This window comes from Yoonia tamlensis (assembly GCF_900115105.1).
Taxonomy (GTDB): domain Bacteria; phylum Pseudomonadota; class Alphaproteobacteria; order Rhodobacterales; family Rhodobacteraceae; genus Yoonia; species Yoonia tamlensis.
On sequence record NZ_FOYP01000001.1, the window covers coordinates 1148688 to 1262057 of the forward strand.

A 113370-nucleotide genomic window follows, 5' to 3' on the forward strand; every position below is an offset into this window, starting at 1 on the left:
GACTGGCGCTTGCGCTCGTGCGGATCAAGGTGGCGCTTGCGCAGACGGATCGCGTTTGGCGTCACTTCGACCAGTTCGTCGTCATCGATGTAGGCAATCGCCTGTTCCAGCGACATGGTGACGGGTGTTGTCAAACGGACCGCTTCGTCAGTGCCGGACGCGCGCACGTTGGTCAGTTTCTTACCCTTCAACGGGTTCACTTCCAGGTCGTTTTCACGGCTGTGTTCGCCGATGATCATGCCTTGGTAAATGGGTGCCTGCGCGCCGATAAACATCTTGCCGCGATCTTCGAGGTTCCACAGGGCAAAGGCCACGGATGTCCCGTTTTCCATCGAGATAAGAACGCCCTGACGGCGGCCTTCGATTTTGCCTTTATAAGGGGTTTTACCGTGGAAAATCCGGTTCAAAACGCCTGATCCGCGTGTGTCGGTCAGGAATTCACCGTGATAGCCGATCAGCCCGCGTGAAGGCACATGGGCGATAATGCGGGTTTTGCCAGCGCCTGCGGGTTTCATCTCGACCAATTCACCCTTGCGCGGGCCGGTCAGTTTTTCGACCACAACGCCGGTGTATTCGTCATCAACGTCGATGGTGACCTCTTCGACAGGTTCCATGCGCACGCCGTCTTCTTCGGTGAAAATCACCTGCGGACGCGAGATTGACAATTCAAACCCTTCGCGGCGCATGTTTTCGATCAAAACACCCATTTGCAATTCGCCACGGCCCGATACTTCGAACGCGTCGCCAGACGGTGTGTCGGCGATCTTGATCGCGACGTTGACTTCGCATTCTTTTTCCAGACGGTTACGGATCACGCGCGATTGCACGTGTTTACCGTCACGACCCGCAAGTGGGCTGTCGTTGATGCCAAAAGTCACTGTGATGGTCGGCGGATCAATCGGCTGGGCAGGGATGGCAGTATCGATGCTGACATCACATAGCGTGTCGGCAACTGTCGCTTTGGTCATGCCCGCGATGGTCACAATATCACCGGCTTCGGCGACGTCGATCGGCTGTTGCGACAACCCGCGGAACGCCAGAATTTTGGACACGCGGAACTGTTCGATCTTGTCGCCCTTGCGCGACAGCGCCTTGATGGTTTCGCCTGCGCGCAATGTGCCGGCCTCGACACGGCCGGTCAGAATGCGGCCGATAAACGGATCGGCTGACAGGGTTGTCGCCAGCATCTGGAACGGTTCGTCCTTGCGGGTAATTTGTTTGGGGGTCGGCACGTGCTTGACGATCATGTCAAACAGCGCGTCAAGGTTCTTGCGCGGCCCGTCCAGTTCATTGTCACACCAGCCAGAACGGCCAGAGGCAAACATTGTCGGGAAATCAAGCTGATCATCGTCAGCTTCAAGCGCTGCAAACAGATCGAACACGGAATCAACCGCCTGATCAGGTTCACCGTCGGGTTTGTCGACCTTGTTCACAACAACGATCGGGCGCAGGCCCAGCGCCAATGCTTTGGACGTCACAAATTTGGTCTGTGGCATCGGGCCTTCGGCGGCATCCACCAGCAGAACAACACCGTCAACCATCGACAGAATGCGTTCGACTTCACCACCAAAATCGGCGTGGCCGGGGGTATCAACGATGTTGATCCGCGTGCCTTTCCATTCAACCGAAGTACACTTCGCAAGGATCGTGATGCCACGCTCGCGTTCGATGTCATTGCTGTCCATCGCGCGTTCTTGGGTGGCTTCGTTTTCCCGGTAAACGCCGGATTGCTTGAGTAGTTCGTCAACAAGTGTCGTCTTGCCGTGGTCAACGTGCGCGATGATCGCGATATTGCGGATATCCATAGGTCTGCCTTTTGGGTAAGTTGACGCGCGGATACCGTGCAATCGCAGCAAAAGCTAGCCCTTAATCGCAAGACGGGGCGTTAGTGTGTGGATGTATTGGAAAATAGGTGGATTACGATGATGCCAAGCAGGATCAGCGATATCCCGAAGACCGCAGGCAAATCAAGCTTTTGCCCGAATACCGCGTATCCGATCCCCGCGATCAGGACGATCCCCAGCCCCGACCATATCGCATAAAGGATCCCGACAGGCATCACCTTGAGAGCAAGCGCCAAAAGATAGAACGACGCCGCATAAGACACCACGACGATCACCGAAGGCCAAAGCCGCGTGAATTGCGCGCTGGCTTGCAAGGCAGAAGTGCCGATGGTTTCGGTGACAATTGCAAGTATAAGGTGGATATAATGTGCAGGCATAGCGCAGGGATAGCGCAACCGCCTGCGGCTGTCTGCGCAAATTTCTTCCAAATGCAAAAAAATCTCAACTAAGCGCATGACACCTATAGAGGTCTGAACAGCAGACGTTATAGTCGGCATAATTGTGCGATCGCGCGCGCTCACGAACAAACATACACAAAGGGTTTTCAATGGTCACCACGGCGACAAAATCGATGGCATTTATGGCCTTGCTTGCAACAACGGCCTGCGGCGGTGGCGGCGGTGACAATCCAGTTGTGTCGCCAACGCCAAACGGTTTGCCCTATGGTGCCACCGGTCAGGATCTGGCCGATGCTGAAGGCGTGCAAATGTCGCTCGCAGCAGCAGCGCTTAGCAGCACTGGCGTTTCAGTGGTCCAAGGCGGGAGCGTGACGCTTGCCACCGATTTTTTGACCGGAGGTCCTGCAAATCAGGGCGCATTGGACGCCACAATCGAAATCTTCGGAGAAGTCGTAACCATCACAAACGGCAGCGGGACATTGTCCAACGGCCATTCTGTGACGCTCATTTACGAACCTGACCGGTCCGGGCAATATGCGGGCGCGGTTTCATTGACAACATTCAACACCTCCGGCGGCCAATCGGGCGAAGTCGGCTATGTCTTTGGTTTTGAAACCGACCCTGCGGATATGCAGGTGACCGGAACGGCGACATATAGCGGCGGGTTTGTCGCAAACGGGTTCGCCGGACTTGGGGCCGCCGAATACGAAGGCACGATCACAATCGCGGTGAATTTCGCGGGCCCTGTTTCGGGGTCGCTTGACGGGATGCTTGATGGCACAACCGCGCTGGATTTGAACCTTTCGGGCGGCGCATTGTCGGGGAATGGTATTACGGCAGGGCTGACATGTGCTGCGGGCTGTACAGGCGGGGCAGGTGATCTGGACGCGTCGTTCTATGGCCCAAACGCCGAAGAATTGGGTGGCGTTCTTGCGATTGACTCAAACGTCTTTGAAGGTGCCGGCACGTTTATCATAACCGTGACAGGGCTTTAGCGCGCGACATACCGATCGGGGCGGTGGTTGACAGCAATTGTCAGGTTGATGATCACCGCGCCCAGCAGCGACCAGATAACAAGGTTGAACGGCAGGATGAAAAACGCAAAGCTGAATAGCACCGCGTCGATCACCAGCTGGAAATAACCGGCGCGAAAACCGGTTGCGTCCTGCACAATCAGCGCCATCACCCCAAAACCACCCAAAGACCCGTTGTGGCGGAACATGGCGAGCAACCCCACACCCGTGGTGCAGCCCGCGATGACAGCACCCAACCAGGGCGTTATGCTGCCCATTTGCCAGCCTAAGGGCAAAAATTCGGTCACCGCAGATAGCACCGTAACAGAAATCAATGATTTGAGCGTGAACATCGGGCCAAGCCGAAAATAGGCCAGCGCGTAAAACGGTATATTGATCACAAAGAACACGGCGCCAAAGGACCAGCCGGTCAAATAGCTGATAATAACCGCAAGCCCTGCAGTTTGTCCGGTGATCAGTCCGATATGTGTCAACACATGCAAACCGATGCCGCACAAGAACACGCCAAGCGCCAGCCCTTGCAGGTCGTCGATGACGCTATGTTTGGGTGATCGCGGAGATTCGGTCATAGTGCGAACCTAGGTCATAACTACTGACCTTTGCAATGTGCTTTGGGGCGGCATGCACCGCCCCAATGGTCGCTTACATCGCGGCGTTCAGGTTTTCGTCGATTTTTTCAAGGAAACCTTCGGTGGTCAGCCAGCTTTGGTCGGGGCCAACCAGCAACGCCAGATCCTTGGTCATGTGGCCGCTTTCGACGGTATCAACGATGACTTTTTCCAAGGTCGAGGCAAACGCCATCAGCTGCGCGTTATCATCAAGCTTCGCACGATGCTTGAGCCCGCCTGTCCATGCAAAAATAGAGGCGATCGAATTGGTGGATGTGGCTTGGCCCGCTTGATGCTGGCGGTAGTGGCGTGTCACAGTGCCGTGGGCGGCTTCGGCCTCGACAATTTTGCCATCGGGGGTCATCAACTGCGATGTCATCAGGCCCAATGATCCGAAGCCTTGGGCAACCGTATCGGACTGCACATCGCCGTCATAGTTTTTACAGGCCCAGACAAATTTGCCCGACCATTTCATCGCGGATGCAACCATATCGTCGATCAGGCGGTGTTCGTACCAGATACCCGCTTCTTTGAATTTATCGGCAAATTCTTCTTCGTAAACCTGTTGAAACAGATCCTTGAACCGTCCGTCATAGGCTTTGAGGATGGTGTTTTTGGTCGACAGATACACAGGCCAGCCGACATTCAGGCCATAGTTCAACGACGCGCGCGCAAAGTCGATGATCGATTGGTCAAGGTTATACATGCCCATCGCAACACCGGCAGAAGGGGCGTCATAGACTTCTTTTTCGATCACGGTGCCGTCTTCGCCGACAAATTTCATCGTTAGCTTGCCAGGGCCGGGCATCAGGAAATCGGTCGCTTTATACTGATCCCCAAAGGCGTGACGCCCGATCACAATCGGGTCGGTCCAGCCAGGCACAAGGCGCGGCACGTTTTTGCAAATAATCGGCGCGCGGAAAACCACACCGCCCAGAATGTTGCGGATCGTGCCATTGGGGCTGCGCCACATTTTTTTCAGGCCGAATTCCTCAACACGGGCCTCATCGGGGGTGATGGTCGCGCATTTTACGCCAACGCCGTATTTTTTGATCGCCTCGGCGGCATCAATCGTGATCTGGTCGTTCGTTTCGTCGCGGACCTCCATGCCAAGATCATAATATTTCAGATCGACATCAAGATAGGGCAGGATCAGTTTCTTTTTGATGAAATCCCAGATGATGCGGGTCATTTCATCACCGTCGAGCTCGACGATCGGGTTCGCTACCTTGATCTTTGACATGGGGTTCTCCGGATTTGGTGGATTCTGTAACTGCATAACGTAAAGATATGCCTACTTAAAGACTGTATACGGTGGTATACTAAAATACTTTCCACGGATTTAGCGGGGATCCTTGCCGAAATTATTAACTCCCGTCAGCAATGCAGTGCGTGCCTGTGCAAATTGGCAACAGCAAAATTTACAATTTTCATAAAGGGATAGTGACTATTTGATCGTTTGGTCAAGGTGCACAGTGACGCGTCACCATTGTCGTGTTTTTATAAAAAAAGGTACAAAAAATGACTTCACTTTTTCATGTCGGCTGTATTGCCATCGCCGCTGCAACATTGGCAGTTTCTGCCCAGGCGCAATCAGTCGAAATTTATGGCGGTGCGACCTTTGGTGGTCAGGATCTTAATTACGGCCCTATCCCGCCAGCGAACCCAAATTTACAGCAGATGGACGCTGGCTATCTGGTTGGTGCCGGTGTCTACACTGCGATTCCCGGCGGATTTGAAGCTGGTCTTGATGCCATGCTAACCAGCCAGGATTATAGCAGCTGGGGCCCCGGCGGGAACCTTAAATCGCTCTCTCTCATGGCGAATGGCCGCTATGTGTTCTCGATTCCAAACGCGAATATGACGGGTTATTTCGGCGTTGGTGTTGGTGCGATCACTTTGACGTATGAAGATACCCCGGCGCTGGCTGATGGCAACGACACAATTGCTGGCTACCAGCTCGAAGGTGGTTTGCGCTATACGCTTGGCGCTTATGAGACCTTTGCCGCGATCAAATACCAAGAAGGGTTCGATGAGGGCCTAATTCAGTCTGAATCAGTTGAATATAATTCGCTGAGCCTACTTGGCGGTATTCGCTTCTAATCACTGATGGCGCCGGAATGACGGCGCCATCATTCCTAAGACGATTGGCCAGAAATATACAGTTTGTAGGGTGTGGTAGGCCCGGAGGGACTTGAACCCCCAACCAAAGCGTTATGAGCGCTCTGCTCTAACCAATTGAGCTACAGGCCCCTTGCGGTCTTGAACTATCAGACCGTGCGGAGCCGTCAAGCGACAGTTTGCGGAAAATATGCAGCGAACGGCAGGCCTATCCAGTTGATGGGTTAATCGCCTGCCGCCGCAAACACCGAAGAGATACCATTGAAGTCGAGGAGGGCTTCGGTCTCGGGACGAATATTGCCCGACAAGTCGTTAACAACTGGTAAGCGGATCGATATTTTATTGAAGTTTGTGCGCGACTACGCGTTGCGTCACAGCGGGGCTTGGGCTATCGCATTTGCATCTTATGAATGGGGTATCATGATGACCAAGAACGGCCTGACCTACGCAGATGCAGGGGTAGATATCGATGCGGGTAATACGCTTGTTGAGCGTATCAAGCCTGCCGCAAAACGCACAGCACGCCCTGGCGTGATGGCCGGCTTGGGTGGTTTCGGGGCGCTTTTTGACCTTAAATCAGCCGGATACACCGACCCGATCTTGGTCGGGGCAACAGATGGTGTCGGCACCAAACTGCGCATCGCCATTGATACCGGCAACGTCGATACAATCGGTATTGATCTGGTTGCGATGTGCGTGAATGATCTGGTCTGCCAAGGGGCAGAGCCATTGTTTTTCCTTGATTATTTCGCGACCGGCAAGCTCGAGCTGGATCAGGCAACGCGGATTATCGAAGGCATCGCCGCAGGCTGCGAAGCATCGGGTTGCGCATTGATCGGTGGTGAAACCGCGGAAATGCCGGGCATGTATCATGACGGTGATTTTGACCTTGCGGGCTTTGCCGTGGGGGCGATGGAACGGGGTGCTGATTTGCCCGCTGGCGTGGCCGAGGGCGATATTTTGCTGGGGCTTGCGTCGGACGGGGTGCATTCGAACGGCTACTCCTTGGTGCGGCGTGTGGTCGAAATGTCGGGGCTTGCATGGTCCGACACCGCACCGTTTGCGGATGCAACATTGGGCGAGGCATTGCTTGCGCCGACCCGTCTATATGTCAAGCAAACGCTGGCCGCGGTGCGGGCAGGCGGCGTTCATGCGCTGGCCCATATCACCGGTGGCGGGTTGACCGAAAACCTGCCCCGCGTTCTGCCCGAAGGTTTGGGCGCGCAAATCGACCTTGGCGCGTGGGAATTGCCGCCTGTTTTCCGGTGGTTGGCCGAAACCGGCGGCATGGCCGAGGCTGAGTTGCTCAAGACATTCAACGCGGGCATCGGCATGGTACTGGCCGTTGATGCGGCCGAAGCCGAAGCGCTGACCGTGCTATTGGCCGAAACCGGCGAAACCGTGCATCACCTTGGCACCGTGACCAAAGGCGCAGGCGTCAGCTATACGGGCGCGCTTTTGTGAGTAAACGCGTTGCGATTCTGATATCTGGCGGCGGCTCCAATATGGTGTCGCTGGTGAATGATATGACGGGCGACCACCCGGCGCGGCCTGTTCTGGTACTGTCAAATGACCCCAATGCGGGCGGGCTGGACAAGGCGCGCGGCTTGGGCGTGCCCACGGCAGCGGTGGATCACAAACCCTTTGGCAAGGATCGCGCCGGTTTTGAAACCGCGCTGAATGCCGCCTTGGATGCGGCAAAGCCCGATATTATTTGTCTGGCAGGGTTCATGCGGATTTTGACCGCAGATTTCACCCGTAAATGGGGTGGGCGGATGCTGAATATCCATCCGTCATTATTGCCCAAATACAAAGGGTTGCACACACACGCCCGCGCTCTGGAGGCAGGCGATGCGCAGCACGGTTGCAGCGTCCATGAGGTCACCGCCGAACTGGATGGCGGTCCGATCTTGGGGCAGGCGGTCATCGCCGTGCGCCCCGATGATACGCCTGACAGTCTGGCCGCGCGGCTTTTGCCGTTTGAGCACCAGCTTTACCCGCAAGTGTTGCGCCGATACGCCGCTGGCGACCGCACGCCGCTGCTGATTGGTGGCTAAGCTTTTCATTGATGGGCCAATCGCCTATCTATCGGTCCACTGTAGCAATGTAATGAACGATTAACGGACGACGCATGAAGAAAATTACAACGACCGAAGCCTTGGCGACCTTTTGTAAAGAGGCGGCAAAGCGGGCCTATGTGACCGTCGATACCGAATTTCTGCGTGAACGGACCTATTATTCGAAACTTTGCCTTGTGCAGTTGGCCTACCGCGACGAGGCGGGCGAAGACGCCGTGCTGGTTGACCCGCTGGTTGACGGGCTGTCGCTTGCGCCGCTTTACGACCTGTTTCGCGATCACGGCGTGGTCAAAGTATTCCATGCCGCGCGTCAGGACCTTGAAATTTTCTATGTAGACGAAGGTGTTATCCCCGAACCCTTGTTCGACACACAAGTGGCCGCGATGGTTTGCGGCTTTGGCGAACAGGTGGGTTATGAAACGCTTGTGCGCAAGATTGCCAAGGCCGATCTGGATAAATCTTCGCGTTTTACCGATTGGTCACGCCGTCCGCTGACCGAAGCGCAGGCGCAATATGCGCTGGCTGATGTCACGCATTTACGCGATATTTACGAATTCCTGTCTGACCAGCTTGTTAAGAACAGCCGCAAGAAATGGGTGGCCGAAGAACTGGCCGTGCTGCAAAACCCGCAGACTTATGAAGCGGACCCCGAAAATGCGTGGAAACGGGTCAAGACCCGCACCCAATCGGGCCGCTTTCTGGCGATTGTGCGCGAACTTGCGCGGTTCCGCGAAACTTATGCGCAGGCCCGCGATATTCCGCGCAACCGCGTGTTCAAGGACGACGCATTGGTTGAACTTGCCTCAACCAAACCCAAGTCAGAACAGGATTTAGGCCGCTCGCGGTTGCTTTTGCGCGAGGCCCGCAAAGGCGAGATTGCCCAAGGCATCTTGCAGGCCGTGCAGGACGGGCTGAATGTTGCGGCCGATGATTTGCCAAGCATTCACAATCCGCGCGCAAAATTGCAGGTGAACCCTGCTTTGGCCGAAATGTTGCGCGTTTTGCTGAAGGCCAAGACCGATCACGAAGGTGTGGCGCCGAAACTGATCGCATCTTCTGCCGATCTTGATGCGCTTGCGGGCGGTGAACGCGATGTGCCCGCCCTGAAGGGCTGGCGGCGCGAGGTCTTTGGCCATGACGCGCTGCGCATGTGTGACGGGCTTGTCGGGCTGGCCGTAAAGGGCCAAAAGGTTGTGACCGTCGCGCTTTGAGCGTAATTAAATGAGACGAATAATGGCAAATGCTGACTTTGAAGAACTGGTCGAAACCTTTGAATTCCTTGACGATTGGGAAGACCGCTATCGCCATGTGATCGAGATGGGCAAGGCGATGGACCCGCTGGAAGAGGCGTTTCGCGTACCCGCGACCAAGGTCGACGGCTGCGCCAGTCAGGTCTGGCTTGTGCCGCAGATAAGCGACGGGGTGCTCACATTTCGCGGGGCATCTGACGCGATGATCGTGCAGGGGCTGATTGCGGTGCTGTCGGCGCTATATAACGGCCAGCCCGTCGCGGATATTCTGGCAACTGACGCCCCTGCGGAACTGGCGCGGCTTGGTCTGAATGATCACCTGTCGGCACAGCGGTCGAACGGGTTGCGCGCGATGGTCGAACGTATCCGCGAAACGGCGGCAGCCTCAGAGAGCTAAGGCGTTGTAAGGTGTGCTTTGCTGCCAGTTATCGTGCTGAAGAAGTGTCACTTCGCGCGGTTTGAGAGAGGGCAAACAGGTTTGGTGCAAGCGCGCGTGTTGGCTGACGTCACAATGCGTGGTTGCGGTAGTGATTTCGTCAATTTTCCGCGGGCCGAGTATGTGATTACTCACGGGTCCAAGCACAAGTGTTTCAGCCCAAATTCCGCCCGCACAAACCAGCGTATGCGCTTCGCACAGCAGATGGTAGTAAGTCACTGTGTTTTCGAAATCTTCAACCGTTGCACGTTGGCCATCAGCCAATGCTTTGGCAGGTACAAGAACATCACTTGAACCAAAATAGAGCGATGCGATCGGACCTGACAGCAAGATACGATGATTGCCCGATAGCCGGATGGCAGGTTGATCCGGCGCACGACCAAATGTCGTCGGCGCGAAGGTTAGTGGTCGTGCGGCAGCATTGGCCGGATTGGTCAAATCGGTAACGTGCTGAACGCCAACCCAAAGAACCTTGGTCGGGTTTCCTTCCCAATCCACCAGACGGTCACCGGTCCGGATGTCCTCTACCTTTTTGTACCCGCCTACAGTCAGGATGGGGGTGCCGCTTACAAAGCAAATTGGTGTCGTTGCTGAAGGGTTATCATCAAGATTAAATATCATTGCGATACGGGAAATGTCGCTAGGTTCGCCGTCTGGAAAAACCATGTACAGCGTACCATCATTTGGATCTTGGAGTAGAATGACAGGCGCTTGCGGGCCAACACCAACCGTAAGTGGTCCAAGTGCGACACCAGCCTGTACGGTTCCCGTCGCAATCACATTCATCACGGTGGAATCCAGTTCGGCGGTGTCGCCCGGTGTTACAATCCCATCTGAATCTTCAACTGTCTGCGTTGTGGCCGCTCCAAAATTGCTCAGAACTATTGTTGTGTTCGATGTGAGCAAGTTCGCTATCAAAAGTGATCCTGTGTATTCTCTGACTGTACAGGTGAGTTGGACCATGCCCATGTTCCCATGCGATGTAGGCAGACTCGGAATCGTACCAATGGGAATTTGGTGTTTCCGAATTCTCCCCTAGATTGCGTATGGTTAATTTCTTGCATTCTTGAGGTGTTAGAACAAGGTGAATCGCACATCTCTAGGGTGTTTTTATTTTCCCTTTCAGCTTTGACTACTTAGAGGGCATTAAGTGTATTTTTCAGATCGCCGTAACCGGTGAACCGGTATTCAAATGCGAGCCCCAGACGGTCGGCGCATTCTTTTGCCTTTTCGACCAGTTCGGGGTTCTCGACCTGCGCCTGATAGACCAGTTTTTCGTAATTGCCGAAATACATGTCGCGCAATTGCGGATGTTTGGACAGGCCCAAAGGTTCCCAGACAAAGGCATCAAACTGGCGCACCAGAAAATCGGTCAGATAGAACGATGTAACCTCGCCCATTTGCGCAAAGCGGTCATTGCCTTCGTAGAAGGAATAGCAATGTGGCCCCGCGATCATTTTCACGCCTAGTTCATCGCAGGTTTTTTGCAACTGCCCGCCGGTGCCACAATCGGCGTAGACGATAAATATCCGGTCGTAATTGTCGCGCTGCGCCGCCACAGCCTTGCGCACGGCGGGTTCAATTTTTTCGGGGCGGCTGTGATAGATGGCGGGCAGGCATTGCAGATCAAGATGGTCCCAGCCGTTGCCTTTGATCAGCGCAAGGATTTCACGCGCAAGCGCGCCGCAGGCAATCAGCAACACGCGGCCATTGCCAATCGGTGCCAGCCCGTCATGGGTCAGGGTGCCGTCACTGGTCATTGTTTTTTGCCCCAAAACCGCAGGGCGATTGTCAGCGCCAATAGGGCCAGAATGCCAAGCGGTGCCAGCTCGCCTGCTCCTGAAATGGCCCAAACGGTCAGTGCCGCAAGGGCGATAACGCTGATAAGGATTATGGCAAATGTCGTGCGCGGCATCGGATGTCCTGTCATGGGCGTTAGATAGGATGCCGCGCCAAAATTGCTAGGTGGCAGCACCGCTATTGTGTTTGCGCGCGATCAGCGCTTTGGCGGTTTCAACGGCGACGGCCGCATCACGACAATAGGCGTCAGCGCCGATGGCTTTGCCGAATTCTTCGTTCAGCGGCGCGCCACCGACCAGCACGATATAATCGTCGCGCATGCCTTTTTCGATCATCGTGTCGATCACGACTTTCATATAGGGCATTGTGGTGGTCAGCAGGGCGGACATGCCCAGAATGTCTGCGTCTTCGGCGATCAGCGCGTCGACATAGGCCTCGACTGCATTATTGATCCCCAGATCTTTGACCTCAAAGCCTGCACCTTCCATCATCATCGCCACAAGGTTCTTGCCGATGTCGTGGATGTCGCCTTTGACTGTGCCGATGACCATTTTACCCATGCGCGGCGCGCCTGTCGCGATCAGCAGCGGTTTCAGGATGGACATGCCGCCCTTCATCGCATTGGCGGCCAGAAGCACCTCTGGAACAAAAAGAATCCCGTCGCGGAAATCATGGCCGACGATGGTCATGCCCCCGACAAGCGCCTCTGTCAGCACCTTGTAAGGTGCCCAACCGCGCGCGATGAGGATATTCACACCCTCTTCGATTTCTTCCTTCATGCCGTCATAAAGGTCGTCAAACATCTGCGCGACAAGATCTTCGTCGTTCAGTTCGGACAGGATGATGTCATCTTCTTCGTCGGACATTTGGCACCTCTTTTGCGTTTCTCCTTACGTAATGCGCCCAAATTGATTTGGCCAGCCAGTGATTTACGACATTCGCAATTTCAATCCCGACTCGCCGTTGTACATGTTCGTCTTTTGTTCTAAATTTGCGGGTGGATGAGGATGATTTGCCGTGATGTCTGATTTTTGGTCCCATTTTCCGCCAATGAACACCCGCACCCACGAGGCATGCGGCGCGGCGGCGCCGGCCTTTGCGGCGGCATTGGCAGGGCATTTATGCGGGGCGAATGGCAAAACCGTGTTCTGGCTGCGCGAATCGTGGGCTGGCGCGCAACTGAATCCGGTTGGGTTTGCGGCCTATCTGGACCCAAAGCAGTTGCTGATTGCAAAAGCTGCCCGTCAGATTGATGCGCTTGCCGCCGCAGAGGAAGCCTTGCGATCCGGCCATATCGCGCTGGTGGTGATCGAACTAAGCGCGCGGATCGGATTGACCGAAGGACGGCGGTTGCAGCTTGCCGCGCAAGAAGGCGGCGCGATGGGCCTGTGCCTGATCCCCGAAGCGATGGGCAGCAATGCCGCGCAAACGCGCTGGCGTTGCACGCCGGTTTTTGATCCCGGCGGGGCGGGCGCGGACTCGACTTTGCAGCATTGGGAAATTATAAAGAACAAATCAGGAACATTAACGGGATGGAACGTAGGGTGGCATGCGCAAACGCGTCGTATCAATGTGGTTTCCAAACCTGCCCAGCGATAGGGTCGCGCGGGGTGGGGCGATCGTGGCCGATGATACGCGCCCGTTTGTTGTCACGCATCACGCGCAAAACACCGACCGGATTTATTGCCTGAATGGTGCCGCTGCCGCCCAAGGGTTGCATCGCGATATGGGGTTTTCGGACGCGCGCGCCTATTGCCCCGATCTGCAAAGCTGTCCGGCGGATCCGGTTGCCGATGCGCGGTTTTTGCGCATGCTGGCAAGGTGGAGCAAGCGCTACTGCCCGTGGGTGGGGCTGGACGGTATCGACGGGCTTTTGCTGAATATCGCAGGGTCGGCGCATCTGTTCGGCGGTGAAGACGCGATGTTGGATGATATGCGCGCGCGCCTATTGCGTGCGGGGCTAAAGGGGCGTGTCGCTGTGGCTGATACGCGCGGCGCAGCGTGGGCGCTGACGCATTTCGGGCGGGGAAGCCCAGGCGAAGATATCGCGCGCCTGCCTGTGGCGGCGCTGCGACTGGATGCAAAAACGGATGCCGCGCTGCAGCGGCTTGGCCTGCGTAAAATTTCGGATCTGACCGCGCTGCCGCGCGCCACTATTGCGCGTCGCTTTGGGCCTGACGTGGTGCTGCGTCTGGATCAGGCAATGGGCGCGCGCGACGAAGATATTTCGCCGCTCAAAGATGCGCCAAATTACGGGGTGCGGATGACATTGCCTGACCCTATCGGGCTCAGCGGTGATGTGATGGCGGGCACTGCACGGCTGCTGGACCGGCTGTGTGCCAAGCTCAAAGATCAGGACATGGGTGCGCGAAAATTGCAGCTGCATTTGCGCCGCGTTGACCAAGGCGCGCAGGTTGTTGAATTGCGGCTGGCCGCCCCCATGCGCGATGCGGGCCGGATTTTGCCGCTGTTTGAACGCGGCGTGGGCGCGGTTGATGCAGGTTACGGCATTGATCAAATCCGCCTGATCGCGGTTCAGGTCGAACATTTGCCCAAGGCGCAGATTACCTATGGGGCGGCAACGCGCAGTGACGGGGTTGATGACCTGATCACGCGGATTGGTAACCGCATCGGGCTGGACAATATCCACCGCTTTTTGCCTGCCGATAGCCATATCCCCGAACGCAGTTTTCAAATCGCCGCGGCGGCTTATAGCCGGTCTGAGGGCGCTTGGGTGGCATTGCGTCCACGCCCGTTACACTTATTTGCGCCCGAACCAATTGCAGGGGCAGGCGCGCGCCCGCCGCAGAATTTTCGCTGGCGGCGCATGGCGTTAACCGTAGGCCACGCCACTGGCCCCGAACGGATCGCGCCAGAATGGTGGTTGCCCGATGAAAATTGGCGGTCAGGCCTGCGCGATTATTGGAAGGTGGACACGGTGCAGGGCCGCAGGCTTTGGCTTTATTATACACCGCAAAATCCGGGCTGGTTTGTGCAGGGAGAATTCGCATGACCGCGCGCCCGCCATCCATCGCACAGGGTTATGCCGAATTGGGGGTGACCACCAATTTCACCTTTTTGCGCGGGGCATCACACCCCGAGGAAATGGTCGCCAGAGCGGCCGAGCTAGGTCTGCAAGCGCTGGCGATCACGGACCGCAATTCACTGGCCGGTGTGGTGCGGGCGTTTTCGGCCCGCCGAGAGTTGCAACGCGCAGATCCTGACCGCCGCCTGCCAAAACTGATCATCGGTACGCGGCTGGTCTTGCGCGATTGCGATACGCATTGGTTGGCGCTGCCGCATGATCGGGCGGGCTATGCGCGGTTGACGCGGTTGCTGACATTGGGCAAACGGCGCGCGCCCAAGGGCGAATGCCATCTGGACCTGCGCGATCTGGAACAGGGCGGGGCAGGGATGACGTTGATTGCGCTTCCTCAAAAAGGCTTGCGCGCCAGTCAGGCAGGTATCACGCGCCTGCGCAAATGCTATCCAAGTGATGTCTATCTGGGGGCCGCACCCCGCTATGACGGCAGCGACCAGCGCTATTTTGACGCCTGCGCGCAGCTTGCCTTGCGCTGTGCGGCACCGATGGTGGCGGTGGGGGATGTGCTGATGCATCACGGATCACGTCGGCAACTGGCCGATGTGCTGACCTGCATGCGCGACCATATCACGATTGACCAGATCGGCACGCGCGCATTGCCCAATGCGGAACGGCGGCTGAAGGGGGCGGGGGATATGCAGCGGCTGTTTGCGCGCCACCCCGCCGCCTTGCGCCGCACGGTGCAAATCGCCGCGCAATCCAGTTTTTGCCTCTCAGAGTTAAGCTATGAATACCCCGACGAGATTTCAGGCGATGAACCACCCCAAGACCGGCTCGTGCGGTTGGCGCATGCAGGGCTGAAAACACGCTATCCGCAAGGGGCATCTGACCGCGCGATTGCGCAGATGTATAAGGAACTGGATCTTGTCAAAACGCTTGATTTTCCGGCCTATTTTCTGACGGTGCATGACATCGTGCAATTTGCGCGCGGGCAGGGGATTTTGTGCCAGGGGCGCGGATCGGCGGCCAATTCTATCCTGTGTTATCTGCTTGGGATCACCGATGTCAGCCCCGAAACCATCACCATGGTCGTGGAACGGTTCGTGTCAGAACATAGGGGCGAACCCCCTGATATTGATGTCGATTTTGAACATGAACGCCGCGAAGAGGTGATCCAGCATATCTATGCCAAATACGGGCGGCACCGCGCCGGGCTTTGTGCCACCGTGATCCATTTCCGGTCGCGTGCCGCCATCCGCGAGGTGGGCAAGGTCATGGGGCTGTCCCAAGATGTGACCGCCAATCTGTCGGGGCAAATCTGGGGCATGTCGAACGGCGGGGCGGACCCTGAACGGATCAAGGAGCTGGGCCTTGATATGTCTGACCCGCGACTGGCGCAGACGATTAAACTCATTGGCGAGATTATCGGGTTTCCGCGCCATCTGTCGCAACATGTTGGCGGGTTTATCATCACCAAGGGGCGGCTGGATGAGCTTTGCCCGATTGAAAACGCCGCGATGGATGACCGCACGATTATCGAATGGGACAAGGATGACATCGACGCGTTGGGTATTCTTAAGGTAGATATCTTATCGCTGGGAATGCTGACCTGTATCCGCAAAAGCTTTGATCTGATCGCGCAGCATGGCGGGCCAGATTATAGCATTGCCAGCGTGCCACAGGCGGATGCGCCGACCTTTGATATGCTGTGCATTGCCGATGCGATCGGGGTGTTTCAGGTCGAAAGCCGCGCGCAGATGAATTTCCTGCCGCGGATGCAGCCGCGCGTGTTCTATGATCTGGTGATCGAGGTCGCCATCGTGCGCCCCGGTCCGATCCAGGGCGGGATGGTGCATCCCTATATCAACCGCAGGCAGGGCAAGGAACCTGTATCTTTCCCGTCGAAAGAACTGGAAAACGTGTTGGGAAAGACGCTTGGCGTGCCCTTGTTCCAAGAACAAGCCATGCAAATTGCCGTGGTGGCCGCCGGGTTTTCACCGTCAGAGGCGGATAAGCTGCGCCGATCTATGGCAACCTTCCGGCGGATGGGCACCATTGGGCAGTTGCGCGACAAATTCATCGCCGGAATGCTGGAACGCGGCTATGAACCCGATTTTGCGCAAAGCTGCTTTTCACAGATCGAAGGCTTTGGCGAATACGGGTTCCCCGAAAGCCATGCCGCCGCCTTTGCGATGTTGGCTTATGTGTCGGCTTGGCTCAAATGTCACCATCCGGCGGCCTTTGCCTGCGGGCTGCTGAATGCGCAGCCGATGGGGTTTTATGCGCCTGCGCAAATTGTGCGTGATGCACGCGAACACCAGATCGAGGTGCGCCCGATCTGCGTCAACACCAGCGATTGGGATAATAAGCTCGAAAAACGCAGCGATGGGACGCTGGCGCTGCGGCTTGGGTTTCGCCAGATCAAAGGGTTTCGCGAGGAAGATGCCGGCTGGATCGTGGCCGCGCGCGGCAATGGTTACCGCGATCCGCAAGCGTTGTGGCTGCGCGCAGGCGTTGGCCCGTCTGTGCTGGAACGGCTGGCCGAGGCGGATGCCTATGCCGATATGGGGCTGGGGCGGCGCGATGCGCTTTGGGCGGTGAAAGCGATTAAGGGCAATGCGCCGCTGCCGCTGTTCAGTGATCCTTTGGATGGTGAAGGGATTGCAGAGCCAAGCGTGACCCTGCCCGCGATGCATCTGGGCGAAGAGGTTGTCGAAGATTATGTCGCGATGCGCCTGTCGCTTAAGGCGCACCCGATGGAACTGCTGCGCCCGCATCTGAACGGGCTCACCCCGCACGCCACCTTGCCGGATGTGCCGCTGGGGCAGGTGCAGGTCTGCGGGTTGGTGATCACGCGCCAACGTCCCGGCACCGCCTCGGGCGTTGTATTCTTGACCATCGAAGACGAAACAGGGGTCGCAAATGTTGTGGTCTGGAAGACGATCTATAAACAGTTTCGCCGCGCGGTGATGGGGGGGCGGCTTTTACGGATCACCGGATATGTGCAGCGCGAAGGCATTGTTGTGCATGTGATTGCGCAGCATGTCGCGGATATTTCAGACCAGTTGCGCACGCTTGGGCACCCGATGGACGCGGCCGTGGGTATTACCCAACCGCAAGCCGACGATGCACCGCGACCGCGCGCGCAACCACGCGCGATGCATCCGCGCGATCAGGCAAAGCGGCTTTTTCCAAGCCGCGATTTTCACTAGGCTTACTTGCGGCGGCGGCCCCGACGCGCAGCCGCCTCTGGTCCGGCACCGTCGGTGCCGTCGGAAGCGGATGAAAACCCGCCCAACTCTTTGGAAATCTGCTCCAATGTCGGGCGGTCCCCGCGCGGCCGTGTTTCCAACGCTTCGCGCATGGCGCGCAGATGTTCTGGCGTTGTGCCACAGCAGCCGCCAATGATCGTCGCACCACAGTCACGCGCCAGCACGGCATAATCACCCATCAATTCCGGCGTGCCATCATAATGGATATGGCCGTCGTGGTATTTGGGGATGCCTGCATTGCCCTTGGCGATGATTGGCGCGGTTGGCCCCGCAGCCGAAAAACCCAGCACAGTGCGCAGCAAATCGGATGCGCCAACACCGCAGTTGGCCCCGAATGCCAGCGGCTGATAGGCCAGCTTGCCGACCTTTTTCACCATATCAGCCGAGGTCAGCCCCATCATCGTGCGTCCGGCAGTGTCAAAGCTCATGGTGCCACACCACGGCATATCCGCCATTGCAAAGGCTTCGGCCGCCGCTTCGAATTCCTCGGCGGCAGAAATCGTTTCGACCCAAAGCACGTCTGCGCCGCCCTCTTTGAGCCCCTCGGCCTGTTCGTGGAACATCTCGACGGCGCGCGCGTGGGTCAACGTGCCCATCGGCGCCATGATTTCGCCGGTCGGGCCGACGGAACCTGCGACAACAATTTTGCGACCGGATGCGTCGGCGATTTCACGCCCCAGTTCTGCGGCGGCTATGTTCAATTCCCGCACCCGCGATTCCGCACCGTGCAGTTTCAAACGTGACGCATTCGCGCCAAAGCTGTTGGTCAGGAAAATATCACTGCCCGCGTCAGCGGCACCTTTATATAGGGCCTTGATCTTGGCGGTTTCGTCGATGTTCCACATCTCGGGGGCGTCGCCGGACATCAACCCCATATTAAACAGGTTGGTCCCCGTCGCACCATCAGCCATCAGCCAGTCGCGTGTTTCAAGCAGTTCTGAAAGGGCGTTTGTCATGATTTTTGTGGCCTTTGATTATGTTGCAAGCGTCGCTTGTCACGTTTGGGCATAAACTTCAATTCCAAAGGCAATAATTTGATCACATGCAACAGTCGCAACGGCAGGTTTGCGACAGGGCGCTGGACCGCAAGCGCGATGAAAAAACCGCTAAGCCAAAAGGCGATCCGGTTGGGCGCACAGTGATAGCGCCCGACCCAAACAGGCGCAAAACTGCGTTTGAACTGTGAAAGGCCCCGCCGGTTGGCCCAAACAGCGGGGGTGCTTTGCGGATCAGGCACACAGGCAAGCGAAAGCTGCGCAATGCATTCGGTGTGGGCGGCCCCAATGGCCGCGACCACAGCCATATGGATTGCCCCGTCAGACAGCCCGCTGCGGTAGCGGATCAGATCAAGATGCCAGCCGTCATGGCCGGTCAGAAATGTCACGAAACCGCGCGGGCACCCGTCTTGCAAAATCAGGAAAACGCGTTGTCGCCCGATCAGTTTCGGGCAAAAACGGCCCATTGAAAACCCCAGCTCACTGCCGTGCGCGCGCGCCCAGTCCCGCGCAATGCCGTGCATCGTTTCGATATATGCGCCGCCATCGACCGCGCGAATGGAAACCCCTGCGCGTTAGGCGATCCGCATTTTGTGCCGCAAACCTTGCTTTTGCGCGCCCTCTACCGACTACTGCGCAGGGCGGATTATAGCCTCGATGGCGATGCGCCGCATATGCCAGCCGGCATTCTTGGCACTATTGGCAACCCGTCCGGAACAATTGTAAAACACTGTACACAGCATTGATCTATATGCATTTCGTGCGAATTTTCTGAAATTTTTGCAAGGCTCTTTTGCGCCGATGCTACATAGGAAAAACGGCAGATGCGCGACCAGATGAAAACCTTGGGTCTGCTTGCGCCGCGCCGCTGACTGCCCCGACAAGCCCCAAAGCGCAGGCTGGCACTCGGGCGGGACAACGCAGCGCTGTGCAAAGGCAATAACCAGCAGCGCAAACACGAAGGGTAACAGATAATAGATCACCCGAAACGCGATCAATGCGGCCACGACCCGTTCGTCACCGCCCAAAAGCATCAAAAGCGTCAGATCGAATGCGCCCGCGCCCGCAGGTGCATTCGCCAATAGCAACGCACCCAAAGCAAGGATGTAGGCGGCAAGCACGGTGCCAAAACCAAAAATTTCTGCCTCGGTAAGCAAAAAGTAAAGCCCATCAGCCGCGCGAAATAGCCGGGTCCGATAAAATAGGCGGCCAGCGCCACCCCCAAACAGCCCAGCCCGACCAGCACCGCAGGCGCGGAAAGCCACCAACCGGCGGCCATTGCGTAAAACCTCCAGCATGCAAAAAATGCCAGCGGCACTGCCGCTGAAACGGCCCCGATCTGTCTTAGCGAAAGTTGCGGCAACATATGCCGCCGGATCAGCGCAGCACTTAATGTGCCGAATCCGACAAATTGGGCAAAAGCGATGGCCGTGGTCCCGCTGCGCGCGGCAATTGCAGGGCTTGTCTCCGTGTGCAAGATTTCATGCCAGATGACATCATATTGCCCCACGGTACGCAGGCTGGCCCACGTCGCCAATAGCGCTGCAATGCCTGCAAACGCGGATAAGTCCCCAAGCGCGCCCCAGATTGCCGCGGCGTCCATCGCACCCAAGCGGTCGCGCGTGATCAAAAGGCAGATAATGCCGATCGCGCAGGCAACGCCGAATTTGATGCCACCAGCGCCCGCCTGCTGGCGGTTTTTAGACGGTGAAAAAATCATGCCTGCTCCGATCGATGGGACCGGCGTAAGCTATTGAAATGAATCGCCCCTTAATGCCCGTGAAAATATTAGCAGCAGGGCGCACCCTTTAGCATTCGCGCAACACTTGTGCCTTTGCTTCTTGTAGCAGGGTGGTCATTTGCGCGTGCAAAGTGGCCCCGTCTACACGCGGGCCAAGATCTGCAGCCAGCTTTTGCAAGATCACGCTATCATCGCGTGCTGCTGTGCCGACTTTGACGATTTCATCTGCATAAGCGGCTGTTTCTGAAATGTTTTTATCCAAAAGTGCCGCAGCCCATTCGCCAAGCAGATGATTGCGCCGTGCAATCGCGTTAAACTGCATTTCCTGATCATGTGCGAATTTTGCTTCGAATGCGCGTTCGCGCTCTTCTAACGTGTTCATGGCAACCTCGTGGTTTTGTTGAACCGATATTGAATATATGGGGGGCTGGGTGCTTGCCCGCAAGGTTTGCTTGCACTATGACGCGCCTATGACGCAGCCCAGGGCGGGCAGGCGCAGCACAAAGGGGTGAGCATGGCACGCCGCAAGAAGATATACGAAGGCAAGGCAAAGATCCTTTATGAAGGCCCTGAGCCCGGGACGCTTGTGCAATATTTCAAAGACGACGCAACCGCTTTTAACGCCGAGAAAAAAGCCGTGATCGACGGTAAGGGCGTATTGAACAACCGGCTGTCCGAATTCTTTATGACCGGCCTTTCCAATATCGGTATCCCGACGCATTTCATCAAACGCCTGAATATGCGCGAACAGCTGATCCGTCAGGTTGAAATCATCCCTCTCGAGGTGATCGTGCGCAACGTTGCGGCCGGATCAATGGCCAAACGTCTGGGCATGGAAGAAGGTGCGCCACTGCCGCGCCCGATCGTCGAATTTTCATATAAAGACGATGCATTGGGTGATCCGCTGGTCCCCGAAGAATATATTGTTGCATTTGGCTGGGCCAGTCAGCAGGACCTTGATGATATCGTCAGCCTGGCATTGCGCGTGAACGACTGGATGTCGGGCGTGATGTTTGGTGTCGGGATCAAACTGGTCGATTTCAAGATCGAAGTTGGCCGCGTTTGGGATAACGAATTCCCGCGTCTGCTTTTGGCCGATGAAATCAGCCCTGACAGCTGCCGCTTGTGGGATATTGAAACGGGTCAAAAGCTGGACAAGGACGTTTTCCGCCGCGATTTGGGCAATCTGACCGATGCCTATACCGAAGTCGCCAAACGTCTGGGCGTGATGCCCTCTAATGTGACCCATGCAACCAAACCCACATTGATCAACTGAACCTGATCCGCCACTAACCTATCAATACAGGGAAACCCGCCGATGAAAGCCCGCGTCTATGTAATGTTGAAAAACGGTGTCCTTGATCCCCAAGGCGAAGCTGTGCGCCATGCGCTTGGCACATTGGGGTTTGACGGGGTGCAAGGGGTGCGTCAGGGCAAGGTGATCGAACTGGATCTTGCGGATGGCACCACCGAGGACGCAATCGCGCAGATGTGTGAAAAACTGCTCGCGAACACAGTGATCGAAAGCTACCGGATCGAGGTGCAGTGATGCGCGCCGCTGTCGTCGTTTTCCCCGGTTCAAACTGCGATCGTGATATGGCCGTGGCCCTGCGCGCGGCGGGTGCCGATGTGCAGATGGTCTGGCACAAGGATGCGGATTTGCCTGCCGATATCGATCTGGTTGCCGTGCCGGGCGGGTTTTCATTTGGTGACTACCTGCGGTGCGGTGCCATTGCGGCGCAATCACCGATTTGCAAGGCCGTGGTCGCACATGCGCAGCGCGGCGGCTATGTGCTGGGTGTGTGTAACGGGTTTCAGGTGCTGACCGAAACAGGGCTGTTGCCGGGTGCGTTGATGCGCAATTCCAACCTTAAGTTCATCTGCAAAGATGTTGATCTTGTTGTTAAAACGACCGATAGCGCCTTTACATCCGCCCATACGGTCGGTGACATGGTTCGCTATCCGGTTGCGCATCATGATGGCAATTATTCGATCGATAGTGACGGTTTGGCCCGCATTACCGGCGACGACCGGATTGCCTTTAGCTATGCACAAAACCCCAACGGGTCGGTTGCGGATATTGCCGGTGTCTTGTCTGAAAACCGGCGTGTGCTGGGTATGATGCCGCATCCCGAACGTGCGGTGGATGCCGGACACGGTGGCACCGACGGGCAGGCGCTTTTCCGCGGGCTGCTTGATCAATTGGTTTCTGCCTGAACCTGCGCGCTTGCTGCGCGGACTGCGGGGTCCTAGACTGCGCGGATGATAGGTGCGCGAAAATCAGGCAGTAGACATGGAAAAGGGCGGTGGTTTCTCCGCCTGTCCATTCTGGTCGTCTGCCTGTTCGCGCTGATTGTCGTTTATGTTTCAAACCAGTTTTTGACGCAGCGCTTTGCAAGCGCCATTGTCGACCGCTCCGAAGCGCGCCTGTCGCTTTATGTGACCAACCTGACAAGCGAGCTGCAACGCAATTCGGTCGTGCCGCAGCTTTTGGCGCGCAGCCCCGAACTGGTGACAGCCCTTGCGACGCGCGATTATACGGATAGTTCTGCCCATTTGGTCAGCTTTGTCGCCGAAATCGGTTCGGCTTCATTGTTATTGCTGGATCGGGACGGGGTGACGGTTGCCGCCACTGCTGTCGGCGAAATTGACGCGCGCCATGCAGATGACCGTTTTTTCGCAGATGCCTTAGCCAGCGATCAAACAGTCTATACGACAGAACGCGGACCATCCGGACAATACCGCTATGTCTTTGCGCGCAAAATCGTCGCGCAAGAACAAGTGCTGGGCGTGATTGCGGTCGAGGTGAATTCAGCGCTTTTGCAAGCGGGCTGGGTTGGCGGATCAGAGGTGGTGCTGGTGCTGGATGGCGCGGGGCAGATCATCATGTCGTCCGAACCAAGCTGGCGCGGGCTGACTGAGCCTGCGGCGCTAAGTCTCAACCACAAGGTGACGATTTCGGAAGGGTTGCGCCGTGCGTTGCGCGCCGCGATCGGGCAGAACGCAGACGCCTATTTGCGCGGCGAAGCAATGCTGCGCCACGAGGCCCGTGTGCCGCATCAGGGCTGGAAAATGGTCAGCTTTACCGCCAATGCGGCGGTGCGCACGCAAGTGAACGGCATTCTTGCTCTCGAGGTGATGGTCTTTGCGATCATTCTGGCGGTGATGTTCTGGTTCATGTCGCGCAAGACCGCATCGCGGCTGGTGTTCTTCCAACGCGAATCAGCAGAGCTTCGGGCGCTAAACCGCCGCCTGCAAAGAGAAGTTGCCGAACGCGAAAAGGTCGAGCAAACCCTGCAAGTGGCCGAACAAACGATTGCGCAATCGTCGAAACTGGCCGCGCTTGGCGAAATGTCGGCGGCGGTCAGCCACGAATTGAACCAGCCATTGGCGGCGATGAAAACCTATCTGGCGGGCGCGCGGCTGTTGCTGCAACGCGAACGCCCCGAAGAAGCAATGTCATCGTTCCAGCGCATTGATGATCTGATCGAACGCATGGGTGCCATCACCCGACAGCTGAAATCCTATGCCCGCAAGGGCGATGACGCGTTCGAGCCGATGGATATCCGCGCCTCAGTGTCGACGGCGCTGGCGATGATGGAGCCGCAGCTAAAAATCCGCGATGTGAACATCATCCGGTCTTTGCCCAATGAACCCGTCATGGTGCTTGGCGACCGGTTGCGGCTTGAACAAGTGATTGTGAACTTGCTGCGCAACGCATTGGATGCCACAAAGGGCGCAAGTAACCCGACGGTTGAAATCCTGCTTGTGTCAGGGCATACGATCAGCTTGCAAATTCGGGATAATGGTGAAGGTATCGAAGACCTTAATGCGTTGTTCGAACCATTTTACACAACCAAACAACCTGGTGACGGGACGGGGCTTGGGCTTGCGATTTCTTCGGGAATTGTCAGCGAATTGGGTGGGCGGCTGACAGCGCGTAATGCGGTTGACGGCGGCGCCATTTTTGAAGTTCAGTTACCGCGTATACAGCATGAAGCCGCCGCGGCAGAGTAGGAAGCAGACGTATGAAAAAGGCGATGAAAGTTGCAATTGTTGACGATGAAACGGATATGCGACAATCCATTAGCCAATGGTTGACGCTTTCCGGTTTTGAAACGGAAACCTTTGCTTCGGCCGAAGAGGCGCTCAAGGGGTTGGGTACGGATTACCCTGGTATTGTTGTGTCCGATGTGCGGATGCCGGGCATGGATGGCATGCAGCTTCTTAAGAAAATCAAAGGTATCGACAGCACATTGCCTGTGATCATGATCACAGGTCACGGCGATGTCCCCATGGCGGTCGAGGCGATGCGCGTCGGCGCGTTTGATTTTCTTGAAAAGCCGTTCAACCCCGATCGGATGACCGAACTTGCCAAAAAGGCCACGCAGGCGCGCCGCCTGACGCTTGATAACCGTGCGTTGCGCCGCGAACTGTCGGATGGCACCGCGCTGATCAAGAAACTGATTGGTCAGTCGCCGGTGATGGAGCGCCTGAAAGAGGATATTCTTGATCTGGGGCAGGCGGACGGCCATGTGCTGATCGAGGGCGAGACAGGCACAGGTAAAACACTTGTGGCCCATGCGCTGCATGCGGTTGGTGCGCGGGCGTCAAAGAAATTTGTGCTGCTCAGCTGTGCGGCCTATGACGAAGAAACCCTTGGCCGCGTGATTTTTGGCCCCGCCAATGATGATGAACCCATTCCCGCAATCGAAGAGGCGCGCGGCGGCACGCTTGTGCTTGAGGATATCGAAGCGCTGAGCCATGCGCTGCAAGCGCGGCTTTTGACCGCGATTAACGAACAGGGCGCACCTGCGGAAACACGTATTGTGGCGATCTGCAACCTGCAAGAACAGGACAAGACCTGCGAAAGCGTGCTGCGCCCCGATCTTTTCTACCGCCTTGCGGCGTTGCGGATCACTGTCCCGCCACTGCGCCAGCGCGGTGAGGATATCCTGACGCTGTTTGCGCGGTTGGGGGAACAATTTGCCGATGAATACGGCTGTGACGCGCCAGAGGTCAGCGCCCAAGAGGCTGCGCAGCTGTTGCAGGCACCTTGGCCGGGCAATGTGCGCCAGCTGATCAATGTCGCCGAACGGGCGGTGCTGCAAAACCGGCGCGGGTCGGGGTCGATCGCGTCATTGTTGATGGCAGACACCGAAGAATCCAAACCCGCGATGACAACCGAAGGCAAGCCTCTCAAGGAATTTGTCGAAGCCTTTGAACGCATGCTGATCGACAACACCATGCGCCGGCACCGCGGATCAATTGTGTCGGTGATGGAAGAGCTTTGCCTGCCGCGCCGGACATTGAACGAAAAAATGGCCAAATACGGGCTGCAACGGTCCGACTATTTGTAAGCATGGCGCGGGCGCGCAGCTGTCGCGCCTGCCCAATTTTGGAAACAGTCCCGTCGATATCAATATTTTTGGGGCTTTTACCGCAACCTCTTGTGCAACGTGACCTTCCTACACTATGTATGGATTACGGACGCCCGCGCAACGGTTGCGCGTCGAGGTCCGATCAAGAATTCTCTGCCCGGTTTGAATAATGAAACATGGTGCAGCTGATTTGATCCTTAAGGATCAGAAGAACGCCCTGGTCGCGCGGACGTTGATGCCGACCGGGCCCTGAATGGGCCTTGGATATCCAAGGTCGGAGAAGCAACGCGATGCAACGCGCGCAACACAGAGGCAAGGATGCAGCGGCCCCAAGGGGCCCCGTATTTGCCCGCGCGCAGATCGCCTTAATCAGACACATCACCCGCAGCGCAGCCCCACCGGGGATGGCGAACGGCTTATGTGCAAACGGAAAATATGCCAAAGAAAATGCTCATCGATGCGACACACGCGGAAGAAACCCGCGTTGTTGTCGTAGACGGCAACAAGGTCGAAGAATTTGATTTTGAAAGCCAATTCAAGCGCCAGGTTGCTGGCAACATCTATCTCGCCAAGGTAACGCGCGTCGAACCATCGCTACAGGCTGCATTCGTAGACTACGGTGGCAATCGTCACGGGTTTCTTGCGTTTTCGGAAGTTCACCCCGATTACTATCAAATCCCGGTTGCTGACCGCGAAGCGCTGATCGCCGAAGAAAAAGCCTATACCGATAGCCTCAAGGCTGCCGCAGAGGCCGAGGACGAAAAGCCAAAGCGCCGTCGCAGCCGTGCAAAGCCAAAGCCGGCCGTCGTCGCAGCCGATGACGCGGTGATCACCGCCGAAGTGGAAACATCCCAAGATGAAACTTCGGGTGATATCGCGGGTATGGAAACCATCGATCTGGCCGATGACGGTGAAGGTGATTCCCCGATGGTTCTGGTCGGTGAAACACCCGTCGAAACACCGCAGGCGGATGATGACGACAGCGATGATGCGGATGAAATCGCCGCCGACGCGCAAGACAATGATGACGGTATCGAAAGTGTCGCCGAAGAAGACGACACCGATGAAGTGCGTCCGCTGCGCAAGCCGCGCCCGAAACGCTATAAGATTCAGGAAGTCATCAAGGTTCGCCAGATCCTGTTGGTGCAGGTCGTCAAAGAGGAACGCGGTAACAAGGGTGCAGCGCTCACGACCTATCTGTCGCTTGCAGGGCGTTATTGCGTCTTGATGCCAAACACTGCGCGTGGCGGCGGCATCAGCCGCAAGATCACCAACGCAGCCGACCGCAAGAAGCTGAAGGAAATTGCCAATGAGATGACCGTGCCAGAGGGCGCAGGTCTGATCATTCGCACGGCCGGATCGCAGCGGACCAAGGCTGAAATCAAGCGCGACTACGAATATTTGCAACGCATGTGGGAACAGATCCGCGCGCTGACGCTGAAATCTGTCGCACCCGCAAAAATCTATGAAGAAGGCGATCTGATCAAACGCTCGATCCGTGATCTCTATTCAAAAGAGATCGACGAGGTAATCGTCGCGGGCGAGGCGGGCTACCGTACGGCCAAAGACTTCATGAAAATGATCATGCCGTCACACGCCAAAAACGTGAAATTCTATACCGAACAGCTGCCGCTTTACGCCCGCTATCAGGTCGAAGGCTATTTGGGTGGTATGTTCAATCCAACCGTTCAACTGCCGTCCGGCGGTTATATTGTGATCGGCATCACCGAAGCGCTTGTTGCGATTGACGTGAACTCTGGCCGTGCCACAAAAGAGGGCTCGATTGAACAAACCGCACTGAAAACCAACCTCGAGGCCGCCGATGAGGTTGCCCGCCAGTTGCGTCTGCGCGATCTGGCCGGTTTGATTGTGATCGATTTCATCGACATGGATGAACGTCGCAATAACGCCGCTGTGGAAAAGCGTTTCAAGGACAAGTTGAAGACCGACCGCGCCCGTATTCAGGTTGGCCGCATTTCCGGCTTTGGCCTGATGGAAATGTCGCGCCAGCGTCTGCGCCCTGGCATGCTTGAGGCGACAACACAGATGTGTTCCCATTGCCATGGCACGGGTCTGCTGCGTTCTGACGACAACGTGGCGCTTGCGATCTTGCGCCAGCTCGAAGAAGAGGGCGTGCGTGGCCGGTCAAAAGAAGTGCTTATCAAAGCGCCGATTTCGATTGCCAATTTCCTGATGAACGGCAAACGCGAACATATCGGCGATATCGAAACCCGTTACGGCCTGTCTGTGCGGATCGAATGTGACCCGACGCTTGTTTCGCCCGATTTCGCAATCGAGAAATTCAAGACAGCGACACGGGTTGTCCCCGAAGCGACCCCCGTTGTGACGGCGGCCGTGATCATGGACGATGACGACGATCTGGTTACCGAAGCTGACGAAGACACCGCGGATAGCCCCATTTTGGATGAAAACGCCGAGGATAAACCAAAGCGCAAGCGCCGTCGGCGCCGGCGTCGTCGGGGTGGCGCCAATGGCGACAACCCGCAGTCCGATGGTGATCAATCCGAGGCAGACGAAACTGCGGATGCGCAGGCATCCGACGCGCCGTCAAACGCGCCTGAAGCAGATGCTGTTGCGACCGATGAAAAACCCAAACGGACCCGCACGCGCACCCGCAAACCGGCAGTTAAAACAGGCGATGCCGCCGAGGACACGCCCGAGGTGACAGCCCCAGAGCAAAGCGCCGAGACCGAAGAAAAGCCCGCGCCGAAAAAGCGCACGCGCAGCCGTAAAAAACCGGTCGCGGATCAGGAACAGGCAGATACGCCAGCACCCGAAGCCGCGGTTGAAGCTCAGGCAGAAGAAAAGCCCAAGCCCAAGCGCAAGAGCCGCGCAAAGCCCAAGCCAAAGGATGCCGAGGCACAGGGTGAAACGGCGGTTGCTGCAAATGCGCCTGAACCCGTTCAGGCCGATGTGATCGAAGCGGAACAGCCAGCCGCGGAACCAATTGTCGAAGTTGCGCAAATTCCGGAACCGGCAACCCAGCCTGCGCCGGAACCCGTAGCCCAACCCGCGCCTGAACCGGTGGCATCTGACGAAGATGAAGCCAACAAACCAAAGCGCAAGGGCTGGTGGTCATTGGGCCGTTAATCACGGGTTTGAAACTTAAAAAACGCCGCTCCGGTCTCGGGGCGGCGTTTTTGTTCAGGCTTTGCGGATCAGGTAGGCTTGCCCGTCTGTGATGTCTTCGCTGGCAATCAGCTGATGGCCGGCTTCTGCACAAAAATGCGGAACATCAATGATCGCAGCGGGATCATCGGCAATCATGCGCAAAACCTGCCCCGATAAGAGCGCTTGCAAACGCTTGCGGGCTTTCAGGACCGGCAGCGGACACAAAAGCCCGCGCGCATCAATTTCAGCATCATGTTTCATACTTCGCGCTTATGCGCGATGTTTCAAAAAGTCCACCAAGTTGTGACAATTTGACCAGTGACCCGACCGGCCCGACCGCTTAGGAATGGCACAGAGGTACCAAGATGTTAGAAGCCACCACTATTCTTGACGCGGCAATTTTGCCAGCAATGTTTGTCGCGCTGGCGGCAGGCATCCTGTCGTTTCTAAGCCCCTGTGTCTTGCCTGTTGTCCCGCCTTATCTGGCCTATATGGGCGGCGTTTCGGTGAGCGATCTTGAACAGCAGTCAGCGGCGCGGCGGCGTGTGTTTGTGACTGCCGTGTTCTTTGTGCTTGGGCTGTCGACGATCTTTCTATTGCTGGGCCTCGCGTTTTCGACGATGGGGCGCGCGCTTTTGCAGTTTCAGGACTATTTCAGCACGGTTGCCGGCATTGTGGTGATGGTGCTTGGCGCGCATTTTGTCGGTGTTTACCGGATCGGCTTTTTGGACCGTGAAATGCGTCTGGACGCGGGCGATAAGGGCGGATCTGCCTTTGGGGCCTATTTGCTGGGGCTTGCCTTTGCCTTTGGCTGGACGCCCTGTTTGGGGCCGATCCTTGGCGCGATCCTCAGCCTCGCTGCATCCGAGGCAAGCATCGGGCGTGGCACCGCATTGCTTGCGGTTTATGCCTTCGGGTTGGGGATACCGTTTCTTTTGGTTGCGGCCTTTTTTCCCCGATTGAAGGGCGTGATGGGCTGGATGAAGCGGCATATGGCGCAGATCGAGCGCACGTCGGGTCTGCTTTTGTGGACGGTAGGGTTGATGATGCTTACAGGGCAATTTGCCGCGATGAGCTATTGGCTGCTGGAAACATTTCCGGCGCTGGCAGCAATCGGTTAAGGCTTATGTTTTATCGGTTGATCCGCTAGCCTGCTGTAAGATGCACATGATGGGATCCGCAATGGATAAGCCAAGCAAACCGGTCAAACGGCGGCGGGTGTTTCACATCCCGGGCTATGATCCGATGCCGCCACGCCGCTACCGCGAACTTTACCGCAGCGAAAGCAAACGGCAGGCCGAGATCTCCGGTTATGAAATCGATATTAAGGCGCGCATCGGCGGTCGCTCGTCGGGGTGGTTCGCCGCCGCCAAGATTGACGGAACCAGCGTGGCAAGCCGCATCGATGTGCTGGTCTGGTCCGATATTGTCCAAGACAGCATGGCCCAATCCATTGCGGCAACCTATTGGCAGCTTTTGCAGACGGCATGGGTTTATATCAGCACCGGCACATTGCGGCGGCTGATGTGGATGCGCAAAGGCCCCGTCATCGCGGCACTTTATCCTGTGGCGATGCTATTGGGGCAGCTGGTTCTGGCGCTTGGACTTGGCTGGTTGATCAGCGGTAGTTTACGGGCGGGGGTTTCATGGCTGCACACCCTGATCGGCCCCGCGACCGTTTCCACAGGGGTTTTGTGGTTTGGCGTGGCATTGAAATATCTGGTGTTCGGGGTGGTCAGCGCGACGGTTTTGCGCTGGTTCAAATCTATCGACAACAAATTATTCGCCTATTACCTGATGCATGACTATGCGTTTTCGGCGCGCGGCGCGGGTCGGATTCCGGCGCCGCTTGACGCGCGCATGGCGCAATTTGGCGCGATGATTGAAGAGGCGCTGCAGGATGACGTGGATGAGGTGTTGGTCGTTGGGCATTCGTCGGGGGCGCATATCGCGGTGACAGTGCTTGCCGATCTGATCCGCGCGGGCAAGGTGACAAAATCCGGACCAAAACTGGCCTTCCTGTCGCTCGGGCAGGTGATCCCGATGGTTTCGTTTTTGCCGCATGCTACACGAATCAGATCCGATCTTGCTTTTCTGGCTGCACAGGACGCGATCACATGGGTTGATGTCTCGGCACCCGGTGACGGCTGCTGCTTTGCATTATGTGATCCGGTTGCGGTTACTGGGGTTGCGCCAACTGGCAAACGCTGGCCGCTGGTTATCTCGGCCGCATTCAGCCAAAGCCTGACAGCACACCGTTGGAAGTCACTTCGCTGGCGGTTCTTTCGCCTGCATTTTCAATATCTTTGCGCCTTTGACCGCCCCAAGGATTATGATTATTTCCAGATAACCGCGGGGCCGGTATTGCTGCGTGACCGTTTTGCGGGTCGCCCGCCGTCACAATCGCGCATTGACGTAGCTGTTTCAAAATACACCGCGATTACGCCACAATGAACGATCTGCCACCCAAGCCTGTTTCGCGCCCTGAAAACGTTTCGCTCTTGCGGTATTTGCGGCTGTTCCGGCGCGATATTCTTTCGGCGCAACCCGCAAAGCTTTACCGCGCGTGGATGGCCGAATTTCGCACGCCGTTTTTTCGCAGCTATTTGATCAATGACCCGAAACTGATCAACACGGTCTTAAAGGAAGAGCCCGACGATTTTCCAAAATCCGACCGTATTGGCGCGGGGTTGCGGCCCTTGTTAGGCAATAGCGTGTTTTTGACGAATGGCGCGGTTTGGAAACGGCAGCGGCGGATCATTGACCCTGCATTTGCGGGCGGGCGGTTGCGCGACACATTTTCAGGGATTTTTGCGGCAGGGCAGGCGGGTGCCGCGCGGTTGCGCCAAGATCCAGAAGCGCAGGAAATTGAGGCGATCACCAGCCATATTGCGGCAGATGTGATTTTTCGCACGTTGTTTTCATTGCCGATCGAGGATGAGACCGCGCAAAAGGTCTTCATCGAGTTCCGGAATTACCAGCGCTCGCAGCCGATCCTGAACCTTGCCGCGTTTATTCCCGGTCCGCGCTGGATGCCGCGGTTTTTTCGGCCTGCAACAAGGGTTTCGGCCCGCAAAATTCGGGTGTTGATCACGCAGCTGACTGTTGCGCGGCTTGAAATGATTGCCGAGGGGACAGCGCCGGACGATCTGGCAACCAAAATCCTGACCACCAAAGACCCTGAAACCGGCGCGACATTCAGCCTGTCGGAAATGGTAGATCAGGTGGCGATTTTCTTTTTGGCGGGGCATGAAACCAGTGCATCGGCGCTGGCATGGAGCCTGTATTTGCTGGCGCGTTACCCCGATTGGCAGGATAAGGTTGCGGTCGAGGCCGCGCAATTTGACGGTGATTTTGCCAATCTGTCGCAATTGAAAATCACGCGCGACGTGTTCCGAGAGGCCCTGCGGCTATATCCGCCCGTGCCGATGATGGTGCGCCAGTCGCTGCGCGAAAACCGGTTCCGTGACCGCGTGATCAAACGCGGCGCGCAAATTGTGCTTTCGCCTTGGCATCTGCACCGGCACAACCGGCTGTGGGACAATCCCGACGGGTTTGATCCTAGCCGTTGGCAAACGCAAAACGGCAAATCTTGCGCGCGCGATGCCTATATGCCGTTTTCGGCGGGGCCGCGTGTTTGTACCGGTGCAGGTTTTGCGATGATCGAAGGTGTTGCATTGCTAGCCGCCCTGACAAAAGACCACCGGTTTATCGCTGATCCCGCGTGCGTACCTGTCCCAATTGCGCATCTGACGGTGCGTGCCAAAGACGGCATCTGGCTTCGAATCGCCGCCAGATGACAGTACGCATTTACAAAGTGCTTAAAAAATAGGCGTAGCGATTTGAATGTTGGCCAGAATAGGGCACATTTCCGCACAATGTGGCCGTGATTGTGCGGGTTTTTGCCTATAGTTAAGGATAACGCGGCGTTTTTGTCGACATTTTGCGAACGGAAGCTGTAAGATAAATATCAACAGGCACTTGCTGTGTTAATGCAATATCAACTTCTATCGGGAAAAGAACAGAAATGACTATCGCGCTTCCAGGATCTTCCAAAAAAGGTATCGGTAGTCTGTTCGGGCGCAAGGCCAAGACGGATGTGAAAAAACCGACCGCTGAAAAGCAATTGTCGCGCGAACAGGTCGCCAAGATGTTCAGCAGCCGGCCCGAAACACGTGAAGCGGCCAAACCTGCAAAATTGAACGATGGCGAACGTCAGGATCGCGCCCAATTGGGCAGCTTGCGCGGGGCGCTTTACTCTAAAGACTGATTTAGCGTATATTCCAGCACAAAGACCCTTAAGGCCGATGCGAGACCGATGTCTCCGCGGCCTTCGTCAATTTCAGCGGCCAAACCATTGATTGTCTTGCCATTTTCGGCGGCAATCTTGCGAAATTTCTGCCAGAAAATATCTTCGAGCGAAACGCTGGTGCGGTGCCCGCGCAATGTTAGTGAATGTTTGACGGGGCGTGCGTGCGCGTTGCTATTCATCATCAAATTTCAACTGAGAGAGCCGGTCACTGGCTTGTTGTTCACGCGCGGCATCCAAAAGCTGTTCAGCCTTGGTGCGGCCAAAGCGGATGGCATTTTCATCCGCTTTGGCTTTGGCCTCGGCGCGGGTGCGCGCCTTGCGGGCCTGATTTAGGTTGATCGGCTTCACTTGGGCCCGATCATGTCTTCGGGGCGCACGACCTTGTCGAATGTGGCCTCGTCAACAAAGCCCAGATTGATGGCTTCTTCTTTCAATGTGGTGCCGTTTTTATGCGCGGTTTTGGCAACGGTTGTTGCGTTGTCATAGCCGATTGTCGGGGCCAGCGCCGTCACCAGCATCAGGCTTTCGCGCATCAGTTTTTCGATGCGGGTCCGGTCCGCGCGTACACCAACAACGCAATTATCAGTAAAGGCAGAAGACGCATCCCCGATAAGTTGCATAGATTGCAACACGTTATAGGCCATCATTGGTTTCATCACGTTCAATTCGAAATGGCCCTGCGATCCGGCAAATCCGACAGCCGCATCATTGCCCATGACATGGGCGCAAACTTGGGTGATGGCTTCGACCTGTGTCGGGTTCACTTTGCCCGGCATGATAGATGAGCCCGGCTCGTTTTCGGGCAACATCAATTCGCCAAGACCACAACGCGGGCCTGATCCCAGCATGCGGATATCGCAAGCAATCTTATAAAGGCTTGCCGCCACAGTTTTCAGCGCGCCCGACATTTCAACCAATGCGTCATGCGCCGCCAGTGCTTCGAATTTATTGGGTGCTGTGACAAAAGGCAGACCCGTAATGTCGGCCATATGGGCCGCAACGGTTTCGCCCCAACCTTTGGGCGTGTTCAGGCCTGTTCCCACGGCGGTGCCACCCTGGGCCAATTCGTAAATCGCGGGCAGGGCGGATTTGATCCGGCGCAAACCCATGGCCACCTGATGGCTGTAGCCGCTGAATTCCTGACCCAAAGTCAAAGGTGTCGCATCCATCGTGTGGGTGCGGCCAATCTTGATGATGTCGGCAAATTCTTCTTGTTTGGCGACCAATGCCGCATGCAGTTTTTCGAGACCAGGGATCAGCACATCGCGGGCGGTGGTAGCAACGGCGATATGCATTGCGGTCGGGAATGTGTCGTTGGATGACTGGCCCATGTTGCAGTGATCATTAGGGTGCACAGGGGTTTTGGACCCGATCACGCCGCCCATGATTTCAATCGCGCGGTTGCTGATGACTTCGTTGGCGTTCATGTTAGATTGGGTACCAGAACCGGTTTGCCAGACAACCAGCGGGAAATGATCATCAAGCTTGCCGGCGACAACTTCGGCGGCGGCTGCGATCATCGCATCTGCCTTGTCGGCATCCAGTTTTCCGCGCTCTTTGTTGGCGATAGCACAGGCCTGTTTGATCACGCCAAGCGCGCGCACGATGGCAACGGGCTGCTTTTCCCAGCCAATCGGAAAATTCATCAATGAACGCTGTGTTTGCGCACCCCAATAGCGGTCCGCCTGGACCTCGAGTGGGCCAAAACTATCGGTTTCTGTGCGTGTTGCCGTCATGGTCGATACCCTTTTGAAATATGATCAAGAGGGGTTTAAGCCGCCACAGACGGGATCGCAAGACAAACGGCTACTTGCGGAATTTATCGAGGCTGACAACCTCGGCTTCTTGCCGTTTTTCGGGCTCGGGCGATGGTTCGACCATTTCGTCCATCGGAGCCTCTGCGATTTCAAGAATATCGGTATCGATGTCATCCTCTTCGGTCTGCGGCGATTCAAACCGAAGCCCGAATTCGACAGACGGATCAACAAAGGTCCGAATCGCATCGTAAGGAATATATAGCCGTTCCGGACTATCGCCGAAATTGAGCGTAATGCCGAAACCTTCGTCAGTGACTTCAAGGTTGTCAAACCAGTGTTGGATCACCACCGTCATTTCACCGGGATAACGATCCGACAGCCAATCCGCAATTTCGACATCCGGATGCATGGTGTCAAAAGTAATAAAGAAATGGTTTTCGCCTGGCAGCCCGTCTTTGGCCACATCGGTCAGCACGTTCTGGATCAGGCTGCGCATCGCGCGGTGCATAAGGTTGCCATAGTCAATGCTGCTGGTCACGGTGATTTCCCCATTTCTAATGGCACTAGCATACGGGCTTTTTGCCAAGAGAAAAGAGCCGTTATCAGCCAAGAAGCGTGAACAGCCCCGCCAGCGCCGTGATGGCCAATACCAGTGGCAACCCTTTGTTTTTCCACAAAAGCAACGCTGCCGCCAATCCTGCAAGGATCACGGTGACCGGCTGCAATGTCACAATATCGGGTAGGCTGATCGTGACAGCACCCCAATGGTATGTGTGAACATTTGCGAAAAACACATGTATCGCAAACCAAATCGAAAGATTTGCAATCACGCCGACAACCGCCGCCGTGACGCCGGATAATGCGCCGCGCAGTCGTGGCCTGCTATCAATCCAGTCAATCAGCGGCGCGCCTGCAAATATCCAGATAAAACAGGGAACAAAGGTGACCCAAAGCGTCACGATCCCTGCCAGAACTGCCAGCGCTTTTCCGCCTTTTGCCATGCCCGCAATCATGGCGACAAACTGCGTCACTAGGATCAGCGGCCCAGGCGTGGTTTCCGCAAGCCCCAGCGCATCCATCATCTGCGCTGTTCTAAGCCATTGATAGGAAACGACAACCTCTTGCGTCATATAGGCCAGAACGGCATAGGCCCCGCCAAATGTAACCACAGCCAAAGTAGCGAAAAACAGGCTGAGTTCGGTCAGGAATTCAAGGTTCATCGCGTAAAGCAACCCAATGGGCACGGCCCAGATGACAGCCCCGATCGCAAGTGTCGCAAATGTGCGTTTCAAGCTAGGCCGCGCGATATGCCCCCGCGCCGGCGGTGTTGCGGGCAGCATCATCCCGATCAAAGCGGCGCAAAGCACTACAATTGGAAAGGGCACCGCAAAGGCAAAAAGCGCGACAAATGCGCCCAAGGCAACAAGCCGGTGCCAATTGTGCAAAAGCGCGCGTTTTGCGACCTTGATCAGTGCCTGAACCACAATGACGGTGACGCATGCTTTGACCCCCAAAAACAGGGCCTGCACGATTGGCAACGCCCCATAGCTGCCATAGGCCAGCGCCAGCGCCATGATGATCAGCGCGCCAGGCAAAACAAACAACCCGCCGCCGATCAGCCCGCCAGTGATGCCTGCACGTTTCCAGCCTGCATAGGTCGCCAGTTGCATCGCTTCGGGGCCAGGCAACAGCATGCAAAACGACAAGGCTTTCAGAAACTCGGCCTCGGTCAGCCACGCCCTGTCGTCAACCAGTTCTTTGTGCATCAAGGCGATCTGCGCCGCAGGGCCGCCGAATGACAACAGACCGATACGGCCGAATACCGTAAACAGTTCGGACCTCATGCCGGTAATCCTGCGGGCCAGTCATGGCCTTCGTTTTGGCCATCGCGTGCCCAACGGTAAAGCGCATCGTAAAGCCCGATACCGGCCTGCAATTGCGCGTTGTCGTCGCGGTACATCCGTGACAGCCCGACAGATATCGCAAGCAAACCCGCCGCTTGCGGGGACAGATCGTGCCGGTCGGTATCTGCCGCGCGCACGACAAGCGCCAGCGCATCAAGCGCCGGATGCGCAAGCCCGAATTCGGTGATCATCGTATCAAAGGTGCAGCTGTCGCCTCTATGGCTCCAGAATGTGTCAGCGATGTCAAACGGTGTCGCACCAAACTTTTCTGCCACCAGCGGGACTTCGGCGGGGGGCACAAACATGAACACGGCCGACGGATCAACAAAACGGCGGATCAGCCATGGGCAAGCTATCCGGTCGATTTTGGGACGGTGGCGCGTGACCCACAAATGTCCGGGGATCGTTTTGGCAGGGACACGGGGCAGGGCGGCATCGCACCACCCGTGATTTCCACCCGTCAGGACCTGCGCGTCACAGCCCGCCGCGCGCAACAGGGCGGCAACGCCATGCGACAGCTTTTTACCCTTTTGGCAGATGATGACCGCCGCGCGCCCGTCAAGCATGGCAATTAACCCCGCGATATCGTCGAACGGGTGGCGGAACGCACTGGGGACCAGATATGGATCGGCAGCAAAGTCATCATCTATGCTGACATCTACCAGCACCGGACAAGCGGGTGTGCCAATCAGCCGCATCAGCGACAAAGGTTCAATTTCGTTAAAAGCAGCCATTGTGCATCCTTTCTGAAAACCGTCAGTGGATGCGACGCTTGGGCCAAAGCCTTACGGGGTGTTCGCGGACCCCATGCGCCGTTTCTGGCAAAATCGGGCACGCGGGTCAACTGCTATCCAAGGACCCTGCTTACTTCGCGCAAGATTTTTGCCCTGATCGCTTGGGGATAGGCATCATGCCTGCGCGCGGTGATCACGAAACCTTGGGGGGTGATCACGGTGGTCTTGTAATAGCTTGAAATCGTCAGCCCGAGAAATTCGATTGCGATGGCATTTATGGTCACCCCGGCGCGCACGGCTGCCTGTCGGGCCAGATTGACATTGCTGCCGGCATTGGGTGTGCCATCACCAGAAATATCAATGACTTGGCGTGCGCAAGGCGGGGCGCTGCGCAAGAGCGCCAGCGCACTATAGATCGCTTCTGCGGGGGCGGTGCCGGACAGGGTATAGGCGCGCGAAATGGCGCGAGCATCCTCAGATAGCATCTGCGCATCAAATGCCGTGCGCACCCGCGTCCATGGAATTGAAACCTGTTGTTCGTCCGCGCCCGACCATTGCATCACGGCGATTGCCACATCGCCCTTGACCAATGCATCGACAATTTCAGGGTCGCGCAGCGCATCGGCCATACCGTCCACCTGCAACCGGTATTCGGCTGAATCGATCGAATTGGACACGTCAATCGCCAGCACAAGCGCCACATCACAGGCCCAGGCTGGCAGGCAGGCAGTGGCAAAGAAAAGCAGTGCAAGAAAACGCATGTCACAGCATCCCTGCACCGCCTTTTTATTGCAAGCCCTATCCGGCAGCGCGGATCATGACAAACCCGCCTGTTTGTCCTTCAAGCGGGCCGTGTTCGGCCGATGTCGGTTTCACAATTGCCGCAAGCAGCGTATCAACCGACGTCCAGTAAGGAATATACCATTCCTGATCCACCTCGAGGATCAACACCATTTGCGCCTCGGCGTCATATGCACCAACAAGCGCGATATGCGGGCCGTCCCAATCGCCGGTGACAACACCTTGGTTGAAATAGACCATAATCGCGTCATCGGCGCTGGCTTCGTTCTCGACCAGCATATCGACCAGCCCTTTGCGGGCCATATCGGACGCGATTGTCGGATTGAACTGCATGACATTGCGATCAAGCCCGACGGCGGCAAGTGCTTCGTTTGTGAAATCAACCAGTTGCTGGAACGTGACGCCGTCGCCGCCTTCGGCGGACACCGCGGCCCATTCGGCGTTTGCGGTCAATTCAAGCAGGTCCTGCTGCGTCATGATCGTTTGTGATGCCCATTCGGGTTGCCCCATGATCCCGTTAATCGCCGCCGTGACAGTGGCGATCGAACAGGCCGAGGTTGTGAATTGCGGTTTCACAAATGATGAAAACGCCCAATAATCAGGGGCTTCGCCGCTGCGCAAATAGGCATTATCGGCCGTAATTGCGACCGCATCGGGGCCAAGTTTGGCGTAATCATCGGCCTCTTGGGCGAAAAGCGGGGCAGGGTTGGCAAGCAGGGTTGTTAAAGCAAGGAAAAGGTATGCACGCATGTTTGCGATCCATCTATGAAATGATTGATTACGCTAAGCAAATCGCGCTGCATTTGAAAAGAGGGAAAGTGCAGGTTTCTGTTGCCAGGTACCTGCGGACCCCGCCATAGACTGCAAGCCTATGGGCTTAAGGTTTCGATATTTCGCACAGCTTACGCTGCGAGAGCCATCGGTGCTTTGTTGTCATTTGCAACTAGCTTTGTCGTACCGATAACGGTGGTAACTCACCGGGATAAAGCAAAACCCCTTTAGACGTTCGTCGATCCTATTTCGTCCCCATGTGCCCTAAATCATACCCCAAATGAGAGTTGATACAGGAGTGATTGGTGGAGACGCAGGGTACCGCCCCCTGGTCCGATCCGGTTATTACGAGCGCGTTTATATCCATAGTCCCGAAGGACAATTAACAGATAGGGGGTCGCGGGCTGCGGCGCAAGGGGGTTACCGCGCGGCTGTGCAAAGCATTTGTGCAGTAAACAGGTTGCGACACATTGTAAGGGTAATTTTCGGGCAAAACCTCTGGTCTGTTGCAAATGCCTGCGCTAAATGGGACCAAGCGCGATTTTTTTTGTGGATTGTTATGTTTGGTTTTATGCGCAGCAGGTTTGCTGCATTGTCATGTGTGTTTTGTCTTGCGACCCCGATCGCGGCCCAAACGGCGGCGGATGGATGGTTGTCGGTCGGGCAAATCGCATCGGATGATCTGGCAACGGGCTATGTTTTTGGCGATTTTACCTTGTCGGCCAGCGGTGGCCATTGGGGCGCAGAAATCGGCATGTTTGGGGTCGTCGGGCGATTGCATGAAACCTATGCCGCGGTCAGTTGGCAAGACGGGCAACACAAGCTGGAATTGGGGTTTCCACGCCCCGCCTATGACCGTTTTGCGGTATCTGGGTTAACGCGGGTGATGCCAAGGCGCGCGCTTGAATCCATTGCAACGACCCGCAGCCGCGCGACGGCCGGTGTTTTCACCGAATCTGAATTCTTGCCCTACGGGCTTGCCTACCGGCGCGCGGATCTGGTGGTATCGCTGCACGGTGTTCCGGATACGGATATTGTCGTGGCTGGTTTGGGCGGGCGCAAAACCTATGCGCATTGGCAACTTGATTACGCGCTAGAGGCCGTTTCCCAAAACAACGCCATCGACTGGAACGCCAAAGCGCAGGCGGCGGTCGCAGCAGGTCGCTGGGATATGGGCGTAGGGATCTATGCAAATGACGCCAATGCCGCCGCCTTGACTGCCGAAATTTTTGCCGCTGTTACGCTTGCGGATCACCTGTCGGTGACCGCGCTTTTGCGTCAGTCGGATAGCGACGACCCGCTTGCTGGGGCAAAATTAACCTATGCGCATGACAGCGGGCTTTTGGCAGAGGCGGCAATCGCGGGTGATCGTAGCAATGGCACAAGCGTCGCCGTTTCGCTGGGTTACCAGTTCTAACGCCTTATGATGCTTGCGAATATTGCGCCGCAATATCGGTAAACCCGTCATAGCGTTGCGCGATGATCCGTGTCAGGGGGCGGCCTTCGGGGGTGATCCGCAAATGTTGACCCTCTTGCACGACATGTCCTGCGAAGTCTTGCAATATCGCGGCATGCACGGGCGCCAAAGCATCCGCACCGGCGCGCGCGTTCAGCAGGTCCAGATCAATCGCAAAATTGCACATCAGCATGTTGATCGCGGCGGCGCGTGTCTGGTCTTCGGATGTCAGCGCATAGCCACGGTGCCCGGCAAGAATGCCGGATTCGATGCGTTGCGTATAGGCGGCCGTGGCAGCGGCATTTTGCACATAGCCTTGGGCAAATTGCGAAATAGATGACGCGCCGATGCCGATCAATGTCGGGCAGCTATCATCGGTATAGCCTTGAAAATTGCGCCGCAAATGGCCGGTATGATGGGCGCGGGTCAGGCTGTCTTCCGGTTTGCCAAAGTGGTCAATTCCGATGGCCGTATAACCGGCGGCGGTAAAGGCGCGCGCGGCTTGCTGCGCAAGGTGATAACGGTCTTCTTCAGCGGGCAGGGCTGATTCTGGGATCAGCTTTTGCCGCTTGGCGAAATTGGGCACATGCGCATAGCCGAACAGCGCGATGCGGTCGGGTTCAAGCGCACGGACTTTGGCGATTGTATCGGCAAGTTTATCGGCGGTCTGGAACGGCAGCCCGTAAACCAGATCGGCGTTCAGCGATGTAATGCCCGCCGCGCGCAAGGCGTCAACACAGGTTCGGGTGGCCGCATAGCTTTGTTCGCGCCCGATTGCGGCTTGCACGTCGGGTGCAAAATCCTGAATGCCGATGCTGGCGCGGGTCATGCCCATATCGGCAAGCGCAGTGATCTTGTCGGCATCAACCAGCGTCGGGTCGATTTCAACCGAGAAACGCAGATCATCGGTTGGTGGGAAGACATCAAAGATCGCAGCGGCCAGCGTGCGGATCATATCGGGGGGCAAGATGGTTGGCGTGCCGCCGCCCCAATGCAATTCACCCATGCGGATGCCCGCGGGCAGGCTGTCACGCAGCAGTTCCAGTTCGGCCCTCAGATATGTCAGATAGGTTTCAACAGGCGCCAGCGTTGTTGTCCCTTGGGTCCGGCAGGCGCAAAACCAGCACAGCCGTTCACAAAACGGGATATGCACATAGACCGAAACAGGCGTGGCAGGGTCCAGTTTACCCAGACAATCGCGTTGAAATGTAGCATCGACCTGCGCGCGAAACGCGGTGGCAGGCGGGTAGCTGGTGTATCGGGGCACGCGGGCGTCAAACAGCCCGCGTTCGCGCAGGCGTGCAATGTTTTCCATAGTGATGGAATGCCAGACCTGCGCGAAGTTTTATTTGCGCCAGATCAAACAGCGCAGATGTTTTTAGCCAATCCTGTCGATAAAACAGGCCGTGGTCTGTGCAATCTGTTCGGGCGTATGTTCGCGTTTGAAAAACGTGGCAAAGCCGGTTTCTGGGAACATCAAATAGGTCTGGGTGGAATGATCCACCAGATAATATTCCGGGTCGCCTTCTTGCTTGCGGTAATAGGTCCGGTAGGCCTTGGACGCCGCATCAACCTGTGCGGCGGTGCCTGTCAGCCCGATCATATCTTCGTGGAAATTATCGGTGTAATCACCCACGATCTGCGCCGTGTCGCGTTCGGGATCAATGCTGATAAAAATGGTGCCAATATCGTGCCCTTGATCGGCAAGCAGATAGGCCGCCGCCGCATTGCGCGCGCTATCAAGCGGGCAAACATCAGGGCAGAATGTATAACCGAAATAGACCAATGTGGGTTTGGTGATCACATCCGTATCGGTCACCGTCGCGCCGGTTTCAGAGACCAGTTCAAACGGCCCCCCGATTGCAGCACCGGCCACGGCCGTATCGCCGCAAGGCACCGCGGACCGGCTGGTGTTCCAAGTATAAAATCCAAGCCCCGCCGCAATGGCGAGCGTGGTCGTGCCAATGATGACAGCTTTCATTGCTTTCTCCTTTAGAAATGGACGCGCCTTGCAGTGCGCAAAGCGCGCTTGGGGTCTAGTGGTTCATGTCGCTATGATTGGCGTCATCATGGTCCATCGCGTCGTGGTCCATGCTGTCGTGATCCATACCACCGTGGGCGGCGTCGCGGGCGATGACTTTGAACATGATGTCGATTTCGCCGGCCTGTTCAAACACCAATGTTGCGGGGATCATATCGCCCAGCGTGAAGGGGGTGCCTTGCAGCCCCATGAACATCACATGATAGCCGCCAGGTTCAAGTACAACCATTTCACCAGCGGGCACGGGGATGCCTGCAACATGCATCATCTTTGCGACCCCGTCAGTGAATTCGGTGGTGTGGATTTCAACGCGCGGATAATCGGCGCGCACGTCGACCAGCACGTCATCGCTGTCGCCCGTATTGTGGATATGCAGAAAACCACCCCCCGCCATCGCCGTGGGCGCGGTTTCAAAGGCGGTGGCATGCATCACGTTGATTTCGGATTCGGCCCATGCACCAGTGGCGGCGAATGTCAGCGCGGCGGTTGTCAGAAGTGTCGTCAGTTTCATTTTCTTGTCTTTCAATAGATGCCTTTGGTTTGACCGCAGGCATAGTCGCAAAACGGGTGGATGTATTTGCGCTAGGACAAAGGCGGCGCACGTGCCGCATTTGCCTGATCGATATTTGAAAGACGCGCCAGCCCCTGTGGTGCACGCGGCACATGGCCGGTCGCGACCACAAGCGGGAAAGCGGATTGCGCAAAGGCCCCGAATGCGCAGGATTTTGCGATAATACAGGCCTGGCACACGGCCGCTGTTTCATCGCGCGGATCGCCCGATTGCCCGCATAAATCGGACCAAGAGCCACCCGCAAGCACATATGCTGCAGCTTGGGCATCTTGCGCAGGTGCAAGCGGTTTATGCCCGAAGCCTACAAGGCAAAGGGCAAATGCAACGGTCAAACTGAGGAGCGCGCGCAATATCATGGGGCAAGTCTTACGCCGGTTGGTTTTGGATTACAAAGGCAAAACCGTCGCAGGCGTGGATCAAGATCCACCCTACAAAACACATCGGGCGGCCCGTTTGGACCGCCCGATTTAGTGTTTATTTGCAGAGGTTTAGAACCCTGCTTTGATCAGTTCGAATGTTTCGGCCTGACGTTCGCGCATGGCGTTGCTCATGGGCAGTTGCGCCAGAACCGGCACGTTGATCGCACCCAGACCGGAAGCGACAAGATCTTCTTCGCTGACTTGCGCCATCAGCGCCACTGCGTTGGCTGATCCGTAGCCTGCGTCAAGCAAAGGCACCACGGAATCTGCTGCCAGCATCGCGTTCAGGTAGTCATAGGCCTTGTCTTCGACGCCAGGACCGCTGGCAAGGTTCACATAGCCGCAAAGCCACAGTGAAGATCCTTCGGTTGTTTCACGCTGGAAGCCGATCGGGCGTTCTTCTTCGACCATTGTCGGGAAGGTTTCGTTCCACGCCCAAGACACAAGGATTTCGCCGGAAGCCAGCAATTGTGCAAGCTCTGCGGGGTCGGTCCAATAGGTACGCAGGTTCGGATGCACTTCGCGCAGCCAGTTGGATGCCGCTTCGAACTGTGCGTCGGTTGCGTTGGTCCAATTGTCGACACCGGTTGCCAGATAGGCCAGCGCATAGGCGTCATCCACGTTATCGGGCAGGGTCAGACGGCCTGCATAGGCAGGGTTGGTGAACACCTGCAGGCTGGCCACATCTTCTGCGGGGACCTGCTCTGGATTATAGGCGATCGCGGTCGAGCCAAAATCGGTCGGAATAAAGTAGACAGCATCATTGGCGGCAATATCTGTGCCGGTCAGGTTGCTATCCAGATCGGCATAGGCCGTGATCTTGCTGGTGTCCCATGCTTCGATAATGCCGCTTTCGGACCATTTGCTGACAGAACCGGCACAGATATGCGCGACATCGGCAGCAAAGCCTGCACGGATTTTCTGGAACGCCTCGTCTTCGTCGCCAAAGAAGGCAAACGCGGGGCTGTCGCCGTGTTGCGCGACATATGCGCCATGAAACGCAGGGTCTTCAAAGCCGGAATAATCAAAAACAAGTAGGTCCGTATCTTGGGCCATAGCTGCCGAGGCAAGTGCTGCGAGCGATACTGCGCCCAATAGTGTTGCGGATTTCATATGCATACTCCCGATGAAAATCTGACGCCTAGATTAGAACCACGTGCAAGGTGCGGCAAGCGCGATTTGCGGCACAGGCAATCGTTGCTTCGCGTGCTGCAATATCAGCCGGAAAATTCGCTCAAGGGCTGGAAAACTGTGCTAAATTACGACTAGTTTGCATGGGCAACGTTCTTGGAAAGGACCAACGCCATGATTTCCCCCGCATATTGTCGCACGATGGCCGCCTATAACCAGTGGCAGAACGCAGGGTTGCGTCGAATCGTTGGCACAATGACCCCCGCCGAGCTGACCCGCGACCATGGTGCGTTCTTCGGGTCGATCATGGGCACGCTTAACCACCTGCTTTGGGGGGATACGCTTTGGATCAGCCGGTTTGACGGCGGAACGGGCACGGATATGACAATCCCGCAAAGCCCGCAATTTACAGACGGCGCGCAGGCATGGGACAGTGCGCGCGCGCAGGTCGACGACCGGATTTCAGCATGGGCGCAGACAGTACAAGAGGCTGATCTTAAAGGTGATTTGCATTGGTATTCGGGTTCCATGCAGCGCGATTTTGCAAAACCTGTGGCCATTTGTGTCATGCAATTGTTCAACCACCAGACCCACCACAGGGGCCAAATTCACGCAATGTTGACGGCGGCCGGAAAAACACCTGATGATACGGACCTTCCCTTTATGCCGTAAAACTGTTCCTTTCGGGGGGACATACAAATGGGGAGGCACCAATGTTTAATGCTTTGATGGTTGATAAAGACGCCGAAGGGAAAACTTCGGCCAAGCTGCAACAGATTGATATCGCACAGCTTCCGGCTGGTGATGTTGTGGTCGATATCGCCTATTCGACAGTGAATTACAAAGACGGGCTGTGTCTGGGGCCGGGCGGTGGATTGGTGCGCAATTACCCGCATATTCCGGGCATTGATTTTGCAGGCACGGTCGCAAGCTCTGATGATCCGCGCTATGCGCCCGGTGATCAGGTGGTGCTGACAGGCTGGCGCGTCGGCGAGGCGCATTGGGGCGGCTATGCCCAAAAAGCGCGGGTCAAAGCCGATTGGCTCGTGCCGTTGCCCGCTGGCATTGATGCGCGTCAGGCGATGGCCGTCGGCACCGCAGGGTTTACCGCAATGCTTGCGATTATGGCGCTTGAAGATCACGGGATCAAAGGCGGTCCTGTCTTGGTCACTGGGGCCGCGGGCGGGGTCGGGTCGATTGCCACGGCCATTTTGGCCAATCTTGGCCATGCGGTTGCGGCTGTCACAGGGCGGCCGGAAACCGCGGATTATCTGAAATCATTGGGTGCCACGCAGATTGTTGCGCGCGCAGAGATCAATGAAACGACCAAACGCCCGCTCGAGGCTGAAATCTGGGGCGGCTGTATTGACGCGGTCGGCAGCGCGATGCTGGCGCGGGTGCTGGGGCAGGTGAAATACGGCGGCTCAGTTGCGGCTGTGGGTCTTGCGGGGGGCGCGGATTTGCCCGCATCAGTGATCCCGTTCTTGCTGCGCGGCGTAAACCTTTTGGGGATTGATAGCGTCATGCAGCCCTATGAAAACCGCCTGCGCGCATGGGAGCGGATCGCCAAAGACCTGCCGATGGACAAACTCGAGGCGATGATCGTGCCCGCGACATTGTCCGACTTGCCGCAATTGGGACGCGATATTCTCAAGGGGCAGGTGCAGGGCCGCGTTGTGGTTGACGTGAACGGTTAGGCGCGAGGTTAGGGTGTCGTGACGCGGACGGGCGGTACAAACATGGATAATCGGCCAATTATTATGTGGTTCAGGCGCGATCTGCGCCTGGCCGACCATGTGGCGCTCACGGCGGCGGTGGCGACGGGGCGGCCGATTGTTCCAGTCTTTATCCGCGACGCGCAATGTGACAGCCTTGGGGCTGCCCCGCGGTTGCGTATGGGGCTGGCGATCGGAGAATTCAAGCGCGCGTTACGTGGTATCAACAGCGATCTGGTCTTGCGCAGCGGCGACCCGCTCGCGGTATTGCGCGACCTCATTGCACAAACGGGTGCGACTTCGGTTTACTGGTCGCGGCTCTATGATCCGGCGCAAAAATCCCGCGATACAGCCGTCAAATCGGGGCTGCGTGCGGCAGGCATTGATGCACAGAGCTTTGCAGGGCATTTGCTGTTTGAACCATGGACCGTTGCCACAAAAACCGGCGGGTTTTACAAAGTTTTCACGCCAATGTGGAAATCGGTGCGCGACCGCGATGTCGGTGCCGCATTGCCTGCACCCGCGACACTGCGCGCGCCCGATGTCTGGCCCCGATCCGAAGACTTGCAAAGCTGGAACATGGGCGCGGCTGTGCGGCGCGGTGCCCGAACACTGGCATCCTATTGTGTTGTCGGCGAAAAGGCCGCTCAGACGCGTTTGGAGACATTTATAGCAGAAAAGCTGGCGCAATATACCGTGCAGCGCGACCAGCCAGGGGTGGCGGGGACATCGGGGCTTTCTGAAAACCTGACCTATGGCGAAATCAGCCCGCGCCAGTGCTGGCAGGCAGGCATGCGCGCGCGGCAATCAGGGATAGCCGCAGCCGAAGATTTCATGCGCGAACTTGTGTGGCGTGAATTTGCATATCAACTGGCGCATCACAGTCCTCATATCCTGACCCGCAACTGGAAACCTGAATGGGATAATTTCCCGTGGAATACGGATGAGACAGCCGCAGTCACTGCATGGAAACAAGGGCGCACAGGCATTGCGTTTGTCGATGCCGCAATGCGCGAAATCTATGTGACCGGAGTGATGCATAACCGCGCACGCATGATCGCAGCATCCTATCTTACCAAACATCTGATGACCCATTGGAAAATCGGCATGGCATGGTTTGCGGACTGCCTGATTGACTGGGACCCGTGCAGCAATGCGATGGGATGGCAGTGGGTGGCAGGGTCGGGACCGGATGCCGCCCCATATTTTCGGATATTTAATCCCGATACGCAGCTTCAGAAATTTGACCCCGCAGGTCACTATGCCGCGCGCTGGTTATGCGAGGGGCGCCAAGCACCAAGTCGCACTGCGCTATCCTATTTTGACATGGTGCCAAGCCATTGGGGATTATCACCCCAAGACCCGTACCCCGCTCCGATTGTCACCCTCGCGCAGGGGCGTGCGCGTGCGCTGGCGGCGTATCATGCGCGCGAAGTAGGTTAATGGGCGGTAAACGCGCAACAGTTTACTGGTGAGTGACTGGCTCACGCGACATGTAAAGAATGCGGCGTAATTCGTTGAATTTAAATGACTAATCTGAATTTGTTTGTCACTTATGGCAGACTTTATTGCGCAATCTGCCGCCGTATTTCCGGTCTATCAGGCGTTCGATGGTGCCGCTTGGCGCTGCGCACTTGCAAGCGCGCGCTTCATCACAGAAAATGGCTGTGGAATTACGCGCTTTGCGGTCACCCTGCGGCGGCGCGACAGGACAAGGAAAACACTGATGCCCACAGCTGGACGGCTTACCGGCGCTGTAATTTACGCCCTTTTTGGTTGGTATATCGCGGGCATTGCGGTGCCCTATTTTCCGGAATCGCATGCGCCGGACTTTTTGATACCGGTCTGTGCCGGGCTTGGGGTTTTTTACGGCTGGCGGATCTGCGGCACAAACGCGGGCAAAGGCTATAATGCGGCCACAGGTCAGGGCCTGACCATGGCCTTTTTGTTTTCGGTCAGCATTCTTTATATCATCGGTTTCACACGGATGATCACGCGGGCGATGCGCATGGATTATGATGGTCCGGTCGAGGCGATTATGGCCTCGTTTACGGAAACATTTCGGGTGGCACTGTATTTTCTTGACGTCAGAATGATTGCTTCGGTTGTGATCGGCGCGGTGATTGGCGCATGGATCACCGAATTTGTCGCGCGGCGATATCCTTAACCGATGGATATATTTGTCTATGGCACGTTGATGTCTGCGCCGCTGTTTGCAGCGGTAGCCGGCGGAGAAAGCTGCAAATCAACCCAAGCAAACCTGCAGGGCTATGCCCGATATCGCATGGCCGAAAATGTGGTGCCGTTTATCGCGCCCGCACCAGACCAGCGGGTAGAAGGGTTTATCTATCATGCGGTTGATGCCGCACAGATCGCGCGGCTTGATCTTTATGAGCGCGCATTCGGCTATACGACCCAATCAGTTCGCGTGCAGACCGCGCAGGGCGCGATGTCGGCGACCTGCTACATGCCACCCGCGGGGATCGTTGCGGATGGCTGTGATTGGGCGCTTGCCGCATGGGAAGATACGCAGCTTGCACCCGCATTATTGGCCGCAGCAGAGATTTTTGCGCATGATCCATTGCCCGACCCCGCAGCGCTGCGGCGCATGTGGCCGATGATTGAATCGCGCGCATGGGCCAAGCACCGCGCGACAGCGGCCCCCGCAACGCGTCGCCATAATCCTGAGCCCCAAGATATTGCGGTTACGGGCGCGCGCGCCCCGCGCGGCGGGTTCTTCCGGATGCAGGATTTCGATGTAAACCACAAACGGTTCGATGGCGCGCGTTCCGCAAATCTGCACCGAGAGGTGTTTGTCGCCGTCGATGCGGCTTTGGTGCTGCCCTATGATCCGGTGCGCGACAGGGTGATTTTGGTCGAACAGATCCGCATGGGTCCGCTTATGCGCCAAGATCCGAATCCGTGGATGTTTGAACCCGTGGCAGGGATCGTCGATGCACGCGAAACACCCCGGCAAGCCGCCCACCGCGAAGCAAAAGAAGAGGCTGCGGTGACGCTTGACCACCTCGAGCCGATTGCAGAATTCTATGCGTCTCCGGGCGCTTCGACTGATTATTTTTACACCTATCTTGGTCTGTGTGATGTACCGCAGGCCGCCCCCTATCTGGGCGGACTGGCCAGCGAAGGCGAAGATATCCGCCTGCACCCTATGGATTTTGACGCCGCACTTGCGCTTGTCGATAGTGGTGAAATTCAGGTTGGTCCGCTGATTTTGATGCTGCACTGGCTTGCACGTCACCGTGACCGGCTGCGCGCGATGACTTGAGTTCATGCGTGCGCAGTTCTACACAGGGTAGATGAATTGAAAGGCGCCGCTATGACCATCCGAAACGATCTCGCCCATACTATCGGCAATACGCCATTGATTAAGCTTCGCGCCGCCTCGGAGGCGACAGGCTGCACCATTTTGGGCAAGGCGGAATTCCTGAACCCCGGACAGTCGGTCAAGGATCGCGCAGCACTTTTTATGATCAAGGACGCGATTGCACGTGGCGATCTGAAACCGGGCGGCACCATTGTTGAAGGCACGGCCGGAAACACGGGCATCGGGCTTGCGCTTGTGGGTGCGTCGATGGGGTTCAAAACGGTGATCGTGATCCCCGAAACCCAAAGCCAAGAAAAGAAAGACATGCTGCGGCTTGCGGGCGCGCAATTGGTCGAAGTGCCTGCTGTACCTTACAAAAACCCTAACAACTATGTGCGCTATTCAGGGCGTTTGGCCGCAAAACTGGCGGCAACATTGCCGGGTGGCGCAATCTGGGCCAACCAGTTTGACAATGTCGCCAACCGCCAGTCGCATATTGAAACCACAGGCCCCGAGATTTGGGAACAGACCGCCGGTAAGGTCGACGGGTTTATCTGCGCGGCCGGATCAGGCGGGACCGTCGCGGGCGTTGGCATGGCGCTGCAGCCCAAGGGGGTCAAAGTCGGGCTGGCCGATCCCGAAGGGGCCGGATTGTTCAAACTTTATACCGGTAACGATAACCCCGGAAATTCCATCACCGAAGGCATCGGGCAGGGGCGGATTACCGCAAACCTTGAAGGGTTCACGCCAGATTTCACCTACCGCATTCCCGACGCCGAAGCCCTGCCGCTGGTGTTTGATCTTCTGCAAAACGAAGGTCTGTGCATGGGCGGATCAACGGGCGTTAATATTGCGGGTGCAATGCGCATGGCGCGCGAAATGGGACCGGGTCATACGATTGTGACGGTGCTTTGTGATTATGGCACACGTTACCAATCCAAACTGTTCAACCCTGATTTCTTGCGCGAGAAAAACCTGCCTGTGCCGACGTGGCTGGATGCACGTGTTGATCTGCCTGCGGTGTTTGAAACGGCATGATCCAGCGCTTTGCCCTGCTCTTGTGCCTTGTTTGGCTTTGGCCAATTGGCGCTGCTGCGCAAGATGAAGAACACGCGCAGGACCTTGCGTGGGAATTGGTCGCGACACGTGCTGAAAATCTGGTGCAAAGCGGCGATGCGTCGCGCTTTGTCGTGCAGCAACTGCGCGCAGAGCTTGTCATATGGCGTGACCGGTTTCTTGAAAACACATCTGTCAACGCGGGGCGTCTTGCCACGGTGAATGCGCAGATTGCGGCGCTGGGTCCGGTGCCTGAAACCGGCGAAGAGGCGCAATCAATTGTGGATCGCCGTGCCGCGCTGGACCGCCAACGCCGCACATTGGATGCGCCGCGCAGGCTGGCAGAAGAAAGTTTTGCACGGGCCAACGGGTTGATCGGCGAATTTGACGCCATTGTGCTGCAACAACAAACACAAGCACTGACCGAACGCAGCGCCACGCCGCTAAACCCGACCTATATCGGTCCGGCGCTTTTGGCGCTGTGGAATGTCGGTACGACGATCGTTGTGGAAACACGCGGCGGGTTTTCAGCGCAGATTGCCCAAGACGCGCTTTGGCCCAAAATACCGCGCGCTGCGGTCTATCTGGTGATCGCTGTGGCGCTGATCGGGGCAGGGCGGCGGCGGATCACGCAGTGGCGCGCTGCTCTCTTGCAATCCAAGGGGCGGTTGATGCCTTTGTGGATTTTCTTGCTGGCGATTGTGCAAATCCTTGTGCCCGTTGTCGGGCTGTTCTTGCTGACGCGCGGGCTGCAAACGCTTGGGGTGTTCGGGGTCATGGGTGAGGCCGTTGTAGACGCGATCCCGACCGCAGGGTTTGCCGTAGTATTTGCATGGTGGCTAAGCCGACAGATATTTCCACTTGGGCCACTGTGCGGGTTTTTGGGATATGCCGAGGACATGCGCGCCGCAGGGCGCCGCTATGCACTGGCGATTGCCTGGGTGCTGGCATTTTGGCTATTGCTGGACGCCGCGATGGCTGTGATTGATGTCGCGCAACACGTTGTTGACGCGCTTGTCTTGCCGATTGTTGCTGTCTTGGGGGTGCTTTTGTGGGGGCTTGGCCACACGGTCATGCAAAAGCCGGTCGAAACCGAGGGTGCCCGTGGGTCATCGGCGCGTTTGCGCGGGGCTTTGGGCAAGATCTGTATCGCAATCGCCATTGTCGCGCCCTTGGCTTTGGCATTGGGATACGGGGCAGGGCAAAACCTGATGCTGTCATGGCTCTACTCGCTGTGTACAATCGGTATGCTCTTGTTTTTGCAACGACTTGTGCTTGACCTCAGCGCGCCCGACAATCCGGAGACAGCCCAGCAAACCGGCCTTGTGGCGCTCGCGCCTATTGCGATCAATCTGGCGCTATTTGTCGCGGCAATACCTGTACTGGCGCTAATTTGGGGCGCGCGTGTTGATGATCTGGCCGAGGTTTGGGCGCGTTTCCGCGAAGGTTTTGCCATTGGGGAGAGCCGGATTTCACCGACCGATTTTCTGACATTCGCGATGGTTTTCGGGCTGGGTTATTTGCTGACGCGCACGGTTCAAGGCACATTGCGCAAGACAGTGCTGCCGCGCACGCGGCTTGATCTGGGTGGACAGAACGCGGTTGTCGCAGGCTTTGGCTATGTCGGGATCATCCTTGCCGCGATCATTGCTATCACCAGTGCGGGGATTGATCTGTCGAACCTTGCAATTGTGGCCGGTGCGCTGTCGGTCGGGATCGGTTTTGGCCTGCAAAATATTGTTTCAAATTTTGTGTCGGGGATCATTTTGCTGATCGAACGCCCCGTTAGCGAAGGTGACTGGATCGAAGTGGGCGGGCAAATGGGCTATGTGCGCGCCATTTCCGTGCGCTCGACACGTATCGAGACATTCGACCGGACCGATGTGATTGTACCAAACGCCGATCTGGTAAGCGGGCAGGTCACCAACTGGACGCGGGGTAATCTTGTGGGGCGGGTGATTGTGCCTGTGGGCGTGGCCTATGGGACGGATGTGAAAAAAGTGGCGCAAATCCTGCGCGAGATTGCCGAGGCGCATCCGCTTGTCCTGATGACACCGCCGCCGACAGTGCTGTTTGTCGGGTTCGGTGCGGATTCGCTTGATTTTGAAATTCGGGCGATCTTGCGCGATGTGAACTTTGTGATGCTGACAAAATCGGAAATGAATTTCGAAATTTCCCGCCGGTTTGCCGAAGAAGGTATCGAAATTCCATTTGCGCAACGCGATATCTGGCTGCGCAACCCCGAGGCCCTGCTTGGAGACAAGACATGACCGATCTGCTTTTTCGTGATGACGCCTATTTGCGTGCAGCCAAGGGCAGGGTGGTTGATGTGACCTCGGAAGGGGGGATCGTGCTGGACCAAACGGTGTTTTACCCGACATCGGGCGGGCAGCCGGGCGATAGCGGCACGCTTGCATGGGACGGGGGCGCGATCGACATCGCCACAAGCGTCAAAGGTGCCGATGACACGGTTGTCTTGATCCCTGCAGAACCTGTGAAAATGCCTGCAAGGGGTGATGTGGTGACCCAGAATATCAACTGGGACCGTCGTTACCGGCTGATGCGCATGCATACGGCACTGCATCTTTTGTCCGTGGTTATTCCGCTGCCCGTGTCGGGTGGTGCGATTGCAAGCGACAAGGGGCGGCTGGACTTCGACATGCCCGATGCCCCCGCCGATAAGGCCGCGCTCGAGAATGATTTGAACCGTTTGATTGCTTGCAACATGGATGTCAGCAGCGAATGGACCACCGAAGATGCGCTTGATGCGCAGCCCGATCTGGTCAAAACCATGTCCGTTCAGCCGCCGCGTGGTGGCGGAAAAATCCGTCTGGTACGGATAGGGGTTGGCAAGGAAACCGCAGATCTGCAACCATGTGGTGGCACCCATGTTGCGAATACCGTTGAAATCGGGCGCGTGCGATTGGGAAAAATCGAAAAAAAGGGTCGCCAGAACCGGCGGGTCTATCTGTATTTGGAGTAAGCGATGCTGCGTATTTGCCTTGTTGTTTTGTTGATCCTGTCAGGGAACGTGGCCGTCGCCGAGAATTTCGAAGGCTGCAACAAGGAACAGCGAAACACCGTTGAAACTGCATTTCGCAACGCCAAAGCGCTGACACTTTCCGCGGCGACTGCCGTGGGTGACACGCCCGAATATGAACGCTGGTTCGGGACCTATTCACCCCAAAACGCCGAAATCGTGCGCGCCAATCTCAAATCCATCGTGAGCGCCATTCGCGGCGGCAATGTTACCGCGCAATGTGATCCGACGGGGTTGGACGGCTGCGAAGGCGGCACCTATGCATGGGTCTATCCGAACGAACACTACGTGATGCACCTGTGCCCGCCGTTCTTTACCTTGCCGCCACTTACCGCCCTCCAGCCTGGTGCGCGGCGCAGCGACAACGGCACACGCGAAGGCACAATCGTGCACGAGCTGTCACATTTTGTCAGGGTGGCTGATACCGATGATCATTGCTATTCACGCAGCGGATGTACGGAAATGGCGGAATATGACATCCGCCGTGCAATCGATAATGCCGATAGTTATCAGTATTTTACCGAAGATACGACCTATTACGCGCGACAATTGGTGCCAGGCAAGCCAAGCAGCAATAACTAGCGCCGTTCGTTGCCGAAAAGGTCATGCTCAATCGGCTGGTCCAGCATTTGTTCTGTTTCAGGCAACCCTTCGCGCGATAGCAAAATCGCAAGCGGCCGCAGACCCGGCACATAGCTGCAAACGACCAGCAGCATCACCATGATCGGCACTGATAGAAACATGCCCGGCACGCCCCATACCGCGCCCCAAAAGGCAAGTGACAGGATAATCCCGAACGACGACAGCCGCAACGCGCGCCCCATCAGCATCGGGTCGATGATACTGCCGTTCACAAACTGAATGATCGCCGAAATCACGAAAATAGCCAGTGTGATATGGGCTTCGCCAATTTGCACATGGGTAATCAGAGCAATCAGAAATGTTGCGACAATGGATCCGATATTGGGAATGAAATTCAGAACAAAGGTCAAAATCCCGATCGAGGTTGCCAGCTCAAGCCCGAATGCTTTGGCCAGCAAGAACACCAGCGCGCCGGTAAAGGCGCTGATGACTGTTTTGACCAAAAGATAATAGTTCACACGGTGAATGATCGACGCGATGATCTTGCCAACGCGGGCGGCCTGGGCTTCGTTGCCGACAAAGTTGATCAGTTTGGTTTCGAACCAGATCCGTTCGGCAAACAGAAATCCTACAAAAAGAATAACTAAAACAGTGGCTTGCATGATATTGCTGGCCTGACCTGCGGCGGATCGCAAATAGCTTGACACATTCGCCGATCGCAGTGCATTCAACACGGCCATTTCGCTGTCTTCCCCCATCCACGCAAAAAGCGACGCAATCGCCGAAGGCGCGCGTTCGGTATAGGACAGGGTTGTGACCAGCACCGTGTTGACCTCTGCCAGCAGTACCGAGGTCAGCATCAACAGCGCCGCCGCGATCAGAACCATCGCCACCAGACTGGCCAGCGCGTTAGGGATACGGAACCGCCCGATACGTTGCCGCGCGATAAAACTGATGACATCACTGGTCAGGCTGAACAGGATAATCGCGGTTGCCAAAGTGATCAGGATAAACCGCGCCTGCACCAACAAAAACAGGACCACCGCAAAGGCAATGATGATCAGCGCACCGGTTTGCAGCCGGTTTGTATCACGTCTTGTGCTGTCATCTTGCGGCGGGTGGTCATAGGGCATTGTTGGTTTCACAGTTCGGTTTCGTCAAACCATCATAAGGCGTTCAACGCGGTGGCGTAAACACTCCCAAAAACATAACTATTGGCCCTTGCAAAGGGGGGGCGTATGGGGCTAAACCGCGCACCATGGACAGGTGGCCGAGTGGTCGAAGGCGCACGCCTGGAAAGTGTGTAGGCGGGAGACCGTCTCCAGGGTTCGAATCCCTGTCTGTCCGCCACCATACCTTTTTGTTTGATTTGAATGGGTCGCATTGGGCGGCCTTTTTCCTTTGTTTATATGGATATTGGGCACAGCTTGCTTTGTCTTGAGTTTCTTTCGATGACATCTATATTCGTTTCCTGAGTGGTATAGATTGTGGTATCGTAGAATGTCCTTATCAGGAAAGCTGACAAAGAAACTCGTCGAGAACCTTGGCCCGGGACGCCATGGCGATGGCAACGGGCTTTACCTTGTTGTCGATCCGTCTGGTGCGCGGCGCTGGATCGTGCGCGTTGTTGTAAAAGGACAGAAAAATAAAAAAGGTGCGCCGCTGCGCACTGACTTTGGCCTTGGTGGTGTGGATATCGTGACGATCAACCAAGCAAGGGATCGCGCGCTCGAATACCGGCGCATGGCAAAACAAGGCCTCAACCCGCGTTTTAATGCCCGGCAGGACGTACCTACCTTTGAGGAGGTCGCTCAGCAGGTCCATATCGATCGCATGCCCACATGGAAAAACGCGAAGCACGGCCAGCAATGGATAAATACATTGCGAGACTATGCTTTTCCAAAAATCGGCCGCATGCCGATCGATAGCATTGGGCAACCGGAAGTCATGATGTGTCTTGCACCGATCTGGACTGAAAAGCACGAAACGGCAAAACGGCTTTCCCAGCGCATGAAGACGGTTTTGGATGTCGCACGCTCTAAAGGTTTTAGGTCCGGTGAGAACCCCGTCACCGCCGTCAAAGATGCGCACGTCCTACCAAAGGTCAAAGCAAAGCCCAAACACCATAAAGCGATGCATTGGAAAGATGTTCCCGCTTTCTATGCTGATCTCGCATCGCGCAAATCTATGGCGGCCAAAGCGCTGATGTTTACCTGCCTGACCGGATCCCGCACCGGCGAAGCGTTGGGGCTGCGGTGGGAAGAGATCGACTTTGACGAGCGCATCTGGACCTGCCCTGCCGCGCGGATGAAAACCGGTGACGCGCACCGCGTTCCACTGACGGACGAAATGCTCTCGATCATTGAACCGTTAAAAGCAATGAAATCGGATTACGTGTTTGAGGGACAGAAACGGCATCATCCCCTGTCCAATATGTCGATGCTGATGCTGCTGCGTCGCATGGACGTTGAGGGCGTCACCGTGCATGGCTTTAGATCGACGTTCCGCGATTGGGCATCCGAAGCCGCAAATGCGCCGCGCGAAGTCGCGGAGAAAAGTCTTGCCCATTCAATTGGTTCAGAAGTGGAGCGCGCCTATGCACGGTCTGATCTGCTGGATAAACGCCGCGACCTGATGAACGCTTGGTCGCAGTTCGTGGCGGGGCGTTAAAATGGCTCACGACATCATCATTACGCATATTACAAAGTCGCCCCCACAGAGCACCCCTGCACATACCGTGATCGGCTATCAGGTCGGCACTCGTCGTTTTATGCTGACCCTCGCAGGGCATGATCAAATTGACGAAGGTGATCTGGCGGGTGCATTGGCAATTGCTGAAGAACGCCTCAAACACTGTGTTCAGCATGGGGTGAGTAATTTTGATAACGGCATGGTCTACGCCGATGATGTGCGTGAGTACGTGGAAGTCCGATTGCGCGAGCTCGGACTGCTGGACGCCGACGACATAGATGCCGACATTGCTAAAAGCCTGGACCAGACAGGTTCACAAAGCGTTGCGACACACCCGGATGATCAGCCCTCGCTTGAAGACCTTGCCAAGATCAAAGCCCAAAATCTTATCGATCGGGTTGTCGCGTCAGGAGATTATCTTTCTGAAGCTGGCTACCTTGCGCGCATTCTCTATCACCTTGATGTCGTACAGAATGACTTCTTAGTTGGTGCTTTATGGAGTGAGATGAACTGGTTCTTAAATCATGAACGGTCAGCCCTTTATGGTGAAAAATTCCTAAAGCCCGTCAATACAGCCCCAGCCACCATAGCGCGGCAGCGCAGAGCCCAAGAGGACGCGCGCGAAGTCGTTGCAATAGCTAAGCGGATCGACCGCGGTACCTATTTGACCCTCAGCGGCAGGATTAAGATCCGACCGCTCGCGAAAGCTGTGAAGGAAGAACTAGATCGCGGGGCGACTCAGCGCAGCTGTGGTCTGCGGAAAATCGAGATGATTTTGCGCAAAGGCCTTTCATAAGTGAAATTACGTCGTATATTCACTATTCAATTCCGTTAGAAACTGCCCATAATTGGGAGCCAATGACAGCAACTTAACGGAGCTGAACAATGGCTGACCTGTTCGACACAAACCGAAACTACGTACTTGGCGACCCCGAGCTAGAGCTCATCGGGGATCGCGAAAAGCTTGCCCAATGGCGACATAAGAACATGGGCCCCGCCTACTACAAGCTAGGCCGGAAGGTCATTTATCGTGGGTGCGATCTCAACGACTGGGCAGAAGCAAGCCGGGTTGATCCAGCAGTGGAGGGACGCGACTAATGGTTTTCCTGCTAGCAGCCGGTTTGACCGGAGCAGATGAACGTTGTGTGGTGCGTGCTTTTGAAGCGTTTGCCGTTAGTGGCACTGCAGCAGCTTTGCTGTGTCCTGAAGCAACGGTCTCAAGCTAATGTGCCCTCCGATCCCATCCACTCAAATGGATTTGTTTAGTGACGATTCAGAACGCATGCTTTCAACGGCTAATGCCAAGCCAATGAACCCAGAGTTCGTGGCATTCACACGTTGCTCAGAACGCTATCTGACCGTCGACGAAGTTGCAGTTCGGTTCTCAGCATCGCGGGCGACAATTTGGCGCTGGGTAAAAAACAATTCGCAGTTCCCAAAGCCCATCAAAATTAGCCCTGGTGCTACCCGCTGGAAGCGGAGTGAGCTGGTGCGGTTTGAAGCACAGATCTTGGGTGAACGCGATGCGAGCCAAAGTGTAATATCCGACGGAACGCTCAAATGAGCAGGTCTTACAAAAACGTCCGCCCAAAGAAAAACTGGGTCTATTCAGTCGAAGACTTGATGGAGCTCTATTCGGTTACGGATAACACTGTTTCGAACTGGGTCGGTGAAGGATTGATGCCTTCCGACAGCCAGCGCCCAAATTTATTTCAAGGCGCATCTGTCATTCGGTTCCATCAACAAAAGCGCAAGCAAACTTCGTTTATATTAGCCGCCAGTGAGTTCTATTGCTTGACCTGTAAAATACCGATCAAGCCAAGCACTGAAATGATGACTTTTGACACTGCGAGTAATGGCAAGCACATGTGTTGTGCGACCTGCCCACGGTGCTCAAGGAAGGTCCAAAAGTTTGTTTCTGAGACGGATCGAGACAACTTTGAGAATTGTCGCAATCCAAATACCACCACGGAGTGCCAACACGAAGAAGACAGCACAGTGCGTGGTGGTGTTGGGAGTAGCAGCGAAATTAATACATCTGACCTGTGCGTTCGGAACGACCGGATTATCTACAAGTGGCTGTCCTATGCAGGGCGCTATGATGTCAAAACAATAGATCGACACCTGGCGGCTATCAGGTACGGTGAAGCCTTGCTACAGGGAAAGCCCTTCCAGACCCTGACGACAGATGATGTTGCTAAGGTCCGGGATGATCTGAAACGGAGAGCAAAGTGGGACGCGACGGATCACCTATCGTCGTCCTCAATAAAACACACCGTGTCTCATTTAATCGCATTTAGCGAATGGTTGCTGAAGCAGGATGGCTTCAAACGCCTGCCAAAAGACATCACAGGCTACCTAAAGCTTCCCAAAGCCACTGTCGCGGCTTCAACGGCGATGGACAGTAAAGACTTCCCAACAATCGAAGAAGCTGAAGATTTGTTGAAACAAATGCCATCAAAGTCTCTTGGGGACCAACGCGCGCGCGCTATTTTTGCCATCGCGTTCTTAGGGGCTCTGCGAGCCGATACGATTGCATCACTGAAGATCAAACATTTCGACATCGGTAATAAACTGATTTTGCAGGACGCAAGCACCGTCCGTGCGAAAGCTGGGAAACATATTAACATCCGTTGGTTTCCGATCCAAAAGACGTTCGCAGACATCGTCATAGACTGGGTGCAAAAACTTCGAAGCTTAGGTTTTACGGGAGACGATAGCCTCTTTCTAGATCTCAAGTTTCTAAAACACCGTCCGGCGCTCGGATCGCCACAAGCTGTCCCTGTTATGAGCACGTCACATGTTGTTACTCAAGCCTTCGCGATTGCAAGTCAAAATAGCGACGTCAAATACACACCCCACGCAGCAAAGCATACAATAGGCGCAGAGAAAGACATGCGCCCCTTGACCCAACTCGAGCGCAAAGCCTGGTCAGTAAATATGGGTCACGAAAACGAGCAGACTACCGAACGTCACTACGGCAAGTTGGCCGACGAACAACGATTTGAAGTCTTAGGGAATATCGGGAAAAACGAGCTCACAAAAAACGCAAATATTTCCGACGAGGTCAAAATAGCCATCTTTGATAGTTTTTTTAGACAATTGAAGCTTTTGCGGACACCTTAAATTGGATTTGTGCGTATTTCCAAGTGAACGTCACCCGATCTGGTCCAACGTGGCTGCGCAATGCTAATATTGTTGCTTGGCTTGGACATTGAGGTCAGACTTGAAGACGTAATTTTTTAGCTACACAGTTTGGATGTGAAATCAGCCACCCCCAGCCCGCTCTCAATTAAAAGGGCTGTAGGGATGGGGCTCAGGTCAGCGACACGGTCAATTTGGTAAGCGGAAGTCGGTTCCGTGCGCACGATTCTGGTCCGGGTCAAAGACACCTTCTACCCGGACCCTGAACGCATCATTGTAGACACCGCATACGGATCAGGTCCGATGCCGGGTTGGCTGGTGGACCGCAAGATCGCGCCGTACATCGCGGTGATTAATAAAGCGGGCGGCACGGACGGGACCTAGATCCGCGCAGACTTCGAATGGGATCCAGAAAACGATCAATATGTTTGTCCAAGAGGCCAATCACTCAAGCAGTTCAGTTGCTACTATTCTGACCCCGACCGAGGCTCAGACGGCAAAAGCGTCGCCAAATATCGCGCATTGAAATTGACATGTCAGGTGTGCCCACCAAAAGCTAAATGCTGTTCCAATGCCGACTTCCGCTCCATTGCCCGCGAAGAACACTAATACGCCCGTCAGGTCGCCCGCGATATTGCCAAGACCGAACAGTATGTAATCTCGATGCGGCTCAGAAAGAAGGTGGAAATGCTCTTTGCCCACCTCAAATGTATTCTTGGGTTGGGTAGGCTCCGATTGCGCGGCCGATGTGGTGCAAATTGCGAATTCCTCCTCGCTGCAACCGCCCAAAAGCTCCGCAAATTAGCCAAGATCGTCCCAGAACCTCAGCAACTGCGCAGGGCTTGATAGATAAGGCACCCGCGCTCTGAAATTGGCACCACTTTCTGCGCCTGCAACACGGTGTTTTTACACAGTATCAGCAGGAACCGGACATTCGCTGCAGGAGCGAAAGGAAAGTGCGAACTTTAGGAAGTAGACATTTTTATGGTAGGCAGTAGAGGTGCAGTCGTATGAGCCGGCAATGTTGTCTAAGCGGCGCGTATGTTTTACTGGCTGCGTTCGCAGTGCAGTGCGTCTAGCGCCGAAATGACGTTCTTGATTGACGTATTCCAATTGGAATCATCAACAAAGGCGCCCATTGCTTTGAACGATGCAGGCCCAAGAACCCCATCAACAGGACCGGGATCTTCGCCAAGTAAAATCAAGAGCCGCTGCATTGTCGCCACGTCATTCGCTTCGTTGACTGTGGCGACACCACAAGCAATTTCGGTTTCGCTATTTTGCGGGGCGACTACATTTTCCTGCGACGTGACTGTAGTGTCCACAATCGGGTTTTCTGGAGTGGTTCGTGCTAGCGTGATTTCGCTACTCAGAAGGCATTGAGTAATCGTGTCCGCAATCTGCAAAGCCTCTGTTGGTGCATCGCCATCCACTGTGATATCGCAGCTTTGCCCCGCAGTTTCGCACGCAATTTCGACAACCCAGTCTTGATTGGGATCGCTTGCTTTGATCTCACCCTCTCCGTTAGAGAATAAACGATATTGATATCCATCAATCAAACCAGTCTGCCAGAACGCAGGAAACTGCGCCGACGGGACATCCGCTATAAAGGACTCAACGCCTGTCGCATGCGGGAATGAGCGATCAAATGTTGCAGACACACACGGCTCGGCCCAAGCTGGCATCGCAATTAGCAGAAATGCTGGTCCGTAAATGTGGTGGAGCCTCATTCGCTTGTTCGGATCAAAGGCCCGTGGGCGCGAAAGGCGAGGGCGGCCAGCACAACCGCATTAGTGTTTACAGTCACCGATGAGTTCGTACTCCCGTCTGCTTCATAGATGCCTTCAGGGAAACCGCGTTCCGGGTCACCTAAAGGAGAAACTGCCGCGACCAATTCGCGGGTGTAATCTGTGCCGAACAGTGCGTCCCATGCGAAGGCAACTTTCGTCGTCACAGTGCGGCGGCTGTCCATACGATCCCCGCTAAACGTCATAACGGCCCAAGGCGCCCCACCGCCCCAAACGGATGAGTAGATAAAGTAGGGGGCAACATCGATGTGGGACTCGCTCACTGCGGTCAGGATTCCTGTTTCACGGTAGCGAGTTTCTTGTGCAGAGTAGATCGCGGTAGCGAAACGGTGCGAACGCGCGTCAAAGCCGAACTCAAGACCATCAAACAAGTAGGGTTCGCTGACAGTGAAGGCCGGTGTTGTCTGGCGGTGCAGGCGCGTGTCTACAGGGATCGGGTGGCTCTCGACTTGTTGCACCATTAAATGGCTTTGAGCATCGTAGGCATTATAGGTGTCAAAACCGAATAGCATCATGGCTTTGGCGGCGTATTGTTCATAGCCGACACGGCCTTCTTGGTCGCGACGCAGATTGCCATCGATCATATTGCCGCCGATAAGCTGGCCATTTTCAACCATAGAGGCAAGGTTCCAACGTTCAATTAGACGGGATGTTTTGGGGGCCAGTTCGGGATAGTTTGCCTCAACATGGGCTAAAGCCGCAACCATGCGCGCGATATCTAAGGCGGACCAACCAAGGCCTCGTTCAACTGGCTGGTTTGCATAGTTCACCAGCTCGCCCGTGCGCACGTTGTAAGCTTTATTGGGCAACGTATCGTCAAACAGACGCATTGTGTTGAGAGTGTCGAGGGCGGTGCCAATACGGGCCACGGCCTCTCCTTCGTCAATTACCCCAAGACGGTTCGCCGCGATTGTGGCTACGAAATAGGACCCCGTTTCCCACATCGTCGTGGACGGGTAGTTGTCGGTTGAATTCACCAGGCCCGTAGTCGTGTCCGTGTTGTTTTCAAAGTAACGCCATGCGATCCGTGCGTGATCCAGGTCCTCGGACGTTGACGTGCCCGTGATCGCGAGTGGCAGTGGCGTGATGTGTTCGAACTGTGCCATCTGTCCTCCGGATTGTGGGTCACCTGCGCTAGCGCTGCGGTTGTCAATGGTCGTCACTAGCGTCAGACCACACCCAAGCGCGACCAAAAAGATGATATGGCTGCGGGCTTTGATCAGGTTTGATTTGAAGCTCATGTCGTTTCACTTTCGTCGTTCGTTTCGGGTACCCAAAGGGCCGCCGCGATGATGCCCGCCATGGCGAGGCAATTGTTAAACCCCCAAAGAACGTTGGACACGACGCCTGTGGCGGAATGGTTAGTGGTTCCTAAGGTAAGGGCGCCGACCGCCCAGACCGTGGCGACCCCTGTCAGTATGACGACGCCAATTTGAGGTTTCACAAGACCAAGGAAATTGCCGGATTGGCGGACCTTCGGGGTCACCTTGAACGAAATCTGCTCGCCCCGTAAAACCGACCAGATTGCGCGCATCCCAAGCGGAAAGAACGATAGATAGCTGGATTTTGCCGCATATCCTGACACGCCCCATGCGCCCACCATCATCGCCAGTTCTAGCGTTACAAGAAACGGAATAAGATGCCAGAAGAAGTCCGCAGAATAGGCTGACACGGGTGAAATGCCAGTGAACAGATAGATGATCGGGGCTAGCAGAAAGATGATGTTCCAGATCGGCGCGAGGTAGGAATAGAAGGTTGCGGCGTACATCATGCGTTGTGAAAATGTCAGGCCACGGCGAAACAGCGGATTGTCATTCATCAGAATATCCAAGCTTCCGCCAGCGTATTTGTAGCGCTGCACTGTCCACGTTAAAAGGTCTTGCGGGGACAGCATTTTGCTTTCAACAATCGGGTGCATCTTTGATTTCCAGCCGCGTTCTCGGTCTGAATGCAGCACGATGGACGTGTAAATATCTTCGGAAACATGGAAGCGGTAGGGCGTCAGGATTTCGGTTGCAGCGGCCTCAGTGCGGATCGCGTCCATTAGGTCAGGCGCGATGTCGCGCTCCTTGCTGGTGACTGTGATAACTTCTTCAGTCGCGTATGTGCGGATTTCGACCTTGGCGCCAAAGCTGCGCAATGCTGCCTCCATCACTGCCTCACGGCGGTGAATAGAACCGGCACCGCAACAAAATGAGGCATTGGCCCAGTTTCGCCGTCTCTGGATGATGTCGTAGAACATTTTCGGGTCGCTCACGAACGGGTCGGTGCCGATCTGAACCGGTCCAACTACAGTTTCAACGGCGCGCCCGAGCTTGGCACCATTAGTGCCAAAACGTCGTTCCAGCAGATCAGGAAGGGCTACACCGTCTGGCAAGTCATAAAACCACTGTGGCGTCTGAACCCACGCCATTTTTGGGTCTTTGAAATACCCTAGCGTGTTTTCGAGAATTGTTTTGAATGGTCGCGTATCAGCGTCGCAGATGATTATCAGATCACCGGATGTTTGTTCCATCGCGTGGCGTAGATTGCCCGCTTTGAATCCCTCGTTGGTGGTGCGCGCGATATAGTTCGCACCTTCCGCCTCAGTTACCGTGCGCATTTCTTCGCGCCGCCCATCGTCGAGGATGTGAATTCGAATATCAATAGGGTGAGGATAGGTGATGGCCTTTGCGTTAATAATGCCAAGACGCACCAATTCGGGGTCCTCGTTATACGTCGCAAACATCACGTCGATGATCAGCGGGCGCGCACCGTCGGGGTGGCCGGGTACGATGTCATTCAGCGTGGCTGGCGGGGCAATGATCTCAATCGGGTTGTCTTTCCAAAGATTGAAAACAAACAACACCATGCCGATAAACGCGCACGTTTCTGCAACGACCAGCGGCACTGCGAACCACATAGCATCTGTGTTTAGTGACGCCGTCCAGCGCCACCAGATGTACCATGCGCCCACGACCAATGCGATGGTCGCGAGGAATTGCCAAAGCAATTCGCGCGGCGCTGAATAGGCGAGGGGTGGTTCGGGCGTACGATTCTCATATTTCAGGAAATAGTCATCCATGCGTTATGCCCCAGCTGCTTTGCGGGCGCGGATGATGTCCCAAGGTGTTGCGCCAAGACCAATTGTCCATGCTAGCGGTTTAAGTTTGGACAACCCAAGAACAAGGGCGAATGATAAAGGCAAAGCGACTGCAAACCGCGACAGAACAATCAACCATGGGGCCATCAACTGTGATGCGCCCGATGTAAAGATCGCGATGTCGAACAGATCAATTACCAACGGATGCACGAGGTAGACACCGAAGGTATACTTGGCCAACTGGCTCCACCGATTAGACCACTGCAAATACTGCCCGCCAATAAAGATGAAGAACACAAAGACTGGCATCAGGAAGTGACCATAGAAATCCCAGCCTGCGCGGATGCCCCATGAACCTGTTTCAAACGCGATATTATAGAAAGGCAAGGTGGCGATGTAGGCGAGTACGGCAAAGTAAAACCCGCAACGCCGGATCAGTCGGGATTCACCGCGTGGCACACCGTCGTTCCAAAGTCCGTAGATGGCAAATGCTGCCATGCCGTATCCGACATACCCGAATATCTTGAGCGCACGGATCAAGTAGTCACGCAGCACATGGTCCATGTCCAAGCCCCATAGAAATCCTTGGACATTGTTCATCACACCGATAGTGATGACGACAGACAGGCCCAAAATGGGAAACCGTGTGGCGCTGCGCATTATAGGATAGAACAGGAACAATGCAAACAACGTGGGCAGAAAGTGCATGTGGTACTGGGATTTCCCCAGGATCAGATAACCCGTCCAACTTTGGACTTGGCCCAACTGGTCCCAGATATAGGGCGTATAGTTAAATGCATTCGCTTTCAGCAATCGGAAGAACGCATAAAACACAGCCCAGAACACAAATGGCACAAGCAACCGCTCGGCCTGTGTTGCAATTGCGCTGCCGTAGGTCGGCATTTTTTTGTCCACGCGCATCGCCATCAAGAACAGCGAAAACATGAAAAACATCTCAGAGCCTGAGAATTCCCCGAGAGAGCGCAAGAATACGGGAATCAAACGTTCGCTGGATGTGGCGTCTGGAAACGCTTGACCGCCAAAATCCGTGGACGAGTGGATCAAGACCACGCCAATCGCTGCGAACACGCGGTTCGCGTCAAACCAGACCAGCCTTGGTTTTGAAGGCCCAGCCATTAGTCAGACGCCGGAATTGGGCAGATGGACGGAAGAACCTGACGCACTTGTGGCGGGGTCAGGTTATGTTCGGTCGTGCTGCATTCGGTTGCGCCGACGTCGCTGCCACCAACGACAGGACGGCAAAATAGGAATTCTTCCACCGGAATGACGGGCGGGATCTGGTTGGCGTTCGCGCAGGCACAACATGGGATTTCCTCGACCAAGCGGTTGGGGTGGCATTTGTTGGCGCGGATATCAGTGCCCTGAAACGCGGTGTCCCAAACTTGGGTGTTGGTGTTCTGATGCTGCAAGATCGGGCCCTGAACCTTATACAACAGCGCGGCTAAAATGATGCCGTTGTTGTTAGCGGTTTGCAGCGGAATATAGCCGTTGCCGTTTTCATACAGGCCTTCAAAGAACCCGCGATCAGGGTCGGACAGGTCCGCGACGGTTTCAAACAAAAGGTCGGTGTAATCAGTTTCCCATAAGGCCCATAGACCAAGTGCGGCCTTGGCGGACACGGCCGCGCGATCAGGCTGGTATTCACCTGTCGGATCAAGTGTGTTCCACGCATAGCCATCCGCAAAAATGCTGTCATAGACAAAGTACGGACGGCCATCTACCTGATGCTCAGACCGCGCAGTTACGATGCCCGTTTGTTCAAAGCGGCGCTGTTGAACGAGGTAAATCCGGTTCGCGAATTCTGCGCGCCAACCATCGGAGGCAACCAAATCGTCATTGCTGTGGTCGGACGGAAGGTCCCAGCCAAGCTCTAGCCCTTCAAGGAGATAACCCTCGGTCAGCACATAGTTTTGGTTCTTGAACACGCGGGGGTCACGTCCATCGTAGGGTACACGAATGTCATAGATCAGGGCGTAATCAAGCGGTTCAGGGGACATCGCACGTTCAACATCAAAGCCCCAGAGCGCGAAGCCTTTGGCAGCGTATTCTTCATAGCCAAGCCGGCCTTCTTGGACGTAGCGGGTCTCACCGTCACTTTGTGTGAAAGAGCCGAACATGCGGCCATCGTCACTCACTAGGTTGCAAAAATTCCAGCGCATTGGCACATTGTCAACTCCATTCGCCAAGTGCGGGTGTCGTTCCTTTAGGATTTGTAGCCAGACCAACAGGCGACCAATATCGTTTGCGGACATACCGATTTCACCGGCCTCATTGGCGTAATTAACCATCTCGCCCGTGGCCGTATTGTATACCTTGTTTGGCGCCTCACCGCGATACAAAGGTAGATTGCGCAGGGTGTTGATTAGTTGCGTCGCGCGGCTGTCGAATTCACGTTTGTCGATCACACAAAGTTCGTAGGCGGCGACCATCGCGCTGATGTACGATGCCGTGTCCCAAAGGGTTGTAGACGGAAACGACCCTACAGCATTCACCAATCCGGTTTCAGGCTGAAAGCTTGTTTCAAAATAGGACCACGCAGTGCGTGCCATGTCCATTTCGCGCGGCGTAAGGGGGCCGTTGCGGCCAATATGTGCGCTGGATTGGGTCTGATTACCACGGATACAATCTTGTGTTGATGTTGATTTTGAGAACTGGAATGACAACGGCGAGTCAGAAGTGATCGTGACACTGCGGTAGTTTTCGCCGTCCACTGAAATGCCATCAATCGTGACGGCCGACGGGCCAGAATCGGCGTCTTGAGCATTTAAGATAGCTGCCGAAGTCATCGCGAAAAGTGTAGTCGCGCCTGCCAAAAGCCAGTTGGTTGCTTTTAAACGGGTCATCAGAAATCCCCTGATTTTGTAAATGTAAGAATAAGGCCGATGCGGCCGTCTTGTGATCCGTAGGTCACAGCGTCCGCGCATTGCATAATAAGGCCCATACCACGGCCGCTTTCGGCCAATGGATCAACAGTGTCCAAGTCGCGCGCATGATCGCGTAGATCAAAAGGCGTAGCCCCAGCCGGATCAAAGATTGCGATGTTCAGGCTGGATTTGGTTTCGGACAATTGGACGAGGATAGGATCGCTTTTGTCAGCTGATGCGGCGTGCTTTACGATGTTACTCAGCGCCTCAGATGCGCAAATCTCAAACTTGAACATCGTGGCGTCATCAAGGACACCTTCCACAGCCGTCTTCAACGACACAACCATACGATCGACGTCGCCCAGATCATTTTGCATATGGAAGGATTTCGAAGTCACTGGTTCTCTGCCATCTTTTGAAGGGCTGCATCGACGTTCGCATAAGTAGTGAACACGCGGTCCATGCGGCAGATTTTGAACATCTGCGCCACATCGGTAGTAAGGCCTGCTACAGCCAGATCACCGCGATGGCCGATCTTTTTGAGGACGCCAACAAGCGCACCAAGGCCGGATGAATCAAGAAACGTAACGTCTTGAAAGTCAACGATCAGTTGCGACGCTCCGTCGTTGATCAACGCGGTTACCTCGTCCTTGAATGCCTTGGCATTAACAGCCGTCAGGCGATCAACTCCGGGACGTATGACTGTGATGTCGGAATCATGCTTGGCTGTGTGTATCATGAGAATTCTTCCTTTCGATCGCGACAACCGTCAGGTCATCTTCGAGGGGTTTGCCGTCACGCCACATGTTCAATGCGTCGACTATGTGTGTTGGAATGTCTTGCACGCCCGCAAATGGTGTTGTTGCGGCGACCATGCGCACACGATCGTTACCAAAGAGTTCGTGACTTGGGTTCTCTGCTTCGCAAGCCGCATCCGAACAGATGATCAACGCACCGCCAGCGTCCAAGTGATGGATTTTGTTTTCGTATGTTGCGCTCGGGATCATGCCGACTGGAAAGCCGCCATCTCCAACAGGCTCTGTCGCGCCTGTCAGGTCTACATAATAGGGCGACGGATAGCCTGCCTGACAATAATCCAAGCGCCCTGTCGCCGTATCGACGATGCCGCAAAACATTGTAAAATAATCGTCATTGTCTGACGGACTGAAGCGATCATTGAGGCTTGTTACCAACGCGGCGGGATCGGGAGCGAGGTCGTTCAACATGGTTTGGGTGCGAAAATAGGCTGGAGTAATCAAATGGCCGATCGCCACAGAAAGCAAAGATGCATGCACACCGTGGCCAGACACATCGACTGCATAAAAACCAAGCTTGGTATCGCTGATTGGAAAACAGCCGAACATATCACCAGACACGATGGCGGAAGGGACAAAAGCGGACGCAATGCGAAAGCCCATGATGTCTTCTTGCAAGTCAGGCAGCAATTGGCGTTGTGCTGTAGCCGCCGCACGCAAGTCTTCCTGAATATGTTCGTTGATTTCTTTCAGGATGCGGCTTCGCTCTGCCAATTCGGCCGCGTGTGAAATCAGTCGTGTCGCCGTACGAATGCGTGCCTTAAGCATCGCTGTGCTGCTACCCTTGGTTATGAAGTCGTCAGCACCGGCTTCAAGCGCCTCATCCCGGATTTCGTTCTCATCTGCCCCTGTGACGAGGACAACGTGAATATAGTGGTCCAGTTCCAGCTCGCGGATTTTGCGCGTGAGGTTGATGCCATCAAGATTCGGCATCTCAATGTCACTGATCACGATCTGAGCGCCAGTTTCCATGACAAGGTTTAGAGCCTCGACGCCGTCTTCGGCCTCAACCGCCTCAAATCCCAAGCCATTGATCAGACTGCAAAGAACCAAGCGCTGCAATTCGCTGTCTTCTGCCACGATGATTTTGAGGCGGTCCACTATCATGAATTACTCTTAGAGTTGCATTTTATTCCCCCCGCTTTGGGGCGAGCTCCTTTACCCCAATTAGACGCTAAATCTGACGCAAAGATGGCCTGATAGGCTTTGATTTCCACTGGGGTCGCAATTTATATGAATTTCTTGGGAAGTTTTGCGGCCAATCGCTCAATTTTGGGTTGATTTATCGCACGGATCAAAGTGCGGACATCTCGCGCATAAATCACCGTCGATCTATAAACAAATTGCCAAATCATTCATGTACTCCTTGAGAGGTGGGGTAACATGGCGCTGTTGGCATTTCATTCGGACGTACGGCTTGGTCGTTAGCGCATCAGAGAGGCAGACCTACCCAAAAGGATAGGATTAAAACAAGCCTGCTTCGCGTGCGATCAAAGCCGCTTGCGTGCGGTTCGCCGCGCCTACTTTGCGGTAAAGCGTTTTCATATGCAGTTTAACGGTCTGTTCTGAAATATCGTGGTCACGTGCAATTTCTTTGTTGGATTTGCCTTCGGTCAAGCCCTTCAAAACTTGCAGCTCGCGCGCTGTCAGTCTTTCGGCCAGTGGATTGCTTTCTTCGTCGTCCACGGCGGTCATGAAATCGATGGGAGCGTATTGTTCCCCCATGGCCATGAATTTCACCGCGTTGACTAAAGATTTGGCGGGAAGGGATTTTGGAATAAACCCTGACGCGCCAGCCTCGAGCGCGTCCTCAGCAATTTTCTTGGTCGCTTCACCTGAGATCAACGCGACCTTTTGTCCGCCGCCCATTGCAATGGCTGCCTTTAGACCATCCAAGCCATTCATGCCCGGCATATTATAGTCGAGAAGAATGAGGTCATAAGGCGCATCAGCCTCAATGCGTTCAACCGCTTGGGCAAAGGTGCCAACAGCATGGGTTTCCATACTGCCTTCGTTTTCCAGAAACATAACCAGTGTGTCGCGCAAAAGGTCATGGTCGTCGGCGATCAAAATTCTCATGTCGTGTCCCTCGTGCTGTTGACGCCTCTTAAAGCACAACTATGACCGTTGAATGGCGTAGGCGATAGGGGGACTTGGCGGTCTTGTTATCCTTTCGAGTAGGTTCGCTGCCCTATTGGGCAGCATCCACACCATCTGCGCTCGTGTTCTGTCCGTCCGCTATGTTGAACGAGCAGGGTTGTTTGGAGCAAAAGGCTTTCAACCAAAAACCATCGAAAGTAAATGAAATGACACATATACGCAAAGCCGTTTTTCCTGTCGCAGGCATGGGCACTCGTTTTCTTCCGGCAACAAAATCCATTCCTAAAGAAATGCTCACACTCGTGGATCGCCCGTTGATCCAATATGCGGTTGATGAGGCCCGCGAGGCTGGGATCGAGGAGTTCATCTTTGTTTCTGCCGCAGGAAAGGGTGCGCTTGAGGATTACTTTGATACGGCCGCGGCCCTAGAAACACGACTTGAAGCGTTGGGAAAGAAAGATGCGCTTGCGGCGCTGGAATGTACACGTATGCCGGAAGGCGCACTAACTATTTTGCGCCAAGCCCAGCCGTTGGGCCTTGGACACGCCGTTCGCCAAGCCAAAAAGCTGATCGGCAATGAGCCGTTTGCCGTCCTGCTGCCTGATGACGTTATCAAGGGAGAACGCGGCGCGCTGGCACAGATGGTCGATGCTCACCGCGATCTAGGTGGGCACATGGTTGCAACGATGGACGTGCCGCGTGCTGAAGCCAGCAAATACGGTGTCCTGGACGTCATAAGCGAAAGCGGCCGTGTCGCGGCAGCCTGTGGCATGGTGGAAAAGCCGCGTGCCGATCTGGCGCCATCGACTAAGGCAGTTATTGGCCGTTACATTCTGGATGGTCAGATTTTTGATCGTCTCGATAGCTTGCGCCCTGGTGCAGGCGGAGAATTGCAATTGACCGACGCGATCAACGCCGACATCGAAACGATTGGCGTGAACGGTTACATGTTTGACGGCCAGCGGTTCGATTGCGGATCAGTGCAAGGTTACGTCCAAGCAACAGCTGCCTTCGCGCTTGACCGCGCTGATTTGTGCGATGACTACGCGACCTTCCTACAAGAGCGTAGAAAACCACTCCGTCTTGTTGCTTAAGGCACGTAATCCTACCCCAAAGGTATGGTCACCTATCCGAAAGGGTAGGGTGTTACCCCGATGCCCGAATGCGCAATCCGTCAATGGATGGCATATATTGGGAAACAAAATGGGAATATATCTATGTTTACGCGCCTTGCTCAATTAACCTTCAGCCTCGTTTTATCTCTGGGGGTTTCCGCCACCTCTTTGATGGCCGACGGGACCGCAACGCCACTTCTGACGATATCTGGTGATGTAACTCTAACCGATGGTGGCGACGTTCTGGTGTTGGACAGAGACGCGCTTGTGGAACTGCCTGCCACCACATTCGAGACCAGCACAATCTGGACAGACGGGGTGCATACGTTCACGGGCGTTGCGCTTGCCGATCTGGCGGCTGAGCTTGGTGTCGAAAATGGCCAGTTCCTTGCTACTGCAATCAACGATTACACAGTCGAAATTCCTTTCAGTGATGCTGTCGAAGGTGGCCCAATCATCGCCTATTTGATGGACGGTGAAGAAATGTCGGTGCGCGGCAAAGGACCACTTTGGGTTATATATCCTTATGACAGTGACGCTGATTACCGATCAGAAGTGATCTATTCACGCAGCATCTGGCAACTCGACAGACTGGAAATCGTTCAGTAACCCTAAGGTAGCCCCAACACGCCAAAGGAACAGCCCGTGACGATAAATCTACCTGAACGCGCAATACGTGGTCGCACCTTCGCTTTGTTGGCGGGGTGCGTTGCCGCCTTTGCGATTGCTTTTCTGACCTACAATGTCTCACACGAGATCCGTTTATTGGGGTCGGCACGTTCAGACAACGTGCAATGGTCGTTGGTGCAAACGCAGGTTGAGTTTTTGAATTTTCAGCGACAAGTCGATACTGATCCTGTTGACCTTGAGCAGCTGCGCCAAGAATTCGACGTGTTTTTCAGCCGAATAACAACCGTTCGCCAAGCAAGTGTTTTTGCCGGACTGCGCGCAGATCCCACTGCTGCACAGCACTTGGACGGGCTTGTTGCATTCCTGGACGACGCCGTTGCAATCATCGATGCACCTGACGCGCAGTTGATTGCGCAACTGTCGCAACTGTCTACGCTAACGACTGAAACTGCGCCCGTTGTACGTGCCTTGAGTATCTCCGGCCTCGATATTTTTGCTCGGTCTGCGGACACCCAACGCCAAGAAGTCGCGCGTACAATGACGGAGCTAGCGCTTGCGATTGTCGCACTAATTGCTGTTTTGACGCTGGTCATCTTGGACTTGAACCGCCTTAACGCGCGCATCTATCGTCGTGAACGCAAGATCAAGCAGACCAGCACGCGCATGACCACCGTCATGAGCACGTCATTGGACGGTGTGATCGTGTGCGATGCAAACGGCGCAATTCTCGAATTCAGCCCCGCTGCAGAAGCGATTTTTGGCCAAACAGAAGCAGACGTTCTCGGCAAAGATATCGGTGCCGTAGTTGTTCCGAATCATCTCCGCGACGCCCATGATGCGGGCATGGAGCGCATGCGTTTGAACGGGGAAAAACGCGTAGTTGGCAAAGGTCGCTTCAAGCTTGAAGCGAAGCACCATGATGGCAGCATTTTTCCGGTTGAACTGTCCATTCAATCAGCGACCACCGACGAGGGCGATATATTCATTGCGTTCTTGCGTGATATTTCGGCCCGTGTCGCCGCCGAAGCCGAGTTGATTGCTGCGCGCGACAAAGCGTTGGCGGGTGAAAAGTTGAAGACAGACTTCCTATCCACAATGAGCCATGAAATTCGCACGCCGTTGAATGGTCTTTTGGGAAATATGAGCCTACTCCGTGATACCAAACTAGACACGAAACAAGACAGGTATGTTGGTTATATGGAAACGTCGGGCCGCCTGTTGATGAGCCATATTTCCGACGTTCTCGACATCACACGCTATGACGCAGGGAAGTTAAGTACCCGATCTGAACCGGTTAACCTGTCTGCATTATTTCAGGACATTATTGATAATCAAAGCAGCACCGCATCGAAAAACGAAACGTCACTGACATGGAACTGGATTGGCGAAGAGATGAAATGGGTCCTGTCAGATCACGACCGTCTGCAGCACGTGATGATGAATTTGATTGGTAATGCGGTAAAGTTCACGAAGCGGGGCAAGGTTGCAGTCACGATCGAAAACACTGGCACACCTAATGATGCAAAGCTGCTGATCAAGATCAAAGACACTGGTCCTGGCATGGCTGACGATCTGGCTGAACGAATTTTCGACGACTTTGTCACAGGAAATACAGCCTATGATCGCGATGTTGGCGGGACTGGCCTTGGCCTTAGCATTGCCAAACGTTTTGTCACGGCTTTGGAGGGTAAAATTGGCGTGCAAAGTGTGATCGGCGAAGGCAGTACGTTCTGGGTTACTCTGCCTGTGTCCGCGGCCAGCGCGCCGACCGGTTTAGCCGAGGAGGTAGCAAACTTTGTCCCGTCTCGCCCGCTATTGATCTTGTTAGTAGAAGATAATGAGATCAATCGTATTGTTGCCCGCGAAATGTTGCAAGCGGAGGGTCACACCGTGATTGAGGCCCACGATGGCAGTCAAGGTGTTCAAGCCGCAAGCGAACACGCGTTCGATCTTATCCTCATGGACATCAGTATGCCTGTTATGGATGGCAGGGCCGCGACGCGTTTGATCCGCAGTGAAGGTGGCCCATCCGCTGGTGCTAAGATCGTCGCTCTTACCGCAAATGCCATGGCGAATGAACAACGCGAGTTCATCACCGACGGAATGGATGAAATTCTGGCAAAACCTCTGTCGCGTGATGCGTTGCACGCCATCCTGCGGAATTGCGATGATGGTCTTGAGGCGTTCGACGATAGTAACCTTGTTGATCATAATCATAGCGCCGAGACCCGTGAGGCTCTCGGCGAGGAAACATTCGTGAAGCTGCGGTCGCGCTTTGTATCAGAGGTAGAAGAGCTACATTTGTGGATTTCCTCGGATGTTTCGCAGGACTTTTTGGAGGTCGCATCGCGGTCTCACAAAGTTGCAGGCAGTGCCGCCGTTTTCGGTGCCACCCAACTTCGAGAAGCGTTGAAATCAATCGAAAGCGCAGCTAAAATGGGTGACATGGACGCAATAAATGTATGTATGATGAAGTTTGCGGACATATGGTTCCGAACAAAGCAAGAGTTTTTAAACTAGTTTGATGCGTGGCGTTTTGATGGCTCTCGTTCTTTTGTATCTAAGGCAACAAAAGAAAGTGATTTTTAATCAAAAAAATTGAGCCACTAATTTACACAAAAATGTAACTTGGAGCGCGCTTGCAGATTGGCTGAGGCGTCAGTCCTAGTTTGGTATTTTCGCTGCTTCAATCACGGTTTCCAGCTTTCTAGGCCAAGTGTGGTGACGCTCTTAAGGGTCACAATACTGGTGTCCATCGTCAGGGTTTTGGAACCAATGGCGGCCTAAACTAAGTGGACCTGTCGCGGTTTGATAAGCTGCGGGCTCAAAGGCATGCAGAACTTGCAACCAAGATTTGGCGCGGGAACAATCATGTCTTTTTGGATTGTAGGGCGCGCTACATATTCCTCAGAGTGTGGTATAATAGATGGTATGCATTGCATATATTGAAATTTAGTTATTAAAAGTCAATTAGATAGTGATTTTAGTAGGCGGACTGTCTGTCCGCCATCCCATTTGATGTTATAGATTAACGGGACGAATTCCTTCCCGCGTTTGGCGATTTTGTGTTTTTGCCTCAAACGTGGGGTATTGGGCGGCTCGGCTGATTTTGGAAAATTTTGAGCTTGATTCCTGTCAGTAACTTGCGTTGTCAGCCTGAGCGGCGCCCCTCGTAGTAGCCATGCTTTAGAAAATGTGCGGCAGGGTCAACGTTGGCTTTGGCAACATCCTTATTAAGCCGCAAGTAACGATCCGGATCAAAATTTTGGGGTAAGATCGGAGAAATCTGCGACTTGAGGTCGGAATGCATCAATCTGTCCAAATATAGACCAAGGTCTTTGTGGGTTTTCAGATGCTTCGGCAGCCGCAATGACCAATGTTTTTCCAAATGGACACGTAGCTGCTCAATTTGTTGTTCTGCATAGTCGAGGATGTCTTGCTTGGTGGAAACTGTCGGCTGGCCCGTTTTGCGCGTCCTCGCATGAGAGGTCGGGTGCTTTTTGGCGGCGCTGGCGACAAGCGTCTTGCTTGGCAGGAATTCGTGCGATCCAAAGCTTTCCAGCACTTTGTGCAGGGCCATCCGATTGCCAAGCACGGTGTCAGAGTCCGGATCGTCATTGGTATGTTCGGCAAAAACCGCAAGAACGGCTGTTGCTTGTGCGCTTAGACAGGTGCTGTCGGGCATTGCGTCCAGCTTTTGCACGTCCAGTCCGGTTCGCGCACAGAAATCGTGAACAATATCATTTCCAATCAGTGCCATAGGATGGCAGGTCACAACAGTAACCTTTGATGCGGCAAAACATTTTTGAATTGTTGCAACGACACTGCTGCTATCGATAGGCATGCGTTCAAGCGGCTGGCGCCAAAACTGCCGCAGCTGCGCGCGCGGGACCGATGTCAGCCCTGCTGCCAGAGTTGCGGCAAAATCATCCTCAAATGGCTGGCCATATGCAATGATTTCAATGTCGTCGAACAAGGTCGCAAGCCAAGCGGAAAGGCGTTTCAATGCAAATGGGGCACAGTGCCATTCTGGGCTTGAAAAGATGACCCGTGATGTTGCCTGCGCCGAAATCCATGATGAAACTTTTGCGCGGATGTCATCGCGTTGCGGGTGCTGTCCCATGTCGCGGCGCAGGTCATTTAACACCCATGCACAAGCATGATAGCGCGGATCAAGATCACTGCGCCCTAGGCGATCAACAAAATCCAGACATGCGTCAATTTCATGCTGTTCAAGCGCACCAGCCAACAATTCCTTGTTTGAGGGGTAACCGGGCGCGACCATATTGCCTGCCGATATGCTTTGCCCGTCATCATAGTTGCGCAATGCAAACTGTAGTCCTGCCGTGCCCGCGTGCGCTAGCGCGACGTGAATAACGCATGTCCGGCCCGTTTGCGCAGGCTGCGCATGCGCGGTCACAGGTTCCGGACGCCAGTCTCCGGGGGTGATTGCCTTTGTCGCGGTTACAAGATGCATGTAACCGGCGCAATCGTTGCCTTGATCGGGCATCGCCTGCAACAGTTTCATCAAGAAGTAACTGCCAAGACGTTCATTGCAATAGCATAAAAAACGGTCTTGATAGTCAGAGCGGTGAACAGGTTGATACCGTGAAAGATAGGCGCGGTTAAGCGTTTCTATTTTGGAAACATAATCAACATAGGTCGACACCGGACACATGCAAAATTCAATGCCACCTGGAATAAAGTGACCATTATCAAGGTATTGCGAAATTTCGTCAGCTTCAACAAGGCCAAGTTCTGTAGCAAGAGCAATGTAGCGGTCCAGATCTTGTGCATAGTGCGCCCGTGCATATTGCGCACGTATCGAGAGACCTTCGCGAAACCCGTCAGCCCATGGGGCCGCGGTCAAGAAAGCATGCGGATGATTATCGGCAATCAGATAGGGGTCGATGTCGTCCGCGTCACTTGATGAAATCGCACATATTCCGGGTTCCGAATGGCTGTCCGGTCCAAGTTTTTGCGGCGACAAAAAACGTCGGTAGTGAGAGACGCAAACGCGATCAGTCGGCGCAGCGTCTACCTGTTTCAGATGTCGTAAGACCGCAAAGCTACCCAGACTGCCGCCCAACCAACAGTGATCGTCTGATAGGTCGGGGACCAAGTCATAGGCGTGTTCAACGCGGTCATGTCCGGCGGTTTTGCTTGCCCCTTTTTGCCCCATTTCGATCACGACGACGCGTGGGTCCGGCTTGAATCGAATTGGTTCGTGTGCAAAGCAATAGTAATGAAGCATAGGCAGTTAAGCCCAGAGAACCCCATTTTTGTCAATATCGCCTTTTGCCGAGGACAACCGGATTGTCTTGGCGTGCTATTGGCACTATCTGCATCGGACGCGCTACCTCGTTCAAAGGAGCGGCTGCTTCGCAACGTTTTTGAAATTTTGATGAGTTGGGTTTGTGTTGCCACCTGTATGGAAACTGAAGCGAGAGTTGCTGCGATTGGCGGCGCAAACTGCGGATATTCCGAGGCGTATCCGGGAGCGTTCCGTTCGCGCGAAATATGATTCTGCGCGTTGGGCAAAAGTCAAAGTGACAGGAACCGCGCAGGCGGCGACCGACAAATACTGTGTCTTGCTTGTGTATCAGCAAGGGGCGGTTCCGGCGTCTTTGATACGCACGTGCAAATTTATGGGGGCAAAGGGCTATAATGTGATTATGGTCGCAAATGGCGGCCTTCATGATAGCGGGCGCAAGTCCGTTATTGCGCATGTTTGGCGGCTGCTTGAACGACCCAATTTCGGCTATGATTTTGGCGGTTTTCGTGACGCAATCCATTTTCTACAACGGCAGCAGATTTCGCCGCAGAACCTTGTCTTGATGAACGACAGCGTTTGGTTTCCGATGTGGACACAAAGCGATGTCGTCGAGCGGCTTGAAAACGCCGAGTATGACGCGACCGGATTGCTTTTTCACGTTCCGACCCGCAACGAATATCCAGACAAAAAGTTCACACCGTTTCAGGTGAAAAAACGGGCTGAACATATTGAATCTTATGTAACAATGGTGCCAGGAAAAACGTTTGAACACCCGGCGTTCAAACGTTTTTGGGACACCTATGAACAAACAGATTCCAAATTTCTGACAATCAAGCGCGGCGAGGTTGGATTTTCACGCGCATTGGGTGATGCGGGGCTAACGGTGGGGGCCTTGTCGCGCCGAAAGTCGTTTTTGGACGCGTTGCAGGGCTGCTCTGATGGGTTCATTGAACAGACATTGCGCTATGCTGCCTATTCGGATCAGGTGTTTGCACAGGAATGCGCCGCGTTGCTGGCCGCACCGCGCGACGAAATATGGCGGAAACGGGCGCTTGATCATATTGGCCGTGTCGTGAAAACGCGCAGGTTTAATGCGTCGTTTTGCTGGGCAACCGAGCAGATTTTTCAGACGTCATTTGTCAAGAAAAACACAGACAGGTTATTTCAGGTCGGGCGCATCCGGTTTCTGGATGCGGTCGAAAATGGCGATATGCAATGTGACAACGCAGAAGCACTTGCAGAACTCAGGCTGGTCGTCGCGGCTGATCGCGATGAACTTCCGAAAAAAGCATGGCGTCCGCACTAGTCAAGAATGGATCGAAGCTGTTGGCCATAGGTGCTTTTCTTAAAGGTATCAGCTTGTTGGCGCAGGTCGTCTTTATCAATCCACCCCAACCGGTAGGCGATTTCATCAGGTGATCCAACCTGCAAACCCTGACGTTCAGTGATCGTGCGTACATAATTTGCCGCGTCAAGCAAGCTGGCGGGCGTTCCGGTATCTAGCCAAGCAAACCCCCGTCCGAGCATTTCGACATTAAGCGATCCTTCGACACGGTAGCGCCTTAGGAGATCCGTGATTTCAAGTTCCCCGCGTGCGGAGGGCGCCACTTTTGCGGCGAAGTCCGGTGCCCGCCCGTCAAGAAAGTAAAGCCCCGTCACCGCATAATTTGAAGGCGCTTGCTTGGGCTTTTCGACGATATCGGTGACGTTACCGGATTTGTCGAAATCGAATACGCCATAGCGTTCCGGATCAGTGACATGATATGCAAACACGGTCGCGCAATTGTTTCTGGCATCTGCGGCTGCAAGCAGTTCGGGCAAGCCGTGTCCAAAAAAGATGTTGTCGCCCAATACCATAGCCGACGGCGCCCCCGCAAGAAACGCGCGCGCCAGCAAATATGCCTGTGCCAACCCCTTTGGTTCAGGCTGCACGATATAGGTCAGTTCCAATCCCCATTGGCGGCCGCACCCCAATAATTTCTGAAACTGCGGCTGATCTTCTGGCGTCGTAATGATCGCGATTTCGCGGATGCCGCTTAGCATAAGAACAGAAAGTGGGTAGTAGATCATCGGTTTGTCATAAATCGGCAAAAGCTGTTTTGACACACCAATGGTGATGGGCCATAGCCGCGAACCTGTCCCGCCCGCCAGAATTATACCTTTACGTTTCATCGGGTTCCCAATCACTCTGTTCTGCCAGAATTTCTCGCAGGCCTTTTCGCCAGTCCGGCTGCGCGACCTTAAACATTTGTGTAAACGACATGCAGTCAAGCCGTGAATTCAGCGGGCGCTTTGCAATGGTCGGGTATGCGGAAGTAGGGATATCGCGGATCTGACAGTGCAATCCGGAATCTTTCATGATTGCGCGCGCAAATTCCGCCCAGCTGACATACGGGTAGCCGGCAAAATGGTGCGTGCCACCCATGTGACCTTCGGCCATCGCCTTTGCTGCAATAAACAGCGCATTTGCGATATCACGTGCCGCGGTTGGCCCGCCAATTTGATCGGCAACAACATTTATGGTCGCGCGGCTTTTTCCAAGTCTTTGCATCGTCTTGAAAAAATTCTGCCCATGCGCGGAAAACACCCAGCTTGTGCGCAAAATCAGATGTTGTGCGCCGCTGGCCCTGATTGCCTGCTCACCTTCCAGCTTTGACCGCCCATAGGCTGACAAAGGGTGCGTTGCGTGGTCCGGCGCGTGTGGCGATGTACCCGACCCGTCAAATACATATTCCGTTGACAGGTGTAGAAACGGAATCCCCATTTGTGCGCAAGCTGTCGCAATTGCGCCAGGTGTCTGCGCATTCACAACATGCGCGGTTTGCGCATCGGTCTCGGCGGCGTCAACGGCCGTGTAGGCTGCGGCATTGATCACCGCATCTGCATCTGCTGCCAAAACCGCGGCTTTGCATTGCGCGGGATCGGATAGGTCTGCATCTGTACGCGCCAAAAAGTGACAAAAGACGTCATCGGGACAATTGCGCGCGAGTTCGGTCGCGACCTGACCTGTCTTGCCAAAGATCAGAATTTTCATGCAGACATACCCAGCCTTGACCCAACGCCGCTGCGCCCCAAAAGTGGACGCCACCAGTTTTCATTATCAAGATACCATTGCACTGTCCGCTCCAGCCCTTCGTGAATTGATACGGAGGTCGTCCAACCAAGTTCCGTACGCATCCGCGTTGCGTCGATAGCATAGCGCGCATCGTGCCCCGGCCGGTCTGCAACATGCGTGATCTGATCGGCATATCCGCCCGTTTTTTTTGGCCGCCTGCGGTCAAGAATGCTGCAAATCATGCGAATAAGATCAATGTTGCGCAGTTCGTTGTTGCCACCGATATTATAGCTGCGACCGGTCTTGCCGTTTGCCAGTACCGTCAGCAGGGCGTCAGCATGGTCTTCGACATATAGCCAGTCACGGATATTTTCGCCGCGCCCATAGACGGGGATATCGCGACCGGCCAATGCATTTAAGATCACAACAGGGATGAGCTTTTCCGGAAAATGGTAGGGGCCGTAGTTATTTGAGCAATTTGTCAGCACGACAGGCAGCCCGTAAGTTTCATGCCACGCCCGCACCAGATGATCCGACGCGGCCTTTGAGGCGGCATATGGTGATCGCGGATCATAGGCGCTGTCTTCGGTGAATTTCAATGACGGGTCATCGGGAAGCGAGCCAAACACCTCGTCGGTCGAAACATGATGGAACCGGAAACTGCGGGCCTTGCCGGTGGCTGTCCAATGCGCCCTTGCGGCCTCGAGCATGTTGAATGTGCCCGTCATATTCGTGGCGATGAAATCCGCCGGTGCATCAATCGAGCGATCAACGTGGGATTCAGCGGCCAGATGCACCACAGCGTCGGGCGCATGGCGGGCGAATATCCGATCAAGCGCGTTCCGGTCCCGGATATCGGCGTGTTCAAAGCTGTACAAAGAAGAATGTTCAACAGACCGCAAGCTATCGAGACATGCAGCATATGTCAGCGCGTCGACATTCACCACGTCATGCCCGCGCCCGACAGCGAGCCGGACCAAGGCCGAGCCGATAAAACCTGCGCCGCCTGTGACAAGCAGCTTCATTGGTCGGGGCCAAATGTGAATGGCGAAACAAATGCGTCAAAAGCGGGCGCAACAGCATCCTTGGCCGAAATGACAGTGGCCGTCGACAGTGGCCAATCAATATTCAAACTGTCCCAGCTGATGGACCTGTCACAGGCGGGGTCGTAATAATCGGAACATTTATATTGCACTTCGGTGTGCGGTTCGAGCGTCACAAAACCATGAGCAAAACCTTTTGGCACAAATAGCTGTTCGCCGGTCTGCGCGGATAATTCTACGCCAGCCCATGCGCCATAGGTTGGTGATCCGCGCCGGATATCGACAGCGACATCGAAAATTGCCCCATTGGTACAGCGCACAAGCTTGTCCTGCGCAGAAGGCGGTGTTTGGAAATGCAAGCCGCGCAACGTGCCTTTGGCTTCAGACAATGAATGGTTGTCCTGCACAAAATCAACCGCAATTCCGACGCCCTGCAGATCGCGCCTGCTCCACGTTTCCTCAAAATAGCCGCGGGCATCGCCGAACCTTTTGGGTTGGATAACAACCAGTTCGGGTAGGGTCAGTTTGCGAACGGAAATGGCCATGGTTATCATCAACTTAGTTAAGAAAGCGGTCGCGGGGTTTTTGTCCGTTGCCGGTCGGGTCAGGGACGAATGCGTAATTGGACAAAGGCTACAGCCTGTCCAACTTGGGCGCAACAAAGCAGGGATGCATTATTTCTGAAGGGTCGGGCGTGTGGACATGGCGGGCAAAAAGACTGTATCAGGAATTTTCGCTGATCCATGATCACATTGCGGCAAGATCAGACGTATACATGCAGGCCACTCTTACCAGATAGGCCCCTATAGCGCATTCCAAGGGGCAGGTTTACCAATTGCCCAAGAGGTAAAAGTGAAAAAATCACATCAACCACGCAAGACGGCAGGGGGCGCAATGTCCGACGCAATCGTGGTCTTACCTGCAAAGCCATTGGGCCAAACCGCCAACTATGTGCTTATCTTGCTTGCAAACTATGTTGCGTTTTACGTCTTGTCTTTGCTGTCATGGATGATTTTGCCGGTCTCGCAACGTGCATCCCGCCGTTTTGCGCGCTCGGCGGCCAAGCGCAATCCCAAGCTGGCGACCCCGAAAAATATTGCTGCAATTCTGGCAGCAAACGCGTTTCAACCCGAATTTTGTTTTGGTGCGCGCGGGTCCACGATGTCGCGGGTCACGGCTGCGCGGACATATTTAAGCCATAGCCATTCCGGTGTTGACCCGCGCAAACCAGAACCGGGTTTTCACCCGCAACTCTTTGCCCAAGCATTGGCGCCAGAACTGAACGAACTTGACGACCCGTATGTTAAGTTTTTGCAACTGGGCCGTCCTGCCGGAGACTGGCAATTTCGCGTCATAGCGGGCGGTAAACCAATGCGGTCAAACGGGGATGCAAACGGCCTATGTGCCGCATTGCATGTGCATGCCTACTACATTGACCAGTTGGCCGATATTTTGGGACGGCTTAATCTCAACCGTTATTGCCCCGACTTGTTTGTAAGCGTCCGCAATGATGCCGATGCGATGATCGCACGCGAAATCCTGTCACGCTATGCCGGTCAGGTTAAGGAAATTGCCGTCTTTCCCAATGTTGGGCGGGACATCGGGCCGATGCTGACGGGTTTTGGGCCGGTATTGATCGGTGATTATGACGTGATCGGGCATGTGCACACCAAGAAAAGCCTCTTTTCCAAGGATGACGCGTGGGTCACTAGATGGGTGGAACTGTCGCTTTCCAATACGCTGGGCAGCACGCAGGCGGGACCAATGATCGACCGCATTCTTGCTGCGATGGTCAAAGATGCGCAAACCGGCATGGTGTATCCCGAAGACCCCCATATTCCCGGCTGGGGGAAAAACGCAGCAGCTGCACAAAAGATCGCCGCGCAATTGGGGGCAGGGCCATTACCAGACGCGTTTAATTTTCCTGTAGGTACAATGTTTTGGGCGCGCGCTGACGCGCTTAGACCTTTTGTCGAACTCGGGCTGACATGGTCAGATTATCCGAAAGAGCCGATAGCAAACGACGGGACAATGCTGCATGCGCTTGAACGGTTGTTTGGCGCGGTGCCAACGCAAAAAGGATGGAAAACCCAAGTCACACATACCCCGGGAATTCACCGCTAGGCGTTAACACGAGTACTGCCGCCACTCGAACCGGCCATGGCCAAGATAGTGCTCAACAGGGTCGACACCCGCCGCCGCTACATCGGGGTTCAGCAACAAATAGACCAAAGGGTCGAACCCGTTTGGCAACAACTTGTGCGGCTTGAAAGGGGGGCGGTTGCGTTCCATCTCCATTGCCTCGCGCACCGTCTCTAGGAGAGGCGTAAGGTCGTCTATGCGATATGTATCAAGACCAGAATCATCATAATCGCGCAGTTGCGTGCGCAGCTGTTCACCTGTCGGTAACTTGCCGTTCAGCGCAGCAAGTGACTGAGACAACGAACCAAGCAACATACGATCAATTTCTCGAAAATAGGGGTCGGGTTGGGGGTCGGGCTCTGCGCAATGCCGGCGGATCAACAATGCTTTCAACAGGGCTGAGCCGACGTGATTGTCTGTCGCCACAATTTGATCGGCCTGTGCATATGAAATCGAAGCGTTACTTGGTCTATCTGTCAGAGCGCGCAATTGTGGCTTGGCAGAATCCAATCCGATTTCATGCAGCAATGATGAAAAGATGTGTTTGCGGTGAATATCATAGTTGATGATGCGCACGTCAAAGCCCGATGATACAAGGCATTCCAAGTTTTCGTAACTCACGCGCAAAGGCGACTCGATGACACTCGAAACATGTGCGCCAAAAACAGGCACTCGCCACCCTAATTTGGCATGATGTTTCCATCCAGAAACGGATTGGTCATAAACGTCGCGCACAAACGCGATCAGCGTCACATCAAAGTCGACCATGAGATTGCGGAACAGTTCGCCCGTTTGCTCGAACTGTCTTTCGGATAGAGTTTCGGAACTGAATATTACCTTGTCTTGACTTGTTTCAGCGGCACCAAGCCGAATTATTTTCTCAAACTGGCGCGTTGAATGCCGAGGGTCTGCGTCTGTGTCGGTATCATTGGTCGCTTGTTTTTGCACCATGTGGACAAGATTGCCTGAGCAAAAGCCGGATGAAACTGTCGCCGCGCTTTCGGGGAATGGATATGCGGCGCCGCACTGGGTAAGGGTTTTTGCGTTGAATGATAATAGCCCCTGCAGAGCTGACGACCCCGTCTTCGGGATACCAATGTGAAAATAGAGGTGTTGCTTTTTCATGGTGGACTCCGTGGTGCGAACGCACGAGCCGTTGCATGCGCGCAAAATCAAATAGGTGGTACCGCACGAGATAGTTTAACGGCGCAATCTATCACAAGCCAGTTGTATGGGCTGTTTTTTACCGGTCGCACGGTTTTTATAGCGGGCAGTTCGGCGCGTTAGATATTCACAGCATGCAGGGGGACGCCTTAGGGTTGTTAGGTTGCGTATTGCGCATTGACTTGGGGTTGGGGAACAATGTTCAAAGACGTAAATGCGCGAAAATATTGGGACAATGCCCGAAATTGCTTTTCGCACGGGCGAAATGGAATTAAGAGGGAGCCCTATTCAATTAACAAGTACAGTGTGGAATTGAAGATGAAGGTCGCCGTTCTTGCTGGTGGTTACGGCACAAGATTGTCCGAAGAAACGGACCTGCGGCCAAAGCCGATGGTCGAAATTGGTGGCCAGCCAATCCTGTGGCATATCTTGAAACATTTTTCGGCATTTGGACTTGATGATTTCACAATTGCGCTTGGCTATAAGGGCGAATGTATCAAACGCTGGGCGCTGGATTTTTCGCCCGCTGATTTAGCAATCGATCTGGTCGAAACAGGTCGCGACACTAATACTGGCGGTCGGATCAAACGGCTTGCGCCGCATCTTGGCGACGGTGCTTTCATTCTTGCTTATGGCGACGGGGTCTCGAGTGTGGATCTGCAAGGGATGCTCGCGTTTCATCGGGCGCATGGCAAGTGCGCGACAGTGATGGTTGTGCGCCCGCCTGCACGCTTTGGGCATTTGTCTTTGGATGGGGACCGTGTGACGCAATTCGAAGAGAAGCCGCCCGAAGCCGAAGGCTGGATCAATGGCGGTCTGTTCATTCTGGAACCGGCGGTATTTGACTACATTGACGGCGATGACATCGCTTTCGAGAACGCGCCGATGGAAAACCTTGCGCGCGATGGTCAGTTGATGGCCTATCGCCACGCTGGGTTTTGGCAATGTATGGACACACTTAGGGAAAAGCGTTTGCTGGAAAGCATTTGGCAAAACGGTCAAGCGCCATGGAAGGTTTGGTAGGAAATAGTATGCGTGTTTTAGTCACTGGTAGCCGTGGTTATATCGGGTCACATCTTGTTCAAAAACTGGTCGCGCAGGGGGCGACAGTTACCGGCTTGGATTGCGATCTTTATCATGGCGCAAGCTTTGTTTGTGATCCCTATGATGTCCCGACCATCGCCAAAGATATTCGCGACGTTGTCCCTGCTGATCTCGAGGGGCAGGATACAGTTATCCATCTTGCGGGGCTGTCGAACGATCCGCTCGGGGATTTGGACCCTGCGCTTACGCATGACATCAACTTTGTTGCAACAAGCCGTCTGGCGCAGGCCGCAAAGGCGGCGGGTGTCGGGCGTTTTGTGTTTTCGTCAAGTTGCTCGAGCTATGGCATTGGCGGTGAAGATCTGCTGACCGAAAACAGCCCGCTGCGTCCGGTGACACCTTACGCCGTATCAAAAATCCGCTCCGAAGAAGCATTGGATAGGCTTGCGTCTGACAGCTTTTGTACGGTCTCGATGCGCAGTGGGACGGCCTATGGATTGTCGGCACGCATCCGGTTCGATCTTGTCGTCAATAATCTCACGGCTTGGGCCAAAGCGACCGGTCAGGTGCGTCTAAAATCTGATGGCTCGGCATGGCGCCCGTTGGTGCACGCCGAGGATATGGCGCAGGCCTTTGTGGATGCCGCATTTGCGCCGCGCGTTGCAGTGCACCGGCAAGCATTCAATGTCGGCAAAACCGAGGATTCAATCCAGATCAAGCATTTGGCGGAAATGGTCAAGGCGGCCATCACGGGGACCGAAATAACATTCGCAGACGAGGTATCGCCGGACATTCGCACCTACCGCGTGGATTGCACCAAGATCAAAAGTATCGGATTTGCGCCCAAATGGACGGTGCCTGCGGGTATCGCGGCACTGCGTGACGCGCTTGATGCAAATCCTGTACCCGTCACCGAATTTGAGGGGCCGCGCTATCAACGCTTGGCGCATATCAAAGGACTAATCGCGAGCGGCGCCGTCGACAAAACATTGCGTTGGCAAAAAAGAGCGGTTGCATGACCCCGATCGCCCCTCATGTTTCGCTGGATTGCTGTCGGTCCTGCGCTGCAGCGCCGCTCCATGTTCTACATCGCTTTGGGGCCACGCCAATCGCCGACCGATTGGTTGACCCCAATGACGCGGGCAAGGATATGCGGGCGCCTTTGACCTTTGTGCTGTGCCCTGATTGCGGGCTGGCGCAAATTCAAGAAACGGTAGAACCGCGTATTCTGTTCCACGAGGAATATCCCTATTATTCGTCCGTTTCGAACGCCTTAAGTCAATATTTTCGTCAAAGCGCAGAAACGCTTATCGCCAAACTGGATTTGGACGGTTCAAGCCGCGTGATGGAAGCCGCATCAAATGACGGCTATTTGTTGCGCTGTTTCAAAGAGGCAGGGATTCCTGTTTTGGGGATCGACCCGTCCGATGGGCCGGTCGATGTCGCGCGATCCAAAGGCATCGAAACAATCCATGGGTTCTTTACCGCCGCGCGCGCCCGCGAGATCGCAGCGGACGGGCCGCCAGCTGACCTGTTTTTGGCCAATAATGTGTTGGCCCATGTCGCGGATCCCAATGATTTCGTTGCCGGAATTGCCGAGGTTCTATCAGAGGATGGCATTGCGGTCCTGGAATTTGCGTATCTTCTTGATCTGGTCGACAACTGCGCATTCGATACGATTTACCATCAGCATTTGCTGTATTTGTCACTTACTGCGGTACAGCCAATTTTTGAACGCAACGGGCTTTACCTGAACGATGCCGAACGTACTGCGGTGCATGGCGGGTCCATGCGGATTACAGTGGGGCGCACGCAATCGCGCACCCCAGAACTGGAACGATTACTGGCTGTCGAGAAGGCGCGAAACGTCGGGGACCCCGCGTTCTTTGCGCCGCTTCTTGCGCGCATGGCGGAACTGAAATCCGCGTTTCGGGCAATGCTGGACGACTATCGGGCGCGCGGCGTTCAATTGGCCGGGTTCGGGGCTGCGGCCAAGGCAACAACGCTGTTGCACCACTTTGATGTCAAACGATCCGATATCGTCTATATTGCTGACAAAAGCACATGGAAACAGGGGCTTGCGATGCCAGGCACGCGCATTCCTATTGTCGCCCCAGATGAAATTGATGAAACGCGGATTGGCGCACTGGTTATCTTTGCGTGGAATTTTGCGAATGAGATAATGACAGAAAACGCCAGTTTTGCGGATAACGAAAGGGCCTTCATCGTGCCAATTCCTGACCTCATTGTGACACGCGGGGCGCATATGCGTGCGGCATTATGAGCACGGGCGCGATCCCAAGTTGCAAGGCTTGTGGCGGTGAACTGGGGCCGGTCTTTTACGCGGCTTCTGCGGTTCCTGTGCATGCATGCTTGCTGTTGGATACTGCGGCGGATGCGCTGGCGGTTTCGCGTGGGGATGTGCAGCTCGCGACTTGCCAGAGCTGTGGTACAATCACAAACTTGCGCTTTGACAAGCGTTGGTCAGCCTATTCGCCCGAATATGAAGATCAACAGGCGTTTTCCCCGACATTCAACTCTTTCGCGGGACGACTGGCGCAGGACTTGGTGCAGCGTCACAGGCTTGAAGGCGAAGCCGTGATCGACATCGGCTGTTCAAAGGGCGATTTTTTGACGCTTATGTGCAACGCAGGTGCCGCGCGCGGCATCGGCATTGACCCAAGCGTCGTCGAGGGCCGTGTTGTTCCACCCAAACATGGACAACTAGACCTGATCGAGGCCTTTTACGCGGACGAACATTTGGATCTGCCCGCCAAGCTGATTAGCAACCGGCATACGCTTGAGCATATTATTGATGTGCATGAAATGCTCGGCCGGATGCACAGGCACGCTGTCAAAGCAGGTGGTGCGATTACGTTCATCGAAGTGCCAAGCATGACGCGAGTGCTTCGCGACATGGCGTTCGAGGACATCTATTATGAGCATTGTTCGTATTTTACACCTGGCGCACTCGCACGCGCTTTGCGACAGGCCGGATTTGGCGTTCAGCGGCTTTGGCTTGATTATGGCGACCAGTATCTTTTGGCCGAAGCGGTTGTTGACCCGACACAGGATAAATCTTTCGACATCGAAGAACCTGTAACTGACATCTTGGAGATGGTTGAAACTTTTGAAGCCGGTATTGCGGCCGCGATTGATGCTTTGCGCACGCCGTTGATCAATGCACTAGACGCAGGCCAAAAAGTGACTTTTTGGGGGTCGGGTTCAAAGTGTATCTCGCTTTGGCATGCTATTGGGTCGCCAAAACAGATCACGTCGATCATCGACATTAACCCGAACCGATGGGGCAAATACGTGCCAGGTATGCCGTTCAAGATTTCTGAACCTGCTTCGCTTGCCAATACGCAGCCTGATATCGTTGTAGCGATGAACGCGATCTATCTTGACGAAATTACACAAGACCTGCGCAAGCTGGGCTGTAACGCGCAGGTAATGACGTTAAGGAACGGATGATTTTGTCCGTTTTCTACATTGTGGCCGCCGGACCAATATCCCTGAAATAAGACGCTTGGGACAGCCATGAAAAGGCAGCGTTTTGTGACCCATCCAACTTGGTTTGATCCGGAACTCTATCTTGCCGTTTACGACGACGTTCGCAAAGCCGGCGTTGATCCTTGGTCCCGTTACCTTGCTTATGGCTATGAAGAAGGGCGCAAACCTTCGGGTGCATCCGATGATTTTGAATTTGACGGATTGCGCACGGCTGTAAATCTGCCCGGCGATTTCGTCGAATTCGGGGTCAACTATGGGATGTTGGCATCCGGCGGAATGCTTGATCTTGATTGGAACGCGCGCAACAAGTCATTCTTTTTGTTCGACTCGTTTGGGGGGATGAACCCCGCGCATCTGTTAGCGGATCAAGAACTTACGCGCGCCAACCGTGACGCGCTTTCAAGCGGCCGCTATGTGTCCGATGAAATGGAAGTGCGCGCGAATTTCGCGGAATTCCGGAATGTGAAATTTTCGCCGGATTTATCCCCGACACATTGGACCAGCTGACCAGCAAACAATTGGCGTCTATCCATATTGATATGAATAATCCGCAGCCCGAGATCGCCGCGCTGCGGTTCGTCTGGGACCGGATCGTGACGGGTGGATCGGTCCTGCTGGATGACTATGCCCAGAAGGACTATGAACCCCAAAAAGTCGCGATGGATGCGCTGTGCGCGCAAATGGGGCTCCATATCCTGTCGTTGCCGACGGGGCAGGGATTCATTATCAAGACCTAAGAACGCCCCAATTGATCTGTGTGGATTTGCGTTTTTGCCTTGGCCAATGCATCCGCGCTGACCCGTCGGTAGTTAACAAATGCGTTTGCGCTGAGCACGACGAAAAAGCTGTCCATATCAATAAGAACGTAACCTTCTTCGAGTATGGCTCGGCTGAGCTGCTGGATATCTTCCGCATATAGCCGTCTGCGCCCCAACAATTCCTTGACCTGCTTTGAAGACAGCCGGAACCGGCCGCTTGGTTTACCGCCAAAGCTGACGGCGTAAAGACCCGCGATCTGCCGTGCTGCGACTGAGAAATCTGACATTTTCTGCCTCATTAGATAAATATACTTACCTATAGACAACATTTATTTGTCTATGTAAACACCGCCCAAGGAGAATGCATATGAATCATTTTGTAGGTGCCATCGCGCAGGACATCGATTTGTCACAACAGCTTCAGGCTGCGGTGGTTGCGCGCGATGCCGACCAATTGAGCAAGCTATTTGCGCAACTGACGCTATCGGAAGCGTTGCGCGAGTTGCTTGGCCTATCGCAAGACGATCGCAGTGCTGTCTTGACGTTGATCTCGCCCGAGTTGGCAGCGGATCTTCTTGAGGAAGCGCCACACGAACTGGCTGCCGATCTTATGGAGGACCTCGAGACCGCGCGGGCTGTCGAAATCATCGAAGAGATGGATTCGGATGTTCAGGCCGACCTGATCGGCGACATGGAAACCGAAGAAGCCGAAGCGATCCTTGAGCAGATGGATGCCGAAGATGCGGCGGATGTGCGCAGGCTTTCGGAATATGATGATGATACTGCCGGCGGTTTGATGATGTCGGAAGTGTTCGAATGTCGCGACACAATGACCGTCAGCGACGTGATCAAGGTGCTTGCAAAAGACGACGAGGATGTTGACCGTTATCGTGGCCAGCACCCCTATATTGTTGACGCGGAAGGAAAACTTGTTGGCGTTGTATCTTTGCGCGGTCTTTTGTCGACCAAACGCGCGACGTTATTGACGACGTTTATGGTCGAACCAATGACCGTTCTCGCGCAGGCACCTTTGTCTGACCTTGAAGATATTTTCGACAAATACGACTTTCTTGGCATTCCTGTTGTGGATGACGCGGGGCGGTTGCTTGGTGTTGTTTCACGCGATGCGGTGTCGCGGGCCTTGCTTGAACGTTCGGAAAGCGAAAACCTCAAACTGCAGGGTGTTGTCGGTGACGAAGTGCGTTCCATGCCGACATGGTTGCGGTCACGGCGCAGGCTTGCATGGCTGTCGGCCAATATCGTTTTGAACATGATCGCGGCTTCTGTGATTTCGGCCTATGAGGAAACGCTAGTCGCGGTGATTGCGATTGCGGTGTTTTTGCCGATGGTGTCGGATATGTCGGGCTGTTCGGGCAATCAGGCGGTCGGCGTCACCATGCGCGAACTTAGCCTCGGGCTAGTGCGTCCAAAGGATGTCTTGCGGGTCTGGCTTAAGGAAATCAGCGTCGGGGTCATCAATGGTATCGCGCTTGGTGTCCTGATCGGGCTGGTGGCCTGGGTCTGGAAGGGCAGCCCTGCGCTTGGGCTTGTGATTGGTATGGCGCTGGCGCTCAATACCATGCTGGCTGTCTCAATTGGCGGCGTTGTTCCGCTTCTATTGAAACGGATCGGCCAAGACCCTGCTGTGGCCAGTGGCCCGCTTTTGACAACTGTAACCGATATGGCTGGCTTTTTCTTTGTGCTTAGCCTTGCAACCCTCATGATGCCATGGCTGGTGTGATTATGAAAAACCCCAAAAAACCAAAGCCCGACCTGATGGTCATCGGCTGGACTGAATATCTTGATCTGCCGGAACTGGGTTTGCGCCAGATCAAGGCGAAAATCGACACCGGCGCGCGGACATCCGCGCTCCATGCGACCAACATCGAACCGTTTGATCGTGACGGCAAGGAATGGGTGCGTTTTCAGGTGCAGCCCGATTCAAATGCTGCCGAAGTCTGGGTCGAAACCCCGATCTATGACCGGCGCGAAATCAAGAATACCAGCGGCATCGCCGAAGAACGGATCGTCATTCGTACCGACCTGAAACTGATCGACAGATCATGGCCAATTTCAGTGTCGCTGACTGATCGCAGCAATATGCGTTTCGAGATGATCGTCGGGCGTACTGCGCTCAAACATCACAACATCGCTGTGCATACGCGCCGCGCAACCCTGACCCGCAAGAACGGTTAGTAAAGCCTTTTAGGCAGAAAGGATTTTCTCATGAAAATCGCTATGATGGCACGTAATGCCAAATTGTATTCGCACCAGCGTCTGAAAGAAGCCGCAGAAGCGCGCGGCCATGAATTCCATGTTATCAATACGTTGCAGTGCTATATGAACATCGCGTCGCGGCGTCCTGAAATGTACTACAATGGCGAAAAGCTCGAAGGGTTTGACGCTGTGATCCCGCGTATCGGGACATCGGTTACCTTTTACGGTCTGGCCGTCTTGCGCCAGTTCGAAATGATGGGTGTTTATCCGCTGAATGAAAGCGTGGCCATTGGCCGGAGCCGCGACAAATTGCGGTCGATGCAATTGCTGGCGCGTGATGGTATCGGCCTTCCTGTCACCACATTTGCGCATGATCCAAAGCAGACCGAACAGGTGCTGAAACTTGCCGGCGGCGCGCCGGTAGTAATCAAACTGCTGGAAGGGACCCAAGGGATCGGCGTTGTTCTAGCTGATACCGACCGGTCGGCAAAATCGGTGGTCGAGGCGTTCCGCGGCGCGGGTGTGAACATCCTGCTGCAAGAATTCATCAAGGAATCCGGCGGCACAGATATTCGTGCGATTGTTGTCGGTGGCAAAGTGATTGCCGCGATGAAACGCACCGGTGCCGAAGGCGATTTCCGTTCAAACCTGCACCGTGGCGGGTCGGCCAAGCTGATCAAACTGTCGCCCGAAGAACGCTCTACCGCTGTGCGCGCCGCCAAATCAATGGGGCTGAATGTTTGCGGCGTGGATATGCTGCGCGCAAATCATGGCCCAGTGGTGATGGAAGTAAACTCGTCTCCGGGTCTCGAAGGCGTTGAAAAGGCGACTGGCCTCGACGTTGCTGGCAAGATCATCGAATACATCGAAAAGAATGCTGCAAAAGGCAACACAAAGACAAAGGGCAAAGGCTAATGCCTATTCGCGCAGCGTTTGAGATTGGCGGGCATCGTATCGCCGCAGGCACCCGTCGGACCGTTGACCTTCCGGTCAGTGTGCTGTCGGATCACACGCCGGTTTCCATGTCGGTGCACGTCATTCACGGTAAGGCCGATGGCCCGACCGTGTTTGTCAGCGCGGGCATCCACGGTGATGAGGTGATCGGCGTCGAAATTGTGCGGCGTCTGTTGCGCGCGCCAAATCTCAAATCGCTGCGCGGCACGCTGATTGTGATCCCGATTGTGAACGCATTCGGGTTCATTAACCATTCGCGGTATTTGCCTGACCGGCGCGACCTTAACCGGATGTTTCCTGGTACTGTGGGCGGCTCGCTTGCGTCGCGGCTCGCGCATCTTTTCCTGACCGAAATTGTTGCGCGCAGCGATCTTGGCATTGATCTGCATTCCGCGGCCATCCACCGCACCAATCTACCCCAAGTGCGCATTTCGCCGGATAATACCTATACCGCCGAACTTGCCGAAGTTTTTGGCGCACCCGTGATTTTGCAATCGCCCCTGCGCGAAGGATCGTTACGCGGCGCGGCCAAAGAGATTGGCAAGGATATTTTGCTGTATGAAGCCGGCGAAGGCCTGCGATTTGATGAAATGTCGGTGCGGGCAGGGGTTGCAGGTATTTTGCGGGTCTTGCGGCACGTCAATATGGTCGCGGCAAAAGGTATCGCCAAACCCAAGGCGCCACCGCAATATTGCAGTTCCAGCAAATGGCTGCGGGCTCCGGCTGGCGGGCTGATCCGCACATTCAAAGCCGAAGGCGATGTTGTCGCTGAAGGTGACGTAATGGGCGTTGTGGCCGACCCGTTTGGCGAAAAAGAAGAGGAAATCGTCGCGCCGTTCAACGGGATTGTGGTTGGCCGCGCCGTGCTGCCCATCGTCAATGAAGGCGACGCGGTATTCCATCTTGCGCGCGTTAAATCCATGTCAAAGGCAGAAGACGCCGTTGGCGATCTGAACGATCAATTGACCGACGACCCGCTGTTCGACGAAGATGAAATCATCTGACCCGCACAGGCCCAACAGTCAAAAGCCTGCGCATCGCCGGCTTTTGATCCTGTCTTAAGGGGTAGGGAAATTCGCGCCGAAGGCGTGTTTGCAGGATCTTAAACGGGGTCTTGCCGCGTGATATTCAAATGCAACATTTCGTCAAAGGCTTTTCGCAATGCGCTAGACCAGCCGGTAGACAGACGTTGAAAATCGGGATCGAATTCTTCGATACGGCGGTTTTGTGCAAACTTCAGCTTGCCCGTTTCAATCACCGACAAATCCAGCGGCATCCCCACCGAAAGGTTCGACCGCAAGGTTGAATCCATCGACAAAAGCGCGGCCGTCACCGAAACATCCAGCGGCGTTTCAGGCGTGATGATCCGGTCAAGGATCGGTTTGCCGTATTTATGTTCGCCGATCTGGAAATAGGGGGTTTCGGGAGTAGCTTCGATAAAATTGCCAGCCGTATAGACATGGAACAGACGGTGCGCCCCACCGGCGCGCTGTCCACCGACAAGAATTGAACTCATGGTGCTTTCGCCGGTTTGCGACATGCCCGGCCCATAGCGGGTTTGCACGACCTGCATCGCATCACCCACCAGTTCGGCGATCCGGAACATCGAGGGCGCCGAAAGAATTGTTTCGAGCCCGTTTTCAGGGTGGTCGATGTTTTCTTGCAGCAACGAGATCACAGCCTGTGTTATCGCAAGATTACCCGCAGTCATCAACGTAATGCAGCGGTCATTCGGGACTTCCCAAGTGAACATCTTTTTGAATTTGGCAATATTATCAAGACCCGCGTTGGTGCGCGTGTCCGACAGAAAAACCATACCGGCATCAAGTTTGATTGCGACGCAATAGGTCATGTTTTGCTCCAGTGGCGAAATTCCAGAGCCGATCTATGCGGCATCTTGGCAGGTGCTGCAAGTTGATCAATGCAGCAGACTTGCCAAAAATGCATCTAAGATTATTGATCAGGCGTTGTGACGGCTCCGAAACCAAATGCGTCCGCAGTCATAGCGGCCAGACTGTTGGTATCAAGAATGAAATTGGTCAGCCATTCATGCAGCCCGAACTGAAATATTTCGTCCAGATCCTGATCAATAAGTAACTGATTTTTATTACGGAATTTCTTGATCAGCTCTTGCTGCGGCGCTGCGTCGGCTTGTGCCAATTCTGTCAGTTCAACACATAGCTGGTCCAGCGCCGTGCGCAGCGATCTTGGGCTATGCGCGTTCAGCACAAGCATATCGACCACACCTTCGGCATCGGGGCTGCGTCCGTATTCATGGCGAAACGCGGTCGCGGAATTGGCTGCGCGCAGGATTTGCAGCCATTGCAAATAATCAAGACCGCCACCAACATCAGCAACTTTGGGCAGCAGCACATGGTATTTCACGTCCAAAAGGCGTGCGGTCGCATCAGCGCGTTCGAACCATTTGCCGATTTGCACAAACCCGAGCCGCTGGTCGCGCATCATCGTGCCCAAGATCGAGCCTACGATCAGCGCAGCGCGCCCCTGCACCCAATCCAGAAATGCGGTTAGGTTCGTGCGGTCGAATTCTTCACTGAGGTGTTTTTTCAGCTGTGACTGGGTTTGGTTAATCGCCTCCCAGACTTCGGAGGTAAGTGAAGGGCGCACAGCCTTGGCATTCTGGCGCGCGGCAAGGATACACGACACAATCGAAGACGGGTTGGTTTCGTCGCGCACCAGATGTTCGCGCACGGTGCTTGATGTCGCCGCTTCGGGACCACCCGGAAAACTGCCAGAACAGCCAGAGGCGATAACGATGGATGTCCATTCGCTTAATGTGGCGCCGCTTTGACGTGGGAGCGCATCCATGCGGCGTCCGGCATCCAAAAGCCGCGCCATATTGTCCATGCGTTCAACATAGCGCGACATCCAAAAAAGTCCTTCTGCGGTCCGGCTAAGCATGTGATGTCCGATCTGATGAGAGTACCCAAGTATCTTTTACGCCGCCGCCCTGACTCGAATTTACCACCAGCGATCCTTCTTGCAGGGCTACTCGTGTTAATCCGCTGGGGATCAATGCGGTTTTCTTGCCTGAAATGACAAAGGGCCGTAAATCCACATGGCGCGGCGACATGCCGTCAGGCGTCAAAACCGGCGAGGTCGACAGCGCCAGCGTCGGCTGTGCGATGTAATTGGTCGGGTTTGCGACCAGTTTGGCGCGGAATTCTTCCACTTGTTCAGGCGTTGATGTCGGCCCGACAAGCATGCCGTAGCCGCCTGATCCATGTACTTCCTTGACGACAAGTTCGGCCAGATGATCAAGCACATATTTCAATTCATCGGGGCGCTCGCAGCAATAGGTAGGTACGTTTTCGATGATCGGTTCTTCGTTCAGGTAAAACCGGATCATATCGGGCACATAGGTATAGATCGATTTATCGTCCGCAATGCCCGTTCCTGGCGCATTCACAAGCGTAATATTGCCTGCTTTCATAGCGCGAATAATTCCCGGAACGCCTAGCGTGCTACCTTCGAAAAACACTTCGGGGTCCATAAAGTCATCATCAAGTCGCCGGTAAAGCACATCAACGCGTTCGGGGCCGTTGGTTGTACGCATATAGACAATGTCGTCTTCGACAAACATATCGGACCCTTCGACAAGTTCGATCCCCATCAGATCCGCGAGAAAATAATGTTCGTAATAGGCCGAATTGTATTGGCCCGGTGTCAGCAGTGCGAGCGTCGGCCGTCCGCTGCAATTTGCGGGCGCCACATCTTGCATGGCCGTGGCAAGCAATTCGCCGTAGCCGTCAACAGGGCGCACATGCCCGCCTTCGAACAGATCGGGGAACATGCGGTGCATGACTTCGCGGTTTTGCAACACATAAGACACGCCAGATGGGGTGCGGCAATTGTCTTCGAGCACATAAAACTGGCCTTCACCGGTGCGTACGATATCAACGCCGATAATATGCGACCAGATATCATTGGGTGGCCGGTAGCCGTTCATCTGTTTGAGATAGGCGGGATTTTTCAGGATCATTTCTTCGGGCATGATCCCTTCTTTGACGATGTTTCGCGCGCCATACACATCGGCAATAAAGCAGTTCAGCGCGTTGGCCCGTTGAATAGAGCCGCGTTCGACAATCGACCATTCGCTTTCGTTAAATACGCGCGGCACCATATCAAAAGGAATAAGCCGGTCGGGGTCGGTGCCTTCGGTATAGACCGCAAATGTAATACCGATGCGGCGGAACAATTCTTCTGCTTCTGCCTGCCGCTCGAGCAAGGCCACTGGCCCATGTTTTTTTAGCCAGGCATCAATCACTGCATATTCGGCGCGCAATGCTGAATCACGAAACATCTCGTTATACATACTCATTCCTGTCGTTTTTTTAGGCATCGGACCTTTGTGACAGCGTTCATTCACGCCAAACTATTTTCATTGATCAAGAAATAACATCTAATGAGCGAAACCAAGCCTCTTGCGGCACTTATTGAGGAAATAGTTCACAGATGTCTATTAAAGTGGCACTTTCACACAAGACGACCTATTCTTATGATCGTCTGATTACCCTCGCGCCGCATATTGTCCGGCTTAGGCCGACACCGCATGCCCGTACACCGATCAAAAGCTATAGTCTGACGGTCGCGCCAAAATCGCATTTTGTGAACTGGCAGCAAGATGCGTTTTCCAACTGGCAGGCGCGTCTGGTGTTTCCCGAACCCACCCGCGAATTGTCTGTCACCGTGGATCTGGTTGCGGATATGGTCGCGATCAACCCGTTTGATTTCTTTTTGGATGCAACGGCCGACAAGGTGCCGTTTCTTTATGACAAGGCGCTTTTGCGCGATCTCAAACCGTACCTCAAGAAAACCGCGCGCGGTGATGCCTTTGAACAATTTGTGGCCAATGCACCGCCGCAAACGGGCGATACCAACAATTGGCTGGTCGCGATTAACCAATATGTCGCGGATTCGATTGCCTATACCATCCGTATGGAACCGGGCGTGCAAACCCCGACCGAAACCATCAAAAAGGCGCTTGGATCATGCCGTGACAGTGCTTGGCTTTTGGTCGCGCTGTTTCGCAGTCTTGGCTATGCGGCGCGGTTTGTGTCGGGCTATCTGATCCAGCTGACCGCCGATCAAAAACCGATCTCTGGCCCCTCTGGCCCGACCGAGGATTTCACCGATTTGCACGCATGGACAGAAGTTTACCTGCCCGGCGCCGGCTGGGTCGGGATGGATCCGACTTCGGGGCTTTTTGCGGGTGAAGGTCATATTCCGCTGGCTTGCACGCCAGAGCCAAGCTCTGCCGCCGCGATTTCAGGCGCCCATGATGTGGCCGAGGTGACATTCGGCTTTGAGATGTCCGTGCAGCGCATCGCAGAGCCGCCGCGCGTCACACGGCCCTTGTCGCCCAACCAATGGGCCGAGATCGACCGCGCGGGCCAAACTATTGAAACCAAACTAAAAGCCCAGGATATGCGGCTGACGATGGGTGGCGAGCCGACATTCATTTCCGCCAACGACCGTGACGGTGCGGAATGGAATACCGATGCGGTAGGCCCGACCAAACAACAATATGCCGATGATTTGCTGCGCCGCCTGCACAAACGTTTCGCCCCGCACGGTGTTCTGCACCACGGCCAAGGCAAATGGTACCCGGGTGAAGCACTGCCTCGCTGGGCCTATTCGATCATTTGGCGCGGTGACGGTCTGCCGCTTTGGAATGATGTGGACCTGATCGCCAAAGAGGGCACAGGCAAAGCAACCACCGAGACGGCCAGCGATTTTGCGTCGAAATTGGCGGAAAACCTTGGGTTTGACGATGATTATGTGCATGAAATCTACGAAGACCCGCTGCATTTCATGGGGACAGAGGCGCTTTTGCCCGAAAACGTCACCGCGGAAGACAGCGAACTGGCCGATCCGCAAGAACGCGCGCGGCTGATCCGCATGATGAACAACGGGCTGGATAAACCGTCCAGCTTTGCGATCCCGTTGCAACTGGCGCAGGCAAAAGCATCAGCGCACCGGCGGTTTAAATGGGCGTCGGAACGTTGGACCACGCGGCGCGGAAAACTATTCTTGACGCCCGGAGATAGCCCCGCCGGATTGCGGCTGCCGCTTGCCACCTTGCGCAAAAGCGAGCGCGACAAGAAGGGCAAACGTATCCGTGTTGACAAACCGTTCCAGCGTGACCCGCTGACCCGCCGCCCGCCAATTCCAGCGCGGCGTCTGATGCAGGTCCCGTTTGATGGTGCTGCAGGGCCCGCCCAAACCTATGAAGCCGATTACTGGCTGCGCGATATTGGCAGCTCTGACGACTGGATCGCGGGCGGCCAGACTTTCTGGGAAGAGGGCACACCGATCCGCACCGCGCTTACCGTCGAGGTGCGTGCAGGTATTTTGCACGTCTTTATGCCGCCCACCGGATCCGCCGACGAATATCTTGATCTGGTCGAAGCCGCCGAAGAAACCGCCAAAGACATGGGGCTGACCGTGCGTATCGAAGGCTACGAGCCGCCGCGCGATCCTTCAATCAACGTGATCCGCGTCACGCCCGACCCAGGCGTGATTGAAATCAACATTCATCCCGCCAATAACTGGAACGGTCTGCGCGACATCACAGAAGCGCTGTACGAAGAAGCGCGCCAATGTGAACTGGACAGCTTTACCTTTATGGTTGACGGGCGGCTGACAGGGTCGGGCGGCGGCAACCATATCGTGGTTGGCGGGCAAACACCCAGCGACAGCCCGTTCTTGCGGCGGCCTGATCTTGCGGCTTCGGTTGTGCGCTATTGGCAGCGGCATCCGTCGCTATCCTATCTGTTTTCTGGCACATTTATCGGCCCGACATCGCAGGCGCCACGGTTCGACGAAGGCCGTTCCGGCAATGTCTACGAGATGGAAATCGCATTGGCCGAATTGCAGCGGATGCAAGACAGCGGGCAGGGGTTCCCTTGGCTGTCCGACCGGATCTTGCGGCATTTGCTGACCGATCTGACCGGCAATACCCACCGTGCCGAAATTTGCATCGACAAGATGTTTTCGCCCGACAGCCCGACAGGGCGTTTGGGGCTGGTGGAATTCCGCGGATTTGAAATGCCGCCGCATTGGCAGATGTCGATGGCGCAGGGGCTTATTATCCGCGCGCTTCTGGCGTGGTTTTGGGATAAGCCTTATACCGAGCCGCTGATCGACTGGAAAAGCGATTTGCACGACAAACACCTGTTGCCGCACCATGTCTGGGATGATTTCAAAGAGGTGCTTGCCGATCTGTCCGGCGCGCACGGGTTTGAGTTCCGCCCCGATTGGTATGACGCGCAATTCGAATTCCGCTTCCCCGAGGTCGGAAGTACCGAAGTCGAAGGGCTGACGCTTTGTTTGCGTAACGCGATCGAACCTTGGCTGGTTTTGGGCGAAGAAAGCACAGGCGGCGGTACGTCGCGCTATGTCGACAGTTCGCTTGAACGGGTGGAAATCACTGTCGCGGGCGAATGGTCCGACCGCTATATTCTGACCTGCAACCAGATCGAAGTCCCGCTGCGCGCATATGGCCCCGATTTGCAAGGGGCGGGCATCAGGTTCCGCAGCTGGCAACCGTGGTCATCCCTGCACCCGACAATTCCGGCACATGCGCCGCTGGTGTTTGATATCTATGACAAGACGGTCGGCCGTTCGGTTGGCGGGTTGGCCTATCATGTGGCCCACCAAGGCGGGCGGGCGCATGAAACGCGACCCGTGAATGAACTTGAGGCCGAAGGGCGCAGACGGGTCCGTTTTGTACCCGGACAGCACACGCCAGAGCGCTTCACACCGATCCACCCGCGCAAGAATGCGCATCAAAACTGGACGCTGGATTTGCGGTTTACATAGGCTGTCTGCGGCGCGTGCGGGTGCGATGAACCCGCGCGCGCCGCGATCTAACGCCCGATAACAACCTCGGCCAGCAATCCGCCCAGCGTGTCGCTTTTGCCCAGGCGCAAAACCCCGCCATGCGTGCGCGCAATATCTGCGACAATCGACAGGCCAAGCCCGACACCGCTGCCCTTGTCTTGGTTGCGGGCGGGGTCAAGCCGGACAAAGGGGCTCATGGCGTCCTCATATTGTGCGGGCGGAATGCCCGGCCCATCATCGGCCACCCAAAAACGGACCGCGCGGTCGGTGACGCTCACACCGATCTTGGCTTGGGTGCCATAGCGCAGCGCGTTGCCGATCAAATTGTCCAACGCCCGCCGGATGGCTGTCGGGCGCAGCGGCACGGGGGTATTCGGCCCGTCGATCCGGTCAAGCGTCAGCGCATGGCCCATGCGTTGGTGGTTGTGCAAAATCGTGCGCAAGATGTCCGCCGGCACCACGAGCGCGATCTCGTCGCTGGCGTCGCTGCGCGCAAAGTCCAGAAACGTATCCACAAGACGCTGCATTTCATCGACATCTTCGATCAACGGTGCGGCGTCTTCTTCGTCAAGAAATGACAGGCCCAACCGCATCCGTGTCAGCGGGGTGCGCAAATCATGACTTACCCCCGAAAGCATGAGCGTGCGGCTCTGGATCTGGCGTTCAAGCCGGTTGCGCATGTCCAAAAACGCCATGCCCGCGGCGCGAACCTCGACCGCGCCTGTCGGGGTAAACTGGGTAATCCGGCCGCGCCCGTAATCTGTCGCGGCTTCGGCCATGCGTTTGATAGGGCGTAGCTGATTGCGCAAGAATATAAATGCAACGGCGGTCATAAATGCCCCCATCACCACCATAATCACCAAAAGCTGGTGCGGATTGGCTGCCGAAACGCGGCGGCGACTGAATTCAAGCCGCAACGGCCCGTGTACCGTATCCACCCAAAGCACAACGCGCCCGCGGTCTTCGAGTGAAACGGTCATTGGCGGTTCAATGATTTCGCGCATCGTCGCAATCACCATGCTGCCGGTCAGATCAACAAAGGGAACAATATCGCGCGCAGGCATATCGCTGTTTGAAAATGCGGGTACGATTTGCAAAGCGTTGCCCAATTCATCAAGCGCCGCCTGCGCAAGGGCGACATCGGGTGCCCTGTTTGCGGTTGCGATCATATATTGCAGATCGATCGTTTCGGCAGTTGTCATCAGCCGCGTTACACCGTCAAAATGGCGCTGGATAAAGACAACAGAAATGAGCAATTGCAGCAGCAAGACTGGCAATATCAGAATAAGGGCCGCACGGGCGTAGATGCCACGCGGCATATAGGTTTTAAGCCAGCGAAAGAACATGGCGCTAGGCTACTTCTCATTGGTACAAACGGAAAGCGCAGATATGCGGCACAGTGAAAACAAGCCACCCGTTGGCAAAGCCGAAAAATTGTTGCCCCGCCTTGCGCGGGTGCTGGCGCCCAATGCTTCGCCAATGACCTATTGGGGCACAAATACCTATATTCTGGGTGCAGACACCGTGGTGATTATTGACCCCGGCCCTGATAATGATGCGCATTTGGCAGCGATCATGCAGGCCCTTGAAGGGCGCAGGGTGGCGCAGATTCTGGTCACCCATAGCCATCTTGATCATTCGGGGCTTTGCGCGCGTCTGGCAGCGCAGACGGCAGCGCCCGTTGCAGGTTTTGGCGACAGCCAATCGGGCCGCAGCCCGATGATGCAAAGGCTTGTGGCGCAGGGGCTTGGCAGCGGAGGCGAGGGTGTCGACCACGGGTTTGCGCCCGATTTCACATTGCATGACGGTGCCGCGATCAACGGCGATTGGGGGGATATTACAGCGCTGCACACGCCCGGGCATATGGCAAACCATCTGTGTTTTGCATGGCAAGACATAATGTTTACCGGCGATCACATCATGGGCTGGTCAACCTCGCTGATTTCACCGCCTGACGGGGATTTGACGGCCTTTATGGATTCGTGTGAAAAATTGCGCAGCTGGCCGGCGCGCCGCTATTTCCCCGCGCATGGCGCCCCGATTGCTGATCCGCAGCAGCGGCTGGACTGGCTGATGATGCATCGGCGTGACCGCGAAGCACAGATCCGCAGCTTGCTGGGGCAGGGGGTAAACACGATCCCCGCGCTAACAGAATCGATCTATCACGACATCGCACGCGAATTGCTGCCAGCTGCGCAGCGCAATGTTTTTGCGCATCTTATCGACCTGTGCCAAAGGCAGGTCGCGGCCGCAATTCCGCGCGTCGGAATTCAAGCAAAATATAGGTTAATCGGGTCGTCAGAAAAAACCGTAACCGGAATGTAAAAAAACGGGCAAAAAGCTCTGGACGTCCCTAATCGGCATTGCTATACGGCCCGCAGTTGTTCCGACGTAGCTCAGCGGTAGAGCAGTTGACTGTTAATCAATTGGTCGTAGGTTCGATCCCTACCGTCGGAGCCAAAGAATTCAAGGGCTTAGTGAGAAATCGCTAAGCCCTTTTTTCATTTGGCGGTTCGTAAACTTGACCGCAATCCGGTGTAATATTTTGTCTTGATGTTGCGATTTGCGGGGTATTTTGCGTCGCTCTTGGCTTGGCATCCGTGCAATTGGGCCTATGCTAGCGCAAAATACGAACGACGAAGGAGTGGACCATGTCACCGTTCAAGATTGCTGTCCTTGCCTGTGGTCTTTTGGCTGCATGCGATCAAACACCCCCCATTGTGGTCGAAGACAATCTGCCGCTGGATGATCCGCGCCAGCAGGCATTGGTGATGAGCGAATGTGCGATCTATTTCGCGGCCGTGGCCAAGCTTGAGGCTGCAGGCCAATCCGCCAATGGCAACCCCACCAAAGACTGCCCCGTAGAGGCGCGCGCGCGTGCGGCGGACATCAACCCGATGGTCAGCGTCCCATCCGTGACGCCAGGCTATCCTGAAACATTGTATCAACGGATGCTCGCACGCGGCATTCCGGCAGATTTGGCCGCAGATATCGCCAAATCCAAAGCTTTCTGGGACCTCGTCGCACAACGCGATTCCGCCTACGCGAATTTTTAGGTTTTTATGAACGGGCTATAGTTGGCTGAGCGGCTTAACGTTGCCTTTGGTTATGTTCCGATTCTACGCCATAATAACTGCGCCGCCCTTTGGAGAAAGCTATGCCTGCTCAGCTTGGCCGCATCATTATATACACTAAAAAGATAGAGGCCGTTACGGATTTCTACTGTACGCACTTTGGCTTTCAAGCCCATAGACGTGAGGGAGATCGAATTGTCGAATTGGTGGCACGGGGGAATGGTAGCGCGATACTTTTACACCCGCTGTCGGCTGGGCGCAAAGAGGGGCAGGCACTCGTCAAGTTGGTATTTGACGTTCAAGACGTTGCAGAGTTCTGTCGCAACTCGGAAATGCAGGGCTTGGCGTTCGGCACCATACACCAGGCTGACGGATATTGCTTCGCCAATGCAAAAGACCCGGCCAAAAACACAGTCTCCGTTTCGAGTCGGGCATTTGTGAAGCGTTAGCCATAAACCATCAACGCCGTGATCAGCGCTTCCGGGCTCGTCTGATACAGTCCTTGATCGGACTTCAGTTGGATCAAACGGGTAGGGCGGTCCTCGGGTGCTATGCCTGCGATGTCCATTGCGCGGGCAATATGGTCGCCACCGCCGTTGACTATATCCCCCATGATCGCTGTGTGGTTAGATTTCACATAGATTTCTACCTGCCCCCTGCGCTGGTTGTAGGCGGCATTGCTAATCCCCGTGCTGAGCGCGGAAAGCGGAAGCAGCAGCGGATTGCCGATGTGGTTTGCCTCTGTGCTGCAACCGCACAGGATGGTAAGGACAATCAGGTGGCGTTTCATTGTGTTTTCGCCCGTTCTATGGGTTGACTTATAAGGGTATTGGTCAGATAAGCCGCCATCCGTACAAGTGTTTTGTGCGGACACAAGTAAAATTACGCCCATCGGGCGCGCTGTTTACAGGCGGTTTTAGCCACTAACGCCGGAATGATCCGGGGCCTCAGAGACGCGAAAAACGAAGGAAGATCATATGTTTGCGGTTTTGAAAACCGGCGGCAAGCAATACAAAGTCGCTTCTGGCGACGTGCTCCGCGTAGAAAAGCTGGCAGCGAGCGCTGGCGAAACAGTTCAATTCAACGAGATTCTGATGGTTGGCGCCACTGTTGGCGCGCCTTTGGTTGCAGATGCCGGCGTCCAAGCCGAAGTCATCGACCAAATCAAAGGTCCAAAGACAATCAATTTCGTAAAACGTCGTCGTAAGCATTCATCGGCACGTAAAAAAGGCCACCGTCAGCAACTGACACTGGTCCGCATCGGCGACATTCTGGAATCAGGCGCTGACAAATCCGGCGTGAAAGCGGCTGTAAATGGCGCGGCCCCGGTTGCTGCGGCACCTGCTGCAAAAAAAGCGGCACCTAAGAAAGCTGCGGCGCCTAAGGCTGCTGCCGGTTCTGACGATTTGAAAAAATTGTCCGGTGTTGGCCCCGCACTTGAGAAAAAACTGCTCGAAGCTGGCGTAACGACATTCGCACAGATCGCAGCATGGACACCCGAAGATGTGGCCGCGATGGACGAAAAACTGTCCTTCAAAGGTCGTATCGAACGTGAAGGCTGGATCGCGCAAGCGGTTGAGCTGGCAAAAGGCTAAGGAGAGACACCAATGGCACATAAAAAAGCAGGCGGTTCATCCCGTAACGGACGCGACTCAGCTGGTCGTCGTCTTGGCGTAAAGAAATTCGGTGGCGAAGTTGTCATTCCTGGCAACATCATCATGCGTCAGCGCGGCACAAAAATGTGGCCGGGCATGGGCGTTGGCATGGGCAAGGATCACACAATCTTTGCAACCGTCGAAGGCAACGTTCAGTTCCACAAAGGCCTCAAGGGCCGTACCTTTATTTCGGTCCTGCCGGTGGCGGAGGCCGCTGAATAAGCCGAATACCTTAAGGTAAAATTTTTGGGGATCGGCGCAAGCCGGTCCCCTTTTTCGTTCATACTCTTGCCATGTTATCAATTTAGACGTGTCTAGGGATGGTCGTGTTTTCGAGGAGGGAAAGCAGTGATTCATGAAGAGATTACAGTTCAAGAGACAATAACCGCAGAACGGTTTGTGCTGCGTCCGTGCCGCAAGTCGGACGCAGGGTTAATCGCGATGTATGCCGCGGATGAACGTGTCGCGCGCGGCACCCGCAGCATTCCGCATCCGTTGCCACCGGGCACGATTGAAGCGATGATCGACCGCGCGAGCGCCGCAGACCGCAGCGAAGACATCTGGGTCATCGACGGATCTGCGCATGGCCATGTTGAGGCCTTGGGCGTCATTACCCTTGAACGGATGGATCGCAACCAATCCGAAATTTTCTATTGGATCGCGCCTGCGTTCTGGAACACCGGACTGGCATCAGAAGCCGTGCGCGCCTTGATCGCTGCCAACCCGCATCAGGCCAAAACCATCTTTGCCGAAGCCTTTCAGGATAACCCCGGATCGGCCCGCGTATTGACCAACTGCGGCTTTGATTATCTTGGCGACGCCGAGGCGTTTTCGGTCGCGCGCAACGCCACGGTGCCGACTTGGACTTATACGTTGAAAGTTGGGGCATAGATCAGCGCGCGCCTTGAGCTGGCGCGCGCAATAGACTATCGCCACATCTGAATAGCGCGGAAAGCAAAAACCTATGAAATTTCTTGATCTCGCCAAGGTCTATATCCGGTCCGGTGCCGGTGGCGGCGGCTGTATTTCTTTCCGGCGCGAAAAATTCATCGAATATGGCGGCCCTGATGGCGGCGATGGTGGCAATGGCGGCGACGTCATTGTCGAGGCCGTGGACGGGCTGAACACGCTGATTGATTTTCGCTATCAGCAGCATTTCTTTGCAGGAAATGGCCAGCACGGGATGGGCAGCCAGCGGACCGGAAAAGACGGTGAAGACAAGGTGTTGCGCGTACCTGTAGGCACTGAAATCATTGACGAAGACGAAGAAACCGTCATCGCCGATCTGACCGAAGTCGGCCAGCGGATCGTGATCGCCAAAGGCGGCAATGGCGGTTGGGGCAACCTGCATTTCAAATCTGCGACGAACCAAGCGCCGCGCCGGTCCAACCCTGGTCAGGAATGCATCGAACGCACCATTTGGCTACGCCTGAAACTGATCGCGGATGTTGGTCTTTTGGGCATGCCGAACGCTGGCAAATCCACGTTCTTGGCCGCGACGTCGAACGCACGGCCCAAAGTGGCAGATTACCCGTTTACCACGCTGATCCCCAATCTGGGCGTTGTCGGTATTGACGAGGTTGAATTTGTTGTCGCCGACATTCCGGGGCTGATTGCGGGCGCCTCTGAAGGGCGCGGGCTTGGCGATACATTCCTGAGCCATGTGGAACGCTGCGCAGTGCTTTTGCATTTGATTGACGGCACATCGGGCGATCCTGCGGGTGATCTGACCACTATTATCCACGAACTTGAGGCTTATGGCGGCGAGATGGCGACAAAACCGCGGATCACGGTGCTAAACAAGATTGACGCGCTGGATGAGGAAGAACGCGCATTTTTGCGTGATGAAATTGCGCAGGTTGCGGCCGGTCCCGTTCTGATGATGTCCGGCGTCAGCCAAGAGGGCATCCCCGATGTGTTGCGTGCCTTGCGCGGCGAAATTGACGACAACCGCCTGCGCCACCGTACAGCTGCGGAGGAAGCGGTGGAGGACGCCCCGTGGCAACCTTAACCGACGCTAAACGCCTCGTCATCAAGATCGGTTCCGCGTTGCTTGTCGATGCGGCAAGCGGCAAATTGCGGCAATCATGGTTGACCTCGCTTGCTGACGATGTGGCGCGGATCCGCGCGCGTGGCACTGATGTTGTACTTGTTTCTTCAGGTTCAATCGCGTTGGGGCGCGGTGTTCTCGGGCTTCCTGCGGCTGCGCTGCCGCTTGAACAATCGCAGGCGGCGGCGGCTGTCGGGCAAATCCGGCTTGCGCGCGCCTACGAAGAAGCGCTCGCAAAACATGATATCATCGCGGGGCAAGTGCTTGTCACGCTTGAGGATTCCCATGATCGCAGGCGCTATCTGAATAGCCGCGCGACGATGGAAACCATGTTGTCGCTGGGTGTCACCCCGATCGTGAATGAAAACGACACAATCGCCACTGACGAAATCCGCTATGGCGATAATGACCGGCTTGCGGCGCAGGTCGCTGTGACGATCGGTGCGGATCAATTGATATTGCTGTCGGATGTTGACGGGCTTTATACCGCCAATCCGCGCATTAGTAGTGACGCAAAACACCTTGATATTGTAGAAAAAATCACTCCAGAGATCGAAGCAATGGCAGGCGATGTCGGATCAAGCCTGTCCAAAGGTGGCATGATCACCAAGATCATGGCCGCGCGCATCGCGACAGAGGCAGGCTGCGCGATGGCAATCGCACTGGGCACCGCCGACAGCCCGCTGGCAGCGCTTGAAAACGGTGCGCGCACAACATGGTTTGCCGCTCAAACCGATCCGCAAGCGGCACGAAAACGCTGGATTGCTGCGATGAAACCTGCGGGCTCTGTCACCATTGATGCTGGTGCGCAAGCGGCGCTTATGCGCGGCAACAGTCTTTTGCCTGCGGGGATCAGCGCCGTGACGGGGCAGTTCGGGCGCGGCGATATCGTGGCGATTTCGGATGCAAAGGGCGTAAAGCTCGGGCAGGGGTTGACCCGCTATACCGCCGCCGAAGCGCGCCAGATCATGGGCCGCAGGTCCGATGAAATTGCAAGCGTGCTGGGCTATGAGGGCCGCGCGGCGCTGGTCCACCGTGATGATATGGTGCTTTGAAAGGTCAAGACGATGCATGATGCTGACGATATCACAAAAATGATGACCGATATTGGCAAGGCTGCGCGCGCCGCTGCGACAGTGCTGGCGAGCGCCGCGCCGCAAGCCAAAGCGCAAGCGCTGAATGTCGCCGCCGATACGGTGTGGGACCAGCGTGCGCAGATCATTGCTGCCAATAAAAAAGACATGGCCTTTGGCGCCGAAAAAGGCCTGTCCCCTGCGATGATGGACCGCCTTATGCTGGATGAGGACCGGATCGCGGGGATCGTCAGCGGCTTGCGCGCAGTGGCCGCACAAGATGACCCGATTGGCGCAGTAACCGAAGAATGGACTCAGCCTTCGGGGTTGCACATCAAACGCGTGCGGACCCCGATCGGGGTTATTGGCGTGATTTACGAAAGCCGCCCGAATGTGACGGCGGATGCCGGTGCGCTTTGCCTGAAGTCGGGCAATGCGGTGATCTTGCGTGGGGGCTCCGAAGGGTTCCATTCAAGCCAGGCAATCCATACATGTCTGGCAGCGGGTTTGCGCGCCGCGGGTCTGCCGGAAAAGGCGATCCAGCTGGTCCCGACACGTGACCGTGCTGCGGTCTCTGCGATGCTGCAAGCCACTGATTTTATTGATGTGATCGTGCCGCGCGGCGGCAAAGGGCTGGTTGGTCTTGTCCAGCGCGAGGCACGTGTGCCTGTCTTTGCCCATCTCGAAGGTATTTGCCATATCTATGTCGACGCCAGCGCAGATCTGGCCAAGGCCCGCGCGGTTTTGATCAACGCCAAAACACGGCGCACGGGGATTTGCGGGTCAGCCGAATGTCTGCTTGTTGATCAGGCGTTTCTGGACCAGCACGGCGATATTCTGACACGCGACCTGCTGGAAGCAGGGGTCGAAGTCCGCGCTGCCGGTACGCTTGCGCAGACCAAGGGCACCGTGCCCGCGCAGGCTGATGATTTCGGGCATGAATTTCTGGATATGATTATTGCTGCGAAAGCTGTCGACGGGATCGACGGGGCTGTCGCCCATATCCGTGAATTCGGGTCAAATCACACCGATGCGATCATCGCCGAGAATGACGCTGTCGCCGACCGTTTTTTCCGCGACCTTGATAGCGCGATTTTGATGCGCAATGCGTCGACGCAATTTGCCGATGGCGGTGAATTTGGCATGGGCGCTGAAATCGGGATTGCGACGGGCAAGCTGCATGCGCGCGGTCCTGTGGGCGCGGTACAGCTGACAAGTTTTAAATATCTTGTCACCGGTGACGGCACAATCCGGAGCTAGAAGCGCGCGGTCAGGCTGCTTTCGCCGACTGTATACGCAAGGGTGCGCCCTGTCTCGGCAAGGGCGGGGGGCAGTAATGCAAACTGTACCTGCGCCGCCGTATATGGGTGCGTGCTATGCACATTTTCAAACCCTTCCCACAGGTCGGGGTCAATTGATACGCGGCGCGCATTGGCGCTAAAATCCCATGTATCACCTGTGCATGACACAGTGATTTCGCCCCCCATAGGCAGCGCGGTTTCAAAGCAAAGCAGCATCAGCAGTGCCAGTCGCACGCTGCGCCGTGGCTGGTCGTCGCTGACATCCCAGATAAACTGGTGCCGCCCGCCAACAGAGACTGCGCGCAGGATGCTTTGCACTTCGGTGCTACTAATCCGCTGGCCGTCGTTGACCGCGCCAAAGGCGATTCGAAACAGGCGTATCCGCGCATTTGCGCTATTCACACTGTCGCTGATCAGCGCCATTTCGGGATCGGTATTGCCATTTGTAAGCCCCAAAAGTTCAACACCATTGCCGATTGCGCCAATTGGGCTAATAAGGTCATGACAAATGCGCGAGCCGACAAGTGCGGCCAAATCAGTTTGCATGGTGTGGTCTCTCCTTTGAGGAACAGAATATGATCGGCATTAACGCCATTTTAGAGCCCGGGATGCTGGTCCAAAATCCCGCCCAGCCAGACTGGGGCACCGGGCAGGTCCAGTCAAATATTGCGGGCAAAATCACCGTCAATTTTCGTGAACAGGGGAAAGTTGTCATTGACGGCACACGTCTGGCCCTTGTTATCGTTGATCGGTAGTCCGCCTTGTGAAAACAGGGGTAGCGCCTCAATGGTTGCCAAAACGTTAATGCGGCAATAGAAACCGCGCCTGAAGGCCAAAGGTACGACATTCATTCATGGCGACACTTTCTCCTCAGTTTCATGTATCGCTGGCGCAAACGCCTGCGGATATTTGTGCGGCGCAACGGTTGCGATACGCGGTTTTTGTGCGTGAACTGGGCGGGCAGGGCGCGACTGTCGATCATGCGGCCGGATTGGAAAGCGACAGGTTTGATGCTTTTGCCGATCATCTTTTGCTACGCGATCTTACCCGACCGGCGGCGGATCAGGTGGTTGGCGTTTACCGTCTGCTAACCGGATCACAGGCGCAAAAGGCGGGCCAGTTCTATTGTGCAGATGAATTTGACCTGACTGCACTTGTGCAAAGCGGCAAACGCTTGCTTGAGCTCGGGCGGACCTGCCTGCACGCGGATTATCGCGGCGGCGCGGCAATGGTGCATATCTGGTGCGCATTGGCAGACTACGTGGCGCGCAATCGCGTCGATATCCTTTTCGGGGCGGCGTCATTTCACGGCACCGATGTCGGCGCACTCGCAGCCCCGCTTAGCCTGCTTTACCACCGCCATCTTGCGCCCGAACACCTGCGTGTTTTTGCAATCGGACCCAATGCGGCCGCGATGAATATCTTGCCTGTTGACCAGATTGACAGGGTGCGCGCCATGCGCAAAACACCCGCATTGATCAAGGCATATCTGCGACTGGGCGGTGTTGTCGGTAACGGGGTATTTGTGGACAAGCCTCTCAATACAATCGATATTTGCATGATTTTGGATGCGGCTTCGGTGGCGCAGTTGCAGCGCGATATCTATGTGCGGGGCGTCTAGGATGGCACAGGCATGGTCCTCTGACGATAGCCCGCCCGTGTTGCCAATCGGCGCAGCGGGGTGGGTGCGCATTCTTTTGCGGGCCATTCCTTTGGCGCTATTGGTGTTTGGCGGGCTGGGCGTGCTTTTGATTGTCCGGCTTTTTGAAGCTGTGATCTGTGGCAAGGCGCGCCCCGTGACCCCGCATATCACGCAGCGCGTTTGCCGTTTGGCGCTTGTGATTTTGGGGATCACGTACCGCAGTGTCGGCGCGCCGATGGATGGCGGTGGTGCGGTTGTTGCAAACCATGTGTCATGGCTGGATATTTTTGCGCTTAACGCGCGCAAACGGATCTATTTTGTCGCCAAATCAGAGGTCGCGGGCTGGCCTGGCATCGGCTGGCTGGCGCGGGCAACGGGGACATTGTTTATCAAGCGCGCCCGCAACGAGGCGGTCGAACAGGTCAGCCTGCTCAAGACCCGACTGGCGTTTGGCCATCGTTTGCTATTTTTCCCCGAAGGCACATCTACTGACGGATTTCAGGTCTTACCTTTTAAATCAACGCTT

The 113370-nt window shown here is 55.3% G+C and carries 112 protein-coding genes, 3 tRNA genes, 1 other RNA gene and 1 pseudogene (2 of these 117 running past the window's edge); 65 read left to right on the plus strand and 52 right to left on the minus strand.

What is annotated here, in order from left to right:
- Positions 1–1805, minus strand: partial view of a translational GTPase TypA gene (typA, locus tag BM320_RS05960; protein ID WP_090197634.1) — the 5' portion only. The gene continues 13 nt to the left of window position 1, outside the view; 1805 of the gene's 1818 nt are visible here — the first part of the coding sequence; its start codon is at positions 1803–1805; the stop codon falls past the left edge of the window.
- Between the two features lie 80 nt (positions 1806–1885).
- Complete coding sequence (locus BM320_RS05965; RefSeq protein ID WP_090200406.1) at positions 1886–2221, minus strand: DMT family transporter; 336 nt, start codon at positions 2219–2221, stop codon at positions 1886–1888.
- Between the two features lie 170 nt (positions 2222–2391).
- Here BM320_RS05965 and BM320_RS05970 point away from each other — a divergent pair, with 170 nt between their 5' ends.
- Positions 2392–3237: a transferrin-binding protein-like solute binding protein gene (locus tag BM320_RS05970; protein ID WP_090197637.1), complete on the plus strand. Its 846-nt coding sequence runs from the start codon at positions 2392–2394 to the stop codon at positions 3235–3237.
- Here the strand turns inward: BM320_RS05970 and BM320_RS05975 are convergent.
- Together BM320_RS05975 and BM320_RS05980 are read right to left on the minus strand one after the other, a co-directional pair.
- Entirely contained in the window at positions 3234–3845 is a 612-nt protein-coding gene (locus BM320_RS05975) for a YitT family protein (RefSeq protein ID WP_090197641.1), read from the minus strand. The two genes, BM320_RS05970 and BM320_RS05975, sit on opposite strands and share 4 nt — an antisense overlap.
- Before the next feature lie 73 nt (positions 3846–3918).
- Entirely contained in the window at positions 3919–5127 is a 1209-nt protein-coding gene (locus BM320_RS05980) for an NADP-dependent isocitrate dehydrogenase (RefSeq protein ID WP_090197644.1), read from the minus strand.
- A 278-nt stretch (positions 5128–5405) separates the two neighbouring features.
- Here BM320_RS05980 and BM320_RS05985 point away from each other — a divergent pair, with 278 nt between their 5' ends.
- A complete protein-coding gene (locus BM320_RS05985; RefSeq protein WP_090197646.1) occupies positions 5406–5987 on the plus strand; it encodes a putative outer membrane beta-barrel protein in 582 nt (193 codons plus the stop codon).
- Positions 5988–6060: 73 nt separating this feature from the next.
- Here BM320_RS05985 and BM320_RS05990 read toward each other — a convergent pair.
- A tRNA-Ile gene (locus tag BM320_RS05990) sits at positions 6061–6137 on the minus strand.
- A 288-nt stretch (positions 6138–6425) separates the two neighbouring features.
- Here BM320_RS05990 and purM point away from each other — a divergent pair.
- The 4 genes from purM to BM320_RS06010 all read left to right on the plus strand — a co-directional run bounded on the left by purM (position 6426) and on the right by BM320_RS06010 (position 9730).
- Positions 6426–7469 (plus strand): phosphoribosylformylglycinamidine cyclo-ligase, encoded by a 1044-nt coding sequence (purM, locus tag BM320_RS05995; protein ID WP_375342065.1) that lies wholly within the window; start codon positions 6426–6428, stop codon positions 7467–7469.
- A complete protein-coding gene (gene purN / locus BM320_RS06000) occupies positions 7466–8062 on the plus strand; it encodes a phosphoribosylglycinamide formyltransferase (protein WP_090197649.1) in 597 nt (198 codons plus the stop codon). Before purM ends, purN begins: the two co-directional genes overlap by 4 nt.
- 74 nt (positions 8063–8136) lie before the next feature.
- Positions 8137–9294 carry a ribonuclease D gene (rnd, locus tag BM320_RS06005; RefSeq protein ID WP_090197652.1) on the plus strand — a complete coding sequence of 386 codons (1158 nt, stop codon included), beginning with the start codon at positions 8137–8139 and terminating at the stop codon, positions 9292–9294.
- Between the two features lie 22 nt (positions 9295–9316).
- Positions 9317–9730 carry a SufE family protein gene (locus tag BM320_RS06010; protein ID WP_090197655.1) on the plus strand — a complete coding sequence of 138 codons (414 nt, stop codon included), beginning with the start codon at positions 9317–9319 and terminating at the stop codon, positions 9728–9730.
- Here BM320_RS06010 and BM320_RS06015 read toward each other — a convergent pair.
- The 4 genes from BM320_RS06015 to BM320_RS06030 form a co-directional block, all read right to left on the minus strand.
- Positions 9719–10732, minus strand: a complete 1014-nt coding sequence (locus BM320_RS06015) for a Hint domain-containing protein (RefSeq protein ID WP_165614997.1) — start codon at positions 10730–10732, stop codon at positions 9719–9721. The genes BM320_RS06010 and BM320_RS06015 overlap by 12 nt on opposite strands.
- A 173-nt stretch (positions 10733–10905) precedes the next feature.
- Positions 10906–11529, minus strand: coding sequence for a DUF1638 domain-containing protein (locus BM320_RS06020; RefSeq protein WP_090197661.1), 624 nt, complete (start codon positions 11527–11529; stop codon positions 10906–10908).
- Positions 11526–11684 carry a hypothetical protein gene (locus BM320_RS16370; protein WP_165614998.1) on the minus strand — a complete coding sequence of 53 codons (159 nt, stop codon included), beginning with the start codon at positions 11682–11684 and terminating at the stop codon, positions 11526–11528. The genes BM320_RS06020 and BM320_RS16370 overlap by 4 nt, the downstream gene beginning before the upstream one ends.
- A 46-nt stretch (positions 11685–11730) precedes the next feature.
- Positions 11731–12435: a cobalamin B12-binding domain-containing protein gene (locus BM320_RS06030; protein ID WP_090197667.1), complete on the minus strand. Its 705-nt coding sequence runs from the start codon at positions 12433–12435 to the stop codon at positions 11731–11733.
- A gap of 154 nt (positions 12436–12589) precedes the next feature.
- Between BM320_RS06030 and BM320_RS06035 the strand changes: the two genes are divergently transcribed.
- From BM320_RS06035 to BM320_RS06045, 3 genes are read left to right on the plus strand one after another with little or no spacing between them, the layout of a single operon-like run.
- The gene (locus tag BM320_RS06035; RefSeq protein ID WP_090197670.1) at positions 12590–13168 is read left to right on the plus strand and encodes a hypothetical protein; all 579 of its coding nucleotides are present in this window, start codon (positions 12590–12592) and stop codon (positions 13166–13168) included.
- Positions 13119–14582 (plus strand): Y-family DNA polymerase, encoded by a 1464-nt coding sequence (locus BM320_RS06040; protein ID WP_446001680.1) that lies wholly within the window; start codon positions 13119–13121, stop codon positions 14580–14582. Before BM320_RS06035 ends, BM320_RS06040 begins: the two co-directional genes overlap by 50 nt.
- A complete protein-coding gene (locus BM320_RS06045; RefSeq protein WP_090197676.1) occupies positions 14579–17824 on the plus strand; it encodes an error-prone DNA polymerase in 3246 nt (1081 codons plus the stop codon). Before BM320_RS06040 ends, BM320_RS06045 begins: the two co-directional genes overlap by 4 nt.
- Before the next feature lie 2 nt (positions 17825–17826).
- On the opposite strand, the gene bmt is transcribed toward BM320_RS06045, so the two are convergent.
- The 5 genes from bmt to BM320_RS06070 all read right to left on the minus strand — a co-directional run bounded on the left by bmt (position 17827) and on the right by BM320_RS06070 (position 21002).
- Positions 17827–18840 (minus strand): betaine--homocysteine S-methyltransferase, encoded by a 1014-nt coding sequence (gene bmt / locus BM320_RS06050; RefSeq protein WP_090197679.1) that lies wholly within the window; start codon positions 18838–18840, stop codon positions 17827–17829.
- Positions 18837–19439, minus strand: coding sequence for a phosphatidylglycerol lysyltransferase domain-containing protein (locus BM320_RS06055; protein ID WP_311135502.1), 603 nt, complete (start codon positions 19437–19439; stop codon positions 18837–18839). Before BM320_RS06055 ends, bmt begins: the two co-directional genes overlap by 4 nt.
- 69 nt (positions 19440–19508) lie before the next feature.
- Positions 19509–19961 (minus strand): hypothetical protein, encoded by a 453-nt coding sequence (locus BM320_RS06060; protein ID WP_090197684.1) that lies wholly within the window; start codon positions 19959–19961, stop codon positions 19509–19511.
- Complete coding sequence (locus BM320_RS06065; protein ID WP_090197687.1) at positions 19922–20599, minus strand: putative bifunctional lysylphosphatidylglycerol flippase/synthetase; 678 nt, start codon at positions 20597–20599, stop codon at positions 19922–19924. Before BM320_RS06065 ends, BM320_RS06060 begins: the two co-directional genes overlap by 40 nt.
- A gap of 88 nt (positions 20600–20687) precedes the next feature.
- A complete protein-coding gene (locus BM320_RS06070; protein WP_090197690.1) occupies positions 20688–21002 on the minus strand; it encodes a DUF1476 domain-containing protein in 315 nt (104 codons plus the stop codon).
- 132 nt (positions 21003–21134) lie between these two features.
- Here BM320_RS06070 and purC point away from each other — a divergent pair, with 132 nt between their 5' ends.
- From purC to BM320_RS06100, 6 genes are all read left to right on the plus strand, one after another.
- Positions 21135–21896: a phosphoribosylaminoimidazolesuccinocarboxamide synthase gene (gene purC, locus BM320_RS06075; RefSeq protein ID WP_090197693.1), complete on the plus strand. Its 762-nt coding sequence runs from the start codon at positions 21135–21137 to the stop codon at positions 21894–21896.
- A gap of 42 nt (positions 21897–21938) precedes the next feature.
- Positions 21939–22169, plus strand: a complete 231-nt coding sequence (gene purS / locus BM320_RS06080) for a phosphoribosylformylglycinamidine synthase subunit PurS (RefSeq protein WP_090197696.1) — start codon at positions 21939–21941, stop codon at positions 22167–22169.
- Positions 22169–22837, plus strand: coding sequence for a phosphoribosylformylglycinamidine synthase subunit PurQ (gene purQ, locus BM320_RS06085; RefSeq protein WP_090197699.1), 669 nt, complete (start codon positions 22169–22171; stop codon positions 22835–22837). Before purS ends, purQ begins: the two co-directional genes overlap by 1 nt.
- A 45-nt stretch (positions 22838–22882) precedes the next feature.
- A complete protein-coding gene (locus tag BM320_RS06090) occupies positions 22883–24637 on the plus strand; it encodes a sensor histidine kinase (protein WP_090197701.1) in 1755 nt (584 codons plus the stop codon).
- An 11-nt stretch (positions 24638–24648) separates the two neighbouring features.
- Positions 24649–25980 (plus strand): sigma-54-dependent transcriptional regulator, encoded by a 1332-nt coding sequence (locus tag BM320_RS06095; protein ID WP_090197705.1) that lies wholly within the window; start codon positions 24649–24651, stop codon positions 25978–25980.
- A 456-nt stretch (positions 25981–26436) separates the two neighbouring features.
- Positions 26437–29112, plus strand: coding sequence for an Rne/Rng family ribonuclease (locus BM320_RS06100; protein ID WP_090197707.1), 2676 nt, complete (start codon positions 26437–26439; stop codon positions 29110–29112).
- 54 nt (positions 29113–29166) lie between these two features.
- Here the strand turns inward: BM320_RS06100 and BM320_RS06105 are convergent, their stop codons facing one another.
- Positions 29167–29394, minus strand: a complete 228-nt coding sequence (locus BM320_RS06105) for a sulfurtransferase TusA family protein (protein WP_090197710.1) — start codon at positions 29392–29394, stop codon at positions 29167–29169.
- A 104-nt stretch (positions 29395–29498) separates the two neighbouring features.
- Between BM320_RS06105 and BM320_RS06110 the strand changes: the two genes are divergently transcribed.
- The 4 genes from BM320_RS06110 to BM320_RS06125 all read left to right on the plus strand — a co-directional run bounded on the left by BM320_RS06110 (position 29499) and on the right by BM320_RS06125 (position 33403).
- Positions 29499–30254 carry a cytochrome c biogenesis CcdA family protein gene (locus BM320_RS06110; RefSeq protein ID WP_090197713.1) on the plus strand — a complete coding sequence of 252 codons (756 nt, stop codon included), beginning with the start codon at positions 29499–29501 and terminating at the stop codon, positions 30252–30254.
- 61 nt (positions 30255–30315) lie between these two features.
- A complete protein-coding gene (locus tag BM320_RS06115; RefSeq protein WP_090200409.1) occupies positions 30316–31587 on the plus strand; it encodes a hypothetical protein in 1272 nt (423 codons plus the stop codon).
- Positions 31584–32933: a cytochrome P450 gene (locus tag BM320_RS06120; protein WP_090197716.1), complete on the plus strand. Its 1350-nt coding sequence runs from the start codon at positions 31584–31586 to the stop codon at positions 32931–32933. Before BM320_RS06115 ends, BM320_RS06120 begins: the two co-directional genes overlap by 4 nt.
- Positions 32934–33160: 227 nt before the next feature.
- Entirely contained in the window at positions 33161–33403 is a 243-nt protein-coding gene (locus BM320_RS06125; protein WP_090197719.1) for a hypothetical protein, read from the plus strand.
- Here the strand turns inward: BM320_RS06125 and BM320_RS06130 are convergent.
- The 9 genes from BM320_RS06130 to ssrA all read right to left on the minus strand — a co-directional run bounded on the left by BM320_RS06130 (position 33388) and on the right by ssrA (position 39831).
- Positions 33388–33627, minus strand: coding sequence for a ribbon-helix-helix domain-containing protein (locus BM320_RS06130; protein WP_375342066.1), 240 nt, complete (start codon positions 33625–33627; stop codon positions 33388–33390). The genes BM320_RS06125 and BM320_RS06130 overlap by 16 nt on opposite strands.
- Positions 33617–33793 carry a DUF4169 family protein gene (locus tag BM320_RS06135; protein ID WP_090197722.1) on the minus strand — a complete coding sequence of 59 codons (177 nt, stop codon included), beginning with the start codon at positions 33791–33793 and terminating at the stop codon, positions 33617–33619. The genes BM320_RS06130 and BM320_RS06135 overlap by 11 nt, the downstream gene beginning before the upstream one ends.
- Positions 33790–35181, minus strand: coding sequence for a class II fumarate hydratase (fumC, locus tag BM320_RS06140; RefSeq protein WP_090197725.1), 1392 nt, complete (start codon positions 35179–35181; stop codon positions 33790–33792). The genes BM320_RS06135 and fumC overlap by 4 nt, the downstream gene beginning before the upstream one ends.
- A gap of 70 nt (positions 35182–35251) precedes the next feature.
- Positions 35252–35740: an SspB family protein gene (locus BM320_RS06145; protein ID WP_090197728.1), complete on the minus strand. Its 489-nt coding sequence runs from the start codon at positions 35738–35740 to the stop codon at positions 35252–35254.
- A gap of 64 nt (positions 35741–35804) precedes the next feature.
- Positions 35805–37046: a chromate efflux transporter gene (gene chrA, locus BM320_RS06150; RefSeq protein ID WP_090197730.1), complete on the minus strand. Its 1242-nt coding sequence runs from the start codon at positions 37044–37046 to the stop codon at positions 35805–35807.
- Positions 37043–37840 (minus strand): chromate resistance protein ChrB domain-containing protein, encoded by a 798-nt coding sequence (locus BM320_RS06155; RefSeq protein ID WP_090197733.1) that lies wholly within the window; start codon positions 37838–37840, stop codon positions 37043–37045. The genes chrA and BM320_RS06155 overlap by 4 nt, the downstream gene beginning before the upstream one ends.
- 113 nt (positions 37841–37953) lie before the next feature.
- Entirely contained in the window at positions 37954–38601 is a 648-nt protein-coding gene (locus BM320_RS06160; protein ID WP_090197735.1) for a DUF1194 domain-containing protein, read from the minus strand.
- A gap of 37 nt (positions 38602–38638) precedes the next feature.
- The gene (locus BM320_RS06165) at positions 38639–39391 is read right to left on the minus strand and encodes a phytochelatin synthase family protein (protein WP_090197738.1); all 753 of its coding nucleotides are present in this window, start codon (positions 39389–39391) and stop codon (positions 38639–38641) included.
- Between the two features lie 67 nt (positions 39392–39458).
- Positions 39459–39831: a transfer-messenger RNA gene (gene ssrA / locus BM320_RS06170) on the minus strand.
- A 140-nt stretch (positions 39832–39971) separates the two neighbouring features.
- Between ssrA and BM320_RS06175 the strand changes: the two genes are divergently transcribed.
- A complete protein-coding gene (locus BM320_RS06175) occupies positions 39972–40829 on the plus strand; it encodes a hypothetical protein (RefSeq protein ID WP_090197741.1) in 858 nt (285 codons plus the stop codon).
- 4 nt (positions 40830–40833) lie between these two features.
- Here BM320_RS06175 and hemN read toward each other — a convergent pair whose 3' ends face one another.
- From hemN to BM320_RS06200, 5 genes are all read right to left on the minus strand, one after another.
- Complete coding sequence (hemN, locus tag BM320_RS06180) at positions 40834–42183, minus strand: oxygen-independent coproporphyrinogen III oxidase (protein WP_090197743.1); 1350 nt, start codon at positions 42181–42183, stop codon at positions 40834–40836.
- Positions 42184–42246: 63 nt separating this feature from the next.
- On the minus strand, positions 42247–42849 hold the full coding sequence (locus tag BM320_RS06185) for an SCO family protein (RefSeq protein WP_090197746.1): 603 nt from the start codon (positions 42847–42849) through the stop codon (positions 42247–42249).
- Between the two features lie 55 nt (positions 42850–42904).
- Positions 42905–43420 carry a copper chaperone PCu(A)C gene (locus BM320_RS06190; protein WP_090197749.1) on the minus strand — a complete coding sequence of 172 codons (516 nt, stop codon included), beginning with the start codon at positions 43418–43420 and terminating at the stop codon, positions 42905–42907.
- Between the two features lie 71 nt (positions 43421–43491).
- Positions 43492–43836 carry a hypothetical protein gene (locus BM320_RS06195; RefSeq protein WP_090197751.1) on the minus strand — a complete coding sequence of 115 codons (345 nt, stop codon included), beginning with the start codon at positions 43834–43836 and terminating at the stop codon, positions 43492–43494.
- A gap of 132 nt (positions 43837–43968) precedes the next feature.
- On the minus strand, positions 43969–45012 hold the full coding sequence (locus tag BM320_RS06200; protein WP_165614999.1) for an ABC transporter substrate-binding protein: 1044 nt from the start codon (positions 45010–45012) through the stop codon (positions 43969–43971).
- 192 nt (positions 45013–45204) lie between these two features.
- Between BM320_RS06200 and BM320_RS06205 the strand changes: the two genes are divergently transcribed.
- The 9 genes from BM320_RS06205 (at position 45205) to BM320_RS06245 (ending at position 54748) form a co-directional block, all read left to right on the plus strand.
- Positions 45205–45702 carry a DinB family protein gene (locus tag BM320_RS06205; protein WP_090197753.1) on the plus strand — a complete coding sequence of 166 codons (498 nt, stop codon included), beginning with the start codon at positions 45205–45207 and terminating at the stop codon, positions 45700–45702.
- A gap of 41 nt (positions 45703–45743) precedes the next feature.
- Positions 45744–46727, plus strand: coding sequence for an acryloyl-CoA reductase (acuI, locus tag BM320_RS06210; protein WP_090197757.1), 984 nt, complete (start codon positions 45744–45746; stop codon positions 46725–46727).
- A 42-nt stretch (positions 46728–46769) separates the two neighbouring features.
- A complete protein-coding gene (locus BM320_RS06215) occupies positions 46770–48188 on the plus strand; it encodes a cryptochrome/photolyase family protein (protein WP_090197759.1) in 1419 nt (472 codons plus the stop codon).
- Between the two features lie 283 nt (positions 48189–48471).
- A complete protein-coding gene (locus BM320_RS06220) occupies positions 48472–48912 on the plus strand; it encodes a TrgA family protein (protein WP_090200415.1) in 441 nt (146 codons plus the stop codon).
- A 3-nt stretch (positions 48913–48915) separates the two neighbouring features.
- Positions 48916–50031, plus strand: coding sequence for a gamma-glutamylcyclotransferase (locus BM320_RS06225; RefSeq protein WP_090197762.1), 1116 nt, complete (start codon positions 48916–48918; stop codon positions 50029–50031).
- A 51-nt stretch (positions 50032–50082) separates the two neighbouring features.
- Positions 50083–51108, plus strand: coding sequence for a cysteine synthase A (locus tag BM320_RS06230; RefSeq protein WP_090197765.1), 1026 nt, complete (start codon positions 50083–50085; stop codon positions 51106–51108).
- Positions 51105–53396, plus strand: coding sequence for a DUF3772 domain-containing protein (locus tag BM320_RS06235; protein WP_090197769.1), 2292 nt, complete (start codon positions 51105–51107; stop codon positions 53394–53396). The genes BM320_RS06230 and BM320_RS06235 overlap by 4 nt, the downstream gene beginning before the upstream one ends.
- Entirely contained in the window at positions 53393–54109 is a 717-nt protein-coding gene (locus tag BM320_RS06240) for an alanyl-tRNA editing protein (RefSeq protein ID WP_090197772.1), read from the plus strand. The genes BM320_RS06235 and BM320_RS06240 overlap by 4 nt, the downstream gene beginning before the upstream one ends.
- Positions 54110–54112: 3 nt before the next feature.
- Complete coding sequence (locus tag BM320_RS06245; RefSeq protein ID WP_090197775.1) at positions 54113–54748, plus strand: M35 family metalloendopeptidase; 636 nt, start codon at positions 54113–54115, stop codon at positions 54746–54748.
- Here the strand turns inward: BM320_RS06245 and BM320_RS06250 are convergent.
- Positions 54745–55881 (minus strand): AI-2E family transporter, encoded by a 1137-nt coding sequence (locus BM320_RS06250; protein WP_090197778.1) that lies wholly within the window; start codon positions 55879–55881, stop codon positions 54745–54747. The two genes, BM320_RS06245 and BM320_RS06250, sit on opposite strands and share 4 nt — an antisense overlap.
- 127 nt (positions 55882–56008) lie before the next feature.
- Between BM320_RS06250 and BM320_RS06255 the strand changes: the two genes are divergently transcribed.
- From BM320_RS06255 to BM320_RS06285, 7 genes and pseudogenes are all read left to right on the plus strand, one after another.
- A tRNA-Ser gene (locus tag BM320_RS06255) sits at positions 56009–56098 on the plus strand.
- A 150-nt stretch (positions 56099–56248) separates the two neighbouring features.
- Positions 56249–57418, plus strand: coding sequence for a tyrosine-type recombinase/integrase (locus tag BM320_RS06260; protein WP_090197781.1), 1170 nt, complete (start codon positions 56249–56251; stop codon positions 57416–57418).
- A gap of 1 nt (position 57419) precedes the next feature.
- The gene (locus tag BM320_RS06265) at positions 57420–58235 is read left to right on the plus strand and encodes a hypothetical protein (protein ID WP_090197783.1); all 816 of its coding nucleotides are present in this window, start codon (positions 57420–57422) and stop codon (positions 58233–58235) included.
- A gap of 89 nt (positions 58236–58324) precedes the next feature.
- Positions 58325–58537, plus strand: a complete 213-nt coding sequence (locus tag BM320_RS06270; protein ID WP_090197786.1) for a MerR family transcriptional regulator — start codon at positions 58325–58327, stop codon at positions 58535–58537.
- 211 nt (positions 58538–58748) lie between these two features.
- Positions 58749–59003 carry a helix-turn-helix transcriptional regulator gene (locus BM320_RS16605; protein WP_090200417.1) on the plus strand — a complete coding sequence of 85 codons (255 nt, stop codon included), beginning with the start codon at positions 58749–58751 and terminating at the stop codon, positions 59001–59003.
- Positions 59000–60565 carry a tyrosine-type recombinase/integrase gene (locus BM320_RS06280; RefSeq protein ID WP_090197789.1) on the plus strand — a complete coding sequence of 522 codons (1566 nt, stop codon included), beginning with the start codon at positions 59000–59002 and terminating at the stop codon, positions 60563–60565. Before BM320_RS16605 ends, BM320_RS06280 begins: the two co-directional genes overlap by 4 nt.
- Positions 60566–60763: 198 nt before the next feature.
- Positions 60764–61429, plus strand: a pseudogene (locus BM320_RS06285) (transposase); the annotation flags it as partial.
- 200 nt (positions 61430–61629) lie between these two features.
- Here the strand turns inward: BM320_RS06285 and BM320_RS06290 are convergent.
- From BM320_RS06290 to BM320_RS06330, 9 genes are all read right to left on the minus strand, one after another.
- Positions 61630–62244: a peptidoglycan-binding domain-containing protein gene (locus BM320_RS06290; RefSeq protein WP_242650963.1), complete on the minus strand. Its 615-nt coding sequence runs from the start codon at positions 62242–62244 to the stop codon at positions 61630–61632.
- Between the two features lie 65 nt (positions 62245–62309).
- Positions 62310–63632, minus strand: coding sequence for a DUF3131 domain-containing protein (locus BM320_RS06295; RefSeq protein WP_090197796.1), 1323 nt, complete (start codon positions 63630–63632; stop codon positions 62310–62312).
- A complete protein-coding gene (locus BM320_RS06300) occupies positions 63629–65455 on the minus strand; it encodes a glycosyltransferase family 2 protein (RefSeq protein ID WP_090197798.1) in 1827 nt (608 codons plus the stop codon). The genes BM320_RS06295 and BM320_RS06300 overlap by 4 nt, the downstream gene beginning before the upstream one ends.
- Positions 65456–65458: 3 nt before the next feature.
- Entirely contained in the window at positions 65459–66610 is a 1152-nt protein-coding gene (locus tag BM320_RS06305; RefSeq protein ID WP_090197801.1) for an acyltransferase, read from the minus strand.
- Positions 66610–68337, minus strand: a complete 1728-nt coding sequence (locus BM320_RS06310; protein WP_090197803.1) for a DUF3131 domain-containing protein — start codon at positions 68335–68337, stop codon at positions 66610–66612. Before BM320_RS06310 ends, BM320_RS06305 begins: the two co-directional genes overlap by 1 nt.
- Positions 68337–68756 (minus strand): ATP-binding protein, encoded by a 420-nt coding sequence (locus BM320_RS06315; RefSeq protein WP_242650964.1) that lies wholly within the window; start codon positions 68754–68756, stop codon positions 68337–68339. Before BM320_RS06315 ends, BM320_RS06310 begins: the two co-directional genes overlap by 1 nt.
- Positions 68753–69097 (minus strand): STAS domain-containing protein, encoded by a 345-nt coding sequence (locus tag BM320_RS06320; protein ID WP_090197809.1) that lies wholly within the window; start codon positions 69095–69097, stop codon positions 68753–68755. Before BM320_RS06320 ends, BM320_RS06315 begins: the two co-directional genes overlap by 4 nt.
- On the minus strand, positions 69075–70280 hold the full coding sequence (locus tag BM320_RS06325; protein ID WP_090197811.1) for a PP2C family protein-serine/threonine phosphatase: 1206 nt from the start codon (positions 70278–70280) through the stop codon (positions 69075–69077). The genes BM320_RS06320 and BM320_RS06325 overlap by 23 nt, the downstream gene beginning before the upstream one ends.
- A 357-nt stretch (positions 70281–70637) precedes the next feature.
- Positions 70638–71252 (minus strand): response regulator transcription factor, encoded by a 615-nt coding sequence (locus BM320_RS06330; RefSeq protein WP_090197814.1) that lies wholly within the window; start codon positions 71250–71252, stop codon positions 70638–70640.
- Between the two features lie 227 nt (positions 71253–71479).
- Here BM320_RS06330 and BM320_RS06335 point away from each other — a divergent pair, with 227 nt between their 5' ends.
- The 3 genes from BM320_RS06335 to BM320_RS06345 all read left to right on the plus strand — a co-directional run bounded on the left by BM320_RS06335 (position 71480) and on the right by BM320_RS06345 (position 75538).
- Complete coding sequence (locus tag BM320_RS06335; RefSeq protein ID WP_090197817.1) at positions 71480–72367, plus strand: UTP--glucose-1-phosphate uridylyltransferase; 888 nt, start codon at positions 71480–71482, stop codon at positions 72365–72367.
- Positions 72368–72490: 123 nt separating this feature from the next.
- Entirely contained in the window at positions 72491–72997 is a 507-nt protein-coding gene (locus BM320_RS06340; RefSeq protein WP_090200419.1) for a putative pterin-binding protein, read from the plus strand.
- 36 nt (positions 72998–73033) lie between these two features.
- Positions 73034–75538: an ATP-binding protein gene (locus BM320_RS06345; protein ID WP_090197819.1), complete on the plus strand. Its 2505-nt coding sequence runs from the start codon at positions 73034–73036 to the stop codon at positions 75536–75538.
- A 631-nt stretch (positions 75539–76169) separates the two neighbouring features.
- Here the strand turns inward: BM320_RS06345 and BM320_RS06350 are convergent.
- Positions 76170–78008, minus strand: a complete 1839-nt coding sequence (locus BM320_RS06350) for a hypothetical protein (protein ID WP_131802299.1) — start codon at positions 78006–78008, stop codon at positions 76170–76172.
- Positions 78009–78693: 685 nt separating this feature from the next.
- Here BM320_RS06350 and BM320_RS06355 point away from each other — a divergent pair.
- Complete coding sequence (locus BM320_RS06355) at positions 78694–79599, plus strand: rhamnan synthesis F family protein (protein ID WP_242651025.1); 906 nt, start codon at positions 78694–78696, stop codon at positions 79597–79599.
- On the opposite strand, the gene rfbA is transcribed toward BM320_RS06355, so the two are convergent.
- From rfbA to rfbC, 4 genes are read right to left on the minus strand one after another with little or no spacing between them, the layout of a single operon-like run.
- Complete coding sequence (gene rfbA / locus BM320_RS06360) at positions 79596–80465, minus strand: glucose-1-phosphate thymidylyltransferase RfbA (protein WP_090197826.1); 870 nt, start codon at positions 80463–80465, stop codon at positions 79596–79598. The two genes, BM320_RS06355 and rfbA, sit on opposite strands and share 4 nt — an antisense overlap.
- Positions 80455–81327 carry a dTDP-4-dehydrorhamnose reductase gene (gene rfbD, locus BM320_RS06365; protein ID WP_090197828.1) on the minus strand — a complete coding sequence of 291 codons (873 nt, stop codon included), beginning with the start codon at positions 81325–81327 and terminating at the stop codon, positions 80455–80457. The genes rfbA and rfbD overlap by 11 nt, the downstream gene beginning before the upstream one ends.
- Positions 81324–82373 (minus strand): dTDP-glucose 4,6-dehydratase, encoded by a 1050-nt coding sequence (gene rfbB / locus BM320_RS06370; RefSeq protein ID WP_090197830.1) that lies wholly within the window; start codon positions 82371–82373, stop codon positions 81324–81326. Before rfbB ends, rfbD begins: the two co-directional genes overlap by 4 nt.
- A complete protein-coding gene (rfbC, locus tag BM320_RS06375; protein ID WP_165615046.1) occupies positions 82370–82930 on the minus strand; it encodes a dTDP-4-dehydrorhamnose 3,5-epimerase in 561 nt (186 codons plus the stop codon). The genes rfbB and rfbC overlap by 4 nt, the downstream gene beginning before the upstream one ends.
- 355 nt (positions 82931–83285) lie before the next feature.
- On the opposite strand from rfbC, the gene BM320_RS06380 reads away from it, so the two are divergent.
- On the plus strand, positions 83286–84515 hold the full coding sequence (locus tag BM320_RS06380; protein ID WP_090197836.1) for a rhamnan synthesis F family protein: 1230 nt from the start codon (positions 83286–83288) through the stop codon (positions 84513–84515).
- A 3-nt stretch (positions 84516–84518) separates the two neighbouring features.
- Here BM320_RS06380 and BM320_RS16455 read toward each other — a convergent pair whose 3' ends face one another.
- Positions 84519–85658, minus strand: coding sequence for a hypothetical protein (locus BM320_RS16455; RefSeq protein WP_090197838.1), 1140 nt, complete (start codon positions 85656–85658; stop codon positions 84519–84521).
- Positions 85659–86015: 357 nt separating this feature from the next.
- Between BM320_RS16455 and BM320_RS06390 the strand changes: the two genes are divergently transcribed.
- The 6 genes from BM320_RS06390 to BM320_RS16550 all read left to right on the plus strand — a co-directional run bounded on the left by BM320_RS06390 (position 86016) and on the right by BM320_RS16550 (position 90991).
- Positions 86016–86720 (plus strand): glucose-1-phosphate cytidylyltransferase, encoded by a 705-nt coding sequence (locus BM320_RS06390; RefSeq protein ID WP_090197841.1) that lies wholly within the window; start codon positions 86016–86018, stop codon positions 86718–86720.
- An 8-nt stretch (positions 86721–86728) separates the two neighbouring features.
- Positions 86729–87760 (plus strand): NAD-dependent epimerase/dehydratase family protein, encoded by a 1032-nt coding sequence (locus BM320_RS06395; protein ID WP_090197844.1) that lies wholly within the window; start codon positions 86729–86731, stop codon positions 87758–87760.
- Positions 87757–89025, plus strand: a complete 1269-nt coding sequence (locus tag BM320_RS06400; RefSeq protein WP_090197846.1) for a class I SAM-dependent methyltransferase — start codon at positions 87757–87759, stop codon at positions 89023–89025. Before BM320_RS06395 ends, BM320_RS06400 begins: the two co-directional genes overlap by 4 nt.
- Entirely contained in the window at positions 89022–90215 is a 1194-nt protein-coding gene (locus BM320_RS06405; RefSeq protein ID WP_090197849.1) for a class I SAM-dependent methyltransferase, read from the plus strand. The genes BM320_RS06400 and BM320_RS06405 overlap by 4 nt, the downstream gene beginning before the upstream one ends.
- Before the next feature lie 84 nt (positions 90216–90299).
- On the plus strand, positions 90300–90761 hold the full coding sequence (locus tag BM320_RS16545; RefSeq protein ID WP_165615001.1) for a class I SAM-dependent methyltransferase: 462 nt from the start codon (positions 90300–90302) through the stop codon (positions 90759–90761).
- An 11-nt stretch (positions 90762–90772) separates the two neighbouring features.
- Positions 90773–90991, plus strand: a complete 219-nt coding sequence (locus BM320_RS16550) for a hypothetical protein (protein ID WP_278246430.1) — start codon at positions 90773–90775, stop codon at positions 90989–90991.
- On the opposite strand, the gene BM320_RS06420 is transcribed toward BM320_RS16550, so the two are convergent.
- Entirely contained in the window at positions 90988–91299 is a 312-nt protein-coding gene (locus tag BM320_RS06420; protein WP_242650965.1) for a hypothetical protein, read from the minus strand. The two genes, BM320_RS16550 and BM320_RS06420, sit on opposite strands and share 4 nt — an antisense overlap.
- An 80-nt stretch (positions 91300–91379) precedes the next feature.
- Between BM320_RS06420 and mgtE the strand changes: the two genes are divergently transcribed.
- From mgtE to BM320_RS06440, 4 genes are read left to right on the plus strand one after another with little or no spacing between them, the layout of a single operon-like run.
- Entirely contained in the window at positions 91380–92753 is a 1374-nt protein-coding gene (gene mgtE / locus BM320_RS06425; protein WP_090197857.1) for a magnesium transporter, read from the plus strand.
- Between the two features lie 2 nt (positions 92754–92755).
- On the plus strand, positions 92756–93208 hold the full coding sequence (locus BM320_RS06430) for an ATP-dependent zinc protease family protein (protein WP_090200423.1): 453 nt from the start codon (positions 92756–92758) through the stop codon (positions 93206–93208).
- A 30-nt stretch (positions 93209–93238) separates the two neighbouring features.
- A complete protein-coding gene (rimK, locus tag BM320_RS06435) occupies positions 93239–94144 on the plus strand; it encodes a 30S ribosomal protein S6--L-glutamate ligase (RefSeq protein WP_090197859.1) in 906 nt (301 codons plus the stop codon).
- On the plus strand, positions 94144–95187 hold the full coding sequence (locus tag BM320_RS06440) for a succinylglutamate desuccinylase/aspartoacylase family protein (protein ID WP_090197862.1): 1044 nt from the start codon (positions 94144–94146) through the stop codon (positions 95185–95187). Before rimK ends, BM320_RS06440 begins: the two co-directional genes overlap by 1 nt.
- A 98-nt stretch (positions 95188–95285) precedes the next feature.
- Here the strand turns inward: BM320_RS06440 and BM320_RS06445 are convergent, their stop codons facing one another.
- The 3 genes from BM320_RS06445 to BM320_RS06455 form a co-directional block, all read right to left on the minus strand.
- Positions 95286–96035: a proteasome-type protease gene (locus BM320_RS06445; protein ID WP_090197865.1), complete on the minus strand. Its 750-nt coding sequence runs from the start codon at positions 96033–96035 to the stop codon at positions 95286–95288.
- A gap of 101 nt (positions 96036–96136) precedes the next feature.
- Positions 96137–97072: an alpha-E domain-containing protein gene (locus BM320_RS06450; protein WP_165615002.1), complete on the minus strand. Its 936-nt coding sequence runs from the start codon at positions 97070–97072 to the stop codon at positions 96137–96139.
- Between the two features lie 25 nt (positions 97073–97097).
- On the minus strand, positions 97098–98525 hold the full coding sequence (locus BM320_RS06455) for a circularly permuted type 2 ATP-grasp protein (protein ID WP_090197871.1): 1428 nt from the start codon (positions 98523–98525) through the stop codon (positions 97098–97100).
- A gap of 134 nt (positions 98526–98659) precedes the next feature.
- On the opposite strand from BM320_RS06455, the gene BM320_RS06460 reads away from it, so the two are divergent.
- Positions 98660–102028, plus strand: a complete 3369-nt coding sequence (locus BM320_RS06460) for a transglutaminase family protein (protein WP_090197874.1) — start codon at positions 98660–98662, stop codon at positions 102026–102028.
- A gap of 47 nt (positions 102029–102075) precedes the next feature.
- On the opposite strand, the gene BM320_RS06465 is transcribed toward BM320_RS06460, so the two are convergent.
- Positions 102076–103395, minus strand: coding sequence for an ATP-binding protein (locus BM320_RS06465; RefSeq protein ID WP_090197877.1), 1320 nt, complete (start codon positions 103393–103395; stop codon positions 102076–102078).
- Positions 103396–103438: 43 nt separating this feature from the next.
- Between BM320_RS06465 and BM320_RS06470 the strand changes: the two genes are divergently transcribed.
- The 4 genes from BM320_RS06470 to BM320_RS06485 all read left to right on the plus strand — a co-directional run bounded on the left by BM320_RS06470 (position 103439) and on the right by BM320_RS06485 (position 105572).
- A complete protein-coding gene (locus BM320_RS06470) occupies positions 103439–104374 on the plus strand; it encodes an MBL fold metallo-hydrolase (RefSeq protein WP_090200425.1) in 936 nt (311 codons plus the stop codon).
- A gap of 60 nt (positions 104375–104434) precedes the next feature.
- Positions 104435–104509: transfer RNA gene (locus BM320_RS06475), tRNA-Asn, on the plus strand.
- Positions 104510–104700: 191 nt separating this feature from the next.
- Positions 104701–105105: a hypothetical protein gene (locus BM320_RS06480; protein ID WP_090197880.1), complete on the plus strand. Its 405-nt coding sequence runs from the start codon at positions 104701–104703 to the stop codon at positions 105103–105105.
- A gap of 101 nt (positions 105106–105206) precedes the next feature.
- Positions 105207–105572 (plus strand): VOC family protein, encoded by a 366-nt coding sequence (locus BM320_RS06485; RefSeq protein ID WP_090197883.1) that lies wholly within the window; start codon positions 105207–105209, stop codon positions 105570–105572.
- On the opposite strand, the gene BM320_RS06490 is transcribed toward BM320_RS06485, so the two are convergent.
- A complete protein-coding gene (locus BM320_RS06490; protein WP_090197886.1) occupies positions 105569–105913 on the minus strand; it encodes a hypothetical protein in 345 nt (114 codons plus the stop codon). The two genes, BM320_RS06485 and BM320_RS06490, sit on opposite strands and share 4 nt — an antisense overlap.
- Before the next feature lie 187 nt (positions 105914–106100).
- On the opposite strand from BM320_RS06490, the gene BM320_RS06495 reads away from it, so the two are divergent.
- The 6 genes from BM320_RS06495 to BM320_RS06520 all read left to right on the plus strand — a co-directional run bounded on the left by BM320_RS06495 (position 106101) and on the right by BM320_RS06520 (position 111161).
- Positions 106101–106718: a 50S ribosomal protein L21 gene (locus tag BM320_RS06495; RefSeq protein WP_090197889.1), complete on the plus strand. Its 618-nt coding sequence runs from the start codon at positions 106101–106103 to the stop codon at positions 106716–106718.
- A gap of 12 nt (positions 106719–106730) precedes the next feature.
- Positions 106731–107000 carry a 50S ribosomal protein L27 gene (rpmA, locus tag BM320_RS06500; protein WP_090197892.1) on the plus strand — a complete coding sequence of 90 codons (270 nt, stop codon included), beginning with the start codon at positions 106731–106733 and terminating at the stop codon, positions 106998–107000.
- A 126-nt stretch (positions 107001–107126) separates the two neighbouring features.
- Positions 107127–107669: a GNAT family N-acetyltransferase gene (locus BM320_RS06505; protein WP_090197895.1), complete on the plus strand. Its 543-nt coding sequence runs from the start codon at positions 107127–107129 to the stop codon at positions 107667–107669.
- 73 nt (positions 107670–107742) lie between these two features.
- Complete coding sequence (obgE, locus tag BM320_RS06510) at positions 107743–108789, plus strand: GTPase ObgE (RefSeq protein WP_090197896.1); 1047 nt, start codon at positions 107743–107745, stop codon at positions 108787–108789.
- Positions 108777–109883, plus strand: a complete 1107-nt coding sequence (proB, locus tag BM320_RS06515) for a glutamate 5-kinase (RefSeq protein ID WP_090197900.1) — start codon at positions 108777–108779, stop codon at positions 109881–109883. The genes obgE and proB overlap by 13 nt, the downstream gene beginning before the upstream one ends.
- Before the next feature lie 12 nt (positions 109884–109895).
- Positions 109896–111161, plus strand: coding sequence for a glutamate-5-semialdehyde dehydrogenase (locus tag BM320_RS06520; RefSeq protein ID WP_090197903.1), 1266 nt, complete (start codon positions 109896–109898; stop codon positions 111159–111161).
- Here the strand turns inward: BM320_RS06520 and BM320_RS06525 are convergent.
- Entirely contained in the window at positions 111158–111748 is a 591-nt protein-coding gene (locus tag BM320_RS06525) for a histidine phosphotransferase family protein (RefSeq protein ID WP_090197906.1), read from the minus strand. The two genes, BM320_RS06520 and BM320_RS06525, sit on opposite strands and share 4 nt — an antisense overlap.
- Before the next feature lie 29 nt (positions 111749–111777).
- Here BM320_RS06525 and BM320_RS06530 point away from each other — a divergent pair, with 29 nt between their 5' ends.
- The 3 genes from BM320_RS06530 to olsA all read left to right on the plus strand — a co-directional run.
- On the plus strand, positions 111778–111957 hold the full coding sequence (locus BM320_RS06530; RefSeq protein WP_090197908.1) for a DUF3553 domain-containing protein: 180 nt from the start codon (positions 111778–111780) through the stop codon (positions 111955–111957).
- Between the two features lie 98 nt (positions 111958–112055).
- Positions 112056–112823, plus strand: a complete 768-nt coding sequence (gene olsB, locus BM320_RS06535) for an L-ornithine N(alpha)-acyltransferase (RefSeq protein WP_090197911.1) — start codon at positions 112056–112058, stop codon at positions 112821–112823.
- Between the two features lies 1 nt (position 112824).
- On the plus strand, positions 112825–113370 hold the 5' portion of the coding sequence (gene olsA, locus BM320_RS06540; protein ID WP_090197914.1) for a lyso-ornithine lipid O-acyltransferase. The gene runs 285 nt beyond the window's last position; the window shows 546 of its 831 coding nt (coding positions 1–546); its start codon is at positions 112825–112827; its stop codon lies off the right edge, out of view.

What these genes read in the sequence shown, in the direction of transcription:
- BM320_RS05965 (WP_090200406.1), bottom strand. Translation starts at nt 2,221, where the DNA reads ATGCCTGCACATTATATCCACCTTATACTTGCAATTGTCACCGAAACC.
- BM320_RS05970 (WP_090197637.1), top strand. Translation starts at nt 2,392, where the DNA reads ATGGTCACCACGGCGACAAAATCGATGGCATTTATGGCCTTGCTTGCA.
- BM320_RS05975 (WP_090197641.1), bottom strand. Translation starts at nt 3,845, where the DNA reads ATGACCGAATCTCCGCGATCACCCAAACATAGCGTCATCGACGACCTG.
- BM320_RS05980 (WP_090197644.1), bottom strand. Translation starts at nt 5,127, where the DNA reads ATGTCAAAGATCAAGGTAGCGAACCCGATCGTCGAGCTCGACGGTGAT.
- BM320_RS05985 (WP_090197646.1), top strand. Translation starts at nt 5,406, where the DNA reads ATGACTTCACTTTTTCATGTCGGCTGTATTGCCATCGCCGCTGCAACA.
- purM (WP_375342065.1), top strand. Translation starts at nt 6,426, where the DNA reads ATGATGACCAAGAACGGCCTGACCTACGCAGATGCAGGGGTAGATATC.
- rnd (WP_090197652.1), top strand. Translation starts at nt 8,137, where the DNA reads ATGAAGAAAATTACAACGACCGAAGCCTTGGCGACCTTTTGTAAAGAG.
- BM320_RS06010 (WP_090197655.1), top strand. Translation starts at nt 9,317, where the DNA reads ATGGCAAATGCTGACTTTGAAGAACTGGTCGAAACCTTTGAATTCCTT.
- BM320_RS06015 (WP_165614997.1), bottom strand. Translation starts at nt 10,732, where the DNA reads ATGGTCCAACTCACCTGTACAGTCAGAGAATACACAGGATCACTTTTG.
- BM320_RS06020 (WP_090197661.1), bottom strand. Translation starts at nt 11,529, where the DNA reads ATGACCAGTGACGGCACCCTGACCCATGACGGGCTGGCACCGATTGGC.
- BM320_RS16370 (WP_165614998.1), bottom strand. Translation starts at nt 11,684, where the DNA reads ATGCCGCGCACGACATTTGCCATAATCCTTATCAGCGTTATCGCCCTT.
- BM320_RS06030 (WP_090197667.1), bottom strand. Translation starts at nt 12,435, where the DNA reads ATGTCCGACGAAGAAGATGACATCATCCTGTCCGAACTGAACGACGAA.
- BM320_RS06035 (WP_090197670.1), top strand. Translation starts at nt 12,590, where the DNA reads ATGTCTGATTTTTGGTCCCATTTTCCGCCAATGAACACCCGCACCCAC.
- BM320_RS06040 (WP_446001680.1), top strand. Translation starts at nt 13,119, where the DNA reads ATGCGCAAACGCGTCGTATCAATGTGGTTTCCAAACCTGCCCAGCGAT.
- BM320_RS06045 (WP_090197676.1), top strand. Translation starts at nt 14,579, where the DNA reads ATGACCGCGCGCCCGCCATCCATCGCACAGGGTTATGCCGAATTGGGG.
- bmt (WP_090197679.1), bottom strand. Translation starts at nt 18,840, where the DNA reads ATGACAAACGCCCTTTCAGAACTGCTTGAAACACGCGACTGGCTGATG.
- BM320_RS06065 (WP_090197687.1), bottom strand. Translation starts at nt 20,599, where the DNA reads ATGATTTTTTCACCGTCTAAAAACCGCCAGCAGGCGGGCGCTGGTGGC.
- BM320_RS06070 (WP_090197690.1), bottom strand. Translation starts at nt 21,002, where the DNA reads ATGAACACGTTAGAAGAGCGCGAACGCGCATTCGAAGCAAAATTCGCA.
- purC (WP_090197693.1), top strand. Translation starts at nt 21,135, where the DNA reads ATGGCACGCCGCAAGAAGATATACGAAGGCAAGGCAAAGATCCTTTAT.
- purS (WP_090197696.1), top strand. Translation starts at nt 21,939, where the DNA reads ATGAAAGCCCGCGTCTATGTAATGTTGAAAAACGGTGTCCTTGATCCC.
- purQ (WP_090197699.1), top strand. Translation starts at nt 22,169, where the DNA reads ATGCGCGCCGCTGTCGTCGTTTTCCCCGGTTCAAACTGCGATCGTGAT.
- BM320_RS06090 (WP_090197701.1), top strand. Translation starts at nt 22,883, where the DNA reads ATGATAGGTGCGCGAAAATCAGGCAGTAGACATGGAAAAGGGCGGTGG.
- BM320_RS06095 (WP_090197705.1), top strand. Translation starts at nt 24,649, where the DNA reads ATGAAAAAGGCGATGAAAGTTGCAATTGTTGACGATGAAACGGATATG.
- BM320_RS06100 (WP_090197707.1), top strand. Translation starts at nt 26,437, where the DNA reads ATGCCAAAGAAAATGCTCATCGATGCGACACACGCGGAAGAAACCCGC.
- BM320_RS06105 (WP_090197710.1), bottom strand. Translation starts at nt 29,394, where the DNA reads ATGAAACATGATGCTGAAATTGATGCGCGCGGGCTTTTGTGTCCGCTG.
- BM320_RS06110 (WP_090197713.1), top strand. Translation starts at nt 29,499, where the DNA reads ATGTTAGAAGCCACCACTATTCTTGACGCGGCAATTTTGCCAGCAATG.
- BM320_RS06115 (WP_090200409.1), top strand. Translation starts at nt 30,316, where the DNA reads ATGGATAAGCCAAGCAAACCGGTCAAACGGCGGCGGGTGTTTCACATC.
- BM320_RS06120 (WP_090197716.1), top strand. Translation starts at nt 31,584, where the DNA reads ATGAACGATCTGCCACCCAAGCCTGTTTCGCGCCCTGAAAACGTTTCG.
- BM320_RS06125 (WP_090197719.1), top strand. Translation starts at nt 33,161, where the DNA reads ATGACTATCGCGCTTCCAGGATCTTCCAAAAAAGGTATCGGTAGTCTG.
- BM320_RS06130 (WP_375342066.1), bottom strand. Translation starts at nt 33,627, where the DNA reads ATGATGAATAGCAACGCGCACGCACGCCCCGTCAAACATTCACTAACA.
- fumC (WP_090197725.1), bottom strand. Translation starts at nt 35,181, where the DNA reads ATGACGGCAACACGCACAGAAACCGATAGTTTTGGCCCACTCGAGGTC.
- chrA (WP_090197730.1), bottom strand. Translation starts at nt 37,046, where the DNA reads ATGAGGTCCGAACTGTTTACGGTATTCGGCCGTATCGGTCTGTTGTCA.
- BM320_RS06155 (WP_090197733.1), bottom strand. Translation starts at nt 37,840, where the DNA reads ATGGCTGCTTTTAACGAAATTGAACCTTTGTCGCTGATGCGGCTGATT.
- BM320_RS06160 (WP_090197735.1), bottom strand. Translation starts at nt 38,601, where the DNA reads ATGCGTTTTCTTGCACTGCTTTTCTTTGCCACTGCCTGCCTGCCAGCC.
- BM320_RS06165 (WP_090197738.1), bottom strand. Translation starts at nt 39,391, where the DNA reads ATGCGTGCATACCTTTTCCTTGCTTTAACAACCCTGCTTGCCAACCCT.
- BM320_RS06175 (WP_090197741.1), top strand. Translation starts at nt 39,972, where the DNA reads ATGTTTGGTTTTATGCGCAGCAGGTTTGCTGCATTGTCATGTGTGTTT.
- hemN (WP_090197743.1), bottom strand. Translation starts at nt 42,183, where the DNA reads ATGGAAAACATTGCACGCCTGCGCGAACGCGGGCTGTTTGACGCCCGC.
- BM320_RS06185 (WP_090197746.1), bottom strand. Translation starts at nt 42,849, where the DNA reads ATGAAAGCTGTCATCATTGGCACGACCACGCTCGCCATTGCGGCGGGG.
- BM320_RS06190 (WP_090197749.1), bottom strand. Translation starts at nt 43,420, where the DNA reads ATGAAACTGACGACACTTCTGACAACCGCCGCGCTGACATTCGCCGCC.
- BM320_RS06195 (WP_090197751.1), bottom strand. Translation starts at nt 43,836, where the DNA reads ATGATATTGCGCGCGCTCCTCAGTTTGACCGTTGCATTTGCCCTTTGC.
- BM320_RS06200 (WP_165614999.1), bottom strand. Translation starts at nt 45,012, where the DNA reads ATGAAATCCGCAACACTATTGGGCGCAGTATCGCTCGCAGCACTTGCC.
- BM320_RS06205 (WP_090197753.1), top strand. Translation starts at nt 45,205, where the DNA reads ATGATTTCCCCCGCATATTGTCGCACGATGGCCGCCTATAACCAGTGG.
- acuI (WP_090197757.1), top strand. Translation starts at nt 45,744, where the DNA reads ATGTTTAATGCTTTGATGGTTGATAAAGACGCCGAAGGGAAAACTTCG.
- BM320_RS06215 (WP_090197759.1), top strand. Translation starts at nt 46,770, where the DNA reads ATGGATAATCGGCCAATTATTATGTGGTTCAGGCGCGATCTGCGCCTG.
- BM320_RS06220 (WP_090200415.1), top strand. Translation starts at nt 48,472, where the DNA reads ATGCCCACAGCTGGACGGCTTACCGGCGCTGTAATTTACGCCCTTTTT.
- BM320_RS06225 (WP_090197762.1), top strand. Translation starts at nt 48,916, where the DNA reads ATGGATATATTTGTCTATGGCACGTTGATGTCTGCGCCGCTGTTTGCA.
- BM320_RS06230 (WP_090197765.1), top strand. Translation starts at nt 50,083, where the DNA reads ATGACCATCCGAAACGATCTCGCCCATACTATCGGCAATACGCCATTG.
- BM320_RS06235 (WP_090197769.1), top strand. Translation starts at nt 51,105, where the DNA reads ATGATCCAGCGCTTTGCCCTGCTCTTGTGCCTTGTTTGGCTTTGGCCA.
- BM320_RS06240 (WP_090197772.1), top strand. Translation starts at nt 53,393, where the DNA reads ATGACCGATCTGCTTTTTCGTGATGACGCCTATTTGCGTGCAGCCAAG.
- BM320_RS06245 (WP_090197775.1), top strand. Translation starts at nt 54,113, where the DNA reads ATGCTGCGTATTTGCCTTGTTGTTTTGTTGATCCTGTCAGGGAACGTG.
- BM320_RS06250 (WP_090197778.1), bottom strand. Translation starts at nt 55,881, where the DNA reads ATGCCCTATGACCACCCGCCGCAAGATGACAGCACAAGACGTGATACA.
- BM320_RS06260 (WP_090197781.1), top strand. Translation starts at nt 56,249, where the DNA reads ATGTCCTTATCAGGAAAGCTGACAAAGAAACTCGTCGAGAACCTTGGC.
- BM320_RS06265 (WP_090197783.1), top strand. Translation starts at nt 57,420, where the DNA reads ATGGCTCACGACATCATCATTACGCATATTACAAAGTCGCCCCCACAG.
- BM320_RS06270 (WP_090197786.1), top strand. Translation starts at nt 58,325, where the DNA reads ATGGCTGACCTGTTCGACACAAACCGAAACTACGTACTTGGCGACCCC.
- BM320_RS16605 (WP_090200417.1), top strand. Translation starts at nt 58,749, where the DNA reads ATGAACCCAGAGTTCGTGGCATTCACACGTTGCTCAGAACGCTATCTG.
- BM320_RS06280 (WP_090197789.1), top strand. Translation starts at nt 59,000, where the DNA reads ATGAGCAGGTCTTACAAAAACGTCCGCCCAAAGAAAAACTGGGTCTAT.
- BM320_RS06295 (WP_090197796.1), bottom strand. Translation starts at nt 63,632, where the DNA reads ATGAGCTTCAAATCAAACCTGATCAAAGCCCGCAGCCATATCATCTTT.
- BM320_RS06300 (WP_090197798.1), bottom strand. Translation starts at nt 65,455, where the DNA reads ATGGATGACTATTTCCTGAAATATGAGAATCGTACGCCCGAACCACCC.
- BM320_RS06305 (WP_090197801.1), bottom strand. Translation starts at nt 66,610, where the DNA reads ATGGCTGGGCCTTCAAAACCAAGGCTGGTCTGGTTTGACGCGAACCGC.
- BM320_RS06310 (WP_090197803.1), bottom strand. Translation starts at nt 68,337, where the DNA reads ATGACCCGTTTAAAAGCAACCAACTGGCTTTTGGCAGGCGCGACTACA.
- BM320_RS06320 (WP_090197809.1), bottom strand. Translation starts at nt 69,097, where the DNA reads ATGATACACACAGCCAAGCATGATTCCGACATCACAGTCATACGTCCC.
- BM320_RS06325 (WP_090197811.1), bottom strand. Translation starts at nt 70,280, where the DNA reads ATGATAGTGGACCGCCTCAAAATCATCGTGGCAGAAGACAGCGAATTG.
- BM320_RS06330 (WP_090197814.1), bottom strand. Translation starts at nt 71,252, where the DNA reads ATGAGAATTTTGATCGCCGACGACCATGACCTTTTGCGCGACACACTG.
- BM320_RS06335 (WP_090197817.1), top strand. Translation starts at nt 71,480, where the DNA reads ATGACACATATACGCAAAGCCGTTTTTCCTGTCGCAGGCATGGGCACT.
- BM320_RS06340 (WP_090200419.1), top strand. Translation starts at nt 72,491, where the DNA reads ATGTTTACGCGCCTTGCTCAATTAACCTTCAGCCTCGTTTTATCTCTG.
- BM320_RS06355 (WP_242651025.1), top strand. Translation starts at nt 78,694, where the DNA reads ATGGTCGCAAATGGCGGCCTTCATGATAGCGGGCGCAAGTCCGTTATT.
- rfbA (WP_090197826.1), bottom strand. Translation starts at nt 80,465, where the DNA reads ATGAAACGTAAAGGTATAATTCTGGCGGGCGGGACAGGTTCGCGGCTA.
- rfbD (WP_090197828.1), bottom strand. Translation starts at nt 81,327, where the DNA reads ATGAAAATTCTGATCTTTGGCAAGACAGGTCAGGTCGCGACCGAACTC.
- rfbB (WP_090197830.1), bottom strand. Translation starts at nt 82,373, where the DNA reads ATGAAGCTGCTTGTCACAGGCGGCGCAGGTTTTATCGGCTCGGCCTTG.
- BM320_RS06380 (WP_090197836.1), top strand. Translation starts at nt 83,286, where the DNA reads ATGTCCGACGCAATCGTGGTCTTACCTGCAAAGCCATTGGGCCAAACC.
- BM320_RS16455 (WP_090197838.1), bottom strand. Translation starts at nt 85,658, where the DNA reads ATGAAAAAGCAACACCTCTATTTTCACATTGGTATCCCGAAGACGGGG.
- BM320_RS06390 (WP_090197841.1), top strand. Translation starts at nt 86,016, where the DNA reads ATGAAGGTCGCCGTTCTTGCTGGTGGTTACGGCACAAGATTGTCCGAA.
- BM320_RS06395 (WP_090197844.1), top strand. Translation starts at nt 86,729, where the DNA reads ATGCGTGTTTTAGTCACTGGTAGCCGTGGTTATATCGGGTCACATCTT.
- BM320_RS06400 (WP_090197846.1), top strand. Translation starts at nt 87,757, where the DNA reads ATGACCCCGATCGCCCCTCATGTTTCGCTGGATTGCTGTCGGTCCTGC.
- BM320_RS06405 (WP_090197849.1), top strand. Translation starts at nt 89,022, where the DNA reads ATGAGCACGGGCGCGATCCCAAGTTGCAAGGCTTGTGGCGGTGAACTG.
- BM320_RS06420 (WP_242650965.1), bottom strand. Translation starts at nt 91,299, where the DNA reads ATGTCAGATTTCTCAGTCGCAGCACGGCAGATCGCGGGTCTTTACGCC.
- mgtE (WP_090197857.1), top strand. Translation starts at nt 91,380, where the DNA reads ATGAATCATTTTGTAGGTGCCATCGCGCAGGACATCGATTTGTCACAA.
- BM320_RS06430 (WP_090200423.1), top strand. Translation starts at nt 92,756, where the DNA reads ATGAAAAACCCCAAAAAACCAAAGCCCGACCTGATGGTCATCGGCTGG.
- rimK (WP_090197859.1), top strand. Translation starts at nt 93,239, where the DNA reads ATGAAAATCGCTATGATGGCACGTAATGCCAAATTGTATTCGCACCAG.
- BM320_RS06440 (WP_090197862.1), top strand. Translation starts at nt 94,144, where the DNA reads ATGCCTATTCGCGCAGCGTTTGAGATTGGCGGGCATCGTATCGCCGCA.
- BM320_RS06445 (WP_090197865.1), bottom strand. Translation starts at nt 96,035, where the DNA reads ATGACCTATTGCGTCGCAATCAAACTTGATGCCGGTATGGTTTTTCTG.
- BM320_RS06450 (WP_165615002.1), bottom strand. Translation starts at nt 97,072, where the DNA reads ATGTCGCGCTATGTTGAACGCATGGACAATATGGCGCGGCTTTTGGAT.
- BM320_RS06455 (WP_090197871.1), bottom strand. Translation starts at nt 98,525, where the DNA reads ATGAGTATGTATAACGAGATGTTTCGTGATTCAGCATTGCGCGCCGAA.
- BM320_RS06460 (WP_090197874.1), top strand. Translation starts at nt 98,660, where the DNA reads ATGTCTATTAAAGTGGCACTTTCACACAAGACGACCTATTCTTATGAT.
- BM320_RS06465 (WP_090197877.1), bottom strand. Translation starts at nt 103,395, where the DNA reads ATGTTCTTTCGCTGGCTTAAAACCTATATGCCGCGTGGCATCTACGCC.
- BM320_RS06470 (WP_090200425.1), top strand. Translation starts at nt 103,439, where the DNA reads ATGCGGCACAGTGAAAACAAGCCACCCGTTGGCAAAGCCGAAAAATTG.
- BM320_RS06480 (WP_090197880.1), top strand. Translation starts at nt 104,701, where the DNA reads ATGTCACCGTTCAAGATTGCTGTCCTTGCCTGTGGTCTTTTGGCTGCA.
- BM320_RS06485 (WP_090197883.1), top strand. Translation starts at nt 105,207, where the DNA reads ATGCCTGCTCAGCTTGGCCGCATCATTATATACACTAAAAAGATAGAG.
- BM320_RS06490 (WP_090197886.1), bottom strand. Translation starts at nt 105,913, where the DNA reads ATGAAACGCCACCTGATTGTCCTTACCATCCTGTGCGGTTGCAGCACA.
- BM320_RS06495 (WP_090197889.1), top strand. Translation starts at nt 106,101, where the DNA reads ATGTTTGCGGTTTTGAAAACCGGCGGCAAGCAATACAAAGTCGCTTCT.
- rpmA (WP_090197892.1), top strand. Translation starts at nt 106,731, where the DNA reads ATGGCACATAAAAAAGCAGGCGGTTCATCCCGTAACGGACGCGACTCA.
- obgE (WP_090197896.1), top strand. Translation starts at nt 107,743, where the DNA reads ATGAAATTTCTTGATCTCGCCAAGGTCTATATCCGGTCCGGTGCCGGT.
- BM320_RS06520 (WP_090197903.1), top strand. Translation starts at nt 109,896, where the DNA reads ATGCATGATGCTGACGATATCACAAAAATGATGACCGATATTGGCAAG.
- BM320_RS06525 (WP_090197906.1), bottom strand. Translation starts at nt 111,748, where the DNA reads ATGCAAACTGATTTGGCCGCACTTGTCGGCTCGCGCATTTGTCATGAC.
- BM320_RS06530 (WP_090197908.1), top strand. Translation starts at nt 111,778, where the DNA reads ATGATCGGCATTAACGCCATTTTAGAGCCCGGGATGCTGGTCCAAAAT.
- olsB (WP_090197911.1), top strand. Translation starts at nt 112,056, where the DNA reads ATGGCGACACTTTCTCCTCAGTTTCATGTATCGCTGGCGCAAACGCCT.